The 111,279-nt window shown below is 64.6% G+C and carries 112 protein-coding genes and 1 pseudogene (2 of these 113 only partly in view); 57 read left to right on the forward strand and 56 right to left on the reverse strand.

Annotated elements, in window-relative coordinates; all coding sequences use genetic code 11:
- The 3 genes from ppc to CR105_RS16330 form a co-directional block, all read left to right on the forward strand.
- A protein-coding gene (gene ppc / locus CR105_RS16320) for a phosphoenolpyruvate carboxylase (RefSeq protein ID WP_099790057.1) crosses the window boundary here: on the forward strand, positions 1–2,028 show its 3' portion. 786 nt of this gene lie to the left of the window's left edge; 2,028 of the gene's 2,814 nt are visible here — the last part of the coding sequence; its start codon lies off the left edge, out of view; it ends in the stop codon at positions 2,026–2,028.
- Between the two features lie 146 nt (positions 2,029–2,174).
- On the forward strand, positions 2,175–3,518 hold the full coding sequence (locus CR105_RS16325) for a PAS domain-containing sensor histidine kinase (RefSeq protein ID WP_099790059.1): 1,344 nt from the start codon (positions 2,175–2,177) through the stop codon (positions 3,516–3,518).
- A gap of 193 nt (positions 3,519–3,711) precedes the next feature.
- Complete coding sequence (locus tag CR105_RS16330; protein ID WP_229413972.1) at positions 3,712–5,142, forward strand: sensor domain-containing protein; 1,431 nt, start codon at positions 3,712–3,714, stop codon at positions 5,140–5,142.
- A 114-nt stretch (positions 5,143–5,256) separates the two neighbouring features.
- Here the strand turns inward: CR105_RS16330 and rpoD are convergent, their stop codons facing one another.
- Positions 5,257–7,764: an RNA polymerase sigma factor RpoD gene (gene rpoD / locus CR105_RS16335; RefSeq protein WP_099790063.1), complete on the reverse strand. Its 2,508-nt coding sequence runs from the start codon at positions 7,762–7,764 to the stop codon at positions 5,257–5,259.
- 569 nt (positions 7,765–8,333) lie between these two features.
- Between rpoD and CR105_RS16340 the strand changes: the two genes are divergently transcribed.
- Both CR105_RS16340 and CR105_RS16345 read left to right on the forward strand, forming a co-directional pair.
- The gene (locus CR105_RS16340) at positions 8,334–8,795 is read left to right on the forward strand and encodes a ProQ/FINO family protein (RefSeq protein WP_370660688.1); all 462 of its coding nucleotides are present in this window, start codon (positions 8,334–8,336) and stop codon (positions 8,793–8,795) included.
- A 7-nt stretch (positions 8,796–8,802) separates the two neighbouring features.
- Positions 8,803–9,387, forward strand: coding sequence for a 3'-5' exonuclease (locus tag CR105_RS16345; protein WP_099790067.1), 585 nt, complete (start codon positions 8,803–8,805; stop codon positions 9,385–9,387).
- A gap of 9 nt (positions 9,388–9,396) precedes the next feature.
- On the opposite strand, the gene CR105_RS16350 is transcribed toward CR105_RS16345, so the two are convergent.
- On the reverse strand, positions 9,397–9,882 hold the full coding sequence (locus tag CR105_RS16350; protein ID WP_099790069.1) for a DUF6265 family protein: 486 nt from the start codon (positions 9,880–9,882) through the stop codon (positions 9,397–9,399).
- 60 nt (positions 9,883–9,942) lie between these two features.
- On the opposite strand from CR105_RS16350, the gene CR105_RS16355 reads away from it, so the two are divergent.
- Complete coding sequence (locus tag CR105_RS16355; RefSeq protein WP_099790071.1) at positions 9,943–10,488, forward strand: DUF4256 domain-containing protein; 546 nt, start codon at positions 9,943–9,945, stop codon at positions 10,486–10,488.
- Here the strand turns inward: CR105_RS16355 and CR105_RS16360 are convergent.
- Positions 10,478–10,663 carry a hypothetical protein gene (locus CR105_RS16360; protein ID WP_099790073.1) on the reverse strand — a complete coding sequence of 62 codons (186 nt, stop codon included), beginning with the start codon at positions 10,661–10,663 and terminating at the stop codon, positions 10,478–10,480. The genes CR105_RS16355 and CR105_RS16360 overlap by 11 nt on opposite strands.
- 152 nt (positions 10,664–10,815) lie before the next feature.
- Between CR105_RS16360 and CR105_RS16365 the strand changes: the two genes are divergently transcribed.
- Positions 10,816–11,520 (forward strand): c-type cytochrome, encoded by a 705-nt coding sequence (locus tag CR105_RS16365; protein ID WP_099790075.1) that lies wholly within the window; start codon positions 10,816–10,818, stop codon positions 11,518–11,520.
- Positions 11,521–11,527: 7 nt separating this feature from the next.
- Positions 11,528–12,802, forward strand: coding sequence for a cytochrome c (locus tag CR105_RS16370; RefSeq protein WP_099790077.1), 1,275 nt, complete (start codon positions 11,528–11,530; stop codon positions 12,800–12,802).
- Between the two features lie 120 nt (positions 12,803–12,922).
- Here CR105_RS16370 and CR105_RS16375 read toward each other — a convergent pair whose 3' ends face one another.
- Together CR105_RS16375 and CR105_RS16380 are read right to left on the reverse strand one after the other, a co-directional pair.
- On the reverse strand, positions 12,923–14,044 hold the full coding sequence (locus CR105_RS16375) for a type IV pilus twitching motility protein PilT (protein WP_099790079.1): 1,122 nt from the start codon (positions 14,042–14,044) through the stop codon (positions 12,923–12,925).
- Positions 14,045–14,164: 120 nt separating this feature from the next.
- The gene (locus CR105_RS16380; protein WP_099790081.1) at positions 14,165–14,803 is read right to left on the reverse strand and encodes a class I SAM-dependent rRNA methyltransferase; all 639 of its coding nucleotides are present in this window, start codon (positions 14,801–14,803) and stop codon (positions 14,165–14,167) included.
- A 171-nt stretch (positions 14,804–14,974) separates the two neighbouring features.
- On the opposite strand from CR105_RS16380, the gene CR105_RS16385 reads away from it, so the two are divergent.
- Positions 14,975–15,745, forward strand: coding sequence for a head GIN domain-containing protein (locus CR105_RS16385; protein WP_099790083.1), 771 nt, complete (start codon positions 14,975–14,977; stop codon positions 15,743–15,745).
- A gap of 28 nt (positions 15,746–15,773) precedes the next feature.
- Here the strand turns inward: CR105_RS16385 and CR105_RS16390 are convergent, their stop codons facing one another.
- The 3 genes from CR105_RS16390 to purU all read right to left on the reverse strand — a co-directional run bounded on the left by CR105_RS16390 (position 15,774) and on the right by purU (position 17,822).
- Positions 15,774–16,244 carry a copper chaperone PCu(A)C gene (locus CR105_RS16390; protein ID WP_099790085.1) on the reverse strand — a complete coding sequence of 157 codons (471 nt, stop codon included), beginning with the start codon at positions 16,242–16,244 and terminating at the stop codon, positions 15,774–15,776.
- A 144-nt stretch (positions 16,245–16,388) separates the two neighbouring features.
- Positions 16,389–16,931, reverse strand: coding sequence for a YaeQ family protein (locus CR105_RS16395; protein WP_099790087.1), 543 nt, complete (start codon positions 16,929–16,931; stop codon positions 16,389–16,391).
- Positions 16,932–16,952: 21 nt separating this feature from the next.
- Positions 16,953–17,822 carry a formyltetrahydrofolate deformylase gene (purU, locus tag CR105_RS16400; protein WP_099790259.1) on the reverse strand — a complete coding sequence of 290 codons (870 nt, stop codon included), beginning with the start codon at positions 17,820–17,822 and terminating at the stop codon, positions 16,953–16,955.
- A gap of 140 nt (positions 17,823–17,962) precedes the next feature.
- On the opposite strand from purU, the gene CR105_RS16405 reads away from it, so the two are divergent.
- From CR105_RS16405 to CR105_RS16445, 9 genes are all read left to right on the forward strand, one after another.
- A complete protein-coding gene (locus CR105_RS16405) occupies positions 17,963–18,994 on the forward strand; it encodes an NADP-dependent oxidoreductase (RefSeq protein WP_099790089.1) in 1,032 nt (343 codons plus the stop codon).
- Positions 18,995–19,239: 245 nt separating this feature from the next.
- Positions 19,240–19,722: a phasin family protein gene (locus CR105_RS16410; protein ID WP_099790091.1), complete on the forward strand. Its 483-nt coding sequence runs from the start codon at positions 19,240–19,242 to the stop codon at positions 19,720–19,722.
- Positions 19,723–19,753: 31 nt separating this feature from the next.
- Entirely contained in the window at positions 19,754–20,299 is a 546-nt protein-coding gene (locus CR105_RS16415) for a hemerythrin domain-containing protein (RefSeq protein WP_099790093.1), read from the forward strand.
- Positions 20,300–20,412: 113 nt separating this feature from the next.
- Positions 20,413–20,766, forward strand: a complete 354-nt coding sequence (locus CR105_RS16420; protein ID WP_099790095.1) for a KGG domain-containing protein — start codon at positions 20,413–20,415, stop codon at positions 20,764–20,766.
- A 224-nt stretch (positions 20,767–20,990) separates the two neighbouring features.
- Positions 20,991–21,500, forward strand: a complete 510-nt coding sequence (locus CR105_RS16425) for a YgjP-like metallopeptidase domain-containing protein (protein WP_099790097.1) — start codon at positions 20,991–20,993, stop codon at positions 21,498–21,500.
- A gap of 247 nt (positions 21,501–21,747) precedes the next feature.
- Complete coding sequence (locus CR105_RS16430; RefSeq protein WP_099790099.1) at positions 21,748–23,004, forward strand: porin; 1,257 nt, start codon at positions 21,748–21,750, stop codon at positions 23,002–23,004.
- Positions 23,005–23,014: 10 nt separating this feature from the next.
- Positions 23,015–23,449, forward strand: a complete 435-nt coding sequence (locus CR105_RS16435) for a type 2 periplasmic-binding domain-containing protein (RefSeq protein ID WP_099790101.1) — start codon at positions 23,015–23,017, stop codon at positions 23,447–23,449.
- A gap of 7 nt (positions 23,450–23,456) precedes the next feature.
- Positions 23,457–26,186, forward strand: a complete 2,730-nt coding sequence (locus CR105_RS16440; RefSeq protein ID WP_229413973.1) for a bifunctional diguanylate cyclase/phosphodiesterase — start codon at positions 23,457–23,459, stop codon at positions 26,184–26,186.
- On the forward strand, positions 26,170–27,288 hold the full coding sequence (locus tag CR105_RS16445) for a diguanylate cyclase (protein WP_099790263.1): 1,119 nt from the start codon (positions 26,170–26,172) through the stop codon (positions 27,286–27,288). Before CR105_RS16440 ends, CR105_RS16445 begins: the two co-directional genes overlap by 17 nt.
- 73 nt (positions 27,289–27,361) lie before the next feature.
- On the opposite strand, the gene CR105_RS16450 is transcribed toward CR105_RS16445, so the two are convergent.
- Genes CR105_RS16450 through CR105_RS16485 form a run of 8 tightly spaced genes read right to left on the reverse strand, consistent with a single transcriptional unit; the run spans position 27,362 to position 34,131 of the window.
- Entirely contained in the window at positions 27,362–27,901 is a 540-nt protein-coding gene (locus CR105_RS16450) for an LOG family protein (RefSeq protein WP_099790103.1), read from the reverse strand.
- A gap of 7 nt (positions 27,902–27,908) precedes the next feature.
- Positions 27,909–28,685, reverse strand: coding sequence for a tetratricopeptide repeat protein (locus CR105_RS16455; protein WP_099790105.1), 777 nt, complete (start codon positions 28,683–28,685; stop codon positions 27,909–27,911).
- Positions 28,686–28,700: 15 nt separating this feature from the next.
- On the reverse strand, positions 28,701–29,366 hold the full coding sequence (locus CR105_RS16460; protein WP_099790107.1) for a TetR/AcrR family transcriptional regulator: 666 nt from the start codon (positions 29,364–29,366) through the stop codon (positions 28,701–28,703).
- A gap of 54 nt (positions 29,367–29,420) precedes the next feature.
- Entirely contained in the window at positions 29,421–30,197 is a 777-nt protein-coding gene (locus CR105_RS16465; protein WP_229413974.1) for a response regulator, read from the reverse strand.
- A gap of 56 nt (positions 30,198–30,253) precedes the next feature.
- Complete coding sequence (locus CR105_RS16470) at positions 30,254–31,183, reverse strand: esterase/lipase family protein (protein WP_099790111.1); 930 nt, start codon at positions 31,181–31,183, stop codon at positions 30,254–30,256.
- A 3-nt stretch (positions 31,184–31,186) separates the two neighbouring features.
- Entirely contained in the window at positions 31,187–32,788 is a 1,602-nt protein-coding gene (locus tag CR105_RS16475) for a GMC family oxidoreductase (RefSeq protein ID WP_099790113.1), read from the reverse strand.
- A complete protein-coding gene (locus CR105_RS16480) occupies positions 32,785–33,306 on the reverse strand; it encodes a hypothetical protein (RefSeq protein WP_099790265.1) in 522 nt (173 codons plus the stop codon). Before CR105_RS16480 ends, CR105_RS16475 begins: the two co-directional genes overlap by 4 nt.
- A gap of 54 nt (positions 33,307–33,360) precedes the next feature.
- Positions 33,361–34,131, reverse strand: a complete 771-nt coding sequence (locus CR105_RS16485; RefSeq protein WP_099790115.1) for an RNA methyltransferase — start codon at positions 34,129–34,131, stop codon at positions 33,361–33,363.
- A 179-nt stretch (positions 34,132–34,310) separates the two neighbouring features.
- Here CR105_RS16485 and CR105_RS16490 point away from each other — a divergent pair, with 179 nt between their 5' ends.
- The 9 genes from CR105_RS16490 (at position 34,311) to CR105_RS16530 (ending at position 41,898) form a co-directional block, all read left to right on the forward strand.
- Positions 34,311–35,090, forward strand: coding sequence for an inositol monophosphatase family protein (locus tag CR105_RS16490; protein WP_099790117.1), 780 nt, complete (start codon positions 34,311–34,313; stop codon positions 35,088–35,090).
- Between the two features lie 220 nt (positions 35,091–35,310).
- Positions 35,311–36,681 carry a DEAD/DEAH box helicase gene (locus tag CR105_RS16495; protein ID WP_099790119.1) on the forward strand — a complete coding sequence of 457 codons (1,371 nt, stop codon included), beginning with the start codon at positions 35,311–35,313 and terminating at the stop codon, positions 36,679–36,681.
- A gap of 366 nt (positions 36,682–37,047) precedes the next feature.
- Positions 37,048–37,491, forward strand: coding sequence for a MarR family winged helix-turn-helix transcriptional regulator (locus CR105_RS16500; protein WP_099790121.1), 444 nt, complete (start codon positions 37,048–37,050; stop codon positions 37,489–37,491).
- Between the two features lie 11 nt (positions 37,492–37,502).
- Positions 37,503–38,795 (forward strand): MFS transporter, encoded by a 1,293-nt coding sequence (locus CR105_RS16505; protein ID WP_099790123.1) that lies wholly within the window; start codon positions 37,503–37,505, stop codon positions 38,793–38,795.
- 11 nt (positions 38,796–38,806) lie between these two features.
- Complete coding sequence (gene hyi / locus CR105_RS16510; protein ID WP_099790125.1) at positions 38,807–39,595, forward strand: hydroxypyruvate isomerase; 789 nt, start codon at positions 38,807–38,809, stop codon at positions 39,593–39,595.
- A gap of 11 nt (positions 39,596–39,606) precedes the next feature.
- Positions 39,607–39,972: a VOC family protein gene (locus CR105_RS16515; protein ID WP_099790127.1), complete on the forward strand. Its 366-nt coding sequence runs from the start codon at positions 39,607–39,609 to the stop codon at positions 39,970–39,972.
- An 85-nt stretch (positions 39,973–40,057) separates the two neighbouring features.
- A complete protein-coding gene (locus tag CR105_RS16520) occupies positions 40,058–40,912 on the forward strand; it encodes a hypothetical protein (RefSeq protein WP_099790129.1) in 855 nt (284 codons plus the stop codon).
- Positions 40,913–40,930: 18 nt separating this feature from the next.
- On the forward strand, positions 40,931–41,407 hold the full coding sequence (locus CR105_RS16525; RefSeq protein ID WP_099790131.1) for a hypothetical protein: 477 nt from the start codon (positions 40,931–40,933) through the stop codon (positions 41,405–41,407).
- Positions 41,408–41,529: 122 nt separating this feature from the next.
- Positions 41,530–41,898, forward strand: coding sequence for a TraR/DksA family transcriptional regulator (locus tag CR105_RS16530; protein WP_180288220.1), 369 nt, complete (start codon positions 41,530–41,532; stop codon positions 41,896–41,898).
- An 18-nt stretch (positions 41,899–41,916) separates the two neighbouring features.
- Here the strand turns inward: CR105_RS16530 and phbB are convergent, their stop codons facing one another.
- The 4 genes from phbB to CR105_RS16550 all read right to left on the reverse strand — a co-directional run bounded on the left by phbB (position 41,917) and on the right by CR105_RS16550 (position 45,239).
- Entirely contained in the window at positions 41,917–42,663 is a 747-nt protein-coding gene (gene phbB / locus CR105_RS16535) for an acetoacetyl-CoA reductase (protein WP_099790133.1), read from the reverse strand.
- Between the two features lie 247 nt (positions 42,664–42,910).
- The gene (locus tag CR105_RS16540) at positions 42,911–43,465 is read right to left on the reverse strand and encodes a glycine zipper domain-containing protein (RefSeq protein ID WP_099790269.1); all 555 of its coding nucleotides are present in this window, start codon (positions 43,463–43,465) and stop codon (positions 42,911–42,913) included.
- 89 nt (positions 43,466–43,554) lie between these two features.
- On the reverse strand, positions 43,555–44,418 hold the full coding sequence (locus CR105_RS16545) for a M90 family metallopeptidase (protein WP_099790271.1): 864 nt from the start codon (positions 44,416–44,418) through the stop codon (positions 43,555–43,557).
- Between the two features lie 209 nt (positions 44,419–44,627).
- Positions 44,628–45,239, reverse strand: coding sequence for a winged helix-turn-helix domain-containing protein (locus tag CR105_RS16550; RefSeq protein WP_307189637.1), 612 nt, complete (start codon positions 45,237–45,239; stop codon positions 44,628–44,630).
- A 307-nt stretch (positions 45,240–45,546) separates the two neighbouring features.
- Here CR105_RS16550 and CR105_RS16555 point away from each other — a divergent pair, with 307 nt between their 5' ends.
- From CR105_RS16555 to CR105_RS16575, 5 genes are all read left to right on the forward strand, one after another.
- Entirely contained in the window at positions 45,547–45,813 is a 267-nt protein-coding gene (locus CR105_RS16555) for a hypothetical protein (RefSeq protein ID WP_099790135.1), read from the forward strand.
- Positions 45,814–45,946: 133 nt separating this feature from the next.
- Positions 45,947–47,323, forward strand: coding sequence for a MipA/OmpV family protein (locus CR105_RS16560; protein WP_099790137.1), 1,377 nt, complete (start codon positions 45,947–45,949; stop codon positions 47,321–47,323).
- A gap of 139 nt (positions 47,324–47,462) precedes the next feature.
- Positions 47,463–48,491, forward strand: coding sequence for an OmpA family protein (locus tag CR105_RS16565; RefSeq protein WP_180288221.1), 1,029 nt, complete (start codon positions 47,463–47,465; stop codon positions 48,489–48,491).
- Positions 48,492–48,555: 64 nt separating this feature from the next.
- Positions 48,556–49,479, forward strand: a complete 924-nt coding sequence (locus tag CR105_RS16570; RefSeq protein WP_099790141.1) for a YihY/virulence factor BrkB family protein — start codon at positions 48,556–48,558, stop codon at positions 49,477–49,479.
- A gap of 3 nt (positions 49,480–49,482) precedes the next feature.
- Entirely contained in the window at positions 49,483–50,115 is a 633-nt protein-coding gene (locus tag CR105_RS16575; RefSeq protein ID WP_229413975.1) for a YdcF family protein, read from the forward strand.
- Between the two features lie 23 nt (positions 50,116–50,138).
- Here CR105_RS16575 and CR105_RS16580 read toward each other — a convergent pair whose 3' ends face one another.
- From CR105_RS16580 to CR105_RS16590, 3 genes are all read right to left on the reverse strand, one after another.
- Positions 50,139–51,212, reverse strand: coding sequence for an AI-2E family transporter (locus CR105_RS16580; protein ID WP_370660689.1), 1,074 nt, complete (start codon positions 51,210–51,212; stop codon positions 50,139–50,141).
- A 203-nt stretch (positions 51,213–51,415) separates the two neighbouring features.
- Positions 51,416–51,730 carry a BON domain-containing protein gene (locus CR105_RS16585; protein WP_099790145.1) on the reverse strand — a complete coding sequence of 105 codons (315 nt, stop codon included), beginning with the start codon at positions 51,728–51,730 and terminating at the stop codon, positions 51,416–51,418.
- Positions 51,731–51,808: 78 nt separating this feature from the next.
- On the reverse strand, positions 51,809–52,366 hold the full coding sequence (locus CR105_RS16590) for a hypothetical protein (protein WP_099790147.1): 558 nt from the start codon (positions 52,364–52,366) through the stop codon (positions 51,809–51,811).
- Positions 52,367–52,685: 319 nt separating this feature from the next.
- On the opposite strand from CR105_RS16590, the gene CR105_RS16595 reads away from it, so the two are divergent.
- From CR105_RS16595 to CR105_RS16605, 3 genes are all read left to right on the forward strand, one after another.
- Positions 52,686–53,150 (forward strand): outer membrane lipoprotein, encoded by a 465-nt coding sequence (locus CR105_RS16595; RefSeq protein ID WP_099790276.1) that lies wholly within the window; start codon positions 52,686–52,688, stop codon positions 53,148–53,150.
- A gap of 72 nt (positions 53,151–53,222) precedes the next feature.
- Positions 53,223–53,375 (forward strand): DUF3309 family protein, encoded by a 153-nt coding sequence (locus tag CR105_RS16600; protein ID WP_099790149.1) that lies wholly within the window; start codon positions 53,223–53,225, stop codon positions 53,373–53,375.
- A gap of 83 nt (positions 53,376–53,458) precedes the next feature.
- On the forward strand, positions 53,459–53,827 hold the full coding sequence (locus CR105_RS16605) for a hypothetical protein (protein ID WP_229413976.1): 369 nt from the start codon (positions 53,459–53,461) through the stop codon (positions 53,825–53,827).
- Here the strand turns inward: CR105_RS16605 and CR105_RS16610 are convergent.
- The 7 genes from CR105_RS16610 to CR105_RS16640 all read right to left on the reverse strand — a co-directional run bounded on the left by CR105_RS16610 (position 53,824) and on the right by CR105_RS16640 (position 58,320).
- Positions 53,824–54,978: a patatin-like phospholipase family protein gene (locus CR105_RS16610; protein ID WP_099790151.1), complete on the reverse strand. Its 1,155-nt coding sequence runs from the start codon at positions 54,976–54,978 to the stop codon at positions 53,824–53,826. The two genes, CR105_RS16605 and CR105_RS16610, sit on opposite strands and share 4 nt — an antisense overlap.
- Positions 54,979–55,143: 165 nt before the next feature.
- Positions 55,144–55,515 (reverse strand): hypothetical protein, encoded by a 372-nt coding sequence (locus CR105_RS16615; RefSeq protein WP_131021735.1) that lies wholly within the window; start codon positions 55,513–55,515, stop codon positions 55,144–55,146.
- 25 nt (positions 55,516–55,540) lie between these two features.
- Positions 55,541–55,927: a phage holin family protein gene (locus tag CR105_RS16620; protein ID WP_229413977.1), complete on the reverse strand. Its 387-nt coding sequence runs from the start codon at positions 55,925–55,927 to the stop codon at positions 55,541–55,543.
- 18 nt (positions 55,928–55,945) lie between these two features.
- On the reverse strand, positions 55,946–56,290 hold the full coding sequence (locus CR105_RS16625) for an ElaB/YgaM/YqjD family protein (protein ID WP_099790156.1): 345 nt from the start codon (positions 56,288–56,290) through the stop codon (positions 55,946–55,948).
- Between the two features lie 41 nt (positions 56,291–56,331).
- Positions 56,332–56,871 carry a ferritin-like domain-containing protein gene (locus CR105_RS16630; RefSeq protein WP_099790158.1) on the reverse strand — a complete coding sequence of 180 codons (540 nt, stop codon included), beginning with the start codon at positions 56,869–56,871 and terminating at the stop codon, positions 56,332–56,334.
- 27 nt (positions 56,872–56,898) lie between these two features.
- Positions 56,899–57,834 carry an OmpA family protein gene (locus CR105_RS16635; protein ID WP_099790160.1) on the reverse strand — a complete coding sequence of 312 codons (936 nt, stop codon included), beginning with the start codon at positions 57,832–57,834 and terminating at the stop codon, positions 56,899–56,901.
- Positions 57,835–57,927: 93 nt separating this feature from the next.
- Positions 57,928–58,320, reverse strand: a complete 393-nt coding sequence (locus CR105_RS16640) for a DUF4398 domain-containing protein (RefSeq protein WP_099790162.1) — start codon at positions 58,318–58,320, stop codon at positions 57,928–57,930.
- Between the two features lie 190 nt (positions 58,321–58,510).
- On the opposite strand from CR105_RS16640, the gene CR105_RS16645 reads away from it, so the two are divergent.
- The 6 genes from CR105_RS16645 to CR105_RS16670 all read left to right on the forward strand — a co-directional run bounded on the left by CR105_RS16645 (position 58,511) and on the right by CR105_RS16670 (position 64,827).
- Positions 58,511–60,580, forward strand: coding sequence for an AsmA family protein (locus CR105_RS16645; RefSeq protein WP_099790164.1), 2,070 nt, complete (start codon positions 58,511–58,513; stop codon positions 60,578–60,580).
- 160 nt (positions 60,581–60,740) lie between these two features.
- On the forward strand, positions 60,741–61,058 hold the full coding sequence (locus CR105_RS16650; RefSeq protein ID WP_099790166.1) for a BON domain-containing protein: 318 nt from the start codon (positions 60,741–60,743) through the stop codon (positions 61,056–61,058).
- 54 nt (positions 61,059–61,112) lie between these two features.
- Positions 61,113–61,334, forward strand: a complete 222-nt coding sequence (locus tag CR105_RS16655; protein ID WP_099790168.1) for a YMGG-like glycine zipper-containing protein — start codon at positions 61,113–61,115, stop codon at positions 61,332–61,334.
- A 212-nt stretch (positions 61,335–61,546) separates the two neighbouring features.
- Positions 61,547–62,950, forward strand: coding sequence for a hybrid sensor histidine kinase/response regulator (locus CR105_RS16660; protein ID WP_099790170.1), 1,404 nt, complete (start codon positions 61,547–61,549; stop codon positions 62,948–62,950).
- A 3-nt stretch (positions 62,951–62,953) separates the two neighbouring features.
- Positions 62,954–63,367, forward strand: a complete 414-nt coding sequence (locus CR105_RS16665; RefSeq protein WP_131021734.1) for a hypothetical protein — start codon at positions 62,954–62,956, stop codon at positions 63,365–63,367.
- On the forward strand, positions 63,364–64,827 hold the full coding sequence (locus tag CR105_RS16670; RefSeq protein WP_099790173.1) for an ATPase domain-containing protein: 1,464 nt from the start codon (positions 63,364–63,366) through the stop codon (positions 64,825–64,827). Before CR105_RS16665 ends, CR105_RS16670 begins: the two co-directional genes overlap by 4 nt.
- A 39-nt stretch (positions 64,828–64,866) precedes the next feature.
- Here CR105_RS16670 and CR105_RS16675 read toward each other — a convergent pair whose 3' ends face one another.
- The gene (locus CR105_RS16675; RefSeq protein ID WP_099790175.1) at positions 64,867–65,634 is read right to left on the reverse strand and encodes a Crp/Fnr family transcriptional regulator; all 768 of its coding nucleotides are present in this window, start codon (positions 65,632–65,634) and stop codon (positions 64,867–64,869) included.
- Between the two features lie 234 nt (positions 65,635–65,868).
- Here CR105_RS16675 and CR105_RS16680 point away from each other — a divergent pair, with 234 nt between their 5' ends.
- From CR105_RS16680 to CR105_RS16700, 6 genes are all read left to right on the forward strand, one after another.
- A complete protein-coding gene (locus CR105_RS16680; protein WP_099790177.1) occupies positions 65,869–66,618 on the forward strand; it encodes a glycine zipper 2TM domain-containing protein in 750 nt (249 codons plus the stop codon).
- Positions 66,619–66,844: 226 nt separating this feature from the next.
- Positions 66,845–67,069 carry a hypothetical protein gene (locus CR105_RS16685; protein ID WP_099790178.1) on the forward strand — a complete coding sequence of 75 codons (225 nt, stop codon included), beginning with the start codon at positions 66,845–66,847 and terminating at the stop codon, positions 67,067–67,069.
- Positions 67,070–67,159: 90 nt separating this feature from the next.
- The gene (locus CR105_RS27845; RefSeq protein WP_131021733.1) at positions 67,160–67,306 is read left to right on the forward strand and encodes a lmo0937 family membrane protein; all 147 of its coding nucleotides are present in this window, start codon (positions 67,160–67,162) and stop codon (positions 67,304–67,306) included.
- A 101-nt stretch (positions 67,307–67,407) separates the two neighbouring features.
- The gene (locus CR105_RS16690) at positions 67,408–68,085 is read left to right on the forward strand and encodes a YiaD family glycine zipper/OmpA-like lipoprotein (RefSeq protein ID WP_099790180.1); all 678 of its coding nucleotides are present in this window, start codon (positions 67,408–67,410) and stop codon (positions 68,083–68,085) included.
- Positions 68,086–68,227: 142 nt separating this feature from the next.
- Complete coding sequence (locus CR105_RS16695) at positions 68,228–68,683, forward strand: hypothetical protein (protein ID WP_099790182.1); 456 nt, start codon at positions 68,228–68,230, stop codon at positions 68,681–68,683.
- Between the two features lie 70 nt (positions 68,684–68,753).
- On the forward strand, positions 68,754–69,281 hold the full coding sequence (locus tag CR105_RS16700; protein ID WP_180288222.1) for a DUF3617 domain-containing protein: 528 nt from the start codon (positions 68,754–68,756) through the stop codon (positions 69,279–69,281).
- Here the strand turns inward: CR105_RS16700 and CR105_RS16705 are convergent, their stop codons facing one another.
- The gene (locus CR105_RS16705) at positions 69,282–70,118 is read right to left on the reverse strand and encodes a branched-chain amino acid aminotransferase (protein ID WP_099790186.1); all 837 of its coding nucleotides are present in this window, start codon (positions 70,116–70,118) and stop codon (positions 69,282–69,284) included.
- 162 nt (positions 70,119–70,280) lie between these two features.
- Between CR105_RS16705 and CR105_RS16710 the strand changes: the two genes are divergently transcribed.
- Both CR105_RS16710 and cls read left to right on the forward strand, forming a co-directional pair.
- Positions 70,281–72,371 carry a site-specific recombinase gene (locus tag CR105_RS16710; protein WP_099790188.1) on the forward strand — a complete coding sequence of 697 codons (2,091 nt, stop codon included), beginning with the start codon at positions 70,281–70,283 and terminating at the stop codon, positions 72,369–72,371.
- On the forward strand, positions 72,368–73,756 hold the full coding sequence (cls, locus tag CR105_RS16715) for a cardiolipin synthase (protein ID WP_099790190.1): 1,389 nt from the start codon (positions 72,368–72,370) through the stop codon (positions 73,754–73,756). Before CR105_RS16710 ends, cls begins: the two co-directional genes overlap by 4 nt.
- A 15-nt stretch (positions 73,757–73,771) precedes the next feature.
- On the opposite strand, the gene CR105_RS16720 is transcribed toward cls, so the two are convergent.
- From CR105_RS16720 to CR105_RS16730, 3 genes are read right to left on the reverse strand one after another with little or no spacing between them, the layout of a single operon-like run.
- On the reverse strand, positions 73,772–74,608 hold the full coding sequence (locus CR105_RS16720; protein ID WP_099790192.1) for a metallophosphoesterase family protein: 837 nt from the start codon (positions 74,606–74,608) through the stop codon (positions 73,772–73,774).
- 12 nt (positions 74,609–74,620) lie between these two features.
- Entirely contained in the window at positions 74,621–75,511 is an 891-nt protein-coding gene (locus CR105_RS16725) for a diacylglycerol/lipid kinase family protein (RefSeq protein ID WP_099790279.1), read from the reverse strand.
- Entirely contained in the window at positions 75,508–76,251 is a 744-nt protein-coding gene (locus tag CR105_RS16730) for a phosphatase PAP2 family protein (protein WP_099790195.1), read from the reverse strand. Before CR105_RS16730 ends, CR105_RS16725 begins: the two co-directional genes overlap by 4 nt.
- A 129-nt stretch (positions 76,252–76,380) precedes the next feature.
- Here CR105_RS16730 and CR105_RS16735 point away from each other — a divergent pair, with 129 nt between their 5' ends.
- Together CR105_RS16735 and CR105_RS16740 are read left to right on the forward strand one after the other, a co-directional pair.
- On the forward strand, positions 76,381–76,593 hold the full coding sequence (locus CR105_RS16735; protein WP_099790198.1) for a hypothetical protein: 213 nt from the start codon (positions 76,381–76,383) through the stop codon (positions 76,591–76,593).
- A 168-nt stretch (positions 76,594–76,761) separates the two neighbouring features.
- Positions 76,762–77,766, forward strand: a complete 1,005-nt coding sequence (locus tag CR105_RS16740; protein WP_099790200.1) for a sulfate ABC transporter substrate-binding protein — start codon at positions 76,762–76,764, stop codon at positions 77,764–77,766.
- A gap of 3 nt (positions 77,767–77,769) precedes the next feature.
- On the opposite strand, the gene CR105_RS16745 is transcribed toward CR105_RS16740, so the two are convergent.
- A complete protein-coding gene (locus CR105_RS16745) occupies positions 77,770–78,480 on the reverse strand; it encodes a hypothetical protein (protein ID WP_099790202.1) in 711 nt (236 codons plus the stop codon).
- A gap of 186 nt (positions 78,481–78,666) precedes the next feature.
- On the opposite strand from CR105_RS16745, the gene CR105_RS16750 reads away from it, so the two are divergent.
- Entirely contained in the window at positions 78,667–79,554 is an 888-nt protein-coding gene (locus tag CR105_RS16750) for a dienelactone hydrolase family protein (protein ID WP_099790204.1), read from the forward strand.
- Here the strand turns inward: CR105_RS16750 and CR105_RS16755 are convergent.
- The 14 genes and pseudogenes from CR105_RS16755 to CR105_RS16820 form a co-directional block, all read right to left on the reverse strand.
- Positions 79,532–79,975: a hypothetical protein gene (locus CR105_RS16755; RefSeq protein WP_099790206.1), complete on the reverse strand. Its 444-nt coding sequence runs from the start codon at positions 79,973–79,975 to the stop codon at positions 79,532–79,534. The two genes, CR105_RS16750 and CR105_RS16755, sit on opposite strands and share 23 nt — an antisense overlap.
- Before the next feature lie 53 nt (positions 79,976–80,028).
- The gene (locus tag CR105_RS16760) at positions 80,029–80,850 is read right to left on the reverse strand and encodes a response regulator (protein WP_099790208.1); all 822 of its coding nucleotides are present in this window, start codon (positions 80,848–80,850) and stop codon (positions 80,029–80,031) included.
- A gap of 33 nt (positions 80,851–80,883) precedes the next feature.
- A pseudogene (locus CR105_RS28680) lies at positions 80,884–82,931 on the reverse strand (hybrid sensor histidine kinase/response regulator).
- Positions 82,932–83,235: 304 nt separating this feature from the next.
- Complete coding sequence (locus CR105_RS16770; protein ID WP_099790210.1) at positions 83,236–83,964, reverse strand: Crp/Fnr family transcriptional regulator; 729 nt, start codon at positions 83,962–83,964, stop codon at positions 83,236–83,238.
- A gap of 344 nt (positions 83,965–84,308) precedes the next feature.
- On the reverse strand, positions 84,309–85,379 hold the full coding sequence (locus tag CR105_RS16775; protein ID WP_099790212.1) for a porin: 1,071 nt from the start codon (positions 85,377–85,379) through the stop codon (positions 84,309–84,311).
- A 155-nt stretch (positions 85,380–85,534) separates the two neighbouring features.
- The gene (locus tag CR105_RS16780; RefSeq protein WP_099790280.1) at positions 85,535–86,674 is read right to left on the reverse strand and encodes a sensor histidine kinase; all 1,140 of its coding nucleotides are present in this window, start codon (positions 86,672–86,674) and stop codon (positions 85,535–85,537) included.
- 53 nt (positions 86,675–86,727) lie between these two features.
- A complete protein-coding gene (locus CR105_RS16785) occupies positions 86,728–89,610 on the reverse strand; it encodes a hybrid sensor histidine kinase/response regulator (protein WP_099790214.1) in 2,883 nt (960 codons plus the stop codon).
- A 102-nt stretch (positions 89,611–89,712) separates the two neighbouring features.
- Positions 89,713–90,387, reverse strand: coding sequence for a hypothetical protein (locus CR105_RS16790; RefSeq protein WP_218968711.1), 675 nt, complete (start codon positions 90,385–90,387; stop codon positions 89,713–89,715).
- Between the two features lie 157 nt (positions 90,388–90,544).
- Positions 90,545–91,132 (reverse strand): DUF4189 domain-containing protein, encoded by a 588-nt coding sequence (locus tag CR105_RS16795; protein ID WP_099790216.1) that lies wholly within the window; start codon positions 91,130–91,132, stop codon positions 90,545–90,547.
- An 84-nt stretch (positions 91,133–91,216) separates the two neighbouring features.
- Positions 91,217–91,963, reverse strand: coding sequence for a LytR/AlgR family response regulator transcription factor (locus CR105_RS16800; protein WP_218968712.1), 747 nt, complete (start codon positions 91,961–91,963; stop codon positions 91,217–91,219).
- A complete protein-coding gene (locus CR105_RS16805) occupies positions 91,960–93,432 on the reverse strand; it encodes a sensor histidine kinase (RefSeq protein ID WP_099790218.1) in 1,473 nt (490 codons plus the stop codon). Before CR105_RS16805 ends, CR105_RS16800 begins: the two co-directional genes overlap by 4 nt.
- 236 nt (positions 93,433–93,668) lie before the next feature.
- Positions 93,669–95,132 (reverse strand): sensor histidine kinase, encoded by a 1,464-nt coding sequence (locus CR105_RS16810; protein ID WP_099790220.1) that lies wholly within the window; start codon positions 95,130–95,132, stop codon positions 93,669–93,671.
- Between the two features lie 125 nt (positions 95,133–95,257).
- A complete protein-coding gene (locus CR105_RS16815; RefSeq protein WP_099790222.1) occupies positions 95,258–96,208 on the reverse strand; it encodes a sulfurtransferase in 951 nt (316 codons plus the stop codon).
- Between the two features lie 53 nt (positions 96,209–96,261).
- On the reverse strand, positions 96,262–97,188 hold the full coding sequence (locus CR105_RS16820) for a prolipoprotein diacylglyceryl transferase (protein ID WP_099790224.1): 927 nt from the start codon (positions 97,186–97,188) through the stop codon (positions 96,262–96,264).
- 127 nt (positions 97,189–97,315) lie between these two features.
- Between CR105_RS16820 and CR105_RS16825 the strand changes: the two genes are divergently transcribed.
- Entirely contained in the window at positions 97,316–98,587 is a 1,272-nt protein-coding gene (locus tag CR105_RS16825) for a nucleotide disphospho-sugar-binding domain-containing protein (RefSeq protein WP_180288223.1), read from the forward strand.
- 75 nt (positions 98,588–98,662) lie between these two features.
- Here CR105_RS16825 and CR105_RS16830 read toward each other — a convergent pair whose 3' ends face one another.
- From CR105_RS16830 to CR105_RS16850, 5 genes are all read right to left on the reverse strand, one after another.
- Complete coding sequence (locus tag CR105_RS16830; RefSeq protein ID WP_099790228.1) at positions 98,663–98,968, reverse strand: hypothetical protein; 306 nt, start codon at positions 98,966–98,968, stop codon at positions 98,663–98,665.
- A gap of 161 nt (positions 98,969–99,129) precedes the next feature.
- Positions 99,130–99,453 (reverse strand): hypothetical protein, encoded by a 324-nt coding sequence (locus CR105_RS16835; protein ID WP_218968713.1) that lies wholly within the window; start codon positions 99,451–99,453, stop codon positions 99,130–99,132.
- Positions 99,454–99,545: 92 nt separating this feature from the next.
- Entirely contained in the window at positions 99,546–100,343 is a 798-nt protein-coding gene (locus CR105_RS16840; RefSeq protein ID WP_099790230.1) for a transglutaminase domain-containing protein, read from the reverse strand.
- Positions 100,344–100,443: 100 nt separating this feature from the next.
- Entirely contained in the window at positions 100,444–101,403 is a 960-nt protein-coding gene (locus CR105_RS16845; protein WP_099790232.1) for an alpha-E domain-containing protein, read from the reverse strand.
- Positions 101,404–101,405: 2 nt separating this feature from the next.
- Positions 101,406–102,818 (reverse strand): circularly permuted type 2 ATP-grasp protein, encoded by a 1,413-nt coding sequence (locus CR105_RS16850; protein WP_099790234.1) that lies wholly within the window; start codon positions 102,816–102,818, stop codon positions 101,406–101,408.
- A 151-nt stretch (positions 102,819–102,969) separates the two neighbouring features.
- On the opposite strand from CR105_RS16850, the gene CR105_RS16855 reads away from it, so the two are divergent.
- The 4 genes from CR105_RS16855 (at position 102,970) to CR105_RS16870 (ending at position 110,658) form a co-directional block, all read left to right on the forward strand.
- Positions 102,970–106,290, forward strand: coding sequence for a transglutaminase family protein (locus tag CR105_RS16855; protein WP_099790236.1), 3,321 nt, complete (start codon positions 102,970–102,972; stop codon positions 106,288–106,290).
- 43 nt (positions 106,291–106,333) lie between these two features.
- Entirely contained in the window at positions 106,334–108,892 is a 2,559-nt protein-coding gene (locus tag CR105_RS16860; protein WP_099790238.1) for a circularly permuted type 2 ATP-grasp protein, read from the forward strand.
- Entirely contained in the window at positions 108,889–109,833 is a 945-nt protein-coding gene (locus tag CR105_RS16865) for a transglutaminase family protein (RefSeq protein WP_218968714.1), read from the forward strand. The genes CR105_RS16860 and CR105_RS16865 overlap by 4 nt, the downstream gene beginning before the upstream one ends.
- Before the next feature lie 216 nt (positions 109,834–110,049).
- On the forward strand, positions 110,050–110,658 hold the full coding sequence (locus CR105_RS16870) for a PH domain-containing protein (RefSeq protein WP_099790240.1): 609 nt from the start codon (positions 110,050–110,052) through the stop codon (positions 110,656–110,658).
- A 232-nt stretch (positions 110,659–110,890) separates the two neighbouring features.
- On the opposite strand, the gene CR105_RS16875 is transcribed toward CR105_RS16870, so the two are convergent.
- Positions 110,891–111,279, reverse strand: the 3' portion of a protein-coding gene (locus tag CR105_RS16875; protein ID WP_099790242.1) for a Crp/Fnr family transcriptional regulator. Its footprint extends 118 nt past the window's final position; the window shows 389 of its 507 coding nt (coding positions 119–507); its start codon lies off the right edge, out of view; its stop codon occupies positions 110,891–110,893.

Genomic DNA, 111,279 nt, shown 5'->3' on the forward strand with positions numbered 1-111,279 from the left:
CAGATGGGCAGCTGGATCGGGGGCGACCGCGACGGCAATCCGAACGTCAACGCCGGCACCATGCAGCAGGCGCTGGTGCGCCACGCCACCACGATCCTCGATTTCTATCTCGACGAAGTGCACACGCTCGGCGCCGAATTGTCGATATCGACCCTGATGGTCAGCGTCAGCCCGCAACTGCAGGCGCTGGCCGACGGCTCGACCGACACGTCGCCGCACCGCAGCGACGAGCCGTACCGGCGCGCGCTGATCGGCATGTACGCGCGCCTGGCCGCCACCGCCCGCGCCCTCGGCGCCACCAACATCTTGCGCAAGGAAGTCGGCCATGCCGCCGCCTACGCCGACGCCAGCGAGTTTTCAGCCGACCTGCAGGTGCTCATCGAGTCGCTGCAAGCGAACCACGGCGCCATCCTGGCGCACCCGCGCCTGGCGCGGCTGCAGCGCGCGGCCACCATTTTCGGCTTCCATCTCGCCTCGCTTGACATGCGCCAAAGCTCCGACGTGCACGAGCGTGTTTTGACCGAACTATTCGCCCGCGCAGGAGTCGAACCATCATATGGTTCGATAAGTGAAGCGCAGAAGGTCGAATTGCTGCTTGCCGAACTGGCCCATCCCCGCCTGCTGTTTTCCCCGTACACCGACTACACCGACGAAACCAACGGCGAGCTGGCGATTTTGCGCGCGGCGAAGGAAATCCGCGAGCGCTATGGCGTGCGCGCCATCCGCAACTACATCATCTCGCACACCGAGACCGTGTCGGACCTGCTCGAAGTGCTGCTGCTGCAAAAGGAAACGGGCTTGTTGCGCTCCGGCGCCGGCGAACTCGATGCGATGGTGGTGCCGCTGTTCGAGACCATCCCCGACCTGCAGCGCGCCGCCGGCATCATGGCCGAGTGGATGGCGCTGCCGCTGGTGGCGCAGCTCATTCGCAGCCATGGCCAGCTGCAGGAAGTCATGCTCGGCTACTCCGACTCGAACAAGGACGGCGGCTTCCTCACCTCCAACTGGGAGCTGTACAAGGCCGAGATCGACCTGGTGAAGGTATTTGCCGACGCGCGCGTCAAGCTGCGCCTGTTCCACGGCCGCGGCGGCACCGTCGGGCGCGGCGGCGGGCCGAGCTACGAGGCGATCCTGGCGCAGCCGCCGGGCACGGTCAACGGCCAGATCCGCCTGACCGAACAGGGCGAAATCATCGCCTCGAAGTTTTCGAACGCCGAAATCGGCCGCCGCAACCTCGAGCTGCTGGTGGCCGCCACGCTGGAGGCGAGCCTGATGCCGCACGTCGAAGGCGGCGTGCACAGCCAGCGGCTGGCCGGTTTCGAAGCGGTGATGGCCGACCTGTCGCAGCGCGCCTACCAGGCCTATCGCAACCTGGTCTACGAGACGCCGGGCTTCACCGACTACTTCTTTGCCGCCACGCCGATCGCCGAGATTGCGGAGCTGAATCTCGGTTCGCGCCCTGCCTCGCGCAAGTCGACGCGCCGCATCGAAGACCTGCGCGCCATTCCGTGGGGTTTTTCGTGGGGCCAGTGCCGGCTGTTGCTGCCCGGCTGGTACGGCTTCGGTTCGGCCATCGGCGGCTGGATCGCCGACGGCGCGCGCGACGAGCGCATTGCCACCTTGCAGGCGATGCTCCAGGAATGGCCGTTCTTTGCCACCTTGCTGTCGAACATGGACATGGTGCTGGCCAAGACCGACCTGGCGATTGCCTCGCGCTATGCCGACCTGGTGCCGGACGCCGCGCTGCGCGAGCGTATCTTCAAGCGCATCTCGGGCGAGCACGGCAACACGCTGCGCTGCCTCGAGACGATCACCGGCGCGCACGAGCGGCTGGCCGGCAACCCCTTGCTGGCGCGCTCGATCCAGAACCGTTTCGCCTACCTCGATCCGCTGAACCACCTGCAGGTCGAGCTGATCCAGCGGCACCGCGCCAACGCCGGCGCCCCGGTGTCGGCCGACAACCGGGTGCACCGCGGCATCCACCTGTCGATCAACGGCGTCGCCGCCGGCTTGCGCAACACCGGCTAGCGTTCACCCCGCTGGGGTCAGTGCCGGCAAACGCACACGGCCTCAGCGACCTACCTAGTGGCGCAGTTGCAACAATTCTTATTCCCTAAGACATTTGTTAAAAGTCGGCTTAGAATTACCGGTCCCCCTCCTACCTGGACGCGCTGATGAACCGGCGGCGCCTCAAGTCGACCAGCCTTGCCGTTGCCGCCGTCCTGCTTGCGCTGGTCAGCGCGGCCGGCGTCGCACACGTTGTGCAAATTTTCCCGCTGCCGACCGCGCTGCTGTCGCTGTTGCTGACATTGGCCGCGGCCTGCGCGCTGTCGCTGCTGTGCATCCGCCGCCTGCTCGCCACGCGCGATGCCATCGCCAACGAGTTTCGCAAGTTGCACGCCGACGAGGCGGGCCAGCACCAGGAAGCGCAGCGGGCGCTGGCGATGAGCGAGCTGAAGCTGCGCGAAGTCATTTCGATCATGCCGATGACGCTGTTCATCAAGGACCCCGAATCGCGCATGCTGATGATGAACAAGGCCGCCGAGCAGCAGTTCGGCTTCGATTTTTCGGTCGTGTCCGGCAACAACGCGCACACGATGTTTCCGCCCGAGCAGATGGCGGTGTTCCTCGCCAACGACCGGGCCGCGTTCGCCAAGGGTGAGCTGGTGATCCAGGAAGACTTGACGTTTAGCCACTCGCACAATGAAGACCGCGTCTTGCAGACGTTCAAGAAACCGATCTTCGACGCCGTCACCGGCGAACCGGATTTTCTGATCTGCATGAGCGTCGACACGACGGACCGCAAGCGCGCCGAGCAGGCGCTGCAGGCATCCTACCTGCAACTGCGCCAGTTGATGGCGCACTTGGACGAGGCCAAGGACGAAACGCACCGGCGCCTGGCGGCGGCGATCCACGACGAACTGGGTCAGAACCTGATGGCGCTGAAAATCGATATCGAGATGCTGCACAACCGCGCCGGCGAACGCCATCCCCGACTGCGCGGCAAGGTCGGGCACGCGCTCGACACAGTCAATGCCAGCATCGGCTCGGTGCGCGCAATCATCAACGAGCTGCACCCGAACACGCTGGCGCTTGGCCTGACCGCGGCGATGGAGTGGCTGGTTGGCCAGTTCGAGGCGCGCAGTGGCATCGCCACGACGCTGAGCGTCAGCGGCGCCGACGCGGGCGGCCACGACCCGCGCCGCGCCGCTGGCCTGTTTCGCATCGTGCAGGAGACGCTGCTCGATATCTTGCAGCATGCGCAGGCGATGCAAGTGGAGATCACCGTCGCGTTTGGCGTCGAGCAACTGTCGATCACGATCGTCGACGACGGCATCGCCTCAACGGAACGCGCAGCAAGCGACGCGGGCGGCGTGGGCCTGCGCGGCATCCGCGAACGGGTAAATATGTTCGGCGGCCAGATGCTGGTCGCGCGGCGCGGCGGCGGCGCCGGCACCAGCGTGGTGATCGTCATGCCGGCCGCGGCGGGGGCGGTCGAACTGGCGGTCGTCGAATAGGTCGGTTACGGTTCGTTCGAGCGCAAACTGTTCACGGCGCGGGCGCTGCGCGGCTCGGCGGCGGCATTGTGCTGCGCGCAGCGACCAATGCCGCTTGCGATGAAGCTTTCCTGCCGGTAAAGTTAGCCGAACGACCACATTAGCATACTGGCATGCCACCAAAAAAGAGCCGGCGGTAATGTAAGCAAGCTAAATGAAATCCAGCTACACTTCTTGCAACATGGGAATTACTTCATTTACGCCGCCGGCCGGCTTCATCGATTTGCTCAACGACGCCGTCTGCGCGGTCGATGTGGACGGCCGTTTCGTCTACCTGAGCGCGGCGTGCGAGCGCATTTTCGGCTACACGCCGGAGGAACTGGTCGGCACGGCGATGATCGAGCTGGTGGCGCCGGAGCACCGGGCGCGCACCTTGGCTGCCGCGGCGGATGTGATGGCCGGCGCGGCCCAGCACAATTTCGAGAATTGCTACATGCGCAAGGATGGCCGCCGGGTCGACATCATGTGGTCGGTGCGCTGGTCCGAAACCGACCAGCTGCGCGTTGCCGTGGCGCGCGACGTCACCGCGCGCAAGCGTGGCGAGTCGATGCGGGCGGCGATGTACGCCATCTCGGAGGCGGCCCACGCGGCCAAGGATCTGGTATCGCTGTGTCCGCTGATCCACCGGATCGTCAACGAACTGCTGCCGGCGCCCGGCTTTGCGATTGCCCTGCGCGACGAGCTCGATCAGTTGAGCTTTCCGTACAACGTCGACGAGCACGGCCGACCGGCCGCAGCGCCGTTGCCGGGCGCCGGCGCACTGTGCGCGCACGTGGCGCAGGTCGCCCGCCCGTTGCTGCTGACGCCGGAAACGCTGCCGCTGCTGCCGGCCGAGCTGCGCGAAGCGGCTAGGAGCGCGGCGCCGTACTGGCTGGGCGTGCCGCTGCCAGCGTCGGGCGGCGCCATCGGCGCGCTGGTCGTAAGCGGCTCGCCTGAATCGGCGTACTTCACCGACGAGGACAAGGAGCTGCTGCAGTTCGTTTCCGGCCAGGTCGCCACAGCCATCGAGCGCCTGAGGCTGCACGAACAATTGCACTACCTGGCGCAGTACGATGCCCTGACCCGGCTGCCGAACCGCCAGCTGTTCCATGACCGGCTCGATTCGGCGCTGGCGCGCGCGGCCCGCAACGGCACCGGTTTTTCGCTGCTGTACCTCGACCTCGACAAGTTCAAGCTGGTCAACGACGTGCACGGCCACGCCGCCGGCGACCTGCTGCTGCACCAGATGGCCCAGCGCATCACGCAATGCGTGCGCGAGGAAGACACGGTGGCGCGCATCGGCGGCGACGAATTCGTCGTGCTGCTCGAAAGCGTCGCGCAGACGGACGACGCGGCCAGGGTCGCCGCCAAGATCGCGCTGGCGATGGACGAGCCGTTCCGCTTCGGCAACCTGTGCCTGGACGCACGCGTCAGTATTGGCATCGCCGCGTATCCCCGCCACGGCGGCAACGCGCAGCAGTTGCTCAAGCACGCCGACGAGGCGATGTATGGCAACAAGAAGCGCGCGCGGGCCGAGGGGTCGGACCCGATTGTTCCTTTGGAGGCTGACCCCGCTGTCGTTGGCGTCAACGACACCGGGGCTTGACCCCAACGGAAAAACCGGGTCAGACCCCTCGGTCGTGGTGCCCTCGGTCACAGCCATGAAAAAACCGCCAGCCGAAAGAATCGGACTGGCGGTTTTTTTGATGCGAGCAACCGATCAGTGGTTGTGCAGGAAGCTCTTCAGCTTGTCCGAACGCGATGGCTGGCGCAGCTTGCTCATCGCCTTCGCTTCGATCTGGCGAATCCGCTCGCGCGTGACGTCGAACTGCTTGCCCACTTCTTCCAGCGTGTGGTCGTTCGACATTTCGACGCCGTAACGCATGCGCAGCACCTTCGCCTCGCGCGGCGTCAGCGAGTCGAGCACTTCCTTGATGACGTTGCGCATCGACGCGTGCAGCGCGGCGTCGAGCGGCGCCAGGGTCGCGTTGTCCTCGATGAAGTCGCCCAGCTGCGAATCGCCGTCCTCGCCCATCGGCGTTTCCATCGAGATCGGCTCTTTGGCGATCTTCATGATTTCGCGCACTTTGTTTTCCGGCATTTCCATCTTCAGCGCCAAGGTCGCCAGGTCCGGCTCGCTGCCGGTTTCCTGCATGATCTGGCGCGAGATGCGGTTCATCTTGTTGATCGTTTCGATCATGTGCACCGGCACCCGGATCGTGCGCGCCATGTCGGCGATCGAACGCGTGATGGCCTGGCGAATCCACCAGGTCGCGTAGGTCGAGAACTTGTAGCCGCGGCGGTATTCAAACTTGTCGACCGCCTTCAGCAGGCCAATGTTGCCTTCCTGGATCAGATCGAGGAACTGCAAGCCGCGGTTGATGTACTTCTTGGCGATCGAAATTACCAGGCGCAAGTTGGCAACCGTCATCTCGCGCTTGGCGTGACGCGCACGCTTTTCGCCGGCGGCCATCTGCTTGTTAATCTTGCGCAGGTCGGCCAGCGGCAGCGCCACGCGCGCCTGCAGGGCGATCATGCGCTTCTGGTGTTCCTTGATGGCCGGAACGTTACGGCCCAGCACTGCGCTGTACGGATAGTTGGCGTTGACTTCGCCGTCGACCCAGTCCAGATCCGTTTCATTGCCCGGGAAGACCTTGATGAAGTGGGCGCGCGGCATGCCGCAGCGGTCGACGCAGATTGCCAGCACCGCTTTTTCGATGTGGCGCACTTCGTCCATCTGGTGGCGCAAGGTGTCGCACAGCTTCTCGACCACCTTGGCGGTAAAGCGAATGCCCAGCAGTTCGTTCGAGATCACTTCCTGCGCCTTGACGTAAGGCTTCGAGCCGTAGCCTTCCTTCTCGAACGCCTTCGCCATTTTCTCGAACTGCGCTTCGATCAGGTGGAACTTCTCCAGCGCGCCGCGCTTGAGCTGATTGAGCTGCTCGGCCGAGAAGCCAGCTGCGCCGCCATTGGCGTCGCCGTCTTCTTCTTCGACTTCCTCGTCGTCTTCCTCATCGTCGTCGGATGCGGCCACGTGCGGCGCCGGCGTTTGCGGCGTCGACGGCTCGTTCAGGTCGACGAAACCGTCGACCACTTCATCGACCTTGATCTCGTCGCGCTCGATTTTATGCGACAGCGCGATGATTTCGGCGATCGTCGTCGGGCACGCCGAAATGGCCTGGACCATGTCCTTCAGGCCGCCCTCGATGCGCTTGGCGATTTCGATCTCGCCTTCGCGCGTAAGCAGCGCGACGGCGCCCATTTCGCGCATGTACATGCGGACCGGGTCGGTGGTGCGGCCAAAGTCGGAGTCGACCGTCGACAGCGCGGTGGCGGCGGCAGCTTCGACTTCGTCGTCGCTGGTGGCGGTCGGCACGTTGTCGCTCAACATCATCGTGTCGGCGTCAGGGGCGCGCTCGTAGACGGCGATGCCCATGTCGTTGAAGGTGGCGATGATGCCTTCGATCGCTTCCGGATCGACGATATTTTCAGGCAACTGGTCGTTGATCTCGGCGTGGGTCAGGAAGCCGCGGTCCTTGCCCATGTTGATCAGGTTCTTGATCTGGTTACGGCGACGCTCGAGGTCCGCTTCCGACGTTTTCGGATCGGCCGCCAGCGCGCCGGCCAGGCCGCCCTTGGCCTTGCGCTCTTTCAGCTTCGAGACGGCCTTCAGTTCGGCGCGCTCGACCGCGTTGATCCCGGCCACTTCGTCATTTTCAGGCGTGAACTCGCTCGGTTTGCGGCCGCGGCGGCCAGGCACCTTGACCGACGGCAGCAGGTAGCCGGACGTGTCGATCGCCGCCAGGGTGGCCGCGTCGGTGGTCTGGCTGACCGACTGCCCGCCGGTGATGATCACGGTCGGCTCGACGTCGGTCTTGCGGATGCGCAGCTTGGCCACCTTGACCGCGACCGGCGCGGCAACTTCTTCAGCGACGACGTCGGCTTGCTTGACGGCAGCCAGCTTCGAGACGCGCTTGCGCACCACCGTCGGCGTCGGCGCCGGCGCAGCGTCAGCCGCAGGCACGTCATCGATCGGCGCCGAATGGGCTTCGGCTGCTGCAGGGGCCACCGCCAGGCGCGAACGGGTCTTGACGACGGTCACCGGGGCGGCGTCCTCGGTCTCGAGAAAGTACGAGGTCGCCGTTTTCGGGACGGCCAACGGCGCGGCCACTTTGCGCGGCGCCTTCTTGGCGGTCAGTGTCAGGGTCTTGGCGGTGTTCTTGGTCATTAATAACTCTCCAGTCGCGGCGGTGCGCGCCAGCGAAGTCAAAAATCCAGCGGGGCCCGAAGTGCCGGGCCCGATGGAAGGTGTTCGGGAATACCCCCTACCTGAGGGCGAGGCGGCCCAAAATCAAGCTGGGCGGAACGCGGCGGTGCCGAGTGGGGCCTGGCGAAATCGGACGTGCTGTGATCAAAGTGGCGCTATGCATGGCAGAAAAAAAAAAGCCCGATACGGGACCGGGCTTGAATCTATTTTCCTAAGAGAATAGAGGAGACAGGTGCAATTATGCCCGAAGCAAACGCATCACGATAATGAAAAGAACCCATAACCGTTATAACGAAAACTTATACTACGGGGCAACACTCGTTTCTTCCATGCTCTCCGGTACGTCTGCGCTGCCTCAAGTCGTGCGCAGAGCAAGGGGCGGATCATACACGATTTCGCCTGACGCCGCTCGCCGGCGACGACTTCAGCCCCGACCCCGGCAGTGGCAAAACAACACGTCACCCAATTGCGGCCGCACTTACGAAAGTACCCATGCTATCCTTCCGGTTCCAGCTCTTACAATGAAGTCAATGAATACAACTAGCCCTGTCGAGGAAGTCGTCGACACCCCGGCCCCCGCACCGGCCGCACCAGCGGCAATGAGTGCGCGTACCCTGCTCAAACAACTGCAGCAACAGTTTCCCGCTTTCCGCAATTGCCTGCCGCTTGCCATCGGCATCGACAAGCAGTTGCTGGCGCGCCTGCCCGACCTCGACCGCAAGACCATGCGCGCCGCGCTCGGCATCCACACCGGCTCGCTGCGCTACCTGCGCGCGATGGAAAAAGCGACGCTGCGCTACGACCTCGACGGCACAGCCGGCGCGGAAGTGACCGACACCCACCGCCTGCACGCCAAGGAAGTCTTGCAGCAGCGCTTCAAGAAAGAAGCCGAGCGCAAAAAGGCCGAACGCGACGCCGCCCAGGCCGAGGAAGCGAACCGGATGCGCCAGGAAAAGCTGCTGCAGCTGGCGTCGAAGTTCTCGCGCAACTAACGGGCTCATGCTGACCGACCAGGAAGAATTGCTGCCGCCTTACGACGGCATCAAGCTGGCCGACGTGCGCATGGTCAAGTCCGACCGCGACGCCGCCGACGCCCTCAAGGCGCTGCTGGCGATGGACGTGCTCGGCTTCGATACCGAATCGAAGCCGACGTTCCTGAAAGGCGAAGCGTCGACCGGGCCGCACCTGGTGCAGCTCGCCACGGACGAGGCGGCCTACCTGTTCCAGATCGGCGCCATGCCGGCCGTCGCGGTGCTCAAGGCGGTGCTCGAATCGACCACGATCCTCAAGGTCGGGTTCGGCTTATCGGACGACGTCAAGCGCCTGAAAGCCAAGCTCGGCATCGAGACCAGCAATGTGCTTGATCTGTCGACGGCGCTGCGCAAGAATGAGCGCAACACGCTCGGCGCCAAGACGGCGGTGGCGCGCTTTTTCGGCCAGCGACTGCAAAAATCAAAGAAGATCACCACCACCAACTGGGCGCTGCCGCGGCTGACCGAAAAGCAGATCCTGTACGCCGCCGACGACGCCCACGTGGCGCTGAAGATCTATCGCCGCTGGCGCATCGACCAGGCTGCGCAGTAACGCCTTAGGCTACGGTTCGCATTTCGCCCGCAGCAGCGGGAACTCGACCACGCGCTTCACACCTTTGCGAACTCCTTCAATGGTAGCCATCACGCGCGCATCGTCCTGGCGCAGGTAGGTCACGCGCTGCGGAAAATCGTGCGCCGTGTTTTCGAACACGATTTCCGAGTCGCTCATGCGTATTTGCGTGAACGTGGCTTCCGCCTGGCCGGCGGGAATCGCCGTAAACAGCAGCCGGCCGTCGGGCGATTCGTGAATGCGCATGAATTCGAAGTCGACCGTCCTGCCAGCCTTCACCGTGCGCGCCATGCCGAGCATCGTCGCGCCGACCGGCTGCATCCATTGCTCGCCCGAGCCGGCCTGCTTCCCTTCGCTGGTCCAGCAGCCGGCCAGCCACGCCAGCCCGGCTACCTTCTGCGCGCTTGCCGGCGCACAGACACTGGCCAGCACGACGATCGACGTGGCGGCGCGAACAGCGTTCAATATTTGCGGCATCGGATTCTCCGTGGGGCACGTGTGAAGTATGGTGTGGGTATTGTATAGAGGAGTGTAGCGATGGAGCCAACAATTCTTGCCGAACTGATAGCGACTTTACGGGAGCGCTTCGCGAAAAACGTTCGCCGCCACGAGGGGCTAGCCTGGGCGCAGGTGCAGGCCAAACTCGAGGCCAGTCCCGGCAAGCTGAAGGCGCTGCACGAGATGGAGATCAGCGGCGGCGAACCGGACGTCGTGGGTGTCGATGAAGCGACCGGCGAGTTCATCTTCTGCGACTGTTCGCCGGCAACGCCAAGCGGCCGGCGCTGCCTGTGCTATGACCGCGCCGCGCTCGACGCGCGCAAGGAAAACAAGCCGCGCGGCGGCGCCCTCGAGATGGCTTCGACGATGGGGATCGAGGTGCTGACCGAAGACCAGTACCGGCAGCTGCAGGCGCTCGGAGAATTCGACCGCAAGACGTCGAGCTGGGTGCTAACGCCGCCGGCGATCCGAAAGCTTGGCGGCGCCCTGTTTTGCGACCGGCGCTACGACCAGGTCTTCCTGTATCACAACGGCGCTGAATCGTACTACGCCGCGCGCGGTTTTCGCGGCCGGCTCAAGGTCTAGGATCGGGCTTGCGCACGCAGGCAGCGCCGTACCCGACCAGGCCGATCAAGACCAGCACGATCGGAATCAGGCCAGGCTCGCTGTCGGCGTAGATCTTTGCCGCCATGAGGACGGCGCCGATCGCCAGGATGATCATGGAAAGCGTCTTGTGCAGCTTTGTTGTCGAGGTGCGCATCGTTCGCTCCGGTGTGTGGGTTTGGCGCCATCATCGCGCAGCATTGTGCGGGCATCGTGAAGTCCGCGTGAAGCGTGAACCGTCCTGATCTTGCCAAACACGCTATCCTTGAGGCTTGGCGCCCCAGCGCGATTTCTACAGCAAAGTTTCCCATGCCCTCCACCGCTAGCACGGCCCGCATCGCCGTCCTGTTGTTCATCGGCGCCCTGCCCGCCATCGCCGCCGACCGGCCCGCGGTGCTGCCCGACACCATGGCGCAGCGCGTCATCGCCTGCACGTCGTGCCACGCCAAGGACCAGGGGACCGATGCGTTTTTCCCGCGCATCTCCGGCAAGCCGGCCGGCTACCTGTACAACCAGCTGATCAACTTTCGCGAAGGCCGCCGCCAGTATCCTTTGATGACCTACATGGTCGACTACCTGCCCGACGCCTACCTGCGCGAGATCGCCGAGCACTTTGCGGCGCAGCACCTGCCGGCGCCGCCGATCCAGCCGACTGCCGTATCGCAGGCCGTGCTCGAGCGCGGCAGGCAGCTGGTGCTGCAGGGCGACTCCGCCATCAAGGTACCCGCCTGCATCGCCTGCCACGGCGAGAAACTGACCGGCGTGGCGCCCGCCATTCCCGGCCTGGCCGGCTTGCCGCGCGATTACGTCAACGCCCAGTTCGGCGCGTGGCGCAACAAGGCGCGCCGCGCCCATGCGCCCGATTGCATGGCCGACATCGCCAATCGCCTGAGCCTGGCCGACGTCGCCGCCATCTCCAGCTGGCTCGGTGCGCGCCCATTGCCGGCCGATCCGGCGCCGGCCGTCGCCATCGCCCGCCCGCTGCCGATACCCTGCGGCAGCACGCCGGACTGAGACCGCCATGACCCGTAAAATCCTGATCGTTCTCGCCGCCCTGGCGGCCGCCGTCCTGCTGGCCGTGATCGTCGCCTGGCCGCGCGAGCAATTCGTGCCGGCGGCGTCGCCGGCCGCAGTCGCATCCACGCCGGAAAACATTGCGCGCGGCGCCTACCTGGCGGCCGCCGGCGACTGCATGGCCTGCCACACGGTGCGCGGCGGCGAGAAGTACGCCGGTGGCCGGGCGATGGAAACGCCGTTCGGCGAGCTGCACGTGCCGAACATCACGTCCGACCGCGACACCGGCATTGGCGCCTGGAGCGCGGACGACTTCTGGCGCGCGCTGCACAACGGCAAGTCGCGCGATGGCCGCCTGCTCTACCCGGCCTTCCCGTACACCAACTACACCAAGGTCACCCGCGCCGACGCCGATGCGATGTATGCCTTTTTCCAAAGCGTGCCTGCCGTCAAGCGGAGGAACACCCCGCACCGGCTCAACTTTCCCTACAACCAGCAGATCGCGCTGGCCGGCTGGCGCCTGATGTACTTCACGCCTGGCGTGTTCGAGCCGGTGCCGGCGCAGTCGCCGGCGTGGAATCGCGGCGCTTACCTGGTCGAAGGACTTGGCCACTGCAGCGCTTGCCACAGCCCGCGCAACGCCGCCGGCGCCATCGAAGGCGGCCTTGGCGGCGGCCTGATTCCGACCATCGGCTGGTACGCGCCGTCGCTGACGTCGGATGCGGAAGCGGGCCTGGGCAGCTGGGCGGTGCCGGAAATCGTCCAGCTGCTCAAAACCGGGCAGTCGCCGCGCTCCACCGTGTTCGGGCCGATGGCCGAAGTGGTCTTCAAGAGCCTGCAGCACGTCAGGGAACCGGACGTGGCGGCGATGGCGATTTACCTCAAATCGCTGCCGGCCGCACCAGCGCCGACGCGCGAGCCGATCAAGGGGCCGCAGGTCGACCAGCTTATCGCGCAAGGCAAGAACCTCTACGAGACGCACTGCATCGATTGCCACGGCGCCGACGGCAAGGGCTTGCCGCCGGCCTACCCGCCGCTGGCAGGCAACCGCGCCATCACGATGGATCACTCGGTCAATGCGGTGCGCATCGTGCTCAATGGCGGCTTCGCGCCCGGCACCGCCGGCAATCCGCGCCCGTACGGCATGCCGCCGTTCAGCCATCTCCTCGACGACGCAGAGGTCGCCGCGGTGGCGAGCTACATCCGCGCCAGCTGGGGCAACACGGCGCCGCCGGTCAGCACCGCCGAAGTGAATCGCTACCGCAGCACGCCACTCGACTAAAAGCTGGTGTCAGGTCTGACATTCGGACATTTCGATGATAGAAGCTGGTGTCAGGTCTGACATTCGGACATTTCGATGTTGGAATGTCCGAATGTCAGACCTGACACCAGCGTTGCGGCGCTACACCATGTCGGCAAAGCCGAGCCGGTCGGTGGTGGCGTTGCGCGCGTCGTCGACGCTGATCTTGTGGCCCGACAGCAGCGCTTCGAGCGACGCGTTCATCGTGTGGCAGCCGGCATCGGTGGTGCTGTTCATGTGCGCGCGGATGCCGGAAATGTTGCCCGTCTCGAGCATGCGCGTCAGCGCCGGCCCCGGCGTCAGGCATTCGGTGGCCAGGTAGTAGCGGTTGCCCTCGCTCGACGGCAGCAGCGCCTGGCACAGCACGCCGCGCAGGGCATACGCCAGCGCCTGCGACTGCGCTTCCGAGTTGCCCAGCAGGCGAATCATCTTCTGCAAGCCCAGCTCGGTCGAGCGCGCGTGCAGCGAGGCGAGCACCAGCGGGCCCGATTCGGCCAGCGCCAGCGCTTCCTGCGCCGTCTGCGCATCGCGGATTTCGCCGATGACGATCACGTCCGGGCGCTCGCGCAGCGCGTCCAGCGCGCCCAGGTAGTAGCTCTCGACGTCGCCGTCGACGCCCACTTCGCGCTGCGTGACGATGCACTTGCGCTGCGGGATCAAGGTCTCGACCGGGTCTTCGATGGTGATGATGTGGCCCGAGCGCTGCTTGTTGATCTCGTCAAGCATCGAGGCGATCGTCGTCGACTTGCCCTGGCAGGTGTCGCCGATGATCAGCACCAGGCCGCTGGTGAGCTTAGCGAATTCCTGCTCGTCGCGATGCAGCCCCAGCTCGGCCAGCGCCACCGGCTCCTTCGGAAAGCGCCGGATGACGCAGCCAAGCCGCTTCTTGCCCTGGAAAGTAAAACAGTTGGCGCGGATGCGCGCCGTGTGCAGGTCGATCGAGCGGTCGAACGCGCGATCGGCGATCCGCTCGGACCAGTTCGGCTCGATGACTTCGAAGAACTCTTCCAGCTCCTCCTTGGTGATCGGCGAATCGGTCACCGCCACCAGACCCTTCGGCTGGCGCAGCATCAGGGGGCTGTTCTGGTGGATGATGATGTCGGAAAAAATCAGCCGCGAGTTGAGCAGGTGCAGGATCTGCTCGACGAGCGTGCCGAACACCGGATGGTCTTCATTTTCGACGTACGACAGGGTGCGAATCTGGGAGGACTGGTGATTTTCCATCGGGCGGACTCGGCAGGTGAGAGTGTGAATGGCGCCAATTATAAGACCATCATCGACAAAAAGATTGCATTATCGAAATATAATTTTTGTCGCCACAATCGCCTGCCGGCGCCGGCCCGATCAGCGGAAGCGGTTGCGGTGCCCGGTCTTCAAATCGAGCGAAAACTTGACGCCGCCATCGGTGACGATCACTTCGTCGGGCGGCTCGTCGCCGGCCAGCGCGCCGGCCACCAGCGGCAGCCCTTCGCCCTTGCGCACCAGGTCGTCGCAGCGCTCGTAGACGTTCTTGCAGCCGGTGCCTGCCAGCAGCGCCTGCACGATCGGCACCTTCCACGCCTCGACGCCGCCGGCCTGGAATTCGCAGATCAGGTAGCCGTCCTTGCCGCCGAACGATTCGACCAACAGGCCCGGCAAGCCGTCCGCCTCGGCGTTGACCAGCTTGACGACCTGGTCCGGCCTGGCCTTCTTCGCCGCCGGCGCGCTCTTGGCCAGCGCCGCCTGCACGCGGCCCTTGATCAGCGCATGGTCGACCGGCTGCGCCTCGTCGAACGTCCACACGCGCGCGCGGATCTGCGACTTCGAGTTGTACGCGGCGCGCGCCAGAAATTTCTTCGCCGACGACTGCACCACGGCGGTCGAGCCGGGCTTCATCTTTTCGTTCGGCTTGCCGTCGACCTTGTCGATGGCGGACGCGTAAATCCAGGGTTCGCCGGCCAGCAGGCTCTTTTCCTTGCCCTGTATGATGGTAATGATAAGCATGAGTTTCCAGTGAATTGATGCCGGGCGCCTGCCCGACCCCGCCATGATACCGCCTCGGAGGCGGGAAATTGCATTCTGTGCGGCGCTGCCTGCAGTCTGTCGCAAACGGCCAGCGCCCGGCGCCGCGCTTTTCTACTATGGGGTCCATTACTACAAACAAGGAAAACCACCATGAACACTCGCCTGACCCGTCCCCTGAACGCCCTGATGCTTGCCCTGTGCAGCGCTGCCATCGTCGTACCCGCCGCGCCCGCGCTGGCGGGCAGCTGGAACTCCGAGCGCGTCAGGGGCAGCGGCCAGGTCAAGACCGAAGCGCGCGCCCTCGGCCACTTCAACGGCGTCGCGCTGGCGCTGCCGGGCAGCGTCGAACTGCGAATCGGCAATACCGAAAGCATCACCGTCGAGACCGACGACAACCTGCTGCCGCTGATCGATACGGTAGTCGAAAACGGCACCCTCAAGATTCGCGCCGCCAGGCGCAACGTCAACTTCGACACGCGGCGCATGAAGTTCGTGGTGCAGGCCAAGGGCGTCGAGACGCTGGCGGTGGACGGCTCCGGCTCGATCAACGCCGACGCACTGCGCGGCTCGAAGGTGACGGTCGCCATCGGCGGCTCCGGTTCGATCAACGTCAAGAGCATCGACAGCGAGTCGCTGTCGGTCAACATCGGCGGCAGCGGCGACCTGAAGGTGCATGGTGGCGCGGCCAAAAGGCTCAGCGTGGCGATTGCCGGCTCCGGCGACGTCGACATGGGCCGGCTGCAAAGCACCGACGCCAGCGTCAACATCGCCGGCTCGGGCGACGCCACGATCGCCGTGCGCGACCAGCTGAAAGTGATCATCGCCGGCTCGGGCGACGTCAACTACTACGGCGACCCGCGCGTGAGCACAACGGTCGGTGGCTCGGGCAGCGCTATCAAACTGGCCGGCGCGCCGCGTTAAGTTCAGGCTGCAGGGCCCGGCGAAACCCTTAGTGGTGCGCGTGCCCGACGCCAGCCGCCTTCGGCGCCGCATACGTCAGCGCCTTGACCGGCGCGTTGACGACGACGGTCTCACGCTTGCCCTGCTTGCGTTCGACCAGCAGCGACAGCGGCACGTTTTCGCCCTCCTTGAGCTGCTTGTTCAGGCCCACCAGCATGATGTGGTAGCCGCCGGAGGCCAGGTTGACGGTTTCGCCGGCCGGCAGGTCGATGCCATCGACTTCGCGCATTTTCATCATCTGGCCGACCATTTCCATCTTGTGAATTTCGACCGACTTGGCCACCGGCGAACTGGCCGACACCAGCCGCGCGGCGTCGGCCGAGCGCAACTGCATGAACGCGCCGCTGGCCTTTTGCTGCGGCACGGTGGCGCGCACCCAAGGCTCGCTGACGGTGGTCTGGGCAAACGCGGTGGCGGCAAATGCGATCGAAGCGATCAGCGCGAAAAATGGCTTTTTCATTGAAGTTCCTGGAAAAATAAGTATGCTGAGGGCGAAGCGATTATAGCGCAGGGGCCGATACCATCAGCTCAAAGACCGTCGGCTTCGCCAATGGCGAGCACGACGATGCAGGTGCAGATTCGGGAAGTCTACGCGTGCTCCGAATCAGCGCTCTTCCTTGTACGGCTCGCGCTCCACCAGCACCGTGTCGACACTGTCGGTCAGCCAGATCTGGCCGTCCTGGATGGTGCACTGCAGCTGCATGTTCCGGTTCGCCATTTTCTGCAGCTGCACCGCCGCGTCGCTCGGAATGTTGATCACCGACAGATTCTTCGCCCGTTCGAGCTTGTTGGCGATCTGCTTGAACCAGATATGACTGGTCGCGCCGTAGCTGTACACCACCACCTTTTCGGCGCGCCCGCACGCCTTCATCAGGCGCTTGTCGTCCGGCTGGCCCACTTCCACCCACAACTCGATCGCGCCGGTCAGGTCCTTCTGCCACAGGTCCGGTTCGTCCGTGTCGAACAAGCCCTTGGTAAACGTCAGCGATTCGCTCGCATTGATGGCGAACGCCAGCAGCCGGATCATCATCCGTTCGTCGGTCTCCGAAGGATGGCGCGCCAACGTCAGCAAGTGCTGCTGATAGTAGTTGCGGTCCATGTCCGCGATCTGCAGTTCGGCTTTGTAGATTGTCGCTTTAAGTGCCATTGATGCTCGATGAAGGTAAAGTTATTTGAAGACGACAGTCTTGTCGCCGTTTTGCAAAATGCGGTGCTCGACGAACCACTTGACCGCGCGCGCCAGCACCACGCACTCGACGTCGCGCCCGATCGCCGTCAGCGCCTCGGCCGTCATCGCATGGTCGACGCGCTCGACATCCTGCTCGATGATCGGGCCTTCGTCGAGGTCGCCGGTGACGAAGTGCGCCGTCGCGCCAATCAGCTTGACGCCGCGCCGGTGCGCCTGCGCGTACGGCTTGGCGCCCTTGAAGCTTGGCAGGAACGAGTGGTGGATGTTGATCGCCTTGCCGGCCATCGCTTGGCACAGGCCCGGCGACAAAATCTGCATGTAACGCGCCAGCACCACCAGGTCGATGCGGTGGTTGGCCATCAGCTCGAGCACCTTCGCTTCCTGCGCCAGCTTGGCTCCCTCGTCGGCGCCGGTCGCCAGCGGCAGATGGTGGAACGGGATGTTGTAGCTCGCCGCCAGCTGGTAAAAGTCCATGTGGTTCGACACGATCGCCGGAATTTCGACCGGCAGCAGGCCGCTCTTGTAGCGAAACAGCAGGTCGTTCAGGCAGTGCCCGATCTTCGACACCATCAGCATCACGCGCGGCTTGGCACGCGCGTCGTGCAGCTGCCACGTCATCTGCATCGGCGCGCACAGCGCGGCAAAGCCGTCGCGCAGGCCGGCGTCGCTCACCGCCGCATCCTCCAGCGCGAAGTGCACGCGCATGAAAAACAGGTTCGACTCGCTATCGCCAAACTGGGCCGAGTCAATGATGTTGCAGCCGTGCTCGGCCAGGAAACCGGACACGCGATGGACGATGCCGCGCTGGTCAAGACAGGAAAGGGTCAGGATGTATTCGGGCTGCGTCATGGGCATCAACGGTGCGAAAAGTGGGTCGGGCAAGCCCGCCATTGTCGCACGCGACGGCAGATTTTCAATCATGGCAAAAATAGCACGACCGTGCAATTTACGGTATAGTTGCTCGCTCCATCCCCAACCAAGGAAGCGCCATGTCCGACACCACCCTGCTGAACCAGCAATTTCGCCTCGCCGCGCGCCCGGTCGGGCTGCCCAAGCCGACCGATTGGCAGATGACGAGCGAAGCGGTGCGCGACATCGGCGACGGCGAAATCGTCGTCAAGGCGCTGTACCTGTCGCTCGACCCGGCCATGCGCGGCTGGATGAACGAGGGCAAGTCGTACATCAAGCCGGTCGGCATCGGCGACGTCATGCGCGCCGGCGGCGTCGGCGTGGTGCTGGCGTCGAAGTCGCCCAAATTCGTCGTCGGCGATCACGTCTCCGGTTCGATCGGCGTGCAGCGCTTCTGGGTCGGCGCGGCCGACGACAAGTACGGCGCCTTCTTCAAGATCGATCCAACCATGGCGCCGCTGGCGACCTGGCTCAACACGCTCGGCATGCCCGGCATGACCGGCTACTTCGGCCTGCTCGAAGTGGGCCAGCCGAAAGCGGGCGAAACGGTGGTGGTGTCGGGCGCGGCCGGCGCGGTCGGCCAGACCGTCGGCCAGGTCGCCAAGCAACTCGGCTGCCGCGTGGTCGGCATTGCCGGCGGCAAGGACAAGTGCGACTTCGTCGTCAAGGAACTCGGCTTCGACGCCTGCATCGACTACAAGGCCGGCGACGTGCGTGCCGGCCTGAAAGAATATTGCCCGAACGGCGTCGACGTGTACTTCGACAATGTTGGCGGCGACATCCTCGACACCGTCCTCACCCGCATCAACATGCGCGCCCGCATCGTCATCTGCGGCGCCATCTCCCAGTACAACAACACCGCGCCGGTCAAGGGACCGTCGAACTACCTGTCGCTGCTGGTGAACCGCGCGCGCATGGAAGGCATCGTCGTGTTCGATTACGCCGACCGTTACCACCTGGGCGTGGCGGCAATCGGCAAGTGGCTCAAGGAAGGTAACTTCAAGAGCCGCGAAGACGTTGTTGACGGCCTGGAGAAATTCCCCGACGCGCTGCTGATGCTGTTTACGGGCAAAAACTTCGGCAAGCTGGTACTCAAGGTCGCCGACGCTTGACCGGTCCCTTCACGAGACACTCAACCGATCCGACTTCACCCGATTGAAAAGGTCTGACCTAAAGGTCAGACCACCGCAGCACCTGCATTGTTCCCGCTTCGCCTCCTTCGCTTGACCAATCCCACCTGCAGCTCAAATTGCCTGAACTTGGCGTGTCAAACGTCGTCTACCTGAAGTTCCATTCATGGCCACGTGCATCGCTGCCATGCGGCGCTATTTTCCGACCGACTCAAGCTGAGGACAACATGCAATCATTCAACGACAACCCCGCCCTGCGCGCGCAGCTCGAATCGCAGGTCGACTTCATGACCGAATTTACCCAGCGGGCGTACGACGCCATTCGCCAGCTAAGCGACATCAACCTGAAACTGGCACGCCAGTCCACCGAGAGCGCGCTGTACGCCGGCCGCGAACTGCTCTCATGCAGCGACCCGGCCAGGTTTATCGAGACGGCGATGAAGCAGGTGCCGCCGGCCAACGAGCGCATGCGCGTCTATCAGCAGCAGTTGCTCGGCATCATCACCGGCGCCCAGCAGGACTTCACGCGCGCGGCCGAAGCGCGCATTCCCGACGCGAGCCTCTACGCCCGCGCGGCCGCCGACGCCGCCGGCGACGTGGCGCGCCAGGCCGCGGCCGGCAACGTGGCGGTCAGCGGGTCGGCCAGCGGGTCGGCGCAGCCCGGCGGCGACTGGCCCGACCACGACAACGCCAGCGGCGCCACGCACTGACCGCCACTACCACGCACATCAGGAGCTCACCATGAAACGCAAACAGAAAGACGGCGCAGCCGATGCACTCGAGCTGCTCAGGGCCGACCACGAGAAGGTCAAGACGATGTTCCGCGAGTTCGACACGCTCAAGGGCAAGGACGACGAGGACCGCCGCAAGACCGAACTGGTCGACGAAATCTGCTACGAGCTGACCTTGCACGCGATGCTCGAAGAAGAGATCTTCTACCCGGTGCTGCGCAGCGCGATCGATGACGACGAACTGCTCGACGAGGCCGACATCGAGCACGCCGGCGCGCGCGAGCTGATCGGCCAGCTCGAAGTGATGATGCCCGGCGACGACCACTTCGACGCCACCGTCACGGTGCTCGGCGAGGAAGTCGGACACCACATCGACAAGGAAGAAAGCGAATTGTTCGATGCGGCGCGCAACGCCGGCATCGACCTCGACGACCTTGGCGAGCAGCTCGCGGCGCGCAAGGAAGAACTCGAGGAAGACCTGTCGTCGCCGCCGTCGACGATCGACGCGATGGCGCCGCACGAAGGGGCGCGCCGCCAGCCGCGCGCCCCGAACTAGGGCGGAACTAAAGGGCTGCCCCTACCTCTAAATCCACGAGCGCATCAATGCGCGCGCCCGGCGCGGGACCATCCCCCCGGTTTTCAGCACAGTGTGCACACAAGGAGATCGACATGGCGACAAGCAAAGAAAGTAGCGGTGGCAAAGGCGCCACCTCGGGCGGCAACGCCCAGAAGAGCGGACCGGCCAAGCGCGGCTTTGCCGCAATGGACCAGAACCAGCAGCGGGAGATCGCCAGCAAGGGTGGCCAAGCCGCACACCAGAAAGGAACGGCGCACGAATTCGACTCGGAGGAAGCGCGCCGGGCCGGACAAAAAGGCGGCGAGGCGGTCAGCCGCGACCGTGAACACATGGCCGACATCGGCCGCAAAGGGGGCGAAAGCCGGCAGTCGGCCAACCGCGCCGCCGCCGCTGCCGCCGCCGCCAACGCACCGAAAGGCAACCGCCAGGGCAACAAGGAGGAATAGGCCCATGCTGCAGGCGCCGTGCGCGGTGGCCTGCATGCCGGACCGGCATGGCTTTCAATGAGCGATTTGAACAAGCGCTTTGAACAACGCTTCACGTTGCATGGCTTCTCCTGCGATCAGCTAGTCGTATCCGCTATTTGCGCCGGGCCCGGAAAAACTCTTCCCCGCCCGGCTTTTTTCCGCCCGCCACCGCCGCAGCGGGTATGTGGTACATTCGCCCGCCTATGACTCCACTGAAATACCTCAGCGCCTATTCCGAGCAGACGCGCGCCCAGGTCGCGCAGCTGATCGCCGACGGCAAGCTGGCCGCCGTGCTGCGCCAGCGCTATCCGCACGCGCACGCGATCCGCACCGACAAGGCGCTGTTCGACTACGTGCAGGACCTGAAGTCGGAATTCCTGCGCCACGCCGAGCCGATCAGCAAGGTCGCGTTCGACAACAAGATACAGGTAATCCAGCATGCGCTCGGACTGCACACGTCAATCTCGCGGGTGCAGGGTAGCAAGCTCAAAGCCAAGCACGAGATCCGCATCGCCACCGTCTTCAAAACCGTGCCGCTCGAAATGCTGCGCATGATCGCCGTGCATGAACTGGCGCACGTGAAGGAAAAGCAGCATGACAGGGCGTTCTACAAGCTGTGCTGCCATATGGAACCGCAATATCACCAGTACGAATTCGACCTGCGCCTGGCCCTCACCGTGCTTGACACGTCGGGCGAACGCCTGTGGAGCTGACAGCATTTGTATCCTGTTTGCAACATTGATTGAAATTTGACAATCCCGGCGGTCCGTCGTGTATACAATGGCTAGTCCGGCGGTATTATTTTCGTGTCCCCACGCAATGTGCACGACCATCCCGTCAAAATTCTAAAACAACACCTCCGCGCCGCTTGCATGACCGCTGCGCGCGGGCGCATGTTGTCCCCCCACCTGGCCTGATGAGAACATTTCAATGCACGTGAAGCAACCGGCATACCTCCCCATGACTGCCAGCGCCGGGCGTCAGCGGCCAGTTCTGCGTTTCGGCGCGGCCCTGATCGGCCTGGCCTGCGCGGCGTACGCCCACGCCGACGACCTGGCGAGGCCGGCCTGGTCGTTCAGCGGCTTTGGCAGCGCCGGCGTGGCCTACTCGAACCATGCCCACGGTGACTACATCACCTCAGCACTGAAACCCGACGGCGTCGGCGCGAGCGGGAGCTGGAGCACCAGTCTCGACAGCCGGCTCGGCGCGCAACTCAAATACACGGCAAACGACAAGTGGTCGGCCGTGGTGCAGGCCGTTACCGAACAACGCCTCGACAACAGCTACCGGCCGGTCATCGAATGGGCCAACGTCAAGTACCAGGCCACTCCCGACCTGGCGCTGCGGGTCGGGCGCATCGCGCTGCCGATGTTCCTGGCGGCCGACTACCGCAAGGTCGGCTACGCCTTGCCTTGGGCGCGCACGCCGGTGGAAGTGTATGGTGTCATTCCGCTCACCAGCAGCGACGGCATCGACGCGACTTACCGCTTCAACCAGGGCGCGGTCAAAAACGTCACCCAGGCGTTTTTCGGCCGGACCCGTCTGGCGCTGCCGGCCGGCGGCGCCATCGAGGCGAAGCGGCTGGCCGGGTTTGCCAACACCACCGAGTACGGCGCCGCCAGCGTGCGCCTGAGCATGCTGCGCACCGATCTGTCGATCGACATCCTGCGCGATCTGTTCGACGGCCTGCGCCAGTTCGGACCGCAAGGCGTCGCCCTGGCCGAGCGTTACGCGCTCGACAACAAGCAGGTGACCGCGCTGAGCATCGGCGTTAACTACGATCCGGGCCGCTGGTTCGTCATGAGCGAACTGGGGCGCATGCGCACACGCTCGCTGCTCGGCGACACGACCGGGCTGTACGCTACCGCCGGCTACCGCTTGGGCGAATTCACGCCCTACGTCGCCTACGCGCGCGTGAAGGCCGACAGCGCCACCACCGAGCGTGGCCTCGATTTGTCGCGCTTGCCGCCGGCCGCGGCGCGCGCCGGCGCCATCCTCAACGGCAGCCTGAACGCGCTGCTAACGACGGTTCCAGCGCAGCGCACGATCAGCATCGGCGCGCGCTGGGACTGTGCCACCGACGTCGCCCTCAAGCTTCAGCTCGATCGCGCGACCCCACAAGACGGCTCGCGCGGCACCTTCACCAATATCCAGCCGAGCTTTCGCTCCGGCAGCGCCGTGAACGTCGCGAGCGCGGTGCTCGACTTTGTTTTCTAAGAGGGCGCCGATGAAATTTTCTTCCCTGCGTCACCTGCTGTTTCCTGTCATGCTGGCCGTGCTCGCCCCTGGTGCCAACGCCGGCGAACTGGTCGTGATCGTCTCGGCCAAGAGTCCGGTGGCCGCGCTGCGCGCCGACCAGGTCGCCGATATCTTTCTCGGCCAGGTCGGCCGCTTCCCCGAGGGCGGCGAGGCCGTCGCACTCGACCAGGGCATCGGCTCGGCCCAGCGCGACGAATTCTACGTCAAGGTGGCAGCGAAGACGCCGGCGCTGGTGAAGGCATACTGGAGCAAGATGATCTTCACCGGCCGCGGCCAACCGCCGCGCGAAGCGCCGAACACCGCGGCAATTCGCAAGCTGGTGGCCGAGAATCCGTCGCTAATCGGTTACATCGAACGCTCCGCACTGGACGCGTCGGTTAAACCGGTGCTGATGCTGCACTAGTCGACGCATGCAAACGGCCAAATCGATGAGCGCCGTCACCACCACCGCCCCAGCGCTTGCCTCGACCCTGCTGCGACGCTGGCTCGGCCGCGGCCTGGAGACTCACATCTCGCTGCCGCTGTTCGCATTGCTATTGTTGGCAGCGATCTGGATGGTTACCATCCATTTCGTTCGCATCGAGCACGGTGCCGCCCAGAGCGCGGCGCGCGATTCGGTGCGCGAACAGATCGATACCTATGAAGCCCAGCTGGCTCGCAATCTGGGCGGCATCGACCAGACGCTGAAGTTACTCAAGTACGTTGTCGAACTGAAAGGGGCCAGCGCGGCCCTGCCCACTCTGAACGAAAAAGGCTTGCTGCCGTCCGGCCTGGTGTTTGTCGTCGCCATCGTCGACCGCGACGGCATGGTGGTGGCCAGCAATCCGCCAGCGCCGCTGGCCAACATTTCCGGCCACAGCTTTTTCAGGCCCCACCGCAACAGCGACAGCGACACCGTATTTGTCAGCGAGACGCTGCGCGACGCCGGCAAGAACGAGGCGCACATGCATTTCACGCGCCGCCTCAACGACGCCGACGGACGCTTCGCCGGCGTCGTCATCGTTCAAGCCGACCCGGCCTACTTCACCAGCGGTTACGAGCGGTCGCGGCAAGGCGAGCGCGGCGCGCTTGGCATGATCGGCGCCGATGGCGTGGTACGCGCGATGCGCAGCGGCGACACGGTCAGTTGGGGCCAGATGATCAGACTGAGTCCGGTCGAAGGCGCTGCCGCGCCAGTGGCCAGCCCCTGGGACGGCGTGTTGCGCCACACCAGCGTGCGACCGTTGCACGGCTTTCCATTGAGCGCAATGGTCGCGCTTGACCGTGACGAACAGGCCGCCCCGTTCGACACGCGCGGGCGCACCTATTTGTGGGGAGCGGCCGTCGCCAGCGTCCTGCTTGTGCTGATCGTTACGCTGGTGTGCGTGTGGTCATGGCAACTGACGCGCACCCAGCGCCACAGCAGACGCGCCCAGGAGACCTTTGCCGCCGCGTCCGAGGCGAGCCTGGATGCGTTCTTCGTCATGCGCAGCGTGTGCGACGGCGGCGGCGCGATCGTCGACTTCACCATCGAGGCGATCAACGGCCGCGCCGAGCTCCTGACCGGCCGCAGCCGCAAATCGCTGATCGGCACCACCATCCTCGCGCTGATGCCTAGCTACCGCCACAATGGCATTTTCGACGAGATGGTCGATGTCGTTCGCTCAGGCGGCATGCGCGAAGCCGAGTGGCGCGGCGAGACGGCGCGCACCGACAAACTGTGGATGCACCGCCAGGTGGTCGCGGTGGAAAACGGCGTAGTGGCGATCGTGCGCGACATTACTGAACGCAAGCTGGCCGAGCAGCGCATTTACCATATGGCCCACCACGACGAGCTGACGGGTTTGCCCAACCGCAGCCTGATCCGCGACCGCCTCGACCAGGCTATCCTGCACGCCAATCGCACGAGCCGTTGCGTGGTGGTCGCCTTCATTGACCTCGACAGCTTCAAGCTGGTCAACGATGGCCTCGGCCACACTGCGGGAGACGAACTGCTGCAAGTTGTCGGCGCCCGCATGCAAGGCTGCCTAAGCGCCGACGACACGGTCGGCCGGTTCGGCGGCGACGAGTTCGTTATCATTCTCGCTGACCTCGGCGAAGACGCGCTGGCGATCGTGCCGGTGCTTGAGAAGATCCGACAGGCGGTGACGCGCCCGCTGCAGCTCGGCGGTCAGGAAGTGCAAGTATCGTGCAGCATGGGCGTGGTGATGTATCCGCGCGACGGCCAGGACCCGAACACGCTGATGATGAACGCCGACGCCGCCATGTACCGCGCCAAGGAAACGGGCAATAACCGCTTCCTGTTCTACACGCGAGAAATGAACGCCAGCGTGGAAGATAAGCTGCTGCTGCTCGAAGGACTGCGCAACGCTGTCGAGCAACAGCAATTTAGTCTGCTGTACCAGCCGAAGGTTGATCTGCGCAGCGGCCGCATTTTCGGCGTCGAGGCGCTGATCCGCTGGCATCACCCGGAACACGGAATGATCTCGCCGTTGCGCTTCATCGGCCTGGCCGAGGAAAGCGGCCTGATCGTCGCCATCGGCGACTGGGTGCTGCGCACCGCCTGCCGCCAGAACATGGCGTGGCGCGCAGCCGGGCTGGCACCGATCAGCATGTCGGTCAACGTCTCGCCGCGCCAATTCGAGGAGCTGCGCCTGGTCGAGCGGGTCGCCCTTGCCTTAGAGGACAGCAAGCTGCCAGCCGATGCGCTCGAACTGGAAGTGACCGAAAGTCTGATTATGCGCGACCTGGCGCAGTCGGTCGGCAAGATGGGCGAACTGAAGGCGATGGGCATTTCGCTGTCGATCGACGATTTTGGCACAGGTTATTCGAGCCTGTCGGCGCTCAAGTCGTTCCCGATCAGCAGCCTGAAGATCGACAAATCGTTCGTCAGTGAATTGGCCGACAATCTAGACGACCAGGCCATCGCGATGGCGGTTATATCGCTCGGCCACAAGCTGAACCTGCGCGTCATCGCCGAAGGCGTCGAGACCGAGCAGCAGCGCGACTTCTTGCGCAGCAACGACTGCGACGAGATGCAGGGCTACCTGTTCAGCCGCCCACTGCCTCCAGACGAAGTAGCGACGTTGCTGCAGGCGCAGGGTTGGCCAGCCATCAATACGCCGGTTACACTGGATGCTTGCGATGTCGCTGCGCACTGATCTGACGCGCCTGTTCATCGGCGAAGACCGCCAGTTGCAGCGTTTGCTCGCCTACTGGGCAGCAACCTGCGCCTTCTACGCGGTATGCATGGTCTTGATGCTGTTGCAGATCCAGAACGGCACCGCTGACCGCGCGGCGGCCACGGCGCTGATCTGGTTCGGCTCCACCAGCGTAGTGGCATGTTATCTGCTCATCCGCGCCAGCAAGGCGTTGCGCGTCCCGCCGGCGCGACTCGCGGTGCTGCAGGCGTTCGTCGCGCTCGGCTGCAACGTCGCCGCGTACGCCATATCGGGCCCGATCCGCGGCGCCTCGCTGATGGTGCTGTTGGTAGTGCTCGTGTTCTGCACGTTTTCGCTGCGCCCGCGCCAGACGCTGGCGCTGTGCGCCAGCACCATCTGCGCACTCGGCATCACGATTGCCTGGATGGTGATCCACGACCCGCTGCGCTATCCGGCCAGCATCGAAGTGATTCACTTCGGGCTGGCCGCGTCGTCGCTGCTGGCGGTGGCGCTGCTGACCGGCGAAATGAGCAAGCTCAGGTCGGGCCTGAAGCGGCAAAAGGAAGAACTGCTCGTTGCGGTGGCGACGATCCGCACCCTCGCCACGGTCGACGAACTGACGTCGCTGGCGAACCGGCGCCACATGAACGAGGTGCTCGGCGCCGAAGAGCGGCGCGAACGCGGCGGCGGAGAGCCGGTCTGCATCGCCCTGCTCGACATCGATTTTTTCAAGAGCGTCAACGACCGTTACGGCCACGCCGGCGGCGACGCGGTGCTGCGCACCTTCGCCGCTACCGCGCGCGAAGCGCTGCGCGGCGGCGACGTGCTGGCGCGCTGGGGCGGCGAAGAGTTCTTGCTGCTGCTGCCAAATACCGCGCTGGCCGAGGCCACGCCGGTGCTGGACCGGATGGCCGAGCGCGTGCGCGCGATGCGCATCGGCGAACTCGATCGCGAACTGACGGTGACGTTTTCGGCCGGCCTGGCCGAGCGCCACGGCGACGAACCGTTCGCCGACACCATCTCGCGCGCCGACCGCGCGCTGTACATCGCCAAGGCGTCGGGGCGCAACCAGGTGATCCCGATCGAGACCCCGGCCGCCTGAAAAACCGGTGTCAGGTCTGACATTCGGACATTTTCCAGCTGAAATGTCCGAATGTCAGACCTGACACCTGCTGTTAGCTCGCTTGCAGGCGCCGCACGATCGCTTCCGGCGTGGACTCGACCAGCATCAGGGCGGCATGCTCGGCGCGCACGAAGCCTTCGGCCCGCAGGTGGCCGATGAAGCCGACCAGCCCATCGTAGAAGCCGTTCACGTTGAGCACGCCGACCGGCTTGGCGTGGATGCCGAGCTGGGACCAGGTCAGCATCTCGAACAGTTCTTCCAGCGTGCCCATCCCGCCCGGCATGGCGATGAAGCCGTCCGACAGCTCCGACATCATCGCTTTGCGCTCGTGCATGTCCTTGACGACGAACAGACGCGTCAGGCCGGTGTGGCCGACCTCGCGTTCGACCAGCGCGCGCGGAATCACTCCGGTCGCTTCGCCGCCGAGGCGCAGCACTTCGTCGGCCAGCACCCCCATCAGGCCGACGTTGCCGCCGCCGTAGACCAGGCCGATGTTATGCGACACCAGCACCTGCGCCAGCGCGCGGGCGGTGTCGGCGTACAGCGGGTCGGCGCCAGGCGAGGCGCCGCAATATACACAGATCGACTTCATCGTTTCCCTATCCGTTGTCCAGCTGCGCCCTGGCCGCCTCGACTTCGAGGCGCTCCTTGGCGTCTTGCGGCGCCAGCGCCGCCGCGTCCTTGAGCAGCCTGGCCGCTTGATCCATTTTCTTGCGCCCTTCCAGCAGCATCAGCGCGTTGGCGTATTCGATGCGGGCCGCGGCCGACGCCGGATTGAGCGCCAGCGCCTGCTGGAATGCGCGGTAGCATTCGTCCTTGCGGGCGCCGTAGGTCAGGCCGCCGATCATGGCGCCGACGCTGCCGATGATCTCGGCGTGATAGGCGCCCAGCGCGGTATGCGCATCGGCGTGGCCGGGCGCGAGCGCGATGGTGCGGTCCAGGCAGTTGCGCACCTTGGTGCCGATGCCGTGGGTGAGCGCCTTGACGATCGAGATGCGCTGGAAGTAGCGCCCCATCGCATACGCCTGCCAGTAGTAGCCGGCCGGTTTGTCGGGCTGCTCGGCCTGGTGGCGCTCGCAGCGCTCGGCCACTTCCTCGAACAGCGCCAGCTGCTTCTTTTCGCTCGGCTCGAGGTAGTTGGCGTGGGTGCAGGTGGCCTTGTGGGCGACCGAGTAGCCGTCGATGCCGGCCGACAGGCCAAGGCGCATCGCCTGTTCGAACTGGCCGCCGTGGAAGGCGATCCAGGCGTCCACCAGCACCGCCTTGACGGGAAACGGCTCGGCGTCGCCGACATGCAGGCGGCTCCATGCCGCCTTCAACGACACGGCGTCGTGGACGTAGGCGTCATCAGGGTGCGGAAATGCGGTCCATGCCATGGCGGTCTCCTTGGGTCACTTCAGTTTTTTCAGGTATTCCTGCGACAGCTTCTCGAACAGCGTGTGGGTGTCGCCGCGCAGGTACGGGCCGACCAGCGAGAGCACCTGGAAGCAGCCGCGCGCGAGCGCATCGGCCATCGCCTGCTGCTCGGTGTAGTTGCGCGGGTTGCGCACGTATTCGTACGACAGCCAGTAGGTCGCCACCACCACCATGTTGGTGGCCATCGCGTCGATCTGGGCGTCGGACGCTTCCAGCGACTGCTCGGTGCGCAGGTCGAGGCACAGCTGCTTGGCGACCTTGATCTTGTGCGCCAAAATCAGCTTGAAGTGCAGTTCGAGCTTGCGGTTGCGCGACAACAGGTCGTTCAGGTCGCGGTAGAAAAAGCGGTAGCGCCAGATCAGCTCGAACATCAGGTGCAGGTACAGCCAGACGTCCTCGATGTTCGAGCGGCGCCCTTCCGGCACCGTCAGGATGCGTTCGATCTCGGCTTCGAACTTGACGAAGATCGAGTTGACGATGTCGTCCTTGTTGCGGAAGTGATAGTACAGGTTGCCCGGCGAGATATTCATCTCTTCGGCAATGACCGTGGTCGTGATGTTCGGCTCGCCAAACTCGTTAAACAGCCGCAACGACAATTCGAGGATGCGTTCGCGGGTGCGGCGTGGAGCTTTCTGGAGCATGGCGGGCGACGTGGGTTTTTACTCCCCAAAGCATAACACCGAATGGGCGCCAAACTAAGCGGCGCGGCGCGCCTGCACCGCGAAACCTTCACGCACCGCGGCGCGCAGTTCGGCGCCATCCCACGGCTTTGGAAAGCAGCGGTCGATGTCGCCGCGCTCGATCGCCAACGTCACCGCGGCCGAATCGGCCAGCGCGGTGAGCATGATGCGGTAGCAGTGAGGACGCAGCTGGCGCGCGCGCTCGAAGAACGCGGTGCCGCTCATCAGCGGCATGCACTGGTCGCAGGCGACCACCTGCACCGAGCCGCCGGCGACCAGGGCGATGGCGTCGGCCGCGTTCGAGGCCGACACGATCGTGTAGCCGTCCTGCGCCAGGAAGTCGCGCAGGATCTCGACCATGAAGGGGTCGTCGTCGACGATCAGCAAGGTGCCGGCGGCCGGCGCGTCAAGGGGAAACGGCGCTACCAACGGCACGAGAAACGGCCCCAGCTCGCCGACAAACTGCTCCGGCTCGATCGGCTTGCCGATGTAGCCGTCGAAGCCGGCGGCGAGCAGGCGCTCGCGGTCGCCCAGCATGGCCAGCGCCGTCACCGCCAGCACCGGCGTGCGGCGCAGTTGCGGGTCGGCCTTGAGCTGCGCGACCACGCCGTAGCCATCGAGCTTGGGCAGGTGGACGTCGCATAAAATCAGGTCGGGCAATTCGGCTTGCGCCAGCCGCACCCCCGACTCGCCATCGAAGGCCATCAGCGGCGTGTGGCCGAAGGCGCTCAGCAGATAGGACATCAACTCCATGTTGGTGGGGTTGTCTTCGATGATAAGAATGCGCGCCACGGGGATCCTGGAACTGGGAACGGACCTTCAGCTTACCTGCGCAGCTGCGGTCTTGTCTACGCCGCCGTGACGATCTCGCGCATCACCATCGCCAGCACGCGGCGGTTGCGTCCCAGCGCGACGTGGCCGACGCCGCCCAATTCGACATTGCGCGCCCCTTCCAGCCGGCTCGACGTCTGCGGCGAGATGATGTTGTCGTGGTGGGTGTAGATCGACGTGATCAGCGCGCGGGTGGCATCGCTTTCGCTGGCGGCGAGCTGGCACAGCCAGTCGTTTTCGGTGCCTTCGGCAGCGCTGGCGCGGCGCATCTGCGCGGCGTTCTGGCCAAGCCCGAAACTGGCCAGGCAGGTGCCGTGGTGCGGCGTGCCGAGCGTGATGACGCGCGCCACCCGCGCGGCGCCGTGGCGGCGCATCCACGCGCGCGCGACCAGGCCGCCCATGCTGTGGGCGACGATCACCAGCTGCGGCGCGCCGGTGCGCTCGCACAGCTGTTCGACGGCGCGCTGCACCAGCGGCGCGTAGTCGTCGATGGCGCCGGCGATCGGCTCGAGGTCGAGCGTGGCGTAGCTGATGCGGGCGGCGTCGAGGCGCGGCGCCAGCGCGCTCCAGTAGCCGCTGTTGCAGCCGTAACCGTGCAGCATCAGCACCGGCGGCGCGGTCGATTCGGCGAACACCACTTCGCGCGCCAGCGCGCGCGGCATGGTCCACGACGACTGCAGCATCGACGCGGTGAATTCTTCGCCGAACAGCCGCAGCCACCCGCGGCCGCCGAGCCGGAAGCGCTGTGGCGTGGCGCTGGCCGAGCGGCTGGCGAGGCGGAAGTTGTTGGCGTTGATCAGCAAGCGCACCAGCAGGACGGCGGCAAGGCCGGCGGCCAGGCCCGCCCAGCGGTTCCAGCCAAGCCAGCTGACCGCGGCCGCGCCGATGCCGAGTGCGGCCACGACCTGCACCAGCAGCAGCAACCGCAGCAGCGAACGGGCGCGCATGGCCTAGGCCTTGGCGAGGACCCGCGCCAGCGCGTCGGCCAACCGCGCCGTGACGGCATAGATGGTCAGCTGCGGATTGGCGCCGATCGACGTCGGAAACAGCGAGCCGTCGTGCACCGACAGGTTGCGCACGCCGTGGTAGGATCCGTCGGGGCCGGTGACGCCCAGGCGCGGGTCGGGCGACATGCCGCAGCCGCCCATCACGTGGGCCGACACCAGGCGCGTGACGTGGCTGCGGTACGGCAGACCGGCGATGCCCTGTTTCGCCGCGGTCCAGCTGGTGTAGTTGGCGGCCATCTCGTGCATCGGCTGCACCGATGTGGCGCCGGCGGCGAACTGGACTTCGGCCATCGACAACATCGCCCGGCGAACGCCGTCCCACACGTAGGGCGTGACCGGATAGTCGAGCACCGGCGCGCCGTCGGCCTGCAAGGCGACGCTGCCGCCGGCCGATTCTGCGTGAAAGCCGTCGCGCAGCAGCGCCAGCAAGGCATGCACGTGCGGGAACTGCTGCATCATCTGCGCGTGCGCCTGGCCGAAGCCGGCCAGGGTGGTGGCCAGCAGCAGCGGGTGCAGCGGCGGCGCTTCGAGCTTGTAGCCGATGGCGCCGCCGAGCGGCACGCTGTCGAGAAAATGGTCCGAATAGATCGTCTGCGGCGCGCCGGCGTAGCCGTCGACGCGCTGCTTGAAGACGGCGCCCGACACCGCCGTCGGGTGCAGGAAGGTGCGCCGGCCGAGCAGGCCGTGCGGATCGGGCGCCCTGGAACGCAGCAGCAAGCCGGGCGAATTGATGGCGCCGCCGGCGACGACGAAGTGGCGCGCGCGCAGCACGACGGTGTGGCCGGTCGGCGCCAGGCCGTCGGCGCCGAGCGCGCTGCACACCAGGTGATCGACGGCGTCGCCGCGAAACACCAGCCGTTCGGCGCGCATGCGGGTGATCAGGGTGGCCTTGTGGTCCAGCGCCGACGGGATGGTGGTCACCAGCATCGACTGCTTGGCGTTGGTCGGGCAGCCCATGCCGCAGTAACCGAGGTTCCAGCAGCCCTTGACGTTGCGCCGGATCGCGCCGGTGGCGATGCCCAGCTTTGCGGCGCCGCGCCGCAGCAGGTCGTTGTTTTCGTTGGGTGGCGTCAGCGACGGCGCGACACCGAGGCGCTCTTCCATGCGGGCAAACCACGGCGCCAGCACGGCGCTGGAGTAATCGGCCAGGCCGAAATGCTGCTGCCAGTGGGCCAGCGTGGCGTCGGGCGTGCGAAAGCTCGACGTCCAGTTGACGGTAGTCGAGCCGCCGACGGTGCGCCCCTGCAGGATGTTGATCGCCTTGTCGCGCGTCTTGCGCGCGGCCGACTCCTGGTACAGCGCCGGATAGGCGTCCGCTTCGCGCATCTTGAAGTCGCTGGAGGACTTCAGCGCGCCCTCCTCGACGATGACCACTTTGAGGCCCGCCTGCGCGAGGATCTCGGCGCTGACGCCACCGCCGGCGCCGCTGCCGACGATGACGACGTCGGCCTCGATGGTGCGGCCGGCCGCGAGCCGCGCGCCGTCGATGACGTCCCAGCCGCGCGCCAGGCCGGCCTGGATCGGATCGGCAATCGGGCTGCTCATGCGCTCAATTCCTTCAGCGGGCCGGGGTAGCCGATCGCGGGCCACGCCGACGGGTCGGCGTACCAGGCGCCGAGCACCAGGTCGTGCAGCGCGTGGTAGGCCACCTGCAGCGTGGCGAAGCGGTGCGCGCGCCAGTCCTGCAGGAAGGCGTCGACCTGCGCCGCGCTGGCGTCGGACCAGCTGACCGGCACGCCGGCCAGCAAGCGGCGCGCCGGCCCCAGCGCCAGAAGGCCAAACAGATCCTGGATCTCTTGTTGGGTGGCGAGCGGCAGGCCGAGAATGGCCTGGTGTACGCTTTCAGTGGCAAGCGGGATGGCGGCTCGGCGCTCGGCGTCGCCCGGCGGCAGCGCGCCGGCCAGCATCGCCGGCACGATGGCGTCGATGGCAGCGCGCGCTTCGCCGTCGAGCACGAAGCGGTGCGGCTGCCTGGTCGCCAGCCGGGAGATGCCGCCGCCGGCGGCCAGCGCCAGCGCCGCCACCGCACCGATTGTCAGGAAACGCCTGCGCGATAGCGCCATGTCGATCTTCTCATGATGTCGTTCCTGCCAGTGTACGCGAAAGGCCGCAGGCATCTACCGTTTGGCGACCTTCAAGATATGGCTGGCGATGCCGCGCAGGATATTGACTTCCTCGGTTTCGAGCTCGGTGCGGGCGAACAGGCGCTTCAGGCGCGGCATCAGCTTTTTCGGATTGTCGGCGTCGAGGAAGTCGATCGCCACCAGCGCCTGCTCGAGGTGCGCATACATGCCGTCGACCTGGGCGCGGCTGGCGGCGTCGCCGTGAAAGCCCACCACGCTGGCGGGCGCCGCGTCGCTGTCGGCGGCGACGCGGCACTCGTAGGCGAGCACCTGCGCGGCCTGCGCCAGGTTCAGCGACGAGTAGGCCGGGTTGGCCGGGATGTTGATCAGCACATTGCACTGTTCGACGATCTGGTTCGGCAGGCCGAAACGCTCGTTGCCGAAAATGAGGGCGGTGGTGAGGGCGCCCTCGCCGTCGGTGTGGCCGGCGATGTGGCCGGCGAACGAGCGCGGCGTCCACACCGGCGGCGAAAATTCGCGCAGCCGCGCCGACACCGCAGCGGCGAAATTGCAGCCTTCGAGCGCCTCGGCGATGTCGGCGACGATGCGCGCCCCTTCCAGCACATCCTGGGCGCCGCTGGCAAAGGCGATCGCCTCGGGGTCCTGCAAGGCGTCCGGAAAGCGCGGATTGACCAGCACCAGGTCGGAAAAACCCATCGTCTTGATGGCGCGCGCGACGGCGCCGATATTGCCGGCGCGGCTAGTTTCGACCAGCACGAAACGCAGGCGATTGAAAACAGAGATGTTGGTTTCGGGCTGGTTCATTTAAAATAGCGCTATCGCGCAGTTCGATTACGTTAACAAGCTGGCCACACTGGCCCGCGAATTCTAACCATTTCGGCGCTGCCCCGCTCTTTAATTCACTCTTGCTCATTATCGTTCCCGGCGCTTGCCAGCGCGGTGGCGTTAGCGTTCTTACAACGGAAAAGACCATCATGCATCCAATGCTCAACACGGCGATCAAGGCCGCCCGCCGCGCCGCCACCGTGATCAACCGCGCCGCTTTCGACGTCGACCGCATCGCGATCACCGAAAAACAACACAACGATTTCGTCACCGATGTCGACCAGGCGGCCGAGCAGGCCATCGTCGAGACGCTGCTCAAGGCGTATCCCGACCATGCGATCCTGGCCGAGGAATCGGGCGCTTCCGCCAACATGAACGACGAGAGTGAATTCGCGTGGATCATCGACCCGATCGATGGCACCACCAACTTCATGCACGGCTATCCCAACTATTGCGTATCGATCGCGCTGCAGCAGCGCGGCATCATCACGCAGGCCGTCATCTACGACCCGGTCCGTAACGACCTGTACACCGCGTCGAAAGGCGCCGGCGCTTTCCTCAACGAAAAACGCATCCGCGTCACCAAGCACGACCGGCTGACCAATACCTTGCTGGCCGCCGGCCACGGCGCCGGCCCGCGCGCGCTCGACGAATACCTGCGCATGTACCAGGTCATGGCCGAGCGCTGCCAGGGCATCCGCAGCGCCGGTTCGGCCGCGCTGGAACTGGCGAACGTGGCGGCCGGGCGCAGCGACGGCTTCTTCGAAAAGGGCCTCAAGCCATGGGACATGGCGGCCGGCTCGCTCTTGGTGACCGAAGCGGGCGGCATTTGCGGCGAATTTAGCGGCGAATCGAAATACCTGAACAAGGGCGACATCATCGCCGCCAGCCCGAAGGTATTCGGTCAGATGATCACCCTGCTGTCGCCTTTCGCGTAATGGCGTAAAATACGGGCAAGCATCGCTACGGGGCTAGCGCAGTCAACTGCCCGCCCCGGCTGCCCGCATCGCTGGCTCGACAAGCCGGGCGATGATTACTATAATGCAATATCAGCGGCAACGTATCCAGTGTGTCTGCCGCCTTGATTTCCTAATCTGATTGCCTGCCACTGGCGCCTCCAAGTTGTGGCGACGGGCCGATCTCACCATAAAGTTACCCATGTCCTTTTCCCAACTCGGCCTGTCCGATGCCATTGTTCGCGCTGTTACCGAGCACGGCTATACCGTCCCGACCCCGATCCAGACCCAGGCGATCCCTGCAGTGCTGGCCGGCGGCGACCTGCTGGCTGGCGCGCAGACCGGCACCGGCAAGACCGCCGGCTTCACCTTGCCGATCCTGAACCGCCTGTCAACCGACAAGATCGGCGCCGCGCTGACGAGCAAGACGTCGACCCGCGCCGTGCGCGCCCTGATCCTGACCCCGACGCGCGAACTTGCCGCGCAGGTCGAGGAAAGCGTGCGCACCTACGGCAAGTACACCCACCTCAATTCGACCGTCATTTTCGGCGGCGTCGGCATCAACCCACAGATCAAGCAGCTCAAGCATGGCGTCGACATCCTGGTGGCAACGCCTGGCCGATTGCTCGACCACATGGAACAGCGCACCGTCGACCTGTCGAAAGTCGAAATCCTGATTCTCGACGAAGCCGACCGCATGCTCGACATGGGTTTCATCCGCGACATCAAGAAAGTGCTGGCAGTGCTGCCGCCGAAGCGCCAGAACCTGCTGTTCTCGGCCACGTTCTCGGAAGAGATCAAGGCGCTGGCCGACGGCTTGCTGAACAAGCCGGCGATGATCGAAGTGGCGCGCCGCAATTCGACCGTCGAAGTGATCCAGCAGAAGATCCACCCGGTCGACCGCGACAAGAAGCACCAGATGCTGGCGCACCTGATCAAGACCAACAACTGGACGCAAGTACTGGTGTTCATGCGCACCAAGCACGGCGCCAACAAGCTCGTCGAGCAACTGAATGGCGACGGCATTGGCGCGATGGCGATCCACGGCAACAAGAGCCAGTCGGCGCGCACCAAGGCGCTGTCGGAGTTCAAGGATGGCGCGCTGCAAGTGCTGGTGGCCACCGACATCGCCGCGCGCGGCATCGACATCGACCAGTTGCCGCACGTTGTGAACTACGACCTGCCGAACATTCCGGAAGACTATGTGCACCGGATCGGCCGTACCGGCCGTGCCGGCGCGACCGGTGAAGCGGTGTCGCTGGTCTGCGTGGACGAGCATGAAATGTTGAAAGACATCGAAAAGCTCATCAAACAGACCCTGCCGCGCGAGGTCATCGCCGGCTTCGAGCCGGATCCGACTGCGCGCGCGCAGGCGATCCAGCTGCGCAGCGGCGCGCCAGGGCACGGCGGACGCGGCGGTCGCTCCGGCGGCCAGGTCGTCAAAGTCGGCGGCGGCGGCGGCCGCAGCACGGCCAAGCCGCGCAGTGCCGGCGGCCCTGCGGCCCCAGGCGGCGGCGGCGGACGCGGTCCGCGTCCTGCGGCGCCGCACCGTTCGGGCGGCCGCGGTCGTTAAGTCACACAAGAAACCGGGTTCGCCCGGTTTTTTTACGCCCGGAAATTCGCTGCAATGCTGGGGTCAGGTCTGACATTCGGACAAATCCGTGGGGTCAGGTCTGACATTCGGACATTTTCGTGACGTTTTATTGCTCGCCTAACAAACAAGAAGTGCGGTTCCAGCCAGCGAGCAACATTCACTTCACCGCTTAGTACGATTGCCAGGCCTGGACTCGATGAAATGTCCGAATGTCAGACCTGACCCCAGCTTTTTGTCCGAATGTCAGACCTGACCCCAGCTTTAAAAGTAATGGTTGACTACGCAAGCAATTGGGATATAGTTGCTGACTCAAGCATATATGCAGTATCGATAAAGGATATCCGGATGACCCGCTCGACCACCACCGATTTCTGCCTGCGCATGGCCCGGGCCCACGCGGCAATGATTCGCCGCTTCGATAGCTCGCTCGGCAGCGTGCACGGCATCAGCTTCGGCGACTTCCAGCTGCTCGACCACCTCAGCCGCGCCGCCGGCGGCCGTCTGCGCCGCGTCGACCTGGCCGAGCGTCTCGGCTTGACGGCCTCGGGCGTCACGCGCGCGCTGCTTCCGCTCGAGAAGATCGGCCTGGTCGTGCGCGAGACCGATCCGCGCGACGCCCGCGTCGGCTATGCAGCCATCACGGCGGTCGGCAAGGAACTGGTGGTCAACGCCACCGCCACCACCAACCTGATCAGCGGCGACTTGCTGCAAGGTGTCGCGGCAACCGAGCTCGACGCGATGTCCGCGCTGCTCGGCCAGCTGGCCGGCATCAACGCCTCGAACGCCTGACCGGATCAACCATGCGCCCCGCCGACCCCGCCCGCGCCGCCCTGCTGCGCGACACGAACTTCCGCTGGCTGATGGCCGGCGGCACGATCTCGATGCTGGGCGACCAGTTCACCTTGATCGCGCTGCCATGGCTGGTATTGCAGATGACCGGCGATCCGCTCGCGCTCGGCCTGGTGCTGGCCGTGATGGGCGTGCCGCGCGCCATCTTCATCCTCGTCGGCGGCGCCCTGGTGGACCGCCATTCGCCCAAGCGCGTGATGATGCTGACCAAGTACGCCAACGCATTCCTGCTCGGCCTGCTGTCGCTGCTGGTGCTGAGCGACCAGGTCAGCATGCCGATCGTCTACGCGCTGGCGCTTGGCATCGGCCTGGCGTCGGCCTTCAGCATCCCGGCCGGCACGGCGATGCTGCCAAGCGTGGTCGCCCCCGAACAGTTGCACCTGGCGAACGGCATCATGATGAGCACACGGGTGCTGACCTCGCTGGCCGGCCCCTTGCTGGCCGGCGTGCTGATCGCCTTTTCCGGCCACGATGCCAGCGCCATCGCCGACAGCCGCGGCCTCGGCATTGCCTTCGCGCTCGATGCGCTGACCTTTGCCGCCACCATCTGGACGCTGCACAAAGTCAGGATGCACGCCGGCGCCGTGCGCGCCGCGCCCGAGCGCGTGCTGCGTGCCGTCGCCAGCGGCATCGCCATGGTCTGGCGCGACCAGGAAATGCGCGCCGCCTTCCTGTATTGGGGCGCGATCTCGCTGGTGGTCGGCGGCGCCATGCAGGTGGCGATGCCGGTGCTGGCCAGCAGCCGGCTCGGCGGCGCGGCCGCGCTCGGCCTGGTCATGGGCGGCCACGCGGCCGGCAACCTGCTGGGCATGACCTTGTCGTCGCTCAAGAGCGACCTGCGCATCGGCACGCTCGGCACGACCTTGCTGGCAGCGGACGCGGCCGGCGGCCTGGTGCTGATGCTGATGGGTGGCGTCGACACGGCCTGGCAAGCGGCGGCGCTGATGCTGCTGCTCGGCGCCCTGAGCGGCTTCATGCAGGTGGCGGTGTTTACGTGGATCCAGCGGCGCGTGCCGCGCGACATGCTGGGCCGTACGATGAGCATCTTCATGTTCATCCTGCTGGGACTGGCGCCGCTGGCCGCGTCCGTCACCGGCTGGCTGATGCAGTACCTGAGCCTGGCGCAACTGTTCATCGGCGCCGGCGCCTTCTTGCTCGTCGGCGCGGTCTGCGCGTTCGCGCTGACACCGATGCGCGTGATGAACGATGCGAAATCGGCTACGATACCGGGTTCTCCGCCTTGACCTGTTAAAGCATGCCGAAATTTGCAGCCAACCTGAGCATGATGTTCGGGGAAATGAGTTTTCTCGACCGTTTCGCCGCCGCCCGCGCCGCCCGCTTCGACGCCGTCGAGTTCCTGTTCCCGTATGCCTTCGAGCCGGAACAGATCGCCAAGCGGCTGACCCGCCACCAGCTGCAGCTGGTACTGTTCAATCTGCCGGCCGGCGACTGGCCCGCCGGCGAGCGCGGCCTGGCCTGCGATCCGCGCCGCGCCGCCGAGTTCGAAGACAGCGTGGCCCTGGCGCTCGATTATGCAGACGAGCTCGGCGTGCGTCAGCTGCACTGCCTGGCCGGAAAGATTCCACCGAACGTGCCGCACGAACGGGCGCACGAAGTGTATGTGGCCAACCTGAAGCTCGCCGCTGCCGCCTGCCGCGCGCGCGGCGTGCGCCTGCTGATCGAGCCGATCAATACCTTCGACATGCCCGGCTACTTCCTCAGCGGCACGCGCCAAGCGCTTGGCATCATCGACGAGGTCGGCGCCGACAACCTGTTCCTGCAGTACGACATTTATCACATGCAACGCATGGAAGGCGAGCTGGCCAACACCTTGCGCGCCCACCTGGCGCGCATCGGCCACATCCAGATTGCCGACACGCCCGGCCGGCACCAGCCGGGCACCGGCGAAATCAACTATCCCTTCCTGTTCGGCCTGCTCGACGAGATCGGTTACGATGGCTGGATCGGCTGCGAATACATTCCCAGCGGCGACAGCGCCGACAGCCTGGCCTGGCGCGCGCCATGGCTGCCACCATCCCCATAAAAGGAACAACCATGATTGAAGGCCTGCGTACCGTCGTCTACCCCGTCACCGACATCGCCGACGCCACCGCGTGGTACAAGCGCGTGCTCGAGCGCGAGCCGTACTTCAACGAGCCGTTCTATGTCGGCTTCGAGGTCGGCGGCTTCGAACTCGGCCTGATTCCCGACGGCGTGGCCGGCGCCACCGGCGCCACCGCCTACTGGGGCACGCAGGACATCGTCGCCGAAGTGGCGCGCATCGCCGCGCTCGGCGCCAGCATCGACAGCCCGGTCGCCGACGTCGGCGGCGGCATCCTCGTCGCCGTCCTGCTCGACCCGTACGGCAACCAGTTCGGCGTGGTCCAGAATCCCCACTTCGACCTGGCCAAGGTTGGCTAACTTGACTTTGAGCAAGATGCCCCAAGGATAGAAGGGCAAGAATGTCTCCTTCCGGCTCGCCTTCCCGCGCGGCCAGAAAGGACCCATGCCCTTCCTTCCTCGCCTCTTTTCCTGGATTGCCCTGTGCTTCTGCCTGCTGCTGGGCGGCTGCGCCACCAACAACGTCAGCCTGCAGGAAGTGCGTGCCTTTGCCGACCAGTCGGCCAAGCTGGGCGGCTACGCCGAACTGTCGACGCGCTTTCGCGACACCTACGCGCGCGAACAGCTGTACCTGCCGCCGGCGGCCGAAAAGATCGGCCGCGAGACCGACGCCAAACGGCGCGCCGTGTACGACGACTTCGTCAGCGCCCAGAAGGCGGTGGTGCTCTACATGCAAACGCTGAGCCTGTTGGCAGGCGACGCCCGCTACGACCTCGGCGACAAGCTCGACGACCTCGGCAATGGCATCAAGGCCAACCTCGACAGCCCGCTCGACCAGCGTCACGTCACCGCCTACACTGGCCTGACGCGCCTGCTCACGCGCGCGATCGCCTCGGGCTACCAGAACCGCAGCGTCGAGACGATGGTGCGCGACGGCGACCGCGACCTGCAGATCCTGCTCGACGGCATGCTGACCCTGACCCGCTTTTACGCCAAGACGCACGAAAACGAGAAGAAAACCATCCTCGGCATATTCGACATCGAAATCCCGTTCGCCAACCAGCCGAAGGACCGCATGCTGGTGACGCTGGCCAAGGTGCACTACCTGAACAAGTCGTCCGAATACAAGATCCTCGACAAGCGCTATGAGCTGGCGGTGCAGGGCCTGACCAAGGTATCGCTCGGGCACCAGAAGATACGCGAGAACCTCGGCGCGCTGCACGGTGTCGAAGTGCGCAACATCCTGTCGAGCTATGTGCGCGACCTCGACATGATCCGCTCCGGCCTGTCCGGCAATTAAACGATCCAGGGAGTGGCGATGAACAAGGACACCGGGCAAGGCGGGCTGGGCAGCATAGAGCAGGTCGAGGCACTGGCCGACCAGCTGTCGGCCTGCGCCGACCAGATCCACGCGCGCGTGATGAAGGACATCAAGGGCCACAGCGGCCCGTTCACCGACGCCGAGCAGGCCACCGCGCGCGCGCTGCTCGACGACGAACTGCTGCTGCGCCAGCGCGCCAACAGCCTGTACGCCGACGCGGTCACGTTTGTCGTCAAGACGCTCGGCAAACCGCAGCAGCACGTAATCGAACTGACGGCGCAGGCGGCCGAAAAAATCCGCAAGATCACCCGGATCGGCGACGTCGTCGGCCTGGTCGGCGCCCTGCTGTCGCTGGCCGGCGCCGCCGCCACCGGCCAGGCCGCGCCGATCCTGGTCGCGCTGGCCAAGATCGACAAGCAGGTCGCTGCAGTCAACGCCAGCGCGCCGAAAAGGCCGCCCGTCAAGCCGGCCTGAGCGGCACATCCCGACCCCTGCCCCGTAGCGTGCGGCCATGTTCATGGCGTCCCGATCGCGCTACACTTGTGACAGCCCAGTCACCGCCCCGGGCTCCATCAATCGATCCTGAAAGGCAAACGATGAACGGCCTGGAACCGGGACAGCTCGCGCTGCTGAAATCGATGATCGAGCAGCGCCTCGCCGCGCTGTCGCTGCAAGCCGTTGGCGCCGACGCCGGCGCGCGCGACTTGCCGGTGCAGGAAGTGGAAACGTCGCCGGCCGACAAGGCGACGGTGCGCCTGCTCAACGATCTGGCGCTCGAGGCCGCCGGCCACAATGCCGCCCAGATGCTCATCCTCAAGCGCGCGCTGGTCAGGTTCGACGACGGCAGCTACGGCGAATGCGAGGAATGCGGCAATCCGATCGGCTTTTTCCGCCTGCAGGCGCGGCCGGAAGCGCGCCTGTGCATCACTTGCCAGACGCGCGCCGAGAAGCGCCGCGCCGGCTAGTGAATCTCAGTACAAATCTCAGCACATGTGCTGGCCGCCGTTGATGGCAATGTTGGCGCCGGTGATGAACGCGGCCGCGTCGGAGGCCAGGTAAGCGACCAGCCCGGCCACCTCGGCCGGCTCGCCGAGCCGTCCGACCGGAATCTGCGGCAGGATCTTTTTCTCGAGGACGTCGGGCGGCACCATCTCCACCATCCGCGTGCGCAAGTAGCCGGGCGACACCGAGTTGACGGTAATGCCGTGGCGCGCCACTTCCAGCGCCAGCGCCTTGGTGAAGCCGTGCATGCCGGCTTTCGCCGCCGCGTAGTTGGCCTGGCCGAACGCACCCTGCTGGGCGTTGACCGATGAAATGTTGATGACGCGTCCCCAGCGCTGCTCCGTCATCGGTTCGAGCGCCTGGCGTGTGACGTTGAAGACGCTGTCGAGGTCGGTACGCAATACCTGGTCCCAGTCGGCATGCGCCATCTTGCGCAAGGTGCAGTCGCGCGTGATGCCGGCATTGTTGACCAGCAGGTCGAGCCGGCCCATTTCCGCCAGCAGCTTTTGCATCATCCATTCGGTCTCGGCGAAGTCGGACACGTCGACCTTGTAGGCGCGCACACGGCAACCTTCGTCGCGCTGCGCTGCCAGCCAGCCTTCCGGACTCGGATTGTTCGGCGAGTACGTCGTTGCGACCTGGAACCCGGCGGCGTCGAGCCGCCTGCACAGCGCCGTTCCGAGCCCGCCCATTCCACCTGTCACCAGCGCTACCTTGAGCTTTTCCATGCTTCGGCCACCCCCAATTGTTCTTTGCACACCACGGATGCGGTGCGAAGGATCAAGTCTAGGAGACTCATCCGCGACAATATTGAGATATATCAAGGCCGGTGCTACGCGGTCAATATGGCGCAGATGAAAGAAAACCGCCGGGCCTTGCGCTTTGCCTGGGCTGCCAGCATGAAAAAAACCGCCGCTCCCGCAAAACGGGAAGGACGGTTTTCATGCTGTCGGCTTGAGAGCCAGCGATTGCAGGTCAGGTAATGATGCGCGGCGTGCTCAGCGGATCGAAATCGACCCAGTCGCCATCGACGATGCTGCCTTCGGCGCGTTCGATGTGATGGGCGCCAAGGTCGCGCATCACTTCCAGCACGCGCTGTTCCTGGCCGCCATCGGCAAGCGCGACCGCCAGCAGCATGCCCGGCTTGCGCGGCTCGGCGCGATTCTCGCCGCCCTCTTCCGCTTCGCCTTTTTCCTTCATTTTGCTGAAACTGTACAGCGAGCCGACGTGCGCGCCGACCAGGCCGCCCACGATCGGGCCGACCGGACCGGTGATGACCGAGGTGGCCGCGCCGATCGCCAGGCCGACCGCACCGCCCGCGGCGGCGCCTTCCAGCACGCCTTCCGGTGTTTCCTTGGCGCCGGGCGACTGCAGGTTGTCGCCGCCGATCGGCGTCATGTCGTGCTGACCTGGCTGGTTGACGAAGAAGCCGCTGATGTGGTCTTCGCGAAAGCCGGCGCCGACCAGTTCGCTGCGGGCGCGGTCGATTTCTTCCTGCGTTTGAAAATGACCTGCAATGATTGTCGACATGCTGTATTCCTCCTGCATTAATGATGTGGCAAGCATGCGCCACCCTGCGAACTAACTCTGTACGCCAGCGTACTTAGCGCGCCGATAGCTTAGCGCCATTGGCCATAGCCTGCCTCCTGCTCCGGGACAGCGGGCGGCGCATCCTGCCATTCGCGCGGATCGACCCGGTAATACTTCTCGAATTCGGCAAACAGGGCCGGGTGGCGCTCCGCCAGCTGCCACGGTTTTTCGTAGAACGTTTCGGTGGCGACGGCGAAAAACTCGGCCGGGCTGGTCGCGCCGTAGTGGTCGAGTACGCTGTGCTGCTGGTAGTAGGCGTCGCTGCGCAGGCTGGCGAAATCTTGCGACAGCACCTGCGCCCACTCGCGGTAGCGCGCCGGACTGCCGAGATAAGGGGCGCCGTTGTTGCTGCCCGACTCGCTGTCGAGCTGGTGGGCGAACTCGTGCAGCACAACATTCTGGCCATCGGTCCAGTCGGAGGCGCCGCGCCGCACGTGGTCCCACGACAGCACCACGCGGCCGTCGCCCCACGATTCGCCCAGCAGGTCCTGGCGCGTTTCGGTGACCACGCCGGCTTCGTCGACCTGGTTGCGCGGCACCAGGAATGCGCTCGGATACACCAGCACCGTGTCGAGCCCCGGATACACGCGGCTCGGCCGGTTCAGCAGCAGCAGGCAGGCCTGGCCGGCGATGGTCAGGCGCATTTCGTCGTCGACGACCAGGCCATCGCAGCCGACGAATTTCTTTTGAAACAAAAATTGCTGCACCCGCTGGCGCAACTGTTCCTGCAGCGGCGCCTGCAAGCGCGCGTAGACCGGGATGTTGCGGCGCAGGATGTCGACGTGCTGCTGCGGCATCGGCCGGCGCAGGGCGCGCCTCAGGCGCCAGCCGGGCGCCAGCATTGCGGCCGCCAGCGCCAGCACAATGGCGACGGTGACGATCAGCGCTTGCATTGGCGGCTGCATGAAAGCGAAGTCGATGACATGGATTGCCTTTCTGTGAGCTCGGGAAAAGACAGGCACGGCCTGCCACACTCGCAGCAAGTGGGGATCGTTATTGTAAATTCAATCAGGAGGGTAAGGCAGAGGCGGCGCAGCGACGCGCAAGCGGGTGTGGAAGGCCGGGTCGGACAGTGCCGACCCGGGGAACTACCGGTAAATCGTTACGCGTGGTCCTTGTTGGCCGACGGCGCGGCGCCGAACAGCGCGGCTACCAGCGGATCGCGTGCAACCGGGCTGCGGTTGACCCGGATCGCATAATGGGTGTCGTCGGCCAGGATGTGGAAGTGGCGGCCGGTGCCTGCCATGCTCTGCTCGCGCAGGCCCGGACGCTCCTTGCGCGGGGCGGCGCCTTCGCGTTTCGGCTGCACGATGGCGGCCAGGAACGCCTTGACCCGGTCAGGATCGGGCGAAATCTGGTACACCGCCTTGCCGAGGTAGGTGGCGGTACCCTCGATGTAGCGTGCCAGTTCGATCACGCCGGCTTCGCGCAGGTCGCGGATGTATTTGCGCGCGCCGGATGGCGAAAACTTCAGGAACCAGGCGATTTCGTCGGCCAGCATTTCGTGAGTCGACAATTCGCCGATCAGTTTCTGCATGTTTTCGATGCGGCGCTGGGTTGCCGAGGTCGAGCGCACACGCTCGATCGGTGCCATCGAGATGGGCGCCCGTTCAGTCGGCTGCGGCGCAATGCGCTCGATCAGGGCCGAATTGCCGGAATTGTGCATTGCGCCCAGGTCGCCTTGCGTTGCGTTATGGTTTGTCGGTGCATGCATGTTGAGTGCTCCATGAAAGAGATGGTTCATTGATCCGGGATCGCGTCGGTTGTGGTGTTTGACCAGCACAACAACATCGCGGTTCCCCTTACGTTGTACCCAGATTGCCTGTGTCATGGACACTGGTCTGTGCGCCATCGAACATTTCATATGATTCATGTTTTCAAACATAAAAAACGAGCGTGTGAGCAATTGCACTGTGCGTTGGCGTACAGATCGACAGTACTTACTTGATTAAGATGGGCTTGTTCGCGTGAAATTGCGTGCGCATCGATACAGATGTCATAACTTATATAGAGGACCCACCATGAAAACTACCCTGCTCGTAGCAATGTTCGCCGTTATCGGCCTGACCGCATGCGAAAAAACCACCGTCAACCCACCGGCCACGACCACCGTCGTGACCCCAACGGTTGAAACGCCAGTTGCCGTTCCAGGCCCTGCAGGCGAGCCTGGCGCTTCTGGCGCTGCCGGCGCTCCCGGCGCTACTGGTGCCACTGGCGCCGAAGGCAAAGCTGGCGAGCCTGGCAAAACTGGCGACACCGTCATCGTCGTTCCAGAAAAAACCAACTAAGTGACTCCAGCCCCCTCGCGGGCTTGTGAAGTGCGAAAAGCGCCGCCGCGGACCCTGGTCCGTCGCGGCGCTTTTTTTCGTCCGCGTTGTAAAGGAGCTAAACTTGCGGACCTGAACCATTAAAGCGCTACTTATGCGAACCCGCCTGCTGCTGTTTTGCCCCCTGCTTCCCCTGCTGATGCCGCTGACCGCCAGCGCCGGCCCGGCCGGCTCGGACGTGCTGGTCGACTTTCTCTCGATCCCCGGCAGCGCCGGCCTGGGCGCGATCCAGCGGCGCGCGTACTCGCCCTACCGCGGCGCAGCCGTCAGCCAGGACCTGGTGCCGCTGTACATGTATGAAGGCAAGCAGGTCTACCTGCACGCCACCCGCGCCGGCTGGAAGCTCAGCGAGCGTTCCGAACACGACCTCGAAGTGTTTGTCGACTACCGCTTCGAAGGTTTTCCGGCCGACCAGACGCCGCCGCTGCTGCAGGGCATGGCGCGCCGCAATCCCGGCGTCGACGTCGGCATCGCCTACCGCAAGCGCAAAAGCTGGGGCAACCTCGACGTCGAAGTGCTGCACGACGCCAACAACGCCAGCCACGGCAGCGAAACACGGCTCGGCTACAGCCTCGACCTGCAAAACGGCCGCCTGCACCTGCGCCCGAGCGTGGCGATTGCGCGCCGCAGCGCCAATCTGAACAATTATTACTACGGCGTGCGCGCCAGCGAGGCGCGCGCCGACCGTCCCGCCTATCTCCCCGGCAGCGGCGTCGACTGGACCGCCAGCCTGTTCGGCTACTACGAGCTGAGCCAGCGCTGGCGGCTGCTCGGCGGCATCGGCGTCACCGGCCTGGCCGACGGCGTGCGGCACAGCCCGATCGTCGAAGACAAGCTGCAGCCGAACGCGATGGTCGGCGCGGCCTACGACTTCGGCAGCCACAAGCCGTATTCCGAGCCGGGCCTGCCGCTGCACCTGAAGCTGTACGGCGGGCGCGCCACCGAGTGCAACTTCCTGCCCGCCGCGACGTTCCGCTGCGGCTCGACCCGCACCCCGGACGACACCCGCATCTGGGGCTTCGACGTCGGCCGCCCGCTGGTCGAGCGGGTCAACGGCTGGCCGTTCGACTTCGTCGGCTACATCGGCGTGCAGCTGCACGACGAACGCGGCCGCGCCGCCGACAGCCTGCAGCTGAACGCCCAGATCAAGGCGTACTACTATGGCTTTCCGTGGAGCGGTGCGGTGCGCACCCGGGTCGGCTTCGGCGCCGGCTTTTCGATGGCGCAACGGGTGCCGCTGGTCGAGCTGCAGGACCAGGCCCGGCGCGGGCGCGACACCTCGCGCTTTCTGAACTATCTCGATCCTTCGCTCGACGTCAGCCTGGGCGACCTGGTCGGCTCGAAGCGGCTCAAGGAAACCCTGGGGATCGGCATTTCGCACCGCTCCGGCATCTTCGGCGCCTCGCAAATCCTCGGCAATATCAATGGCGGCTCGAACTACTTGTACGGCTACATCGAGGCGAAGATGTAACCACGGCATGCAACGCGGCGCGCCAGCGCAAATGACGGCGAGACAATCGCCAAGATACGGAACTCCCAAGTTAAATCTTCGTCCAACATCTCCGATGGCTGAAGAACAATTTATTTTTTTAACGTTACGGGAGTTTTCTGTGAATAATTCAAAAAAAGTTGCCTTGGCAGCTGCGTTGCTATGCTCCGCCGGGATCAGCCTGGCACAAGAAATCAATCCGTCCTGGTACATCCAGCCGAGCGTGGTCGGCGTGAAGGTCGACCGCGAATTCGGCCTGGACGAGCGCGACTATGGTGGCGCCGTCAAGTTCGGCAAACCAATTTCTCAGCGCTGGGACATCCAGATCGGCGCCAGCCACATCCGCGCCGAAGGCGGCGGCACCGACTACAAGCAGACCCTGCTCGGCGCCGACGCCCTGATGATGCTGTCACGCAAAAACTTCCGTCCGTTCATCTTGTTCGGCATCGGCGCCCAGCGCGACAAGCTGGAAAGCCCGCTGCTGCGCCGCAGCGCCACCTCGCCCTTCCTGACCGCCGGCCTCGGCTTCCAGCTGGGCCTGTCGGACCAGTGGTCGATGCAGGCCGACCTGCGCTCGGTGCGTGGCTTCCTCGACCGCGAGGATTTTGGCTTCCGCCGCAGCAATAACAAATACCTGACCGTCGGCTTCAACTACGCCTTCAACAAACCGGCGCCGCCACCACCGCCACCGGCGCCGCCGCCACCGCCGGAGCCGGCCGTCCAGCCGCCGCCGCCGCCGCCACCACCGCCGCCGCCACCACCGCCACGGTTTGAAAAGGTCACGCTGTCGGCAACCGAGCTGTTCGCCTTCAACAGCGCCAACCTGACGATGCCGCAGCCTCGGCTTGACGAGATCGCCGCGGCGCTGCAGGCCGATCCGAGCATCACCGACGTCGACATCGTCGGTTACGCCGACCGCCTCGGCTCAGCCAAGTACAACAAGGCGCTGTCGGAGAAGCGTGCGAATGCCGTGCGCAGCTACCTGGTGGCGAAAGGCATCGAGGGCGGCCGCCTGAAGGCGATTGGCCGTGGCGAAGAAAATCCGGTGGTGCAATGCGACCAGAAGAAACGCGCCGAGCTGATCAAGTGTCTCGAGCCGAACCGCCGCGTTGAAGTGGAACAGATCACAATCGAGAAACGCGTACAATAAGTACAACGTTGCAATAGACCTCTCGATGGGCCCTGCTGGGGCCCATTTTTTTTTGGAGACAGGCATGATCGAAGTGAAACAATGGATCCCTTTTTCGGGACGCGTGCTGCATGTGCTGCGCTGTGCGGTCAGTGAATGGTTCGACCACCGCGACGCCAGCCGAGGCGCCGCGCTGGCGTTCTACACGCTGTTTTCGATGGCGCCTATCCTGGTATTGGTGATCGCCGTGGCCGGCTTTTTCTACGGCGCCGAAGCGGCCCAGGGCCAGCTGCTCGGGCAGCTGCGCGGGCTGATGGGTGAAAAAGGCGCCGAAGCGATCCAGCTGGTGCTGGCCGGCGCGCGCAACGAGGAAAGCGGCCTGAAGGCCACCATCATTGCCACCGCCCTGCTGCTGTTCGGCGCCACCAGCGTGTTCGCCGAACTGAAGGACAGCCTCGACGAGATCTGGGGCGTGCCGAAACCGACCGGCCCGACCTGGTGGGACGTCCTTCGCACGCGCCTGCTCTCGTTCGGCCTGATCCTGGTGTTGGGCTTTTTACTGATGGTGTCGCTGGTGGTCAGCGCGGCGCTGGCAATCCTGGAAAACTTCGTCGGCGGCCTGTACAAGGACGCCACCGTGATCCTGTCGTGGATCGCCTGGCTGATCAGCTTTGGCGTCATCGCGGTGCTGTTCGGCGTGATCTACAAGCTGCTGCCGCGCATCAAGCTGTCGTGGCGTGACGTCACCATCGGCGCGCTCGGCACGGCGGCGATGTTCGAACTGGGCAAATACCTGATCGGCCTGTACATCGGCAACAGCGGCGTGGCCAACAGTTTCGGCGCGGCCGGCTCGACCATCGCGATGTTGCTGTGGGTGTATTACTCGGCGCAGATATTCTTCCTCGGCGCCGAGTTCGCGCGCCAGTACGCCCTGCAGCTGGGCAGCCTGCGCCACAAGCCGGCCGAAGAAACCGGCGCCGACAACAAGGGCGCAGTGCGCACCGGCTAACGGATGGACACCGACCGTATGGCAACCGATATGACGAGCGACGAGTTGCAGCGCATTGCCGCCTACATGATGCCGTCGCTGCCGGCATGCGTTTCCGATCTTGGTTTTCTGTTCGGCACCCGCCAGGGCGTACCGGAATTTTGTGCGGTGGCGCACCGGCTCTGGCAGGACGGCATGTTCAGCCGGCTCTTGATTTCCGGTGGGCGGACCGGGTCGTCCCCTATTGCCGAGGCCGACATGATCGCCGCCAGGCTGATCGGGCTCGGCATGCCGGAAACCGCGCTCATCCTGGAGACGGCAGCGACCAACACCGGCGAGAACGTGCGCTTCGGCCGCGCCAGGGTCGCCGAGGTGATGGACCTGGCGGCGATCGGCAGTGTCGTGGTGATCGGGAAAATATGCTCGACCCGGCGCTACCTGATGACGATGCAACGTCACTGGCCTGGCTTGCGCTTGTCGGTTTGTCCGGTGAACTACTTCAGTGTACCTGACCAGCGCTGGCATGAACACGCGGAATTTCGCTCCCGCGTGCTGGGCGAATTCGACAAGATCCCGCGTTACCTGGCTGAAGGCTTTCTGCAGGAGATACGCGGTTGCCCGGCATATCCGCAGCTTGCGCCGCGCCAGCCTCGGTAGGCGGGATCGCCCGCCGCTCCAGCTTACTCGCCCAGCAGCTCGGCGACCACTTCCATGCCTTCGACGCGCTCGGCAATGACCTTCAGGATCACCACCACCGGCACGCCGAGCAGCAAGCCCCAGACGCCCCACAGCCAGCCCCAGAACAGCAGGCTGACGAACACGGCCGCGGGATTCATGCGCGCGATGCGTCCGGTCATCCAGGTGGCGACAACCGTGCCGACCAGGGTGGCGATCGCCAGCGAGGCGCCGGCCACCAGCAGCACCATCTTCAGCTGTTCGAACTGCATGAAGGCGACTATGCCGGTGGCGGCGGTGATCAGCAGCGGCCCGAAGTACGGCATGATATGCAGCAGGCCGGCCAGGATGGCCCAGGCGCCGGCGTTTTCCAGCCCGATCGCCGACAGCGCCAGCCACATCAGCAAGGCGAGCAGCACGTTGGTGACGAGCAGCATGAACATGTAGGCCTGGATCGACGTATTGATGTCGTCGAGGATGTGGACGGTGACTTTCTTGCGCGTCAGCGAAGGGCCGGTCAGCTTAACCAGCTTGCGCTTGAAGGTGTCGCCGGCCAGCAGCAGGAAAAACACCAGGAACACCACCATCGTGGCCTGGCTGATAAAGGTAATCATGCCGATCGAGCCGGCCAGCACCCAGTCCATGACCTTGAAGCCGCCGCCGGCAGCGGCGGCCGGCATGGCGCGGCGCGCGGCGGCGCGCGAGGCGTCCGAGCCGACGTTGGCGGTGGCGCGCTCGATCTCGCTGGCCGCGGCCTGCATCTGCTGGATCGTGCTCGGCTGGCCGCCGCTATTGTCGGTCAGCACCTTGGTGAGCTTGTGGGTGATCGTCGGCAGCTCGTCGACGACGTTGAGGATCTCGCCCTGCACCCGGTACAGCACGCCGGCCAGCACGGCCAGGATGAACACGGTGACGAGGGTGGCGCCGATGACGCGCTTGATGTGCAGGCGTTCGAGCCATTGCACGACCGGACTGAGCGTATAGGCGATGAACACGCCCAGCAGCAGCGGCACGAGAAATTTTTCAGACCATTGCAGCGCCCACACGAAGGCAATCGTGGCGAGGACGCCGAGCGCCATGCCGCGTGCGTTGACATGCAAGGGAATTTTGAACGAATGACCAGGTGGAGCAATCTCGCCATCGTGCGCGGCGACGCCGGCGGAAACGATGACTGATTCTTCAGTGGCAGGCGGCAGGTTCGGATCTGCAAGCTTCATTGGAGACTTTACAAAGTGCGCCGGCCATAGCGCCGGCCCCTGGCGGGGCCGGCGAGGACGGTCTGTTATTTTACGCGGACGTCGTTCTTTACCGATACTACACCCTTGACGCCACGGGCGATTTCCACTGCCTTCTGGGCATCTTGTGGCTGGGCCACGAAGCCGGACAACTGGACGTCGCCCTTGAACGTTTCAACGTTGATCTCGGTTGCCTTCAGGGTCGGCTCATTGAAGATCGATGCTTTCACCTTGGCGGTGATGACGGTGTCGTCGATGAACTCGCCAGTGCCTTCCTTGGTTGGGGTCGAAGCGCAACCGGCCAGGGTGGCGACGAGCGAAGCGGCAAACAGCATGCTGGCGAAGCGGCGTGGAAATTTCATGGTGGACTCCTTGGTGGTTGGTCAAAAAATTATTGCATGCTCGGGATGAGCTTACTGCGTGAACTACAAATCAGTGAATTACTTGCCGAAATCGAGCTTGGCGGTGGCGACACAGCTGTCCTTGACCGCGCCGGCAAAGGCGTCGCATTTTTCCATCGCGACCTTGTACTGCGCGGCGCGCTTGTCGTCACGGGCGTCGGTGCGTGCTTCGATGGCGCGCTTGTCGGCCTTGGCATCGGCCTGGGCCGCGATCAGGGTCGCCTTGGCCTGGCTGACGCAGACATCGCGGTCGTTGCCGGCCAGCGCGCCGCACTTGGCCTTATCGAGGTCGTAGTTGGCGTCGGCAATTTTCATGCGCGACGACGTGTAGGCCTTCAGCGTGTTCTTGTAATAGGCGCCGGCTTCTTCCTCGGCACGCACGCGCGCCGCCTTCGCCTCGGCGACGCAGACATCTTTCGGCGCGCCGGTGATGGCGTCGCACTTGGCGCGGTTGGCCTTGTAAGCTGCGGTAGCGCCGTCCTTGGCTTGCACGTAAGCTGCCTTCGCTTCCGCCGTGGCGGCGCTGGCGCTGCCGCTCCAGCACAGTGCGGCGGCGAGCAGGACGATGGCGTGGCGGGGTGTCAGGCGTTGTTTCATGTTAAAGCTCCAATAGGCAATTCGATTGATTACCGTTTTACGTGGAATGACAGACCCCATCTGTTCGCTGGCGAACACATCATTATTTATTCCGTCCGGGCTGCCTTTTTTACAACAAATATCCCGCCTCATGCGGCAACAAGGTGTCCTCCGGCGCTTGCCCGATAGATTATTACCTTAAATGCGGTCTTGCAAAAAAAAAGTTCCCGACCACGTGAATTTCGTGAAATATCAAATCGACACCAATCAGTGCGGCACCGCACAGACCGTCGAAATGTTGCCCACTATCCTGACCTTACACATTTGCCAGGAGAACAAGATGAAATCCACACACACCATCGCCGCACTGATCGTCGCCAGCACCGCAGTGCTGAGCGGTTGCGCCACCACCACCTCGACCCCGTACAACAGCGGCTACAGCCAGCCAGGCTACAACACCAACGTCTCGTCGGGCTACGGCACCATCGATTCGATCCAGGTCGTGCGCGGCTCGGGCGGCACGTCCGGTAGCGGCGCCGTCGTCGGCGGCCTCGTCGGCGCTCTGGTCGGCAACCAGGTCGGTAGCGGCTCGGGCCGTACGGCAGCGACCGTCGCCGGTGCAGTCGGCGGCGCCGTGGTCGGCAACAGTGTCGAAGCCAACCGCAACAACAACGGCCAGGACATGTACCAGCTGAACATCCGCATGGATAACGGCGAGTATCGCAGCATCACCCAGGACAGCGTGTATGACCTGCGCGTGGGCAACCGCGTGCGCATGGTCGACGGCCGCGTCTACCGTTATTGATCTACCAGCGCGCCCACGGGCGCGCCTGTTCCCGCCGGGATTACCAATTCAGATTCACTTTAGGAGCTCCCCATGGGAACCATTCTGCTCGTCGTACTTATCCTTATCCTGATCGGCGTCCTGCCAACCTGGGGCCACAGCCGCAGCTGGGGCTACGGTCCTGTCGGCATCACCGGCATCCTCGTCATCGTGCTGATCATCATGCTCCTGACCGGGCGCTTGTAAGCGCACTCGCAAGACCGGCCGCGCGCCGGTTTTTTTTCGCCTTTTTTTCACCGCAAGCACATACAACAACAATAGGAGCTGCCATGAATCTGCCTCACGCCACTACCTTGCGCAACGTCGCCGCAGCCTGCGCCGCGCTGGCCTTTGCCGGCGCCGCCCACGCCCAGGCCACGCCCGAATCGGCCGACTCCAATGTGCCGCCGGCCACTGCACAGAAGCAGGCGCGCGAAATCGCCCAGGGCGATCCGGGGCGCTGGTTCCGCGAGGACACGACCGCCGCCCAGCGCCTGCGCACCTTGCAAAAAGAAATTGCCGCCGGCCTGCAGGAAGCCCAGGGCGCCTGCCGCAAGATGGCGGCCAGCGAGCGCGCCGGCTGCATGAAGGAAGCGCGCGCCACTTACCAGCAAGAAATGGCCGGCGCCCGTGCGCAGATCTCGGCCGAACAGCGCTAGTCGGCCTGGCGGCTGCCGGCGTCGTGGCTCGGTAATTCGTGCACGACGACGGCGGTTTCGTCGGTAAAGGCGTTAAGCCAGCCGGCATGCTTGAGCGCGCGCAGCGCGTCGCGATAGCCCTGGTCCCAGCGCCACTCGATCGATCCTTTCGAAAAATTGACGTCCTTGGCCGCCATGTTCCAGTCGCGCCCGGCGTATGGCAGCCGCACGATATGCATCGTCGAGCCGACGCCGAGCGCGGCCAGTTCGGCGCGGTCCGCTTCGCTGTGCTCGCTGGCCGGCACCCGCGCGTACAGCTCGCGCAGCTTGTGCTGCATGCGGTGGGCGGTGACGTAGTCGTCGATGTGGCGCCGCGAACGCGACGCGTACGTCACATCCTTTTGCCGCGTGTTGACCTGGTCCATCGTCACCGGCTCGCCGCCGTGGGCGCTCCACAAGTCGACCATGAAGCACAGCGTGTCGCCTTCCGGCAGTTCCTTGAGCACCGACTCGAGCGGCGTGTTCGAATACAGGCCGCCGTCCCAGTACAGTTCGCCGTCGACGCGCACCGGCGCAAACGCCGGCGGCAGGCTGCAACTGGCGCGCACGTGCGCGGCGCACAAGTCGCCGTCGGTACTGTCGAAGGCGCGCAGCTGGCCAGTGGTGACGCTGATCGCGTTGACCGTCAGGCGCACCCCGCCATCTTCGTTGAGGTAATCGAAGTCGACCAGTTCTTCGAGCGTGGCGTGCAGCGGCCGGGTGTCGTAGAACGACGCGTCCTCCGGCGGCACCGTCATGCCGAACGGGAAGCCGCTGAAATAGCGCGGCGCGAAAAAGCCGGGTATGCCGCGCACAAACGTGTCGGCAGTGTTGAGCATGATGCTGCGCCGGCGCTGGTCGTCGCTGACCTTGGCCATGTCGACGCTGTCGGGATGGGCAACCCGGTCCCAGAACGCCTTGACGCGCTTGAGGCGGTCGTCCTTGTGATTGCCGGCGATCAGTGCGGCGTTGATGGCGCCGATCGACGTGCCGACGATCCAGTCGGGCACCAGGTCGTGTTCGTGCAATGCCTGGTAGACCCCGGCCTGGTAGGCGCCGAGCGCGCCGCCGCCCTGCAGCACCAGCACGATGCGCAGATTGTCGGGGTTGAGTGCATTCTTGTTGGCCGTCATCGTGTTCCGTTCAGACACACCGCGCCGCATGTGCGGCATGGATTAAAAAAAAACGGCGCCGAATCTACGATTGCGACGCCGTTCAAGCCCCACCATATTTGCTTTCCGGCGTCAATTGCCCGGAGAAGACTGCGGCGCCGTGGCATGACCGCGGCCGCCGCTCGATTAAAACGTCGCCTGTTTCAGGCGGCGCTGCTGCATGTACCAGCCAAAGCCGGCCACCGCCACTGCCGAGGCAATGCCGGCGATGCCCATGCGGCGGTTGCGGAAGATGCGCACGGCCGTCACCACGATCGGCGCCAGCGTCGCCAGGCTCGCGCCGGTCGGCTTGAGCAGGCTGTCGACGCGCGAGCGCACCGCCCACGTGGCGTGGTCTACCGCCGAGTGAAACAGCACGTCCGGCCGCGCCGCGTGTTTGACCTGCGCCTTCGCATGCACCAGCGCAACGCGGTAAAACTCGCCCTCGCGGATCAGCTGAGCCTTACGCTCCTGCATGTCTTCCCTGGGCGCTTTGACTTCTACAGTTTGTGTTTCCATGCAACCTCCGATATCCGTTGCCGCGTTACAGCAGCATGTCGCGGTCGTTCTTTAGTTCTTTCATCGTTTCCGGGAACGCCAGCTTGCCCTGCTTGAGCATGGCCAGGCCCTTGAATACGAGGATTGCCGTAATGACGAGGAACACGGCGAACATCACGAGCAGGATTTTCCATCCCATCGTATCCCACGCCAGCGCCACCACCATGGCGGTGCCGTACAGGACGGCGAACCAGACGGCCAGCACCGCGCCGGCAAACAAGGCCACCAGCTCGATGGCGTGGTTGCGCACTTCCGTCAGCTCGATGGCTGCCAGTTCGACGCGCGACACGACCAGGCCCAACAGGTTCTTCGCCAGGCCGGTCAGTCCACTCATCAGGCCGGGACCATGAACGATAGTTTCAGCTTTTTCCATCGCTACCCCCGGCTAAGATTATTTGCGGCCCAGGATCACGCCGAGCAGCAGGCCGACGCTGGCAGCGGCGGCGATGGTGCGCCATGGGTTGTCCTTGACATAGACATCAGCCGACTGGGCCAGTTCCTTGCCCTTGACCATAGCTTGACCTTGCACCTGGCTCGCCTTGCCCATTGCAACGTCGAGCATCTCCATGCCGCGGCCACGCAGCTCTTCGGCCTTTTCGCCCGTCAGGGCGGCAGCGGCGGTCAGCAGGGTCTGGGCATCCTTGACCAGCGTCTTGACGTCGGCCGACGCATTGTTCATGGCGCCGTTGACGGTGTTGGCGGCGGCGTTGGCGGAACGGGTATTGTTGTCTAACATGATGAACTCCTGTTGGTGGGTGAAAAAAATTTTAAATGGTTTTAGGCTGGCATCAGGTCGTGCATGTCGTCGGCGTGCTCTTCTTCGACGGCCATGATTCTGACGAGCAGGTCGCGCGTGGTCGGATCCTTGTCGCCGATGGCGACGATCATCTGGCGATACGATTCGATCGCCACGCGCTCGGCAATCAGGTTAGCGCGCACCATTGCGCCGACATTGTCCGAATCGTCATACTCTGCGTGGCTGCGCGCGGTCAGGGTGGCCGGATTGAAATTCGGCGAACCGTTCAGCTGGACGATGCGCTCGGCCAGCCAGTCGGCGTGCTCCTGCTCCTGGGTCGCGTGCTCGAGGAACTCGGCGCGCGCCTGGCCGTTGCCGGGGCCGCTGACGGTGAAGTAGTGGCGCTTGTAGCGCAGCACGCAGACGAGCTCGGTAGCGAGCGCATCGTTGAGCATGGCAATGACGGCTTCGCGGTCGGCCTGGTAGCCGTCGGTCACGGCGCCGTCGTCGAGGTTGGCGGCGGCGGCGCGGATGGCGGCGACGTCAAAACCGTGCGCCAGCGGCGTTTTGTTCTCTTCCATGATGATTTCCTTGTTCAGATACGTAAATTAACGGCGCGGCGGAATTGCAACGCCTTCATTCGACAGCACGATTTCCACGCGGCGGTTCAGCTGCTTGTCGCCAGCCGAGACATTGCCGGCGACCGGATAGGTTTCGCCGTAACCGCGCATGGCGACGCGCTCACGGCCGATGCCCATGCCGGTCAGCGCGCTGGCCACCGACCCGGCGCGCCGCTCGGACAGTTCCTGATTGTGCGCCGAAGTGCCGGTACTGTCCGTAAACCCTTCGACCAGCACGGTGCGGTTCGGGTTCTGGTTCAGCACGTCGGCAAGCTTGCGCACGTTATTGACGCCGTCGGCGGTCAAGGTCGCCTGATTGGTGGCGAACAATACGTCGCCGATGGTGATGATCATGCCGCGCTCGGTTTTCTTCGCCTGCAGATCGGCCATCTGCGCTTCGAGCTGGGCAGCGCGGGCCTGCGCTTCGCGCGTTTGCGCTTCGGCATTCTGGGCGGCGCGGGTGGCGTCATTGGCCTGGGCCTGGGCCGACTGCGCATCCATCTTGGCGCGCTCGGCTTCCATCTTGGCGCGGTCGGCGTCCATCTTGGCGCGGTCCGCTTCGGCGGTGCGCGCTTGCAGGCGCAGCTGGTCGCGCTGGCGGCCGGAATTGGCGATGTCGGCTTCAGCGGCCTTCTGGCTGGCGACCTGCTGGGCGGTGGCGATCTTCTGCTTGGCCAGGTAGGCCAGCTGGTCGATCTGGGCCAGGCTTTCGCGGCGCGCCGCGGCGGCGTTGGCGGCGTCCAGCGCATCGCTGGCCTGCTTGAATTCGAGCGGCGCATAGCTCGACACTGCCGGATTGCTGTTGGCGGCGACGAACTCGTTGCGCGCCTGGTCGAGCATATTGGTGGTGGTCGGCGTGGAGCTGCAGGCGGCCAGCATGACGGCGCTGGCGAGGATGGTGGCTTTAAAAAATTTCGCGTTCATGTTCAAGTCCTTGTAGAAAGCGCGTGCTGTGCGCGGGGTCGTGTCGAGTTGTTGTCGGGGCAGCCGGCGGCGGCCGACCCGCCCGGCAGCGTGTTAGCGCACGCCGTTGGCGCGCTCGACTTCGTCGCGCAGGATGCGCAGGTCGGCGTCGAGGGCGTTGGCGGCGGCGTTCGCCTTGGTCGAATTGGCCTTGCTCTGGGCCAGCTTGGCGTCGGCCTGCGCTTCGGTCGCCAAGCTGCGGGCCAGGGTGTAATCCTTGGCCGCGAGGGCCTCGTTGGCGCGCATCATCTTCGAGCGCGCCGCGGTGATTTCGGCCGGGGCCAGGTCGGCGGCGCCGGCGCTCACTGCGTTCTCGACCGCATTACGGGAGACGGCAACGTCGGCGGTGGCAGGCGCCTTTTGCGACGTGCCGCAGGCAGCCAGCGACAGCAGCGCGCCGGCGCACAATACTTTGAACAACTGAGTGGTCTTCGCTTGCGTGGTCATGGGTTCTCTCCGGTGGCAATTAATTGATGTGATATTAACGTTATATGCTGTTTCTTTGTTAAGCTCAGTTCGCTGACGCACATAGCAATGTTTCCACCGGCGCCAGGCGCTCGGTGCGGCACCGCACATCCTGGCATTGTCGTTTGCGCTACCCTGAGACCTCCATTGCAACAATTACCAGAGGATCGACATGCCTGACCGCCAAGAGCCCAGCAGCGTCCCGCCCGCTTCCCGCGCCACCTCGCGCACTACCAAGATCGTGCTGACGGTGCTCGGCCTGCTGGTGGCCATACCGGCCATTGCGCTCGTCATCCTGCTCAATTACGACTGGAACAAGGCGCGCCCGTGGCTCAACGCCAAGGCGAGCGACGCGATCGGGCGCCCGTTTGCCATCAACGGCGACCTGACCTTGGAGTGGGAAAAGCCGGCCGCCAGGATTGCCGGGCACGAAACAAGCTGGCGCGACCATATTCCCTGGCCTCACCTGATCGCCAACGACGTCCACGTCAGCAATCCGGCCGGACTGCCGGCGCGCGACACGGCCAGCGTCAGCCAGCTGTCGTTCTCGCTCAATCCGTTTTCGCTGCTGCACAAGACCATCGCCATTCCGACCTTGCGCTTCGAAACGCCAAAAATCGACCTGCTGCGCAATGCCGACGGCACCAACAACTGGACGTTCCAGCGCGACGAGAAAAAGTCCGAATGGAAGCTCGACCTTGAACGGGTGGTCTTTACCAAGGGCGTCGTGCACCTGGCCGACGCGGTCGAAAAAGCCGACGTCACCGCCGACGTCGACACCATCAGCGACAAGACCTACGGCATCAGCTGGAAACTGCGCGGCACCTACCACGGCGCTCCGGTGACCGGCGGCGGCAAGGCCGGCGCGGTGCTCTCGCTCAAGGAAAGCAGCGTGCCCTACCCGATACAGGCGGACTTTCGCGCCGGCCCCAACCGTGTCAGCGCCGAAGGCACCATCACCCGTCCGTCAAAGCTGGCGGCAATCGACCTCAAGCTCAAGCTGGCCGGCCCCAGCATGGCGCGCCTGTACGATTTCACCGGCGTGCTGCTGCCGGAAACGCCAGCCTTCAGCACTGAGGGCCGCCTGATCGGCACGCTCGACGCAAAAAGCAGCCGCTGGACGTATGACAAGTTCAAAGGCAAGGTCGGCAGTAGCGACCTGGGCGGGCGCCTGGAATACCAGACCGGCAAGCCGCGCGGCATGTTGACTGGCAACGTGGTGTCGCAGCAACTCAACTTCGCCGACCTCGGGCCGCTGATCGGCGCCGACTCGAACGCCAGCAAAACGGCGCGCGGCGTGGCGCCGGTGCAGCCGGCCGGCAAGGTGCTGCCGGTCGAAACATTCCGCACCGAGCGCTGGAAAACGGTCGACGCCGACGTCAAGTACTCGGCCCAGCGGATCGTGCGCGACAAGCAGCTGCCGATCAGCAAGCTGAGCACCCACCTGGTCATGAAGGCGGGCGTGCTGACGCTCAATCCTCTGAACTTCACCATCGCCGGCGGCAACATGGTGTCGAACATCAGGCTCGACGGCAGCGGGCGCGACGGCAAGGACGCCATCAAGGCCACCGCCAAGGTCACCGCGCGCCACCTGAAGATCAAGGAATTGTTCCCGACCATAGAAAAGATGCAGGCGACGGTCGGTGAAATCAACGGCGACGCCCAGCTGTCGGCAACCGGCAACTCGGTCGCCACATTGCTGGCCAGCTCTAACGGCGAAATCAAGACGCTCATCAACCAGGGCTCGGTGAGCAAACTGCTGCTCGAGACGATGGGGCTAAACGTCGGCAACATCGTGCTGACCAAGCTGTTCGGCGACAAGCCGGTGCAGCTCAATTGCATGGCCACCAACTTTGCCGTCACCAACGGCGTGATGCAAACGCGCGTGTTCGTCATCGACACCGACGAAGCGGTCATTACGGCCGACGGCAGCATCAACCTGGTTAACGAGCAGCTGAACCTGACGATGCGCCCACAAACGAAGAGCCTGCGCATCTTCTCGCTGCGCTCGCCCTTGCACCTGCAAGGCACCTTCAGCAAGCCCGACGTGTCGGTCGACAAGGGCGTGCTGGCCATGAAAGCCGGCGGCGCCATCGCGCTGGCCACGGTGGCCGCGCCAATCGCCGCCCTGCTGCCTTTGATTAACACCGGTCCTGGCCAGGACAGCGCCTGCGGCACGCTGCTCGCCGCCGCCCGCGTCAAGCCGGTGGCCCCGCCGCCGGCCGCCCGCGCCCCGCGCTGACACGTCAATACAGCCCTCCGCCGAGGGCTGTCCTGTTCGCAACACTGTGTGCGTTGCCGAACAGACCAGCCCTCTGGCAGGCTCTACTCTGTGACCTATCGGCTCAGGTGTAGAACGCCCTGCCGCAACCAAGAACAACAATCCACACTAAGGACCCCATATGAAAAACCTGAAAATCGCAAGCACTCTGATCGCCGCCCTGATGATGTCGACCATCGTCGGCTGCGCATCGACCACCGAATCCAAGCACGCCACCCCAGGCCAATACATCGATGACGTCGCCATCACCACCGGCGTCAAGGCAGCCATCCTGAATGCCCCGACATTGAAAGTGTCGGAAATCAACGTCGAGACCTACAAAGGCGTCGTGCAACTGAGCGGCTTTGTCAGCTCGGCAGAGAACATCGCGACCGCATCGTCGGTAGCACGTTCCGTGAACGGCGTGAAATCGGTCAAGAACGACCTGCGCCTGAAGTAATAAATAAATAATTAATTAATAAGCAACACCACAACCCACCCAAGGAGATACCACATGAAGACCATCAAACAATTCGTAGTAAGCGCATCGCTGATCACCGTGGCCCTCGGCCTGGCTGGCTGCGCCGGCATGTCGAACCAGGACAAGAACACTGCAATCGGCGCTGGCGCTGGTGCAGTTGTCGGCGGCGTACTGACCGGCGGCAGCCCAGTTGGCACCGTTGGCGGAGCAGCAGTCGGCGGCATCATCGGTAACCAGGTCAAGACCACCAAGTAATTGGTAGCAATACGTAGTTAAAAGCGCCCCGCCCGTCGGGGCGTCTTCTATTTTGGCAACTAAATAGAGGGACCGAGAGGTGCGAATCGCAGTATTATGTATGCGTTAAGAATTTCCTGTCCGCAGCAATCGAGCTGGCGACCATGGCAGCGCCTTACGGCGCCTGGTGGGCGTAAAGTAGCATCTGGGATGAGCCCGCAAGGCAGGATCACATGAACAATGACGGGAAAGCCCGCGCCGGGAAGTTTGCCAGCGTCCCGGCCGTGCAAGTACTGCACGAGCAGGAAGTTGCAGCCCTGCGCGCCACAATCGACCAGTTGCTGGCCATGATCGCCAGCCATTCCGCCAACGACAACCAGTCCGCCGCGTTCGCCCAGCTGGTGCGCCAGCTGCAGGCAGCGAACGAACACCTGGTGCTGGCCACCTTCGGCGCCCAGGACCGCCAGGCCGCGGCCGAAGCGGCCAACCTGCGCCAGACCGAGTTTCTTTCGATGTTGGCGCACGAGCTGCGCAACCCGCTGCAGCCGATGGCAATGGCCAACGAATTGCTGGGCAAGATCACTGACCTGCATCCGACCGTGGCGACAGTGCACGGCGTGTACGCACGCCAAATGACCCACATGGTGCGGCTGGTCGACGACCTGCTTGATGCTTCGCGCGTCAACAGCGGCAAGGTCGTCTTGCAGCTGGCCCCGGTGGTGCTGAGCGACATCATCGCCGACGCCGTCGAAATCAGCCGTCCCGGCATCGAACGGCGCTACCAGCAGTTGCAGGTGCGCCTGCCGGCCGCCGCGCTGGTGCTCGACGGCGACAAGGTCAGGCTGGCGCAGATGTTTTCCAACCTGCTCATCAACGCGAGCAAGTTCACCCACGAATATGGCCGCATCGAGATCAATGCCAGGCGCGTGGGCAACACCGTCACCGTCGAAGTCAGCGACGACGGCGCCGGCATCCAGCCGGAGCTGCAGCCATTCATCTTCGACTTGTTCACCCAGGGCTTCCGCTCGCTCGACCGTGCCCAGGGTGGCCTTGGCATCGGCTTGTCGCTGGTGCGTACGATCGCCCAATTGCATGGCGGCACGGTCAGCGTGACGAGCGCAGGCAGCGCCCAGGGCAGCATGTTCAGCGTCACCTTGCCGTTGTCGGCCAGCACGGACCAGCGTGCGAACGCCGCCGCGCAGGCAGTGCCGGCGGTGCCGTGCAAAATCTTGCTGATCGAAGACAATCACGACGCCAACGACATCCTGACCATGCTGCTCGAGCGCGACGGTCACAGCGTGACGAGCTGCTTCGACGGCCCCAGCGGCCTGCGCGCCGGCCTCAGCCAGTCGTTCGACTTGGTGTTGTGCGACATCGGCCTGCCCGGCATGGACGGCTACCAGGTCGTCAGCGCGCTGCGCGCCGCCCTCGACGAGCCGCGCCCCTGTTTCGTTGCCACCACCGGCTACAGCGACAGCGATCAGCCGGACCGCGCCAGCGAGGCCGGATTCGACCATTACCTGGTCAAACCGGTGAGCCTGCCGGCGCTGACCCGCATCATCGCCGCGCATGCCAGCCAGCTGCGCATCCCGTCCCAACGCCGCGACGACCCGACGGCGTCGCAAAAAAAATACTGAACTATGGCTACCAGCGAGCAACAGCGACATTTCATGATCGGCCAGGCGGTGCGGCGCGCGCCCGGCTCTGACGACGACGTCGATCTGCGCCTGTGGCAGAGCCTGGCGCTCGAGCTGCGCGTCATTATCGGCGAGCGCGGCTTCGAGTCGATGTATGCGCGCAGCCTGCACCTTGCCGCCGCGGCGTCGCCGTGGCTGGCGTCGGAGACAGCGCAAAGCGGCGATGCATTCGCGCTGCTGGCCGCGCGCCTGAAACAGCGTCCGGCGGCCGAAGCGCAAGCGGCCAGCGCCGCCCTGCTGAATATTTTCATCGACACCCTGATCGTACTAATTGGCGAACTTTTGACCTACAGCATCCTGCGCAAGGCATGGGGTGACGACGTCGTGAATCAAGCTGCAACGGAGCACCGAACATGAACAAAGTGAGTATCCAACGGCTGGCCACGGGCGTCCCCGGGCTCGATGAATTGCTCGGCGGCGGCGTGCCCGAGTTTTCGTTCAACCTGCTGGCCGGTACGCCCGGCAGCGGCAAGACGACGATGGCGCACCAGATCATGTTTTCGCTGGCTAACCCCGATCGGCGGGCGCTGTTTTTCACCGTGCTGGGCGAGCCGCCGCTGAAGATGCTGCGCTACCAGCAGCAGTTTCCCTTCTTCGATGTCAGCAAGATCAACGAGTCGATCCGCTTCGTCAACCTGGCCGCCGACTTGCTCGAGGGCGACTTCGACCGGGTATTGGCGCGCATCGAGGAAGAAGTCCAGGCCTTCAAGCCGAGCCTGGTGTTTGTCGACTCGTTCCGTTCGGTGGTGCAGTCGGCCAAGGCGATGGACGCCGGCGCCGGCGGCCTGCAGCACTTCGTCCAGCAGCTCGGCATGCAAATGACGAGCTGGCTGGCCACCACCTTCCTGATCGGCGAATACCTGGCGCCGGAAGCCGAATCGAGCCCGGTGTTTACCGTCGCCGACGGCATCTTGTGGCTGTCGCAACTGATTCATCGCGACGCGCTGGTGCGCAAGATCCAGGTCGTCAAGATGCGCGGCCAGGCGCAGAGCCTGGGCATCCACACCTTCCGCATTGGCGACAACGGCCTCGAAATCTTCCCGCGCGCGGTAGTCAAGCCGGCCGCCAGGCAAGTGCGCATTGCGTCGAACGAGCGGGTATCGCTTGGTGTGCCCGAGCTCGACAAGATGATGGGCGGCGGGCTGCCGGCCGCCTACTCGCTGCTGGTGGTGGGACCGTCCGGTTCCGGCAAGACCGTGCTGGCGACCCAGTTCCTGGCCGAAGGCGTGCGCGTCGGCGAACCGGGCGTGATTGCCGCGTTCGAGAAAAGTCCCAACCAGCTGATGAGCCAGCAGCTCAACGACCTGATCGCCAGCGGCGCCGTCGGCGTGATCAATACGCGCACGCTCGACCTGTCGCTCGACGAGATCCTGCACGACCTGGTCGCCATGATCGAGAAGATGAAGGCGCGCCGGGTCGTCATCGATTCGGTGTCCGGCTTTGAAATGGCGCTGGCGTCGATGTTCCGCGAAGACTTCCGCGAATCGCTGTACCGGCTGGTTGCAACGCTGACCGAGATGGGCGTGACGGTGCTGATGACGGCCGAAGTGGAAGACCGCTACCAGGAGCTGCGCTTCAGTTCGTATGGCAACGCGTTCCTGGCCGACGCCATCGTCATGCAGCGCTATGTCGAGCTGAATGGCAAGCTGCGGCGCGTGACGTCGGTGGTCAAGATCCGCGGCAGCGCGCACAGCGACGAATTCCGCTTTTACGACATCGGCCCGGACGGCATCCGCATCGGCGAAGACCTGCAGCAATACCAGGGCATCCTGGCCGGCACGCCAAAGCTGATCGATGTGGGCGACGATCCGGCCTGAATTGCGGCGATGGCAGCTTCACGGGACCATCGTCGACTTTTATACAAAGGCGGTGGCCAGCGCCGCTTCGCCCGCTTCCTTGACGATCTCGTAGCACTTGCACGAGGCTGCCGCCAGCCCGGGCAGATCGAGGATCTCGATATTGCCGCGGCTATAGATGATCAGGCCCTGCTGCTGCAGCGCGCTGGCAGCCTTGGTCACGCCGACCCGCCGCACGCCCAGCGCGTGCGCCAGGAATTCGTGAGTGAGGTGAAATTTGTCCGATTCCAGGCGGTCGCGCGTGATCAGCAGCGAACGGGCCAGGCGCGCCTCCAGCACGTGGAAGCGGCTGCACACGGCAATCTGGATCGCCTGTGCCAGCAAGGTGTCGGTGTAGCGGTACAGTACCCGTTGCAGCGACGGATTGCGCGCGAATTCGGTGCGGAACTGGGCGCTGTCCATGCGGCTGGCAGTGCCGGCGCGCTGCACCACGGCGCGCACCTGCGCCAGTTCATGGCCGAGCGCGACTGTGGCGCCAAGCATGCCTTCGCGCCCGACCAGGCCGACCTCGAGCGTCATGCGCCCTTCGGCAACGCCGAGCAGCGATACCAGGCTGTCGTGCGGGAAATAGATGTGCTTGAACGTGTCGCCCGGCTCGCACAACACATCGCCGACATCGATCTGCACCTGCTCCAGCTTCGGCGCCAGGCGGGCAAAGTCGTGGTCGGGCAATGCGCCCAGCAGACAGTTGCCGTTCTTCTCGGCATCCTCGTGGGCAGCGGCGAAAGTTGCAGGTCCAGCGCGGCTCGGTTGAGTGTGTTGAAACATTTTTCTCGTCGGGTGGCGATCGTGTAAGAAACCATTTGTCAAATGGAACGCGATTACATTTACAAACAATTTCAATCAGCGTAACGGCAATAAACGTGAAAGTATGTACGGTGACGCACGGATAACCCCCATGTTCACAGGGAGAATGGCGCCATCACCGGACCTAGTGCCGGGTCCGTTTGGCGCCGGAATTACCTGGCGACGAGAAGAAACACAAACCAAAAGGAACCACCAATGAACACACCACTGCCCCACAACACCGCGACGAAACATCATCCGATGATGATCATCGCGGCCATTGCCATCATCCTGTTCTGCCTGGCCGGCACCGCCGCCATCATGGGCTGGATCCCGTCGTCGATCGGCGGCACGCCGGCCCGCGGCGACCTGACCGAGGCGGACCGCCTGGCGCTGGCATCGAAGATGCAGTCGCCATCGCAGCAGCTGGCCGCCCTGCCGCCGTTGCCGGCCGCCCAGCCGCAACAGCTGGCGCTGGCGCAGGTCGATGCGCCAGTGCAGCAATATCAGCGCGCACCGGCGCAGAACCATGCACCGGCACAGAACTACGTCGGCGATACGGATGTTCCGCGCGCCGCCCCGCGCGCCCCTGTCCGGCTCGCTGCCGCCGACAAGCCGGCGAAAAACTGGTGCTCGAACTGCGGCAACGTCGAATCGGTGCGTGAAATCAAGACCCGTGCCCAGGGTAGCGGCGTTGGCGCCGCCGGCGGCGCGATCCTTGGCGGCCTGCTCGGCAACCAGGTCGGCGGCGGTCACGGCCGTCAGCTGGCAACCGTCGCCGGTGCCGTCGGCGGCGCCGTCGTCGGCAACCAGGTCGAAGGCAACATGAAGGCCACGACCAGCTACGAAATCCGCGTGCGCCTCGACGATGGCTCGTCGCGCACCTTCCACCAGCAGCGCGCGCCAGGCTGGCGCAACGGCGACCGCGTGCGCGTGGTCAAGGGCGTGCTGCGCTCGGTAAAGTAATGACGCGGCGACTCTGGCCGCGCTTAGCCTCCAAAACTACGCCATGCGGCAATTTGCGCATGGCGTTTTTTCTTGGCCAAGGAACCGCATGAGTTTGTTGTTGTTACATCGGATTTTTCCTCAGTGCAATGTGTGACAACGAACAGAGTTGCCATTCGACAAGCCTCAGAATCGATTCATTCCCTCATGGGGAACAAAATCCGCTTCGAATCGACAAGGAACGCATATGAACAAATTGACCTGGATTGGCATCATCGTTTGGGGACTTTTCGTCACCGGATTCGGTCTAACTGGAGTCAGCGCGCCGCCACACGCGGTGAACGTCCAGCCGCAGGATGTCTTGTTCCTCATCGTCGGCGGCGTCGTGACGTGCCTCATCGGCGCCGTCGGCCTGGTCGGACTCATGGGATGGATGCCGGGTATGCGAGCTGAGCAAAAAAGTTATCTTTAATGTACGCCAGCGTACGGAGAAGCTGCAGAGAAGTCGCGATACTGATTTCACGACGAGAAAGTCGTTACTACAACTAACAAGGACATCATCATGCTCTATACAATCGCAATCATTCTCCTGATCCTGTGGGTACTTGGCTTGGTCACTTCCTACACCGTCGGCGGCTTCGTCCACATCTTGCTGGTTGTCGCTGTCATCATGATTCTGGTTCGCCTGATCAGCGGTCGGGGTATCTAGCGCACCGCATGCGGACATCGTCGCTGATGCCCGATCCGTTTCGCGGTCGCGCTCCTACCGGACGCAACTACGAAACGGATTTTTCATTTTAAGGAGTTGAAATGAACAACTTTCCCACCCTCACCAAATCAATCATCTGCGCCGCCGTCCTGGCGCTGGCCGGCAGCGGCTGCGCCGACATGAGCCAGACCCAGCGCGGCACCGCGACCGGCGCCGGCATTGGCGCCGGCATTGGCGCGCTGCTCGGCGGCACCACCGGCGGCGGCGGCGGCGGCCGCGCGGCCAAGGGCGCCGTCATCGGCGGCGCCGCCGGCGCACTGATCGGCAACGTCTGGTCGAACCGCATGGAGCAGCAAAGGCAGCAAATGGAGCAGGCCACCCGCGGCACCGGCGTACAAGTGAGCCAGACGGCCGACAACCGGCTCAAACTGGAAATCCCCAGCGACGTCTCGTTCGACACCGGGCGCTCCGACATCAAGCCAAATTTCCGTCCAGTGCTGGAACGCTTTGCCGGCACCCTCAACGAGAACCCGGGCACCACCGTGACCATCATCGGCCACACCGACAGCACCGGCGACGAGGCGATCAACCGGCCGTTGTCGATCGACCGCGCGGCCCGGACGCGCGACTACCTGGCCATGCGCGGCGTGGCGCCGAACCGCATCTACGTCGACGGACGCGGCGAACGCGAACCGGTCGCCTCGAATGCCGATCCGGACGGCCGCGCGCGCAATCGCCGCGTCGAGATCTTCGTGGCAGAACCGGCGCCACGCGGCTGACCGGGCGCCGCCGGGCAACGCCGTCCAGGCTCCTTCCTGGGCGGCTTTTTGCGTTTGGGGAAGATCAAGGTGGAGGCCGTGCGGCGGGCGCATATTGACATGCGCATCGGCAAGATTTCGAGCCGACAATTCCGAGGCCGCCATGACCATCGACGCTACCGCCCCCGCCGCCAGCGAACCTGCCTGCGCCATCTGGAACCCGTCCGCCGCTGCGCGCTGGAGCCTGGTGTTTACACCGGTCTTCGGGGCCTTCATCCACATGCACAACTGGCATTTGCTGGGTCAGCCGCAAGAAGCGGCGCGGGCGCGCCGCTGGTTCCATGCCAGCCTGGCCGTGCTGATGCTGCAACTGTTTACCAGCGCGCTCAACGCGCGGCTCGGCAGCGAGCCGATGCTGCTGCACCCGGTCGGACTGCTGTTTCTGGTGGTGTGGTATTTCGGTGCCGCGCGCCAGCAGGCGCGGCTGGTCAAGGCGCGCTACGGCGCCAGCTACCGGCGCAGGTCGTGGGACAGCGTGCTGATATGTGCGGTGGTGGCCGGCGCCGCCTATGCCAGCACCAGCGCGTTGCTGTCGCTGCTGCTCGACGCCACCACCTGACCCGAACGGCCGCTACGGCGGTTTTCCGCTATGCTCTGGCTCCAGTCTAATTGCAATTATCGGAGCCGCCATGAATATCCGCCTCGCCGCCATCCTCGCCGCCGCTGCCCTCGCCGCCCAGCCGGCGCTCGCCCAGAACATCAAGCCGGGCCTGTGGGAAACCAATAACAACATCGGCGGCGGCAAGATGCAAGGTGCGCTCGCCATGGTGCAGCAGCAGATGAAGAACATGAGCCCTGAGCAGCGCAGCAAGATCGAAGGCATGATGTCCAGCCAGGGCGTGGTCATCAATAACGACGGCCTCGTCGCCAAGGTGTGCGTCACGCCGGACATGGCCGCCAAGCGAGAATTGCCGATCCAGCAGCGCACGAACGGCAACTGCACCTTCCAGCCTGACCCGCCGAGCGGCAACAAGATGACGTACTACTTCTCCTGCGCCAACCCGAAAACCCTCGGCGAAGGCACCGCCACCTTCCTCAGCCCGACCTCGTACACCTCGACCACGAAGGTGACCACCAACGCCACCGGCGCCACCGAAACGGTCAACATCGAGTCGACCGCGCGCTGGATCGGCGCCGAGTGCGGCAGCGTCCGGTAATTACTGCTGTTCCATGTAGGCGAAGTAGCGGTCGCGCGCCAGCGTGGCGACCGCTCCGACCGCCAGCGTGCGCTCCTCGTAGCGCACGCACGGCGTGACCTTGCCGAAGTTGCCGGTATTGAAAATCTCCAGCGCGGTCGACAGTTCTTCCGGCTTCACCGTGCGCTGCTCGACCGTGACGCCCGCCTCCGCCAGCAGCGCGATGACGCGCGCGCGCGTAATGCCAGCCAGGAAGGTGCCGTTCGCCACCGGCGTCACCACGGCGCCGTCGGCCGCCACCAGGAACAAGTTAGCAGTGGCAAATTCGGTGACATTGGCTTCGCTGTCGAGCATGACGGCGTTGTCGAAGCCGCGCTGCTGGGCCTCGCGCATCGCCCGGCTCGAGTTGGCGTACAGCGCCGACGCCTTGGCGTCGGTCGGCGCCATGGTCGCGTCGGGCCGGCGCAAGCCCGACAGGCAGGCGGTGAAGCCGCTCCATGGCGGCATCGGGGCGTCGAACAGGGTCAGCGCAAAACTGCTTTTCTCGGCCACCGGCACCAGGAAGCCGTCGGTGCCGAACACCAAGGGCCGCACGTACAACTCGGCGTCGGCCGGAAACTTCGCCACGCCTTCGTGCACCAGCGCTTCCATCTGGTCGACCGACAGCGGGCAGCGCAGGCCGAGCGAGACGGCCGAGCGGGTCACGCGCTCGAGGTGCAGGCGCAAATCGGGCATGTGGCCGCGCACCGAGCGGGCGCCGTCGAACACGGACGAACCGAGCCAGACGCTGTGGTCCATCGCGCCGAACAAGGGCGTATTACCCTCGGTCCATTGTCCGTTGAAGTAGGTCAGGTGCATGGTCTATCCTTGATGATGGGAGCGACGCAAGTTTAACCGATGTGGCCCGGGCAGCCGTGCCGGCGCGAAAAAGCATCCGCCGGCTTGGTACGCTACCGCACAAAGTTCCGTGGTGCATCCACCGTACACTGTAGCCTTTGTATCTGCAAGATTGAACTTCCCATGCTTTCGACACTCGAGCGTATCGTCGCCGACTCGGGCCGGATCGACCCGCTCGTCGACCTGGTCGACAAACTGCGCCCGCGCCATCCGAGCCAGGGCGAAGTCACGTCGGCCAACGTGCGCACCTTGACGTTGCTGCTGAAGGGCAATCCCGACCTGGCCGCGCGCCTTGGCGCCTCGCTGTGCACGCTGCTCGACGAGCGCCGCCACGCCAGCCTGTACACCGACATCGGCATCCTGTCGAACGACGGCTTCGTCGTCGAGCTCAAGCGCCGCCTCGCCTATCGCCTGCTGCCGCCGGCGCTCGACGACACCTACCTCAGCGACGCCATCGACCAGGTGCTGTATGTCGACACCGACTACCGCTGGGTCAATGCGGTGCCGGCGGCCGACTGGCTCGAACTGTTCGACGTCGTCGCCGCCGCCACCCCGCGCGAGCGCCGCGGCGCCGCCCAGCGCACCATCGTGCTTGGCATGCTCGACGCCATCCGCACGCTGTCGTGCCGGGTCTGCGCGCTCGGCCTGGAGCCGCGCCTGATTCGCAGCAATCCCGACATCGAGACCTTTCACTCGCCGTTCCTGATGCAAAACATCGAGGTCAACGAGTATCTCGACGGCTACGCCCGCATGCTGGTCGACGGCCAGGGCGTGCCGGAAGACGCGCGTCACCTGCTGGTGATGCTCGACCAGTGCGATACCGCGCTCGGCAAGATCCGCAAGAACGCCGCCAGCCAGGGCACCAGCGTGGCGCTGACGTACTTGCTGGTGGCGCTGGCGCAAAGCATCGACCGCCTGCGCAAGCTGCTGTTCCTGGTCGACGTCAGCGGCGACCTGCCGAGCGCGCCGACGGTCGACCTGGTGGCCATCGCCAACGGCGCCACGGCGCCCGCCGCGCCGCCGATCAGCCTGCGCCGCGCCGGCGCCATCACCTTGGCGCGGGAGCTGGTCGAAGCGCACAACGCCAAGTACGAGCTGCGCGGCCTGTGTGCCGCGAATGTCGACCTGCTGGCGCGCAACGTCACCGAGAACGCCAGCCGCACCGGCGAACATTACATTGCCGAAACGCGGGCCCGGCTGCGCTACATGTTCCTGTCGTCGGCCGGCGCCGGCGTGGTGGTGGCCTTCATGGCGCTGTTCAAGACATTGATGAGCTACCTGCGCGCGGCGCCGCTGGTCGAATCGTTCCTGTTCAGCATGAACTACTCGCTCGGCTTCATGCTGATCCATGTGATGCACCTGACGATTGCCACCAAGCAGCCGGCGATGACGGCGGCGCGCATTGCCGCCGCCTTGTCGAGCAAGGACGGCCGTCATATCGACCTCGACAACATGGCCGAGCTGGTCAACAAGGTGTTTCGCACCCAGTGCGTCGCCGTGCTGGGCAACCTGGCCACCGTGCTCCCGGTCTCGTGGGCCATTTCGATGCTGTGGCAACAGGCATTCGGCGCCCACCTGGTCACGCCCGTCAAGGCGATGCAGATGCTGCACGACATCGACCCGATCCACAGCCCGGCGCTGTGGTACGCCGCGGTGGCCGGCGTGTGCCTGTTCGTTGCCGGCCTGATCTCCGGCTATTATGACAACAAGGCGCTGTACACGCGCATGGCGCAGCGGGTGCGCCAGCTGCGCGGACTGGGCCGCCTGCTCGGCCAGCAGCGCCTGGCGCGCCTGTCGGTGTACCTGGAAAACAACCTCGGCGGTCTGATGGGCAACTTCTTTTTCGGCATCCTGCTCGGCACGATGGGCACGCTCGGCTACCTGCTGGGTCTGCCACTGGACATCCGTCACGTGACGTTTTCGGCGGCGAATTTCTCCACGGCGCTGGTCGCCCTCGATCATCGGGTAAGCTTCGAGCTAGCGGTCACATCCGTAGCAGGTTTCCTGTCGATCGGCGCGGTCAACCTGCTGGTCAGTTTCGCGCTGGCCTTGTGGGTGGCGCTGCGGGCCCGCAAGATTCGTTTCGAGCATGGCATTTTGTTGTTCAAGTCGCTGGGCCGGCGTTTCCTTGCCGCGCCGATCGATTTTTTTATCGGGCCCAGGGACGTTCCGTCCAGCCAGGCCGTCGCTGACATACCTAAGGGATCGACATGAGAAGTACGCGCAGCGGAAAATGGATATTCGTGCTCACGCTGACGTGGGCGGTGGCGTCCTGCGCCACCTTGCCGGACGTGAGCAACGTCGAGGCGCCGGCCAAGCCGGCGCCGGCCGTTGCCAGCGCCAACGGCATGCTGCAGACCAGGCAGGCGTCCGCCTTGCTGGCCAAGCGCTGGGCCCGGGCGACGCCGGACATGAAGGCGCTGGCCTTGCTGGAAGAAGCGGCGACCGGCGTGCCGCTGATCGCTGGCAACAAGGTGAGCCTGCTGTTCGACGGCCCGGCGACCATGAGGGAAATGATGGCGGCGGCGCAAGCGGCCAAATCGAGCATCAACCTCGAAACCTATATCTTCGACCAGGATCCGGTCGGCATCGAGTTCGCCGACCTGCTGATCGAGAAGCGCCGCCAGGGCGTCATCGTCAACGTGCTGTACGACAGCGTCGGCACCTTCGGCACGCCGCAGGCCTTCTTCGACCGCATGAGGGCGGCCGGCATCTCGCTGGTGGCGTTCAACCCGGTCAACCCGACCGCGCCCAAGGCGAAGTTCTGGGAAATTAACAACCGCGACCACCGCAAGCTGATGGTGGTCGACGGCAAGGTCGCTTTCACCGGCGGCATCAACATCAGCAATACCTACGCCAACAGTTCGTTCTTCGGCTCGCGCCGCAACCCGAACAAGCAAGACGGCCGCAAGGTCGGCTGGCGCGATACCCACATCAAGATCGAGGGACCGGCCGTGGCCGCGCTGCAATATGCGTTCGTCGACATGTGGGTGCGCCAGGAAGTGGGCGAACTGCCCGAAGCGCCCTACTTCCCGGCACTGGCGCCAGCCGGCGACAAGGTCGTGCGGGTACTGGCGACGGCCCCGGAAAAGGACTCCGAGATCTATAAATCGCTGGTGCTGGCGATCCAGGAATCGAAAAAATCGGTCCACATCACGTCGGCGTATTTCGTGCCGGACAAGCAGATCGTCGATGCGCTCAGCGCGGCGGCCAGGCGCGGCGTCAACGTGCGCCTGGTGCTGCCCGGCGTGACCGACCACGGCCTGGTCATGCATGCCGGCCGCGCGTTCTACGACGAGCTGCTGGCCAACGGCGTCAAGATCTTCCACCTGCAGGTGGCCGTACTGCACGCCAAGACCGCAGTCATCGACGGCACCTGGTCGACCATCGGTTCGGCCAATATCGACCGCCGCAGTTTCATCCACAACTATGAGCTCAACGTCATCGTGCTCGATCCGGCGTTCGGCCAGGAGATGGAAACGGCCTTCAACGAGGACCTGCGCGATTCGAAGCCGGTCAGCCGCTCGGAATGGAGCCGCCGGCCGTGGGCCGACCGCATCAAGGAATGGGCGGCGCGCCTGACCGAGTACTGGATCTGATTTCAGGGTGAAGGTTCAGATCCCGGCGGCGAACATGCCGTCGGTATGCGCCGCCCAGACCTCGCCGCTGCGCATGAATTTCTCGGTCTTTATCAGCGAAAACTGCTTGCCCAGCACGTCCCAGCCGTAGCGGTCCACTTCCACCTTGCCGGTTTCCAGGCGCAGCACGTTGAACGAATTGACCTCGCCGCGCCCGCGCGTCGACGTCGCGGTGCCGGCCTGGATCACCAGCGCGGCGTACTCGCTGATCGGATAGCGGTCGGCGGTGCTGTTCGAGTGGCTCAGGTGCAAGTGACCGGCCAGCAGCAGGTCGACGCCGCACTCGGCGAACACTTTCATCGCCATCGGCGCGCGGTCGACCAGATCGGCTTCGTCTTCGGTGTGCGGCAAATCGAACGGATGGTGGGTGACAACGACGCGGGTGATGTGCTTGGGCAGGCCCGACAACTGCTCGCGGATCTTCGCCACCTGTTCTTCGTTGACGCGGCCATCCTTGAACGTCAGCGAGCGCGCGGTATTGACTCCCAGCACGGCAATCTCGTCGTCGACATGGATCGGGTCGAGGTCGGTCGTGATGTAGCGCTTGTAGCGGTCGAGCGGCTGGAAGAAGCGGCGAAACACGTTGTACAGCGAAATGTCGTGGTTGCCCGGCACGATGATCTGCGGCCCCGGCAAGGTGTCGAGATAGTCGCGCGCCGCTTCGAACTGCTCGCTCTTGGCGCGCTGGGTCAGGTCGCCCGACACCACCACCACGTCCGGCGCGACGTTGATGACGAGCGCGCGCAGCGGCGCGAGCAATTCTTCGTCGACCTTGCCGAAGTGCAGGTCCGATAAATGAACAATGGTGCGCATAAAATTTCTTTCTTAGTGGGGAACGATCACCGTCAGCGCGGCCGGCTTGATCCGGTAGTGCAGCGGTGTTTTCATCAGGGTGACCTCGCCATCGGTGGCCACGCGCAGGTGCCGATGGCGGGTGGCGATGTCGAGCCGTTCGGACAGCATGACGTCAAAGTCGCGTTCCTGCGCCAGCTTGCCGACCAGCGCCCGAAACGCGAAGCGCAGCAGGCCGAGTCGGCCGGGACGCTGCGCCACGTACAGGCTCAGCTTGCCGCCGTCGAGGCGCAGGCGGGCGCCGATCGACAGCCCTTCCATGACGTATTCATTGTTGCCAATGAAAACAAACGGCGTGACGCGGGCATGTTCGGCGCCGTCGACGGCGAGCTTGACGTTGAGGAAAGGATAGCGCCGCAGCGCCGCGATGGTCGCCCACGCCGCCGCCGGCCACTTGCCGCGGCCGAGCCGGTGCTGCTGCTTTTCGCGGTGGCGCACGATGTCGGGATACAGGCCGAGGCTCGAGTTGTTCAGGAAGATGCGGTCGTTGACGGCGCCGACGTCGACCTGCACGCGCCGGCCGGTGGCGACGTTGCGGATCGCCGCGTCGAGCACTTGTGGAATGCCGAGGTCCTTGGCGAAATGGTTCAGCGTGCCGAGCGGCAGCACGCCGAGCGCGGCGCCGCTGCCGGCCAGCACCGACGCCACCGCATTGATGGTGCCGTCGCCGCCGCCGGCAACGACGATGTCGACGCCGCTGTCGATCGCCTGGCGCGCCGCTGCGATCATTTCCTCGCCGCTCCTGGCCAGCGTGATGTCGGCCTCGACGCCGTGGCTGGCGAACCTGGCGCGCAGGTCGCTGGCGGCCTGCTCGTCGTGGCCGGCGCCGGCGCCGCCGTTGATGATCACTGCAATTCGGTTCAGTTCGGACTCCCTTTGATCGTCGATGGCCGCGCCGCCTGCATGGCGCGGCGCCGGCGCAGCGTCGATACGCCGGTCACGCACACGGCAAGCCAGGCAACGCCTTCGGCCGACGCGGCCAGCACGTCGCTCAGGTAATGCACGCCGAGGTACATGCGGCTGAACGCGACCAGCGCCACCATCGTGCACGCGGCGGCGACGATGGCCGCGCGCGCGCGCGCGCGGCGAAACCGCATCCACAGCCAGCAGCCGATCAGCCCGTACAGCAAGGCCGCGTTGGCCGTATGCCCGCTCGGAAAACTATAGGTCGTCAGCGTCAGCAGCGGCTCGTCGAAGCTGGGCCGCTCGCGCTGAAAAACGTACTTTAGCAGTACATTTAACAACATGCCGCCCGGCACGACGAACAGTTCGGCCAACAGCCAGTAATGCAGCTTGCGGACGTAGAAGAACACCGCCAGCAGCAGCGCCATGATGGCGCTGCCAACCATGCTGTGCCAGTGGGTGATGAACAGCATCACGCTGGTTACCGGTTCGGTGGCATGGCGGTGCAAAAAGTTCGCCAGCCAGGCGTCGAGCACGGTGATGTCGTCGCCATCGACAACCTCTTCGGCAATGCCGCCGAACACCCAGGCGGCGGCGACCATCAGGGCCAGGCCGATCGTCATGTGCAGGCCGGTTGCCTCTTCCGGCGACAGGCGCGCGGCGACAAACCGGCGCAGGCGGGGGAACAATATCGCTAACATCAGGGTCCTTGACGAAAAAACCACACTTTGAAAATTTACTGTTTATTCGTACAGTAGCTGTGGATTTATACAGTGGTTATGCTATTCTGGAATCTCTGGACCAACACAACTCCAACAAGGAAATCCATCATGACCACATTGAACAGCAACTTCGGAATGGAATACGCACCGACACCTTTCATGCTGCGCCTCGGCCGCCGCGAAGTGCTGGTCACGCGCGATTTCCGCAAGCGCTACTACGCTGTCAATCCGGTCATCGAGTGCGACACCGGCGTCGAGCCCGGCCACGTTGAAGTGCTGCTGCTGCGCCGCTGGCTGCTGATCCTGTCGAAGGCGCACTAACATACCGCCGGGGTTAGCTCCGGCCTTGCTTCAGGCGCTAGCTCAGGCCGCGCTGCTGAATTAGCGCAAGGTACAGTACAAAAACAGATATCGACAACTGATTTCATTCGTTCCTTTTCGGACGGCACAGTTCTACGCTAGAGCTTCCTCCTCACCGAAAGAAATCAGATGTTGCGCAAAAAAATAAGCCTGGCATTTGTTCTCGTGCTGTCGGCCCATGCTGCATCGGCTGCCGACATCACCTTGCTCAACGTGTCGTACGATCCGACGCGCGAGCTGTACCAGGACTTCAACGCCGCGTTTGCCAAGCAGTGGAAAGCGAAGACCGGCGACACCGTCACGGTCAGGCAATCGCACGGCGGCTCGGGCAAACAGGCGCGCTCGGTGATCGACGGCCTCGAGGCCGACATCGTCACCCTCGCGCTTGCCTACGACATCGATGCTATCAGCGAACGCGGCCTGCTCGCGCACGACTGGCAGAAGCGGCTCAAGCATAATAGCGCGCCGTACACGTCGACCATCGTCTTCCTGGTCCGCAAGGGCAACCCGAAAGGCATCAAGGACTGGAACGACCTGGTCAAGCCGGGCATTGCCGTCATCACCCCAAATCCAAAGACGTCCGGCGGCGCCCGCTGGAATCACCTTGCCGCGTGGGGCTACGCGCTGCGCCAACCGGGCGCGAGCGAGGCGAGCGCGCGCGACTTCATCGGCAAGCTGTATCGCAACGTGCCGGTGCTCGACTCCGGCGCGCGCGGCGCCACCACCACCTTCGTCGAGCGCGGCATCGGCGACGTGCTGATCGCGTGGGAGAACGAAGCGCTGCTGGCGATCAAGGAACTCGGTCCCGGCAAGGTCGAGATCGTCGCCCCGTCGGTCAGCATCCTGGCCGAGCCGCCGGTGGCGGTGGTCGACAAGGTGGCCGACAAGCGCGGCACCCGCAAGGTCGCCGAAGCCTACCTGCAATACCTGTACAGCGATGAAGGCCAGCAGATCGCCGCGCAGAACCATTACCGTCCGGTGGTCGACAAGTTCGCCAGGAAGTATGCCGATCAATTCCCGAAGGTGAAGCTGTTTACGATCGATGAAGCGGCCGGCGGCTGGACCAGGGCGCAGAAGGCGCACTTTGCCGACGGCGGCGTGTTCGACCAGATCTACCAGCCGGGCAAAAAGTAAGCGTTAGCGCCAACCCGGGCTAGCTGGCTTCCCGGGTGGCGCCACTTGCTGCTGTGCCTGCGGTACTGCCGCAGTTGCCTGTGACTTCAAGGTCGCGTGCACCGAGTAGAACATGCCAAAGTTTATAGTAATCAGCGTCAGTGCGATGCCGAGCATCCAGCCCTTCAGGTTGGACTCGACTGACCTGATGTCGCTGACAAGCGCGGCCTTCATTTCTGCCATGTCAGCCCGCACTTCTTCCTTTGCCGCTGCCAAGTCTGCCATCGTTGCGAAGCTAGCCTGTGCATTGGCGAGCCTGGCCAAATCACTTTTCACGCTGGCGAATTCGTCGAACATTTTTGTTTGCAGTTGCGATATGTCCGCGCGCAACTGCGTTACGTCCGCGCGCAAGTTCGTTACGTCCGCGCGCAAGTTCGTTACGTCCTCGCGCAAGTTCGTGGCGTCCTGGCGCAACTGCGAAACATCTTTGCGCAATTCCGCTACCTCTATCTCAAGATGCATCACGCGTTTCTGGAGATCGAAGAGGTCTTCACGCAACTGCGATATGTCGTGCCGCAACTGCGCGATGTCGCCCTTTACCACCGCCAGTTCGATCTCAATGCGCGCGGTGCGAGCGTTAAGCTCTGCGGCGCTCGCTCGCTCCTGCCTGAGCACGGCAAGCTCGGATTTGATACTGATGACGTCCTTTTCAAGGACAGCGAGTCGATCCTCCATCCCTTTTAGACCTGCCGCGGCAGCGAAACGTTCGTAGCCCAGCCTGCCGATTGACGCTGGTCAGCAACGTCTTGTTTGTCCTGAACAGAACGGCGGGCAACGAGTCGCCAATCCGGTTATCATCATGACACCGCGCCGCCGTTGCGCGTATTGCCAAGCCAACTACCTGCCCAGGAGACCGACGTAATGACACGATTGACTGCCAACGACTTTGATCCGGAAGTGATGAAATTGTTCGACCAGTATGTACACGGCCAGCTCGACCGTCGTGGTTTCCTGAACCAGGCCGGCCGTTACGCCGTCGGCGGCGCCACCGCGGCAACCCTGCTGAGCGCGTTGTCGCCGAGTTTTGCCGCGCAGATGGTCGCGCCGACCGATACTCGCATCACCGCCACTTTCGTCGAAGTGCCGTCGCCACAAGGTTACGGCACCCTGCGAGGCTACCTGGTGCAGCCGGTCAACGCCAAGGGCAAGCTGCCGACGGTGCTGGTGGTGCATGAAAACCGCGGCCTCAATCCGCACATCGAAGACGTCGCGCGCCGTGTCGCGCTCGAGGGCTTCGTCGCGTTCGCCCCCGATGCACTGTTTCCGCTGGGTGGCTATCCGGGCGACGAAGACAAGGCGCGCGCGCTGTTCGCCAAGCTCGACCAGACCAAGACGCGCGCCGATTTCGTCGCCGCGGCGCAGTACCTGAAAGCGCATCCAAAGGGAACGGGGAAAGTCGGCGTGGTGGGATTTTGCTACGGCGGCGGCATTGCCAACTACCTGCCGACAGTCATGCCTGACTTGAACGCGGCGGTGGCCTTCTACGGCGCACAGCCGCCGGCAGCGGAAGTGCCGAAGATCAAAACACCGATGCAGATTCACGACGCCGAAAAGGACGAGCGGATCCGCGCCGGCTGGCCGGCCTATGAGGCGGCGCTGAAGGCAGCCGGTACGCAGTACCAGTATTTCCTCTACCCTGGTACCGAGCACGGCTTCAACAACGACACCACGCCGCGCTACGACGAGGCCGCCGCCAGGCTCGCCTGGCAGCGGACCATCGAGTTCTTTAAGACCCGCCTCGGCGCGTAACTTTCTGCGGCGGCAAGGTCGACAGGAAGTCGACGTCGTCGTCGTCGAGCGGGGTATCGGGCATCGACACGATCTGGTCGGTGTCGATGTCGGCGCCGTCGCGCACCGACGTGTCGCGCCCGGCGCTGGCGCGTTCGCCGGTGCCGCCTGAATCGCTGTCGCTGTCGAGATTGGCGTCGCCGATGTCGGGGCCGGCGCCTTGACCGCCGCGTGCCGAATCGAAGTCGGACGTGGTGCCGCGGTCGAGGTCGAGCAGCTCGTCGTCGCCTACCCCCAGGCGCAGGCCCGGTCCGCCGACCACATCGCTGCCGGTGTCGGACGTGTCGCTCGGCCCGAGCGCGTCGATGCCGTGGCCTTTGCCCAGACTGCGGTCTGGTGCTTCCGGAAAGTTGTCCGGATCAAGGGTGCTGCTACCGCTCATGTCATCTCCCGACAGGTTGTTAGTTCATGTGGGGAGCATAACGAATTTCTTTCCTAGGCGGCGCGCCGCATGCGCTCCGTCACGTCCATCCCCACACCGCGGAAACCCGTGAAGCGGCTGCTGGCGTCGAACATCGGCTCGCCGCTGACCTGGAAATACTGGACGCTGCCGTCCGTGTGGGTACGGCTGTAGATCAGGTCGAGGAAAGGCCGCCGGTTGGCGATGTTGTCGTCGAGGACGGCGCGCTCTTCGACGTTCCAGCCGGCGCCGGCGTCGGCGGCGCCGCCGTCAAGGCCGATGCCAAGCATCTCGCGCACCGGACCGGAGCACTGGGTCAGCTTGCCGGCGGCATCCTGCTCCCAGTACCAGTCGGACGACAGCTCGGTAAAGCGCTGGAAGCGCGCTTCGCTTTCGCGCAGCTCGGCGGTGCGCTCGAGCACGGTCTGCTCGAGGACCTTGTTGTAGTTGTCTAGCTTGCGGTACAGCAGCCGCACTTCGAGCATGTTGTGGATGCGCGTCTGCACTTCGACCAGGTCGAACGGCTTGCTGACGAAGTCCTTGGCGCCGGCCTTCAGCGCCCGCAGCTTGTGGCCGGGCTGGGCGGTAATGACCAGCACCGGCAGGTAGCCGCCGGTCTCGATTTCCTTCAGCGCCTCGATGACCTGGAAGCCGTCCATCTCCGGCATCTGCAAGTCGAGCAGGATCAGGTCGTAGCGGTTGGCGCGGTGCAGCTCGAGCACCTCGCGCGGATTTTGCGTGCTCGAGATGTTGGTGTAGCCGACGTTGCGCAACACCTGGTCGAGCAGCATCACGTTCGCCTCCATGTCGTCGACGATGAGGACGCTGGCGTTGAGTATTTCGGAAGCTTCAAGCATGATCGTGTCCCAGATATTCTATTGTCTTGATGTTCATTTGCCGGGCTCGACCGGGTCGGCCAGGCCGTGCTGGGCCGCGTGGCGCAAGGTGACGTCGAGCGCGTCCATGAATTCGCGCACGCGGATCGGCTTGGTCAGGTAGCGGAAGAAGCCGGCTTCGAGGCCTTTTTCGATATCGCGCGGCACCGCGTTGGCCGACAGCGCCAGCACCGGAATGTGCGCCGTGGCCGGGTCTTCGCTGAGGATCTTCAGCGCGCCGAAGCCGCTGATGCCTGGCAAGTTAATGTCCATCAGGATCACGTCGGGCTGGTAGGCGCGCGCCAGTTCGATGCCGAGGTGGCCGTCGATGGCAGTCAGCAGCCGGAGGTCGCCGCGGCGCGCAATCAGCTGCTCGACCAGCGCCAGGTTGGCCGGATTGTCTTCCACGTACAGCAAAGTCGGCTGCTGGCCGGCGAGCCGGGCCGGCGTGCGCCGCTCGAGCAACTGGTCATCGATATTGCCCAGCTCGAGCGTCGGCGCCGCGGCGGCGTCGAACTCGACCCAGAACACGGTGCCGATGCCGACCGTGCTGTCGACGCCGATCTTCCCGCCCATCAATTCAACCAGCTGCTTGGTCACCACCAGGCCGATGCCGGTGCCCTCTTCCGCGCTGTCCTGCTGGCCGATGCGGTTGAACGGCTGGAACAGCTGGGCGAGCTGGTCGGGCGCGAGGCCGATGCCGGTATCCTTGACGCTGACGCGCACCCGGTCATTGCCGCGCTTCACGCACTGCACCATCACCGAGCCGCCATTGGTGTTGTACTTGATCGCGTTCGACAGCAGGTTGATCATCACCTGCTTGACGCGGGTGCGGTCGGCGTGCACGTAGAACACGTCGTCGAACGACGGGAACGTCAGCGAAATGCCGCGCTTGCTGGCCTGCGGTTCGATCATGCCCTTGCAGTCCTGCAGCACGTCGGTCAGCGACATCGCCTCCTGCGACATCGTCACCTTGCCCGATTCGATCATCGACAGGTCGAGGATTTCGTTAATCAGGCGCAGCAGGTACCAGCCGCCCTTGAGGATCTGGTCGATCGAGCGCTGCTGGTGCGGCTGCGGCGCCGGCACTTCCGACGCCATCAGCTGGGCAAAGCCGAGCACCGCGTTGAGCGGCGTGCGCAGCTCGTGGCTCATGCTCGATAAAAATTCCGACTTGGCGCGGTTGGCTTTTTCGGCGCCCGCCTTGGCCGACTCGAGCGCCGCGTTGGTTTCCTGCAGCTCATGCTCGAACTGCTTGCGCTCGGTGACGTCGCGCGCGGCGGCGAACACGCCCTGCAGCTTGCGGTCGCGGTCATGGAAGGTGGTGGCGTTGTACGACACCACCGTTTCCTTGCCGTCCAGCGCCAGCGCGGTCAGCTCGTAGTTGGTGACCTTGCTCTCGCGCAGCACCCGGGTGATGGCTTCGTCGGCTCGGTAAAATAATTCTTGAACGGCGCGCCGATCAGTTCGTCGCGGGTGCGTCCGGTCAGCTGTTCCATCTGGCTGTTGACGTCGCTGATGATGCCGCGCGTGTCGGTGGTGATCAGCGGATCGATGTTCGATTCGATCAGCGAGCGGGTGTAGAACTGCTGGTCGCGCAGCCGCTGGTCGAGCAGCGCCTGTTCGGCCTCGACTTGCTTGCGCGCCGAATTGTCGGTGCCGATCAACAAGTAGCCGATGATCTTGCCGACCGCGTCGCGCAGCGCCGTGACCGACACCAGCGCCGGGAAGCGCGTCTTGTCGGCGCGGATATAGGTCAGCTCGTAGATGTCTTCGATGCCGCGCGAGGCCTTGTAGACGAGCGCTTCGAAGCCGGCGCGGATCGGCGTGGCGAACTCGGCCGACAGCGTCGCGGCGCGGCCCTGTACTTCGTCAGGATCGGAAATGTCGGCCGGCGTGAACTTGTCGATGACGTCGTCGGCGCCGTAGCCGAGCATGCGCTCGGCGCCGACGTTGAAAATCTGGATGACGCCGTCGGCGTCGGTGGCGATGCTGGAAAAATTGGCGCTGTTGTAGATCGCGTCCTGCAGCGCGCCCGATTTGCGCAGCGGCACTTCCATCATTGCCTGCTGCTTGGCCGAGCGGGTGCGGATCGCGCGTTGCACCTTGACGAACAGCAGCGACAGAAACAGCGACAGCAGGATGATGCTGACCTGGATCAGGTTGACGGCGCCGGGCGACTCGACCGCATAGCTGAGCGCGATGCCGCCGACTAGCAGCAGCACCAGGAAGGTGGCGCCGAGGCCGATGGCCATCAAGCGCTCGACCGACGGGTTTCTGACTATCAAATTCTTCATGCAATACTTCCAGTGACCTGACACGGAGCGCTAGCCTCGGCTCGACAAGGGGACGGCGAAATCTGCGTCGTCAGGCAGCTTGGCGGTGGCGCACGTCCGACAACAGGCGCGCGAATTCCTTTTTGACGACGCCGTAGCATTCGCACACATCCTGCTCCAGACCCTTGCGGTCGAGCACGGTGATGTGGCCGCGCCGGTAGCTGATGTAGCCGTAGCCCTGCAGGCGGCCGGCCGCCTCGGTGACGCCCTCGCGGCGTACGCCGAGCATGTTGGCGATCAGTTCCTGCGTCATCGTCAGTTCGTTCGAGCTCAGGCGATCGAGCGTGAGCAGCAGCCAGCGGCACAGTTGCTGCTCGACCGTGTGGTGGCGGTTGCACACCGCCGTTTGCGACATCTGCGTCAGCAGCGCCTGGGTGTAGCGCAGCAACAATCGCATCACCGCGCCGGCGCGGTTGAACTCTTCCATCAGGATACTGGCCGGCAGGCGGTAGCCGAAGCCGCCGGTCTGCACCACGGCGCGGCTGGGCGTGCTGTCGCCGCCCATGAAGGTCGAGATGCCGAGCACGCCTTCATTGCCGACGCCGGCGATCTCTGACGAGCCGCCGTTCTCGAGCAGGTAGTGCAGCGAGATGATCGCGCTGGTGGGGAAATACACATACTGCACCTTATCGCCCGACTCGTACAAGACGTCGCCGAGCTTCATCGGGATCAATTCAAGGTGCGGCGAAAGACGGTCGAAGTCGGCGTCAAGCAATGCTGCCATGAGGTGATTCTGGTTGGGATCTTGCTTACTAGACATTACGTGTTCCTGCGTGCTGGCACTGCCAAATGGTTCGGGCCTACAGGGTAACACGCAGCCGCTATGCCTCCCGAATATATTGCAGTTGAGAACCCCTATCCGTTCGGTACCGAACATAGCTTTTATTTGCTGGGGTCAGGTCTGACAATCGGACAAATCGCTGGGGTCAGGTCTGACAATCGGACATTGTCGACGCCACCGAGCGAACTGAACTGCGGTATTTATTGGAATACGAAAATGATGAGGCAGCCACGTCCGCAAAATTGCGGAACAAATGTCCGAATGTCAGACCTGACCCCAGCAAAATGTCCGAATGTCAGACCTGACCCCAGCATTTCGGGCTGCTAGAACGCGTGGCGCATGCCGACGTTCACCGCCGACGAGCCGCGGCCAAGCGAAGAGGCGTTGCCGACCGTGTAACCGGCGCCGTTGCGGTTGGTGATGCGCGAGTAAGCAGCGTAGAAGTCGGTGCGGCGCGACATCGCGTAGGTCGCGCCGAAGGCCATCTGGTTGGCGTCCTGGTTGGCCAGGTCGCGGTCGTTCTTGCGGATGTAGGAAGCGAGCAAGGTGGTGGCGCCGAACGGCAGCGCCATGCCGACGAGCACGTCGCGGCTGTCGGTCGACGCCGTGTTTGCCATGCCGGCGCCGTACGGATTATCGGGGTTGAACAACGGTGAGCTGCCCCAGCCGCGGCTGGCGCTGTAGGCGATGTAGGCGGTGGCGATGCCGACCCGCAGGTTGGCCGCAAGGATCGAATTCTTGGCGTCGGTGTTGTTGCCCATCGCCGTCGATGGCGCCACCAGCGCGACGTTGCGGTTCTGGTGCGCCGCGCGGATCGTCAGCGGCCCGTTCTCGAAGCCGACCGACACGCCCCAGGCGCGGTTGGCGCGGCCGTTGCCGACCACCTCGCCGGCGCCGAACGAAGCGGCCGCCGACACGCCGTTCACTTCGGCGCTGTACAGGATGCTGTTGTCGACCCGGCGCCCGCCACTGCCGATCAGGTTGCTCGCGGTGCCGGCCATGCCGCCCTTGAACGGGTCGCCGACGTCGGTCAGCGCTTCATATTCGAGATTGTGGTGACGCCCGACGGTGACGGTGCCGGCTTTGCCGCTGACGCCCACATACGCCTGGCGGCCGAACAGCTGGCCGTCCTGGCCGGAGCGGCCGGTGTCGAGCTGCAGGCCTGCTTCGAGCGCGTACACGGCCGACAGGCTGCCGCCGAGCGACTCGCTGCCGCGCACCCCGAGGCGCGATTCGGCAGCGACACCGCCATCGACGCGGGCGCCGCAGTTGTGGCAGCCGCGCTCGCTGACGAGGCCGCCGTCGACGACGCCGTAGACTGTGCTCGCACCTTGCGCCAGGGCGCTGCCAACGCTTGCGCCAAGCAGCGCGAGCACACAGGCAGTTCGTTTCATAAGCGGGCTCCAAAGCGGGTGACGTTGCACAATGACTACGTTATCCGCTTTTATTGTCTGCCGATCTGTCGGCTATCCCACATAGCAGGCTCAACATTTCCCGCCTTTTTGTGGGTCTGCTCCGACATTACACTTATTCGTTACCCGATGGAAAATTAAATTGCCGGCTGTGAACGTGGCAAGCGCACCGTAAAGGTGGTGCCGGAGGCGTCGCTGGAACTGACGACGATGCTGCCGCCGTGAGCGATGGCAATTTCGCGGGCAATAAACAGGCCAAGTCCGAGGCTGGTGCGCGGACGCTCGTCGCCGCTTTCGGCCGGCAGCTGGATCAGCGGGCGGAAAATCGATTGCAGCGAGGCCGGCGGAATCGTTTCGCCGCGGTTATTGACTTCGATGGTGACGGTGTCGACGTCGGCGCGCGCGCGCACCGTCACCGGCGTGTCCTTGCCGCCGTACTGGGCGGCGTTGACCAGCAGGTTGGTGGAAAGCTGGTGCAGGCGCACGGCGTCGAACACCCCCGTCAGGTCGCCCGTCAGTTCGACGTCGAACTGGCTGCCGGGATGGGTCGCGCTGGCGTCTTCGACGGCGGCGTGGAAAATTTCGCGCACATCGGCCGCGCCTGGAATGGTCGGCATGCCGGCGCCGAGCTGGGTGCGGGTATAGCCGATCAGGTCGTCGACCATCAAGGTCATCAGGCGCGACGCGCGCTCGACCCGCAGCCCGATCGGTCCCACCTGGGAGGCCGGTGTCTGTTCGCTGGTGAGCAACTGGCCGGCCATCGACAGCGTCGACAGCGGCGCGCGCAGGTCGTGCCCGAGCACGGCGAGAAACAGTTCGCGGGTATGGTCGGCGCGCGCCGAATACGTCACCACCGATTCGGCCAGCGCCTGGTCGATCGCCTCGTTAAAGCGCACCATGTCGTTGGTGGTGCTGGCCGACATGGCGCTCACCTGCGGCAGCCACAGGCGCAAGACGGTGGCGCGCAGGGCGCGAAATTCGGCGCTCAGCTGGATCAGCGAAAAATTGCTGTCGTGACGCAGCGCGCCGTGGATCGACGCCGCGCTTTCGATAGTGGCGTCATCGTCCGGCGCCCGCCCCTGCGACTTTTCGAGCTGCTCGGCCGGATTCTGGCGGGTGGCGATGTCGAGCGCGATGGCCTGCAGGATCCCCTTCGCGTGGTCGCGCAGCGCCAGCGCCGTCATCTGGCTGGCGGCAGGCTCGAGCGTGCCGGCAAACGCTTCCCATTCCGACAGGATGGTATCCATGTGGTCGGTGATAAAGGCTGTCAGTGTCATGCGCGCTTTCGTGGAGGAGTGGCGCATTGTATGCCTAAATCAATTGTCGGCAATCAACTAGTTTGCCGCCGCCATGCGTCGATGCGCGCCAGCGCCGCCTCGATGTTGTCGAGTGAAAAAGGTTTCTGCAACCAGAAAGTGCCCGGCGGCAATTCGCTGCTGGCGCCGTAGCCGCTGGCAAACAGCACCGCGTCAATACCGTGCGCCCGCGCCCGCTCGGCCAGGTCGTAGCCGGACATGCCGGGCAGGCCGATGTCGGTGAGCAGCACGTCGAAGCTGCGTTGCGCCAGCAGCGCCAGCGCCTCCTCGCCCGAGCCGGCCGCCGTTACCTGGTAGCCCAGGGCGGCGAGCACGTCGATCGTCAACTCGCGCATGTCGGTGTTGTCTTCCACCATCAGGATCGACAGCGCCGCCGCCGCTGCGGCCACCGCTGCGGCCGGCGCCGCCGCCGCCAGCGCCAGCTGGTGGTCGCGGTTGGCGAACAGGTGGCGGATCTTGCGCGCCAGGTCGCCGCGGCTGTAGGGTTTGCTGAGCAGCGCAATGCCACTTTCGAGCCGGCCGCCATGGACAATGCCGTTTTCCGTGTAGCCGGATGTAAACAGCACTTCCAGCGCCGGCTGCGCCAGCTTCGCCCGGCGCGCCAGGTCCGGGCCGCGCAAGGCGCCGGGCATGACGACATCGGTAAACAACAGGTCGACCGGCAGGCCGCTGTCGATGATGGCCAGCGCGCGCTCGGCGTCGGGCGCTTCCAGCACGCGGTAGCCAAGGTCGGCCAGCAGGGCCACGACGATGGCGCGCACCTGCGCGTCGTCCTCGACCACGAGGATGGTTTCATTGCCGCCGACCGCGTCGCGCGGCGCCGGCACCGCCTCGACGTAGGGCGCCGCCAGCGAACGCGGCAGGTAAATGCGCACGCTGGTGCCGACCCCGACCTCGCTGTCGATCTGCAGGTGGCCGCCGCTCTGGGTGACGAAGCCGTACACCATCGACAGGCCGAGCCCGGTGCCGTGGCCTTCCGGCTTGGTGGTGAAGAACGGCTCGACGGCGTTCTGCAGCACCTCTTCGCTCATGCCGCTGCCGCGGTCGGACACCGCCAGCATCACGTACTGGCCGGCAACAGCGCCCGGCTGAAGGCGCGCGTCATCCTCGGCCAGCTCGGCGTTGGCGGCCTCGATGGTCAGCTTGCCGGCGCCGTCCATCGCGTCGCGCCCGTTGATGACCAGGTTCAGCAGCGAGTTTTCCAGCTGGTTCGGGTCGATCAGCGTATTCCACAGGTCGGCGGCGATGATCGTTTCGAGCTCGACCTGTTCGCCCGTCGAGCGCAGCAGCATGTCGCCCAGTTCGGCGATCAGCACGCCCGGATTGATGACCACCGGCTCGAGCGGCTGCTTGCGGGCAAACGCCAGCAGTTGCGAGGCGAGCTTGGCGCCGCGCTCGACGCCGGCGATGGCACCGTCGAGGCGGGCGTGGCCGCCGGCGCCGCCGACGAACGGGCGCAGCAGTTGCAGGTTGCCGCCGATCACCTGCAGTACGTTGTTGAAATCGTGGGCGACGCCACCGGTCAGCTTGCCCACCGCCTCCAGCTTTTGCGACTGGCGCAGCGCGCTGTGGGCCGCTTCGAGCGCGGCGCCGCGCTCGGCCACGCGCAGTTCAAGCGTGTCGTTCATGCGCTGCAACGCCTCGTTGGCATCGTACTGGTCCTGGATGTCGGTGTTGATGCCGACCCACAGGCTGCCGCCGGCGTTGTCGCTGCCGCTGTCATCCGGCACCGGCAGGCCGCGCGCATGGAACCAGCGATAGGCGCCGTCGGCGCGGCGCAGCCGGAAGTTGCTGCGGTAAGGCTCGCCGCCGGCGAGCGCCGCCGACCAGTCGCGCAGCGCCGCCGGCAAGTCGTCCGGGTGCACGATGCTGCCCCAGCCGTCGCCGGCCAGCTGGCCAAATCCCAGGCCTGAGTAATCGAACACGCGGTCGTTGAACCAGTTCAGCTTGCCGTCGGCGCCGGCCGTCCACATCTGGTCCGGCATTGCCTGGGCCAGGGTGCGAAAGCGCTGCTCGCTGGCGCGCAGCGCCTTGTCGGCGGCAACGCGCGCCGTGATTTCGAGAAACAGCACCGAAAACAGCTGCGGGCTCTGGCGCCGCGCGCGCGCCTCGTAGCAGCGTCCCAGCGCCGGAATGTCGACTTCGAAATCGTTCGGCTCGCCCGTTTCCACCACCCGCGCGTAGGTGTCGATCAGCGACTGCTGCAGTCCGGGAATGGCTTCGCGCGCAGTGCGCCCGATGGTGGCCGCGGGGTCGAGCCCGGTCTGGCGGCCGAACGCCGGATTGCACTCCAGGAAGCGGAAATCGACCATCTTGCCGGCGTGGTCACGCACTGCCTGGCCGACGAAAAAGGCCTCCTGCATGTTTTCGAACAGTCCGCGCCAGCGCGATTCGCTGCGGTGCAGCGAGGTCTTTTCGATGACCTGCTGGGTCGTTTCGGCGCACACGCACAAGGCGCCGCCGACGTCGCCGTTCTCATCGCGCAACGGCGAGTACGAAAACATGAACCAGGCCTGCTCCGGAAAGCCATTGCGCTCGAGCGTGATCGGCAGGTTGTCGAAGAAGCTCGCCTCGCCGGCATACGTGCTGGCCACGATCGGACCGATTTCCGGCCACACTTCGGGCCACACGACGGAAATCGGCCGGCCCAGCGCATCGCCGTGGCGTGCGCCCAGCACCGGAACATAGCTGTCGTTGTACAGCAGCGCGCGCTCAGCCCCCCACAGCACGAACATCGGGAACTTCGAACTGAGGATCATGCCGACCATCGACGCGAGGGTCGGCGGCCAGTGGGCCGGATGGCCGATCGGCGAGCGCGACCAGTCGTGGGCGCGCATCGCCGCCCCCATGTCGCCGCCGCCGTCGAGGAAGCGGGGAGCGCTTGCGTGATTTGTCATTGTGCTCGTCTGGCCGGCGGCGGGTTGAGTGAAGGGAGTTTGTTGCTATTCTCTACGAATAAGCCGCAATACGCCAACACCTTCGCCGCCGCCGCGTGGCGCCTAGCGCTGGCCGAACTTGGCGATACCGGGCTCGGCGCCCAGTTCCGGCTGGCCTTCCAGGTGGGTGACCTTGGCGTTGGCGCCGCTTTCGATCGAGCGCACCATGTCGAGGATGGTCTTGTTGACCCATTCTTCCGGCGTGCCGACCATCTTGAAGGCGATATCGCGCGTCACCTGCTGCAGTCCGCCCTCCACCTTCTGGAATACCGCATAGGTGTCGAGGTGGAAGCCCTTCTGGTAGCGGTACAGGCAGCCGTACAAGGTCAGGTTGCTGGAGCCGGAGATGGTGCGTTGCGCGCGGGCGGTCCAGACGGCGCCTTCGCAGTTGGCCGTTTTCATGCCGACGCCGCCGTTTTGCATCGCCGCCATCTGCATCATCGCGCCGATGCCGGTGCCGGCCATCTTCGCGCCCATGTCGACCAGCGTGAAGCGGCCCGGCGTGGCCGGCACCGCCACGCCCATCTGCAGCGGCGTCTTGGTGTCGACGGCATTCGAATTCTGACCCAGTCCATCGGCGGCGGCCTTCGCCACGGTGGCGGTGCCGGCGGTCGTGCGGATATCGAAGATGTGATACATCTCGACCGTGGAAGTCTTGTTGGCCAGGTAGGTGTTGGTGCTGCCGCAAGCGGCCAGCAGGGCCAGCATCGGGACGAGGACGAGGATATTCTTTTTCATTTTGCAGCTCCGTGTAGTTGGCGTTGATCGCTTCGTTGCGACTCAGGACCAAGTGTAGGGAGCTACCCGTTTGCCATCCACAACCTTGCGATGAGGCAAGTATTTATCGCGATGAATGCCGGTTTCCGTAGCATTCGCGCCTGAGCGCCCCTGACGTTCAGCAGCCGTCCGGCTTCCATTCCCACTGGCCGGAAAACGGGTTGTGGCAGTACGGCGCCTGGAACTGCACGGTGCAGCCGTTTTCGAACGTACGGCTGCAGGCGCCGTTGTTGCAGCGCGTCGACGAGCGCACTGCCCTGCCCGCCGGCGGGCTGCACTGCTTCGCCGGCGCGGCACGTTTGATCGCCGGCTGGCCGCCGCCGACGCTATCGGTCCACGTCAGGATATCGGTTGCTTGGCAGTCCGCGATGTCGGCGGCGACGCACTGGCGATAGGCGTCGTCCCGCGCCGCTTGCGCAGTGGCGCGACCGTTCGCCCAGGCGCAATCACCTTTGCCGCAGACCAGCGCGCCAAAGCCAAGCAAGGTGTAGCGGCCGCCGATGACGCATTTGGCTCGCGTGCCAGCTTTTTTTGCCAGGCCGCGGCAGTTTTTTAGCGCCAAAGCATCAGCGCTTGCCTGGTTCGGCTGGTTCCACGAGACGTAGATGGTTTGCGGCACCTGGCCTTTGGCGAATGCAACGGCAGTGGCGGCATGGGCGCCGGAGGCAAACAACAGAGCGACGAGCAGCAGGTAGAAACGCTTCATGAATAATCCTTTTTGTATGATTGATTGGACGTGACGGTGCAATCCGTCACCGGGTGGCGACGGCGTTCATTCGATATTCGGGATTTACATCTGCCGGAACGCGGCCTGGAAACCGACGCTGACGGCCAGCTTGATGCCGCTGTCCTTCAGGCGGATTTCCATGTGGCCGTCGTCGCGATAGATCGATTCGATCCGGCGCAGATTGACGATGGCGCCGCGGCTAACCTGCAGGAAGTCGTCCGGATTGAGCTCGTCGACCAGTTCCTTGATCGGCCGGCGGATCAGCGCTTCGCTGTGGCCAGTGACGACCCGGGTGTATTTCGCATCCGACTGGAAGTAATGCACCTCGTCAATCGTAATCAGGCGCAGCGAGGCGCCGACCGATGCCTGGATCCAGCGCAGGTATTTGCGTTCCGGCCTGGCGGCGATCATCTCGAATACCGCCTCCGGCACCGCCTTGCGATCGCTGACGGCGCGCGCCTGCAATCGGCCGATCGTCGTCAGCAGCCTGCCGCGCTGCAGCGGCTTGACCAGGTAATCGACCGCGCCCAGTTCGAACGCTTCGAGCGCGTGCTCGTTGTAAGCGGTCAGGAACACCACGGTGGTGGTATCGCGCACCGCCTTGGCCACTTCCAGGCCATTTAACTGCGGCATATTAATGTCGAGGAAAACCATATCCGGCTTTTGCGCCTGGATTGCGCGCAGCGTGCTGACGCCGTCGCCGGTCTCGGCCAGGATCTTCAGTTCCGGCCACAGCGCCGCCAGTGCTTCGCGCAATTCCTCGCGCAATAGCGGCTCGTCTTCGGCCAGGATGGCCGTCATGATGTTCATTGTTTTCCTTCGTAAGGCACAGTCACACTGGCGATAAAGCCGCCGTCGGCCTGGGCGCCGACTTCGAGCCAGGCGCGGTTGCCGTGCATCGCTTCGAGTCGCTGGCGGATATTACTGAGGCCCACGCCGGTGCCGCCAACGCTGGAGAAACCGGCGCCGTTATCGGCCACCGATACGCGCAGATGCTCGCCGTCGCGCTCGCAGCTGATGGTCAGCTTGCCGTGGGTTTTATCGTGCAGGCCATGCTTGATCGAGTTTTCGACCAGCGAGATCAGCATCGCCGGCGGGAAATGGTGGTGCGTCAGCGCGTCGGGCACGATAAAGCCGTACGACAGCCGCTCGCCCATGCGGATTTTCATGATCGCCAGGTAGTGCAGGATCAGGTCCATCTCCTTGCCGACAGTCGACGCGTCCGAGCGCAGTTCTTCGAGCGTGCTGCGCAAATAGACGATCAGGTGATCCATCATTTCTTCGCCCGATTCCACGCTGGAGCGGTACAGGTGGCGCACGTTCGCCAGCGTGTTGAACAGGAAGTGAGGCTCGATCTGCGCCTGCAGGATCCGCAATTGCGATTCGACCGCCTGGGCGCGCAGCGTGTTTTGCCGCGTCATCGCGTTCGACAAAATCAATTCGCTCGACATGCGCTGGAAAACCTGCGTCTGCATGAAATTCATCAGCATCTGCACATCGACCGGATTGGCGAACAATTCGAGCTTATGGGAGCCACCGCGTAATTCGAAATCGATCTGCAAATCGGTACCGCCGTTCGGCGCCTGCAGCGGGATCAGTTTCATCCGCACCGACGAATTACTCCACGTCAGGGTAAATGCGGTGCGTCCGTCCGCTTGCAGCGCGGCCATGCGGACGTTCGCCTCGACCAGCATCCGGTGAAAACGGGGCGCCCCCTGGTGGCCAAGCCGGTCGATGTGGCGCAGCAGCGACTCGGTCACCACGGCCGGCGCGGCCGGGAAAGCGATCACCCGGTGGTTGAAGCCCGCCTCCGCCAGCGCTGCAATCTTCGCTCCGGCGCGACGGAAGAAATGAAACCGCGCCCACGCCAGGCAGATCGACGCCACCAGCGCGACTTTTGCCAGCACGCCGGCCAGCGCCAGCACGTGCGGCAGCGCCATGCGGGGCCACAGCGGATCGGCTGGATCGAGCTTGGCGCCGACTACGCCAGCCAGTGCCATTGCACAAGCAATCATCGCTGCAAACGCAAAAAACTGGATCAACGCCTGCGCCTGCATGCGCAGGCCAAGCAGCAACACCTTGCCGCGGTCCGCGCCGGCCTGGCCGTGCGCGAGCCAGCACAGGTACATCGCGTACAGCAGCGCCGACGACGCCGGCCACTGCCAGGTCAGGTGCGCTTGCGTAGCGGTGGCAAAGCCGATTGTGGCCGGCAGTGCGATCAGCGTCAGCAGTGCCAGATCGGCCGCCGACGTATCGCCGGCGCCAGTGTTGATTTTCATTGCGTGCTCCGTTGTTGTTCACGTGCGGCTAGTTTGCCCAGCTGCAGCTGCGGCCGCAGCAAGCGTGCGACGAATGCGGGGAGAACGCGGATAACGTCGGGAATTCGGGGAATTGGCGGGAGCGCATCGGAGCGCGTGGTGTGCATGCGGCATTATTGCTTACCAGAACTATCCGTGCAAGGTCCATGCCACATGCTGCAGATATCGAAAAAGGCGAATGACGACTTACAGCCGAACTATCCTTCGAACGGCACCATCACGCTCGACGTGAAGCCGCCTTCGGCCAGCGCCCCGACCTCCAGCCATGCGCGGCTGCCGTACATCGCTTCGAGCCGCTGTCGTATGTTACTCAATCCGACGCCGGTGCCTTCGACACTGGAAAACCCGGCGCCATTATCAGCAACCGTCACGCGCAGATGCTGCCCCTCGCGCTCGCAGCTGATCGTCAGCTTGCCGTTCGCCCTGTCATGCAAGCCGTGCATGATCGAATTTTCGACCAGCGAAATGAGCATCGCCGGCGGAAAAGCGTGCTGCGACAGCGCGTCCGGAATAATGAAGCCATACGACAGCCGATCGCCCATCCGGATCTTCATGATCGCCAGGTAATGCAGGATCAGGTCCATCTCCTTGCCGACCGTGGACGCGTCCGAGCGCAGGTCTTCCAGCGTGCTGCGCAAATAGACGATCAGGTGGTCCATCATCTCTTCGCCGGCGTCGACGCTGGAGCGATACAGGTGGCGCACGTTGGCCAGCGTATTGAATAGAAAGTGCGGCTCGATCTGCGCCTGCAAGATGCGCAGCTGCGATTCGATGGCCTGATGGCGCAGTTCGTCCTGCCGCGTCACCGCGGTCGACAGCGCGAACTCGCTGATCAAAGGCTGGAACAGGTGCGTCTGCAGATAGGTATGAATCGATTGCACTTCGAGCGGGTTGGCAAACAGGTCGGTGCGGTAGTGCCCTCCCCGCAATTCGCAGGTCACGCGCAGTTCGACGTCCGCCGGCCCCAGGGCGACGACACCGATCCGAACCCGCACCGGGCACATGGTCCATTGCAGCGTGTAGAACTGGTGGCCATCGAGGTCGTGCGACGTGACGCTGGCATGCGCATCGTAGAACGAGCGCCGATAGCGCGTCGTCGCTTCGTGCGTCAGGCGCTCGAGATAGCGCACCAGCGCTTTGGTGGCGACCTCGCGGGAAGCCGGCAGCGGCACCACTTTCCGGTAATAGCTGCCGTCCGCCACCGCACTCAGATTCAGGCGCTTTTGCCCGAAGGTGTAGATACGCGACCAGGACAGTCCGATCGAAATCGCCGCAATCGACTTGGCCATTCCGAATACGAGCAAGGCGAAATTGTCGCCCTCCGCAAGCGCATTTCCCATGGCCCGGATCGAGCCGCCGGACATCGCATCGACGACAGCGGCCAGCAACAGGACATACCCCAGGATGGTGGCAACCTGGATGGCGGCCTGCGCCTGCACCCGCAATGCAAAGGCCACGCCGTTTTTCCATGATCCCGTCGCCGAAAAACGGTTCGACGCCCACCACAGATAGGCCGCCTGAAAGACTGCGCCCGCCGTCAGCCACTGCCACGTCGGAATCCGGCCGAACGCCACGCAGAACGCGATGCCGGTGGCGATACCGACCGGCACCATCACAATCAGGTCGTTTGCCTTCACTGTGTCACTCGTGCTCAATTTCATTCCGAACTCCGCATTTGATGGATCTTCTTATTTTGCCGCACGGAGTTTGCGTTGGCAGGCTTGATGCGATGGATGAAGGTGGAAGGGCGACGAGTGAGCGAAAAAAGGGAATTCGCCCACGGCGATCATGAGCCGAACGCCTGGCGATCGGCGCCATGCGCCCGGCAGATGACGGGATTGTCAGGGTCGCGACTCCATTCGCACCAGCCGCCGTCATAAACGCCGATGCGTTCCCAGTTCATCAGCCAGGCATAGAAGAACGCCAGCGACGCGCGCCACCCGGTGCCGCAATAGAACACCGTGTGCTGTTCCGGGTGAATGCCGGCTGCGCCCCACATGCGCCGGATCTCGGCCGCCGCTTTCATCCGGCCGCCGTGATGGAATTCGGTCATGCTGTTGACATCGTCGTCATCGCCGCTGCGGCCCCAGCGGGCGCCGGCAATATCGCCCTTCGCGTCGATGTAGCTGTAGCCGGACGTATTGCCGACAAATTCATTCCAGGTGCGCGTGCTGACCAGCGCGCCGTCGGCCTGGCGCAGCAGGCTGCGCGCCTGCGGCATATCGAACAAATATTCGGGATGCACCGGCACCATCGCGCCGAAGTCGGCCGCCGGCTCGTATCGATGCGCGCGCCCCGCCCTGAGCGGCAGGCCGGCATTGGTCCAGGCATCGAAGCCGCCGTCGAGCAGGCGCACATCGGCCACGCCCGCATACAGCATCAGGTGCGCCGCGCGTGCAGCCGCCAGCCGATTGCGCCCGTACAGGACGACGGTGGTGTCGTGGCGAATGCCGTGTTCCAGCAACAGGCGCCCGAGCGCCGCGTCAGACACCTTGTTCCACAGCGGGCCATGCTCGAAGCGCGCGGTATCGATATAGCCGGCGCCGGCGATATGCCCGCGCGCGAACGCATCGGATGCACTGAAGCCGATTTCGAACAGGCGCCATTCATTCGCCGGCGCGGCAACCAGCGGCACGCCGGCGACCAGCCCCGCGACCCAGGCAGGCGTGACGAGTTGCTGCCATCGATGCAGGTCGCGGCGAAATCCAAACGGAGCGTAGGCGGTGGCGGTATTCAAAAAAGAGCGAAGGCGGTGGAAACCGCAGGATTATACGGTGTCCGCCACGCCGGCTATATTGTCGGGACCATGGCAGCCGACGCCGCCGGCCTTGTCCTGCGGCTCAGTAAAGCGACGCCGATCGCGCCGAGCACCATCAGCGCAACCGCGACCAATTCGGCCTGTGTCGCCTGCACGCCGCCAAAGTCGAGCACCGGATTAACGCGGATCTGTTCGATCAACAGCCGCTCCAGGCCGGTCAGCACCAGGTACACCGAAAACAGCCAGCCTGTCTTGAACGGATGCTTGCGGATTGCCCACAGCAGCGCGAAACAGGCCAACGCCATCAGCGTTTCATAGATCGGCGTGGGATACACGCCCGGCGCGGCGATCACTTCGCCGAAGATATTATTGGTGTAGGTTTGCGCCCAAAACCACGTCGGCAGCCAATCCGGCTTCAAGGCCATGTTGGCTGTCGTTCCCCAATCGCCGTCGCCCGCCACCTGGCAGCCAATGCGGCCGATGGCGTAACCGAGCATCAGGGCCGGGGCGATCGCATCCATGACCGCGCGCACCGGCAAATGCCATCGCCTCACGAAGATGATGCCGGCAACAGCACCGAATATCAGGCCGCCAAACACGCTCAGTCCCGAGCGGCTGAAGATCATTGCCCAGGGATCGGCCGCAAAGCTGTCCATATGCTCGAGAATATGGAAGACGCGGGCGCCGACGACGCCGGCGATCATGACGGTGACGGTGAAGTTCGGTACGATGTCCTGCGGCGCCATTTCGAGCCAAGCTGCCGCACCATCCTTGCCGGTTACCGGCCTCTTGACATTACCGAGCTGTCCACCGGCATGCATGCGTGCCAATTCCCGGCTGAGGAATGCGGACGCGGCGAGCATCGCAAACGCCACAAACAAGCCGAACATCGCGATCGGCAGCGGCAGATCGTAGCCAGTGAGAGCCTTGACTACATCACTCAAATACGGAAACGACATGAACTCGCTCTCATGTTGGTAGGGAGCGGATAAAAACCCGGGGCGCTGAATTGACGGCCGAATTTATCATGAATTCGCCCTGGCTCAGCGAATATCCTCCGGCGCCAACGGGGCATACAATATGCACATGGCTGAAACTATCCCGCATTATGTCGTGATCACCGTTGGCTCGACTGGCGACATTCATCCGTTCATGCGGCTCGCCAGTGCCATGCGCGCGCTCGGCCGCCAGGTCACCTTCATCTCGCACAGTTATCACGCCAGGCTGGTCGAAAGCGCCGGGATCTCCTTTATTGGCCTGGGAACGGACGACGACTACCTGCGCCTGCTGGCCAATCCGGACTTGTGGCATCCGCGCAAGGCATTCGGCGCCATCATGGCGCAGTACCGCGAGGGCATCGAGCAGTTCGACGCCGCGATCCGGTCGATTCCCGCGCATCCCCACTTGATCGCTATCGCCCACCCATTCGCCATACCGGCCGCCGCGATCGCGCGCGAGCGCGGTGTCGTCAAGTCGATCGCCGCCATTTACCTGGCGCCGTCGAACATCAAGTCGGTCCACGATCCGCTGACGCTCGGTCCCATGACGGTGCCGGCCTGGATGCCGATGAGCGTCAGGCGCGCCTTGTGGCGCTTCATCGAAAAAGGCTGGATCGATCCCGTCGCGGTTGCGCAGATCAATGCGGCGCGCCAGCCGCTGGGATTGGCGAAGGTCGATTCGCTGCTGGGGCACCTGGCGCAAGCGCCCGATGTATCGGTCACGCTGTTTCCCGCCTGGTTTGCCGCCGCCGCACCGGACTGGCCCACGCCGCTGATCGCCGGCCACTTCCCGCTGTTCGACGCCGCCGGCGACGATGGATTTTCCGGCGAGTTGTCGGCGTTTCTCGGCGGCGGCGAAAAACCGGTCGTGTTCACGCCGGGCACAGCCAACATCCACGCCGCAAAATTCTTTGCCACTGCGCTGACCGCTGTCGAAAAGCTCGGGCGTCGCGCAATTTTCCTCACCCGCGAGCGCGCGCAAGTGCCGGCCGAGCTTCCTGCGTCGGTGCTGTGGCAGCCTTACGTGGCGCTATCGGCGCTGCTCCCGCGCGCCGCGGCGATGGTGCATCACGGCGGCATCGGTACAACGGCGGAGGCGCTTCGCGCGGGCATTCCGCAACTGGTCACGCCGTTTGCCTGGGATCAGTTCGACAATGGCTCGCGCATCGCCGGGCTTGGCGTCGGCATGGTCATGCAAGCGCAACGCCTAAGGCCGGGCAGACTGGCGCGCGCGCTGCAGACGTTGCTGACATCCGAACGTATTCATCTGCGGTGCCAGCGGATTGCGGCGCAGTTCTCCGCGCCGGGCGATGCGCTGGCGCTGTGTCGAGAAATCGAACACACCATTACGCGGGAGTGACGGACGAGAAAAAGCTCCCATTCGGGAGCAATTTCAGGCGTATACAATCTCCACCACCGGACCGGCCGGCCGGAATCAGAAGACGTACTTAAAGACGTTATAGGCGGCGACCAGCACGGCCACACCCATGATCGCAGCGAGTGCCGGATGAACGACCAGGCGCATGCGCCGCTTGCTATATACACGACGACCCTTGATCCACACCTTTGCCTCCGCTTCCGCGCGAAGAAAGGCCACTTTCATCGCATCCAATTGAGTGTTCTCGTAATCGGTTGCGGGAAAGTCGATCTTTCCCGTTTCCTTGCCATCGTCAAACAGATGCAGATTCCACCCACGTCCGGGAGCCTTGGCGTCTGGGCGAATGTCGTACGTGTAATTCATTTTGCTTCCTCTTTGGATTTCTTGTCGAAAGGATAGCAACTCGAAAACAGCCGATCTGTGCGGCGGCTAACATAACGTTTCGACAATGTGAAATAAATAAAGCCCTTGTATTTACAAGCGCTTCCTGGAAGGACAGAGGAAACCGGCGGCGCCCGTGCCGGCTACGTGCCGGCGAATGGCGTCCCGAAGATGCCAACTGCGAGCTCTGCCCATACCAGGACGAGCGCTATCGCGACGACCACGCCAAGCGCTATGCGTGAGCCAGTCGTGCGTAACAGCCTGGCCGGCAATAAATACATCAGGCCTGCGCCGATCAGCAACACGGCGGCGGCAACGAAATCCATCGGCGTCCACACGACTTCCCGCGTAAACTGCATCGCAATCAAGGGCACCAATAATACGGCCGCGGCGCCCAGCACCACCAAAAGGATGCTCTTGTAAAGTGGTGGCCTGTCTTTTGAATCGCTGCCGGTCATGGTATTCATGGTCAATCTCCTTGTGGTCAATGTGCCCACTGTAGCGGAGAAATGTGAAGCCACGATGCGCTGCGGATGAAAGCCGGGCCGCACAAAAAAACTCAGGCCGGTGCCGCCTCCAGCAACTCGACCGACACCTGCATGCCGGTCGGCGCCACGGCCGGCCCGAACTGGCTGAAGATGGCGACGTTGGCCGCGTCGTGTCCGTAGGCGACCGTCACGCGGCCGCCGCGCGGCGCATCTTGGGTGGCATCGAAGGTGTACCAGCGCCCGCCCACATAGGCCTCGAACCACGCGTGCAGATCCATCGGCGCCAGGCCGTGCAGGTAGCCGACGACCATCCGAGCCGGAATACACAAGGCGCGGCACAGGGCGATGCCCAGGTGCGCCAGGTCGCGGCAGACGCCCTCGCGCCGCTGGTTGACGTCGGCGGCCGACATGAGGTCGAACGGCGACTCCGAATTGAAGCGCACCTCGCGGCGGATCCAGTCGGTGATGCAGGCGACCTGGTCGTAGCCGGGCGCCACGCCGGCCACCATGCCGCTGGCCATGTCGAAAAACAGCTCCGACTCGCAATAGCGGCTCGGCAACAGGTACGTCAGCACCGCGTCGGGCAGATTCTGCACTTCGTCGAACGGCGCGCCGGGCGCCACGTCGATCGTGTCGGCGGTCATCACGTCGGCCGAGGTGCGGATCGAGAACTGGCCCGGCGGCGCGATCAGGCGCTGACACAGGTTGCCATACGCGTCGGTAAATTCCACCGCCGCCACGCTCGGGCTGAAGGTGTAGCTTTCGCGCGCCACCCATTGCTGGGCGCCGCTGCGCGGGCGCAGCATCAGGATGAACGGCGTCGGACTGACGATCGTGAAATTCAGATTACAACTGGTGTGCAGCCACATGCAAGCCTCGCTGGTTAATGGTGTAATTGCAACAATTTGGTGCGGCGGTCGCGCCCGGACCACTTACTGGTGCGTCGCGTCATGTTTTGGTGCGTCAATGTCAGACGCACTCCTCCACCGCCGCCGGCACCAGGAAGTCGCAGCTGATGCGGCTGCCGAGGTCTTCGATGGCGGCGAGGAAGCTGGTCAGGAAGTCGTGCAGGCCTTCTTCGAGGATGTCGTCGATTAGGGCGAACTGCAAAGTCGAGTGCAATTTTCCGGCCAGGCGCTCGGTGTCGTGCGACAGGTCGTTGCGGATGTCCTGCAGGTTGGCGACGACGGCGGCCATGCAGGCCACCAGCGAGCGCGGCATCTTCGCTTGCAGGATCAGCAACGCGGCCACGCGCGCCGGCGTGATCGCGTCGCGGTAGACCTTGCGGTAGATCTCGAACGCCGAAACCGAGCGCAGCAGCGCGGCCAGGTTGTAGAACTCGCCCTGGGCCCCAGACGTCAGCGTTTCGGCGGCCATGAACTTGAACTTGACGTCGAGGATGCGCGCGGTATTGTCGGCCCGCTCGAGAAAGGTGCCCAGGCGGATGAAGCTGAGCGCCTCGTCCTGCAGCATGGTGCCGATGGTGACGCCGCGCGACAGGTGCGAGCGGTGCTTGACCCACTCGAGGAACTGGGCCGGATTGTGCTCGAGCATGCCGCTCTTGAGGTGCCACTGCAGCTCGAGCCAGGTGGTGTTTTCGGTCTCCCACACCTCGGTGGTGAGGGTGCCGCGCACCGCCCGCGCACTTTCGCGCGCGCCGGTCAGGCAGCTGGCGATCGACGACGGATTTTGCCGGTCGCGCACCATGAAATCGATCACTTCCTTCTGCGTCAGCGCGGCATGCCTGGCGTCGAACGCCTCTTCCAGTTCGGACACGCCGAGCATGCTGCGCCAGCCCTGCTGCGCCGCCAGCGCCGACTGCGGCATCAGGGAATGCTGCAGGCACACGTCGAGCATGCGCGCGGTGTTTTCCGCCCGTTCGGTGTAGCGGGCCATCCAGAACAAATGATCTGCGGTGCGGCTTAGCATGCTTAGTTCTCCAGTATCCACGTGTCTTTAGTGCCGCCGCCCTGCGACGAATTGACCACCAGCGAGCCTTCCTGCAGCGCGACCCGGGTCAGTCCGCCCGGCACCATCGACACCGTCTTGCCCGACAAGACAAACGGGCGCAGGTCGATGTGGCGCGGCGCCACGCCGGCGTCGACATAGGTCGGGCAGGCCGACAGCGCCAGGGTCGGCTGGGCGATGTAGCCGGCCGGATTGGCCAGCAGGCGGGCGCGGAAGTCCTCGATCTGCGCCCTGGTCGACGCCGGCCCGACCAGCATGCCGTAGCCGCCGGCGCCGTGCACTTCCTTGACCACCAGCTCGGCCAGGTTGGCCAGCGTGTACGCCAGGTCCTCCTTTTTGCGGCACTGGTAGGTCGGCACGTTGTTGAGGATCGGCTTTTCGCCGAGGTAGAACTCGATCATGTCGGGCACGAACGGATAGATCGACTTGTCGTCGGCAACGCCGGTGCCGATCGCATTGGCCAGCCCCACGCGCCCGGCGCGCACCGCCTCGAGCAGGCCCGGCACGCCCAGCGTGGAGTCGGCGCGGAAGGCGCGCGGATCGAGATAGTCGTCGTCGATGCGGCGGTAGATCACGTCGACCCGCTTCGGCCCGCGGGTGGTGCGCATGTAGACCGTATTATTGGCCACGTACATGTCCTGCCCTTCGACCAGCGCCACGCCCATCTGCTGGGCCAGGAAGGCGTGCTCGAAATAGGCCGAGTTATGCATGCCGGGCGTCATGACCACCACGGTCGGATCGTTGACGCCCTGCGGCGCCACCGTGCGCAGGTTGTCGAGCAACAGGTCGGGATAATGGTCCACCGGCGCCACCCGGTTGCGCGCGAACAGCTCGGGGAACAGCCGCATCATCATCTTGCGGTCTTCGAGCATGTAGGAGACGCCCGATGGCACCCGCAGATTGTCTTCCAGCACGTAGAACTCGCCTTCGCCGGCGCGCACGATATCGACGCCGGCGATGTGCGCGTAGATGTCGGCCGGCACGTCGACGCCCAGCATCGCCGGGCGGTACTGCGCGTTGTTGACGATCTGCTCGCGCGGAATGATGCCCGCGTTGAGGATGTCCTGGTGGTGGTAGACGTCGTGCAGAAAGCGGTTGAGCGCGGTGACGCGCTGTACCAGGCCGGCCTGCAGCACGGTCCATTCGGCCGCGTCGATTACGCGCGGAATGATGTCGAACGGGATCAGGCGCTCCTTGCCGGCGTCGTCGCCGTAGACGGCGAAGGTAATCCCCACCCGCTGGAACATCAGTTCGGCTTCGGCACGCTTTTGCGCGATCAGGTGTGGCGGCTGCATCGACAGCCAGTCGGCGAACTGGCGGTAATGCGACCGTACGGTGGCCGGCTTGGAATACATTTCGTCATAAAAATTGGGCATCGATTCCTCCTGGTCATCTCAACTACTAACAAGAAACGTGCCAGCGTTGGGGTTGGACCCCGGTGCTTCTTCCAGGGGTCTGACCCCGGGCGCAGGTACGAATCATGCTTATGGGTACAGATATCGCGCCAACTTCGAAAGGCACCACCGCATGGCTATCCGTATCGCGCTGCATCACAAGACCAGTTACCGCTATGACCGCCCGGTCGGCCTGTCGCCGCACGAAGTGCGCCTGCGCCCCGCCCCCCACGCGCGCACGCCGATCCTGTCGTACTCGCTGACGGTGCAACCGCAGGAGCATTTCATCAACTGGCAGCAGGACCCGTACGGCAACTACATCGGCCGCTTCGTGTTCCCGGAAAAATCGGACACGCTCGAGTTCACCGTCGACCTGGTCGCCGACATGACGGTGATTAATCCGTTCGACTTTTTCGTCGAGAAGTACGCCGAGACTTTCCCATTCGCCTACCCGCCGCAGCTGGCCGCCGAACTGAGCGCGTATGCGCAGGCCGAGCCGCCCGGCCCGCTGCTGCTCGCGTGGGTGGCCGCCGCCCGCGCCGACCTGCTGACGGGCGGCATGGGCACCAACGACTTCCTGGTCGCGCTCAACCAGCGCCTGCAGCGCGACATCGGCTACCTGCTGCGCATGGAACCTGGCGTGCAGCCGCCCGAGGACACGCTGCAAAAACGTTCCGGCTCGTGCCGCGACACCGGCTGGCTGCTGGTGCAGATCCTGCGCGAACTGGGGCTGGCGGCGCGCTTCGTGTCCGGCTACCTGATCCAGCTGAAGGCCGACCAGCAGGCGCTCGACGGCCCCAGCGGCGCCCCCGAGGACTTCACCGACCTGCACGCGTGGACCGAGGTGTACATCCCCGGCGCCGGCTGGATCGGCCTCGACCCCACCTCCGGCATGCTCGCCAGCGAAGGCCACATTCCGCTGGCCTGCACCGCGATGCCGTCGTCGGCGGCGCCGGTAACCGGCTTCACCGACAAGGCCGAAGTCACGTTCGTGCACGAGATGACGGTCACCCGCATCCACGAAGATCCGCGCGTGACCAAGCCGTATTCCGAGGCCGACTGGCAGAAGATCGACCGCCTCGGCCAGCAGGTCGACGCCGACCTGAAGCACCAGGACGTGCGCCTGACCCAGGGCGGCGAGCCGACCTTCGTGTCGATCGACGACATGGACGGCGCCGAATGGAACACGCTGGCCCACGGCGACAACAAGCGCGAGCTGGCCGGCAACCTGCTGCACCGGCTGAAGAACCACTTCGCGCCAGGCGGCATGCTGCACTACGGCCAGGGCAAATGGTATCCGGGCGAGCCGCTGCCGCGCTGGGCGCTGAATATTTTCTGGCGCATCGACGGCCAGCCGATGTGGCGCGACGCCGCCCTGTTCTCGGACGAACACGTCGACGACGGCTACGGCAGCGACGAGGCGGCGCGCTTTGCCGCCGAACTGGTCAAGTCGCTCGGCCTGCCGGCCGGCAGCGCGATGGCCGCCTACGAAGACGTGCTGCTGCACGCGCAGCGCGAAGACGCCCTGCCGATGAACCTGAACCCGCTGGCGGCCGACCTGCACGCGCCGGAAGAACGGCGCCGGCTGGCGCGCCTGCTCGCGCGCGGTCTCGGCCAGGTGGCCGGCTACGTGCTGCCGCTCAAGGCGCGCGAGCACGATCCGGCCGTCACGCTCGGCACCACCTGGCGCACGTCGGCCTGGCCGCTGCGGCGCGAACAGCTGTACCTGATCGACGGCGACTCGCCGCTCGGATTGCGCCTGCCGCTGGCCACCCTGCCGTGGGTGCAGCCGGACGAACGCGACGACGAATTCGACGTCGATCCGTTCGCCCCGCGCGCCGCCCTGCCGCTGGAAAGGAAGCGGCCGATCCTGGGCGTCGGCGCCGGCGCGGCCAAGGCAGCCACGCCGGCCGCCCCGGCCGCGCGCGAGGTGATTCACACCGCGCTGTGCGTCGAGGCGCGCGGCGGGCGCCTGCACGTCTTCATGCCGCCGCTCAAGCGCATCGAAGACTACCTGGCGCTGGTGACGTCGGTCGAAGGCGCCGCCGCCCGGCTCAAGCTCAAGTTGCGGATCGAAGGCTACCCGCCGCCGCGCGACCCGCGCATCAAGCTGCTGTCGGTCACGCCGGACCCGGGCGTCATCGAGGTCAACATCCATCCGGCCGCCAGCTGGAAGGAGCTGGTCTACAACATGTCGACCTTGTACCAGGAAGCGCGCCTGACGCGCCTGGGCACCGAGAAATTCATGCACGACGGGCGCCACACCGGCACCGGCGGCGGCAACCACGCCACGCTCGGCGGCGCCACCGCCGCCGACAGCCCGATGCTGCGCCGCCCCGACCTGCTCAAAAGCCTGATCGGCTACTGGCAGAACCACCCGGCGCTGTCGTACCTGTTCTCCGGCACCTTCATCGGCCCGACCAGCCAGGCGCCGCGGGTCGACGAAGCGCGCGACGACAACCTGTACGAACTGGCGATCGCCTTCCAGCAGATGGACCAGGTGCTGCCGACCATGCAGGAAGGCGATAAACCCTGGATGGTCGACCGGCTGCTGCGCAACATGCTGGTCGACCTGACCGGCAACACGCACCGCTCCGAATTCTCGATCGACAAGCTGTATTCGCCCGACGGCCCGACCGGCCGGCTTGGCCTGGTGGAGTTTCGCGCCTTCGAGATGCCGCCGCACGAGCGCATGAGCCTTTTGCAGATGCTGCTGCTGCGCGCGCTGGTGGCGCACTTCTGGCGCCAGCCTTACCAGGGCAAGCTGGTCCACTGGGGCACCGCGCTGCACGACCGCTGGATGATGCCGCACTTCGTCGCCCAGGATATCCGCGACGTCGCGCGCGACCTGCGCGCCGCCGGCTACGCCTTTGAAGATCACTGGTTCGAGCCGTTCATCGAATTTCGCTTTCCGCGTTTCGGCACCGTCGTCTACGAAGGCGTCGAGATGGAGCTGCGCCAGGCGATCGAACCGTGGAACGTGCTTGGCGAAGAAGTCAGCGCCGGCGGCACCGCGCGCTACGTCGATTCGTCGGTCGAGCGCATGCAGCTGCTGGTGCGCGGCCTGACCGACGGTCGCCACATCGTCGCCTGCAACGGCCGCATGCTGCCGCTGCATCCGACCGGCGTGCCGGGCGAATACGTCGCCGCCGTGCGCTTTCGCGCCTGGAGCCCGTGGTCCGCCCTGCACCCGAGCATCAAGGTGCAGGCGCCGCTGACGTTCGACCTGGTCGACACCTGGAGCGGTCGCGCGATCGGCGGCTGCACCTATCACGTGGTGCATCCGGGCGGGCGCAGCGAAGCCGGCTCGCCCGTCAATGCCAACGCCGCCGAAGCGCGCCGCTTCGCCCGTTTCTGGGCGCACGGCCACACGCCGGGGCCGATGACGGTGCTCAAGGAGGAGCGCAACCCGAGCTTTCCGATGACGCTCGATTTGCGTTGGCAAGCCGTTTGAACTATCGTTCTGTCCCCGACGTCAGTTTAAGCAGCCGCGCGCCATGCCCAACCAACTACTAGCCAACTACCTCGCCGCGCCGGACGGCTTCGACGAAATGCTCGACGCGGCGCAGGTGCCGCGCGCGCACTGGCGCGCGATGCTGGCCAACCTGGAGAACGAGGCGCCGGACATGATGCGCCAGCGCTTCGAGACGGTGCAGCGCCAGGTGCGCGAGAACGGCGTCACCTACAGCGTGACCGCCGACGCCAACGGTCAGCAGCGCCCGTGGGACCTGAACGTGCTGCCGCTGATTTTGCCGCCCGACGAATGGAGCGGCATCGAAGCGGCGGTAGTCCAGCGCGCCACCCTGCTCAACAAGATTCTCGGCGACGTGTATGGCAAGCAGGAGATGCTGCGCGAAGGCTTGCTGCCGCCGGCGCTGATTCACGGCCATGCCGGCTTTTTGCGCCCCTGCCACGGCATGCGCCATCACGACGAGGTCGCCCTGCATTTTTACGCCGTCGACCTGGCGCGCGCGCCCGACGGACGCTGGTGGGTGATGGCCGACCGCACCCAGGCGCCATCGGGCGCCGGCTATGCGCTGGAAAACCGCGCCATCATCGCGCCAACCTTCCCCGACCTGCTGCGCGAGCTGAAGGTGCAGCCGCTGGCCGGCTTCTTCCGCACCATGCGCGACAGCCTGGTGCACTGGGGCCGCCTGTGCGCCGCCAAAGGCGACTCGCCGGCCCCGCTGCGCGGCGGCGAAATGCCGCTGATCGTGCTGCTCACGCCGGGCCGGCGCACCGAAAGCTATTACGAGCAGGCCTACCTGGCGCGCTACCTCGGCCTGCCGCTGGTCGACGGCGGCGACCTGACGGTGCGCGATGGCGTGGTCTATCACAAGACGCTGTCCGGCCTGCACCGCGTGCACGTGGTGCTGCGCCGGGTCGACGACGAATCGTGCGACCCGCTCGAGCTGCGCAGCTCGATGCTCGGCGTGGCCGGGCTGACCCAGGCCGCCCGCCGCGGAAATGTATTAGTCGCCAACAGCCTCGGTTCGAGCCTGCTCGAATCGGGCGCCCTGCTCGGCTTCCTGCCGGCGCTGTCCCGGCGCTTGCTCGGCGAGCCGCTGAAGATGCCGTCGGTGGCGACCTGGTGGTGCGGCGAGCCGGCCGCGCTGGCCGCGGTGATCAGCAAGTTGGACCGGCTGGTGATCAAGCCGAGCTTTTCGCAGCTGCCGCAGTTTTCCGTCTTTGGCCAGGACCTCGCCGGCGACGCGCGCGACGCCTTCATCGCCAGGCTGCGCGCCACGCCGAACGACTTCGTCGCCCAGGAACTGGTGCGCCTGTCGCAGGCGCCGGTATGGAACGCCGGCGCTGCGCCTGGCCTGCAGGCGCGCGCCATCGGCCTGCGCGTATTTGCCTGCGCCACGCCGAACGGCTACGTCGTCATGCCCGGCGGCCTGACGCGGGTGGCCACCGGTCCCGACGCGCGCGTGCTGACGATGCAGATGGGCGGCGCCAGCAAGGACACGTGGGTGCAGGCGCGCCGCAAGGTGACCGCGCACCGCCTGCACAAGCGCAGCGCCACCAGCGAGGACCTGGTGCGCGAGGACACCAACCTGTCGAGCCGGGTGGCCGAAAACCTGCTGTGGTTCGGCCGCCATGCGGAGCGCTGCGACAACATCGGCCGCCTGCTGCGCGTGGCGCTGCATTTCCTTTTCAATGTGCGCTTCGACCAGCGCGGCGAAGAGTGGCCGATCGTCGAGGCGCTGTGCATCTGGTTCCATCTGATCGAAGCGAAGAAGGCGCCGCGCCGCAGCCAGGCGCTGGGCGGCATGGTGCAAAGCCAGGCCGGCGCCATCTACAGCGATCCCGAAATCGAAGCGGCCCTGCTGCTGGCGGTGGTCTCGCCCGACGTGCCTGGGCTGGCGCGGCAACAGCAGCAGCTGCACCGCATCGCCGGCCAGCTGCACGAGCGCTTCTCGGTCGACAACTGGCGCGCGCTGAACCGCATGGCGCAGCCGCAGCCCGCCCCGGGCACGCTGCCGTCGCAGTCGGAGGCGATGACGATCCTCGACGACGCCGCCGCGGCCTTGATGACGCTGGCCGGGTTTGCGCTCGACGGCATGACGCGCGACCTAGGCTGGCGCTTCATGTCGATCGGGCGCCGCCTCGAGCGGCTGCAGTTCCAGAGCGTGGTGCTGCAGCGCGCGCTGGCGATGGACGAGAACGGCAACCTCGACTGGCTGCTCGAGCTGTCCGACAGCATCGTCACCTACCGCGCGCGCTATCGCGCCCAGCCCGAGTGGCTGCCGGTGCTCGACTTGCTGCTGCGCGACGAGACCAATCCGCGCTCGATCCTGTTCCAGCTCGACGGCATCCTCGGCGCCCTCGGCAAGATCGCGCAGACCTACGGCGCCTGCGGCGAGCATCTGCTGGCGCCGCTGAAGGCCGAACTGCTGGCCCTCGATCCGGGCGCCGACCTAAACTACGGCAACGCCAAGCTGAGCGACCTGCTGCATCGCATCCAGCTGGCCAGCGGCGCCTTGTCCGAGCACCTGAGCGTGCAATTTTTCAGCTACACCGACAGTGGACAGAACAAGGACCGGACATCATGAGCGAGCAGCCGGACGGCCGCGGCGCGTCGATGCGCTACCGCGTGGTGCACGAAACGCGCTACAAATATCAAAGCTCGGTGACGTTGTCGCAGCAATACCTGCACCTGACACCGCGCCCGTTTGCGTACCAGCAGACCGAGTCGCACCAGATCTGGATCGACCCGGCGGCCAACGACGGCAGCGACGGCACCGACTACTTCGGCAACAACACGCGCCATGTCGCCATCACCGTGCCGCACAGGAGTCTGCTGGTGCATGCCGAATCGGTCGTGATGCTGGCGCCGCGCCCCGGGCTGGCCGACATCGCCGGCACGCTGCCGTGGGAAAGCGTGCGCGACATGGTGACGAAGGAGAAAAGCGCCGCCACCTTGGAGGCGTGCCGCTATTTATATGCGTCGCCGCACGTGACGTGTTTCCCCGAGCTGGAAGCGTACGCGCGCATCAGCTACACGCCGGGCCGGCCGCAACTCGACGCGGCGCTGGACCTGACGCACCGGATCTTTGGCGATTTCGAATTCGACGGCAAGGCAACCGACATTTCGACGCCGCTCGAAGAAGTGCTTCTCGGACGGCGCGGCGTGTGCCAGGACTTTGCCCACCTGATGATTGGCTGCCTGCGCAGCGTCGGGCTGCCGGCGCGCTACATGAGCGGCTATATTTTGACGCATCCGCCGGCCGGCAAGCCGCGCCTGATCGGCGCCGACGCATCGCACGCGTGGGTGTCGGTATATTGCCCCGAGCTCGGCTGGGTCGACTTCGACCCGACCAACCGGCGCCTGGTGCAGCACGAACACATCACGCTCGGCTGGGGCCGCGACTTCAGCGACGTGACGCCGATGCGCGGCATCGTGCTGGGCGGCGGCAAACAAGACCTCGACGTGCAGGTGACGGTGACACCGCTGCCTGAGGGGTCAGGCCCGTTTTTTCTTTCAAGGGTCTGACCCCGGTATGAGTTGACGCCGGCCCCCCGGCTCCAGCCCAATACCGCAAAGTTTACCCTAAGACGAAACGCAAAAACGTCGTTTCCAGCAGGCCGGAATCCCTGCCTCCTCCTGGCCAGCAGGTAACTGTGCTTGACGCCAGGACGGCGCTTAATTGCTTGAACGGCACTTGAAGCCGTGAAATAATGCATCTTCAACTACAACGCAAAGGCAATCATGTTCAAGAGACTGGCAGCGGGTGCACTTGGCATTAGCGATATCGGCGTCATCGTCGATCCGGCGGATTACAACAAGGTCGATGCGGACGATTACCTATTTAACGAAGATGGCGAGCAAATCTTCTTCCTCATTAAAAGCAAGAAGGATGAGTACTGCTTCACAAACCTCGCCCTGATCCATGTAGACGGCGACTCGGCAATATCCTCGAAGCGCTCCATCAAGCGCTACGACTATTCCTCCCACCAGATCTCCAAGGTGACCATCGAGACCGCCGGAACGCTCGATATGGACATCGAGCTCAAGTTCGACCTGGAGGGCATCGTGTTCTCAATCGATATCAAGAAGACCTTCATTGAGCAGCTCAAGGATATTTACAAGGCTTTGATCACTATCGGCAAACAGCAGAAACGCGACGCGGCATCGCGGGACAACGCGATGCGCACGCTGGACGCCACAGCATCCGTGCACAAGCTCAATATCGCCCCAGGTGAAGGTGGGCTGGCCGTCCAATACGGCTTACTGCTGGAGGCCCTCAACACATCCATGTTCGACACGCACACGAAACGGGATTTCAGTGACGTGTTCACAAAATATATTCACAACTAGGATTTGCATCAAGCCCAATCGTATTTGCACTTTGCATGATTTGGTTGGGCGTCTCAAAGTTGTTTCAAAGCTAGACAGCTAAGCCATGGCTGTTGGGCGCGGTTGCATGTCAGTGCTGTTGCAGGTGGCGGTCGTCCACCTCGGCTTCCTCAATCTCGCCTTTGGCACCCATGGGGCGCGGGAAAGCGAGCTGCACGACACCCGCGCCCGGACGCGTGAGAGCGGCGCCGCGTTACGGATCGGCCGCCGGACAGGTGTTGGCATGGGTGCAGGTAGCGCACCAATCATGATCGATCGTCCCCTGGATGTTGCAGGCGGCGGTCTGCTCCATTTGCGCTGTCAGGGCGCGTGCGTACGCAAGAAACACCCTTAGCGGCTGCCCGGCCCGGTTGAACTCTTCGGTCAGGCGATGCGTACTCATGCGGTAGGCCGCGCCGGCGTCGCGCACAACGGCGCGGCACGGCGATACGACGCCGTTGAGGAAGAGTGGAATCCCGATCACGCCTTCATTTCTCACAAGCGATATCTCGACCTGGGTCGCGCCGCCCAGGTAGCTGAGCGATACAGCACCGCGGATGGGAAAATAGACGTAGGGCTGCGGGCGGCCTGTCTGGTACAGCG

The sequence above is a fragment of the Massilia eurypsychrophila genome (assembly GCF_002760655.1).
Taxonomy (GTDB): Bacteria; Pseudomonadota; Gammaproteobacteria; order Burkholderiales; family Burkholderiaceae_D; genus JAFCUW01.

Coding starts and splice junctions, on each gene's coding strand:
- CR105_RS16375 (WP_099790079.1), bottom strand. CDS start 14,044: ATGGAAAATCACCAGTCCTCCCAGATTCGCACCCTGTCGTACGTCGAA.
- CR105_RS16365 (WP_099790075.1), top strand. CDS start 10,816: ATGCCCTCCACCGCTAGCACGGCCCGCATCGCCGTCCTGTTGTTCATC.
- CR105_RS16840 (WP_099790230.1), bottom strand. CDS start 100,343: ATGTGGCTGCACACCAGTTGTAATCTGAATTTCACGATCGTCAGTCCG.
- CR105_RS16360 (WP_099790073.1), bottom strand. CDS start 10,663: ATGCGCACCTCGACAACAAAGCTGCACAAGACGCTTTCCATGATCATC.
- CR105_RS16695 (WP_099790182.1), top strand. CDS start 68,228: ATGACCATCGACGCTACCGCCCCCGCCGCCAGCGAACCTGCCTGCGCC.
- CR105_RS16655 (WP_099790168.1), top strand. CDS start 61,113: ATGAAGACCATCAAACAATTCGTAGTAAGCGCATCGCTGATCACCGTG.
- CR105_RS16845 (WP_099790232.1), bottom strand. CDS start 101,403: ATGCTAAGCCGCACCGCAGATCATTTGTTCTGGATGGCCCGCTACACC.
- CR105_RS16770 (WP_099790210.1), bottom strand. CDS start 83,964: ATGTCTAGTAAGCAAGATCCCAACCAGAATCACCTCATGGCAGCATTG.
- CR105_RS16790 (WP_218968711.1), bottom strand. CDS start 90,387: ATGAAAAAGAATATCCTCGTCCTCGTCCCGATGCTGGCCCTGCTGGCC.
- CR105_RS16680 (WP_099790177.1), top strand. CDS start 65,869: ATGAACACACCACTGCCCCACAACACCGCGACGAAACATCATCCGATG.
- CR105_RS16755 (WP_099790206.1), bottom strand. CDS start 79,975: ATGAGCGGTAGCAGCACCCTTGATCCGGACAACTTTCCGGAAGCACCA.
- CR105_RS16435 (WP_099790101.1), top strand. CDS start 23,015: ATGAAATTTTCTTCCCTGCGTCACCTGCTGTTTCCTGTCATGCTGGCC.
- CR105_RS16785 (WP_099790214.1), bottom strand. CDS start 89,610: ATGACAAATCACGCAAGCGCTCCCCGCTTCCTCGACGGCGGCGGCGAC.
- CR105_RS16500 (WP_099790121.1), top strand. CDS start 37,048: ATGACCCGCTCGACCACCACCGATTTCTGCCTGCGCATGGCCCGGGCC.
- CR105_RS16380 (WP_099790081.1), bottom strand. CDS start 14,803: ATGCTTATCATTACCATCATACAGGGCAAGGAAAAGAGCCTGCTGGCC.
- CR105_RS16745 (WP_099790202.1), bottom strand. CDS start 78,480: ATGGAGGATCGACTCGCTGTCCTTGAAAAGGACGTCATCAGTATCAAA.
- CR105_RS16630 (WP_099790158.1), bottom strand. CDS start 56,871: ATGGAAGAGAACAAAACGCCGCTGGCGCACGGTTTTGACGTCGCCGCC.
- CR105_RS16470 (WP_099790111.1), bottom strand. CDS start 31,183: ATGCGCGCCCGTTCGCTGCTGCGGTTGCTGCTGCTGGTGCAGGTCGTG.
- CR105_RS16675 (WP_099790175.1), bottom strand. CDS start 65,634: ATGTTTCAACACACTCAACCGAGCCGCGCTGGACCTGCAACTTTCGCC.
- CR105_RS16530 (WP_180288220.1), top strand. CDS start 41,530: ATGAACGGCCTGGAACCGGGACAGCTCGCGCTGCTGAAATCGATGATC.
- CR105_RS16390 (WP_099790085.1), bottom strand. CDS start 16,244: ATGAAAAAGCCATTTTTCGCGCTGATCGCTTCGATCGCATTTGCCGCC.
- CR105_RS16485 (WP_099790115.1), bottom strand. CDS start 34,131: ATGAACCAGCCCGAAACCAACATCTCTGTTTTCAATCGCCTGCGTTTC.
- CR105_RS16640 (WP_099790162.1), bottom strand. CDS start 58,320: ATGACCACGCAAGCGAAGACCACTCAGTTGTTCAAAGTATTGTGCGCC.
- CR105_RS16525 (WP_099790131.1), top strand. CDS start 40,931: ATGAACAAGGACACCGGGCAAGGCGGGCTGGGCAGCATAGAGCAGGTC.
- CR105_RS16670 (WP_099790173.1), top strand. CDS start 63,364: ATGAACAAAGTGAGTATCCAACGGCTGGCCACGGGCGTCCCCGGGCTC.
- CR105_RS16545 (WP_099790271.1), bottom strand. CDS start 44,418: ATGCAAGCGCTGATCGTCACCGTCGCCATTGTGCTGGCGCTGGCGGCC.
- CR105_RS16425 (WP_099790097.1), top strand. CDS start 20,991: ATGACTCCACTGAAATACCTCAGCGCCTATTCCGAGCAGACGCGCGCC.
- CR105_RS16625 (WP_099790156.1), bottom strand. CDS start 56,290: ATGTTAGACAACAATACCCGTTCCGCCAACGCCGCCGCCAACACCGTC.
- CR105_RS16720 (WP_099790192.1), bottom strand. CDS start 74,608: ATGCGCACCATTGTTCATTTATCGGACCTGCACTTCGGCAAGGTCGAC.
- CR105_RS16430 (WP_099790099.1), top strand. CDS start 21,748: ATGACTGCCAGCGCCGGGCGTCAGCGGCCAGTTCTGCGTTTCGGCGCG.
- CR105_RS16340 (WP_370660688.1), top strand. CDS start 8,334: ATGAATACAACTAGCCCTGTCGAGGAAGTCGTCGACACCCCGGCCCCC.
- CR105_RS16330 (WP_229413972.1), top strand. CDS start 3,712: ATGAAATCCAGCTACACTTCTTGCAACATGGGAATTACTTCATTTACG.
- CR105_RS16665 (WP_131021734.1), top strand. CDS start 62,954: ATGGCTACCAGCGAGCAACAGCGACATTTCATGATCGGCCAGGCGGTG.
- CR105_RS16560 (WP_099790137.1), top strand. CDS start 45,947: ATGCGAACCCGCCTGCTGCTGTTTTGCCCCCTGCTTCCCCTGCTGATG.
- CR105_RS16585 (WP_099790145.1), bottom strand. CDS start 51,730: ATGAAATTTCCACGCCGCTTCGCCAGCATGCTGTTTGCCGCTTCGCTC.
- CR105_RS16505 (WP_099790123.1), top strand. CDS start 37,503: ATGCGCCCCGCCGACCCCGCCCGCGCCGCCCTGCTGCGCGACACGAAC.
- CR105_RS16610 (WP_099790151.1), bottom strand. CDS start 54,978: ATGACGGCCAACAAGAATGCACTCAACCCCGACAATCTGCGCATCGTG.
- CR105_RS16860 (WP_099790238.1), top strand. CDS start 106,334: ATGCCCAACCAACTACTAGCCAACTACCTCGCCGCGCCGGACGGCTTC.
- CR105_RS16810 (WP_099790220.1), bottom strand. CDS start 95,132: ATGAAATTGAGCACGAGTGACACAGTGAAGGCAAACGACCTGATTGTG.
- CR105_RS16440 (WP_229413973.1), top strand. CDS start 23,457: ATGCAAACGGCCAAATCGATGAGCGCCGTCACCACCACCGCCCCAGCG.
- CR105_RS16460 (WP_099790107.1), bottom strand. CDS start 29,366: ATGCTCCAGAAAGCTCCACGCCGCACCCGCGAACGCATCCTCGAATTG.
- CR105_RS16370 (WP_099790077.1), top strand. CDS start 11,528: ATGACCCGTAAAATCCTGATCGTTCTCGCCGCCCTGGCGGCCGCCGTC.
- CR105_RS16835 (WP_218968713.1), bottom strand. CDS start 99,453: ATGAATACCATGACCGGCAGCGATTCAAAAGACAGGCCACCACTTTAC.
- phbB (WP_099790133.1), bottom strand. CDS start 42,663: ATGGAAAAGCTCAAGGTAGCGCTGGTGACAGGTGGAATGGGCGGGCTC.
- CR105_RS16395 (WP_099790087.1), bottom strand. CDS start 16,931: ATGGCACTTAAAGCGACAATCTACAAAGCCGAACTGCAGATCGCGGAC.
- CR105_RS16615 (WP_131021735.1), bottom strand. CDS start 55,515: ATGGAAACACAAACTGTAGAAGTCAAAGCGCCCAGGGAAGACATGCAG.
- CR105_RS16820 (WP_099790224.1), bottom strand. CDS start 97,188: ATGTCGTTTCCGTATTTGAGTGATGTAGTCAAGGCTCTCACTGGCTAC.
- CR105_RS16575 (WP_229413975.1), top strand. CDS start 49,483: ATGGACACCGACCGTATGGCAACCGATATGACGAGCGACGAGTTGCAG.
- CR105_RS16600 (WP_099790149.1), top strand. CDS start 53,223: ATGGGAACCATTCTGCTCGTCGTACTTATCCTTATCCTGATCGGCGTC.
- CR105_RS16740 (WP_099790200.1), top strand. CDS start 76,762: ATGTTGCGCAAAAAAATAAGCCTGGCATTTGTTCTCGTGCTGTCGGCC.
- CR105_RS16735 (WP_099790198.1), top strand. CDS start 76,381: ATGACCACATTGAACAGCAACTTCGGAATGGAATACGCACCGACACCT.
- CR105_RS16795 (WP_099790216.1), bottom strand. CDS start 91,132: ATGAAGCGTTTCTACCTGCTGCTCGTCGCTCTGTTGTTTGCCTCCGGC.
- CR105_RS16645 (WP_099790164.1), top strand. CDS start 58,511: ATGCCTGACCGCCAAGAGCCCAGCAGCGTCCCGCCCGCTTCCCGCGCC.
- CR105_RS16355 (WP_099790071.1), top strand. CDS start 9,943: ATGGAGCCAACAATTCTTGCCGAACTGATAGCGACTTTACGGGAGCGC.
- CR105_RS16475 (WP_099790113.1), bottom strand. CDS start 32,788: ATGAGCAGCCCGATTGCCGATCCGATCCAGGCCGGCCTGGCGCGCGGC.
- CR105_RS16570 (WP_099790141.1), top strand. CDS start 48,556: ATGATCGAAGTGAAACAATGGATCCCTTTTTCGGGACGCGTGCTGCAT.
- CR105_RS27845 (WP_131021733.1), top strand. CDS start 67,160: ATGCTCTATACAATCGCAATCATTCTCCTGATCCTGTGGGTACTTGGC.
- CR105_RS16710 (WP_099790188.1), top strand. CDS start 70,281: ATGCTTTCGACACTCGAGCGTATCGTCGCCGACTCGGGCCGGATCGAC.
- CR105_RS16705 (WP_099790186.1), bottom strand. CDS start 70,118: ATGCACCTGACCTACTTCAACGGACAATGGACCGAGGGTAATACGCCC.
- CR105_RS16780 (WP_099790280.1), bottom strand. CDS start 86,674: ATGACACTGACAGCCTTTATCACCGACCACATGGATACCATCCTGTCG.
- CR105_RS16855 (WP_099790236.1), top strand. CDS start 102,970: ATGGCTATCCGTATCGCGCTGCATCACAAGACCAGTTACCGCTATGAC.
- CR105_RS16405 (WP_099790089.1), top strand. CDS start 17,963: ATGTCCGACACCACCCTGCTGAACCAGCAATTTCGCCTCGCCGCGCGC.
- hyi (WP_099790125.1), top strand. CDS start 38,807: ATGCCGAAATTTGCAGCCAACCTGAGCATGATGTTCGGGGAAATGAGT.
- CR105_RS16450 (WP_099790103.1), bottom strand. CDS start 27,901: ATGAAGTCGATCTGTGTATATTGCGGCGCCTCGCCTGGCGCCGACCCG.
- CR105_RS16730 (WP_099790195.1), bottom strand. CDS start 76,251: ATGTTAGCGATATTGTTCCCCCGCCTGCGCCGGTTTGTCGCCGCGCGC.
- CR105_RS16345 (WP_099790067.1), top strand. CDS start 8,803: ATGCTGACCGACCAGGAAGAATTGCTGCCGCCTTACGACGGCATCAAG.
- CR105_RS16595 (WP_099790276.1), top strand. CDS start 52,686: ATGAAATCCACACACACCATCGCCGCACTGATCGTCGCCAGCACCGCA.
- CR105_RS16685 (WP_099790178.1), top strand. CDS start 66,845: ATGAACAAATTGACCTGGATTGGCATCATCGTTTGGGGACTTTTCGTC.
- CR105_RS16690 (WP_099790180.1), top strand. CDS start 67,408: ATGAACAACTTTCCCACCCTCACCAAATCAATCATCTGCGCCGCCGTC.
- CR105_RS16830 (WP_099790228.1), bottom strand. CDS start 98,968: ATGAATTACACGTACGACATTCGCCCAGACGCCAAGGCTCCCGGACGT.
- CR105_RS16415 (WP_099790093.1), top strand. CDS start 19,754: ATGAAACGCAAACAGAAAGACGGCGCAGCCGATGCACTCGAGCTGCTC.
- CR105_RS16410 (WP_099790091.1), top strand. CDS start 19,240: ATGCAATCATTCAACGACAACCCCGCCCTGCGCGCGCAGCTCGAATCG.
- CR105_RS16590 (WP_099790147.1), bottom strand. CDS start 52,366: ATGAAACAACGCCTGACACCCCGCCACGCCATCGTCCTGCTCGCCGCC.
- CR105_RS16555 (WP_099790135.1), top strand. CDS start 45,547: ATGAAAACTACCCTGCTCGTAGCAATGTTCGCCGTTATCGGCCTGACC.
- CR105_RS16495 (WP_099790119.1), top strand. CDS start 35,311: ATGTCCTTTTCCCAACTCGGCCTGTCCGATGCCATTGTTCGCGCTGTT.
- CR105_RS16750 (WP_099790204.1), top strand. CDS start 78,667: ATGACACGATTGACTGCCAACGACTTTGATCCGGAAGTGATGAAATTG.
- CR105_RS16700 (WP_180288222.1), top strand. CDS start 68,754: ATGAATATCCGCCTCGCCGCCATCCTCGCCGCCGCTGCCCTCGCCGCC.
- CR105_RS16760 (WP_099790208.1), bottom strand. CDS start 80,850: ATGCTTGAAGCTTCCGAAATACTCAACGCCAGCGTCCTCATCGTCGAC.
- CR105_RS16550 (WP_307189637.1), bottom strand. CDS start 45,239: ATGCATGCACCGACAAACCATAACGCAACGCAAGGCGACCTGGGCGCA.
- CR105_RS16870 (WP_099790240.1), top strand. CDS start 110,050: ATGTTCAAGAGACTGGCAGCGGGTGCACTTGGCATTAGCGATATCGGC.
- CR105_RS16805 (WP_099790218.1), bottom strand. CDS start 93,432: ATGAAAATCAACACTGGCGCCGGCGATACGTCGGCGGCCGATCTGGCA.
- CR105_RS16620 (WP_229413977.1), bottom strand. CDS start 55,927: ATGGAAAAAGCTGAAACTATCGTTCATGGTCCCGGCCTGATGAGTGGA.
- CR105_RS16350 (WP_099790069.1), bottom strand. CDS start 9,882: ATGCCGCAAATATTGAACGCTGTTCGCGCCGCCACGTCGATCGTCGTG.
- CR105_RS16635 (WP_099790160.1), bottom strand. CDS start 57,834: ATGAACGCGAAATTTTTTAAAGCCACCATCCTCGCCAGCGCCGTCATG.
- CR105_RS16445 (WP_099790263.1), top strand. CDS start 26,170: ATGTCGCTGCGCACTGATCTGACGCGCCTGTTCATCGGCGAAGACCGC.
- CR105_RS16385 (WP_099790083.1), top strand. CDS start 14,975: ATGAACACTCGCCTGACCCGTCCCCTGAACGCCCTGATGCTTGCCCTG.
- CR105_RS16850 (WP_099790234.1), bottom strand. CDS start 102,818: ATGCCCAATTTTTATGACGAAATGTATTCCAAGCCGGCCACCGTACGG.
- CR105_RS16865 (WP_218968714.1), top strand. CDS start 108,889: ATGAGCGAGCAGCCGGACGGCCGCGGCGCGTCGATGCGCTACCGCGTG.
- cls (WP_099790190.1), top strand. CDS start 72,368: ATGAGAAGTACGCGCAGCGGAAAATGGATATTCGTGCTCACGCTGACG.
- CR105_RS16325 (WP_099790059.1), top strand. CDS start 2,175: ATGAACCGGCGGCGCCTCAAGTCGACCAGCCTTGCCGTTGCCGCCGTC.
- CR105_RS16825 (WP_180288223.1), top strand. CDS start 97,316: ATGGCTGAAACTATCCCGCATTATGTCGTGATCACCGTTGGCTCGACT.
- CR105_RS16580 (WP_370660689.1), bottom strand. CDS start 51,212: ATGGCGCTCGGCGTCCTCGCCACGATTGCCTTCGTGTGGGCGCTGCAA.
- purU (WP_099790259.1), bottom strand. CDS start 17,822: ATGACGCAGCCCGAATACATCCTGACCCTTTCCTGTCTTGACCAGCGC.
- CR105_RS16660 (WP_099790170.1), top strand. CDS start 61,547: ATGAACAATGACGGGAAAGCCCGCGCCGGGAAGTTTGCCAGCGTCCCG.
- CR105_RS16515 (WP_099790127.1), top strand. CDS start 39,607: ATGATTGAAGGCCTGCGTACCGTCGTCTACCCCGTCACCGACATCGCC.
- CR105_RS16650 (WP_099790166.1), top strand. CDS start 60,741: ATGAAAAACCTGAAAATCGCAAGCACTCTGATCGCCGCCCTGATGATG.
- rpoD (WP_099790063.1), bottom strand. CDS start 7,764: ATGACCAAGAACACCGCCAAGACCCTGACACTGACCGCCAAGAAGGCG.
- CR105_RS16775 (WP_099790212.1), bottom strand. CDS start 85,379: ATGAAACGAACTGCCTGTGTGCTCGCGCTGCTTGGCGCAAGCGTTGGC.
- CR105_RS16420 (WP_099790095.1), top strand. CDS start 20,413: ATGGCGACAAGCAAAGAAAGTAGCGGTGGCAAAGGCGCCACCTCGGGC.
- CR105_RS16520 (WP_099790129.1), top strand. CDS start 40,058: ATGCCCTTCCTTCCTCGCCTCTTTTCCTGGATTGCCCTGTGCTTCTGC.
- CR105_RS16480 (WP_099790265.1), bottom strand. CDS start 33,306: ATGGCGCTATCGCGCAGGCGTTTCCTGACAATCGGTGCGGTGGCGGCG.
- CR105_RS16800 (WP_218968712.1), bottom strand. CDS start 91,963: ATGAACATCATGACGGCCATCCTGGCCGAAGACGAGCCGCTATTGCGC.
- CR105_RS16540 (WP_099790269.1), bottom strand. CDS start 43,465: ATGTCGACAATCATTGCAGGTCATTTTCAAACGCAGGAAGAAATCGAC.
- CR105_RS16605 (WP_229413976.1), top strand. CDS start 53,459: ATGAATCTGCCTCACGCCACTACCTTGCGCAACGTCGCCGCAGCCTGC.
- CR105_RS16490 (WP_099790117.1), top strand. CDS start 34,311: ATGCTCAACACGGCGATCAAGGCCGCCCGCCGCGCCGCCACCGTGATC.
- CR105_RS16455 (WP_099790105.1), bottom strand. CDS start 28,685: ATGGCATGGACCGCATTTCCGCACCCTGATGACGCCTACGTCCACGAC.